The organism is Streptococcus sp. IsoGale022, assembly GCF_031142805.1.
Lineage (GTDB): Bacteria > Bacillota > Bacilli > Lactobacillales > Streptococcaceae > Streptococcus > Streptococcus sanguinis_A.
Window position 1 is genome coordinate 1 of sequence record NZ_JAKZJI010000009.1, and the last position, 96,427, is coordinate 96,427.

Below are 96,427 nucleotides of genomic sequence, written 5' to 3' on the forward strand. Positions count from 1 at the left end.
AGTCGCATTGGTGCTGATTGGAGTTACCTTGGTAACGGTCGGTGTATAAGTAGCAGTAACTTCAGTACCATTCTTATCCACACGTTTCACAGTGACTGGATCTGGCTTCCCTACAAACTGCTTCTCTGGTGTGAAGGTCACTGTTCCATCTGGAGCGATGGTGTATGTTCCTTGACCTGGAATGTTCTTCTCTTTACTTCCATCTTCAAAGGTAGGCTCTACTGTTTCATCAATTGGAACAAGTGGATTACCACCTTGGAAAGTAGGCGTACCTGTTTGTGGGATACCTTGAGGACCTGTGCTAGTCGCATCAGTGCTAGTTGGAGTTACTTGCGTAACGTTTGGCCAATAAACTACATCTGCAGTAGAACCGTTCTTATCCCTTACACGAAGATGTGCAGGAGTAGGCGTTCCGTAGAAATCAGGAGCAGGTTGGAAGCTAATATCTCCATTAGCTTGAACAGTGTAAGTTCCTTGTAGCTTGCCACTTGCGTCGCTAACTGCCAAGGTATTACCCTGTTGAACCTGCCCATCCACAACGAATTGTGGTCCTGCTGGGTTTAATGGGACTGTTTGTGTTTGGTTATTAACAGTTGCTTGACCTGGAGTAAAGTTAAGCTGGCTAGTTTGAAGTTGTCCTTGAAGCCCAACAGTCTGTTTATCTTGACCTGTTGGAGTTGCGGCCTTAACTTCAGCTTGATAAGCAGTGGTTACTTCTGTCCCGTTCATATCAACACGTTTAACAGATTCTGCACTTGGACGGCCAGTATAGCTAGGAAGTGGTTGGAAGGTTACACGACCTGCGTTATCAACCATGTAAGTTCCGACATTCGGAACAACCTTAGTTGTTTGACCGTTATCAAAAGTTGGAGCGACTGCCTCATTAATTGGCACACGATTATCACCTGCAGTGAAAATCAAATTACCGGATTGTTCAGCACCTTGAATACCCTCAGAGTTTGCTCCTTGTGCTGTTGGAACAACACGCGTTACTGTTGGTTGATAGGTTGCACGGTGCTCTGTCCCATCGGTATCATGCAATTGTAGGTTAACTGGGTCAACTGTCCCCACAAATGACTTGTTCGGAGTGAAAGTCACACGCCCAGTAGCTGGATCTAATTCAAAGGTTCCCACTTCTTGGCCTTGCGATGTTGCCTTCACGCTTGTTCCAACAATACGATTGCCATCAGCATCCAAGAAAAAGACAGGATTCGTTGCAGATGGTTGAGCAGGCGTCTTAGCAGGATTGCCATCATTAAAGACAATATCTTGCACTTGAGGCAAACCTTGTGCATCCGTCGAACGATGTTCCGTGAAGTTCAAAACAGTCGGAATATAGCGAGCATCCATATTATTCAACTTATCGTTGATAACAGGTTCTCCATTATTCTTCGCAATCCAATCTGTACTTGCACCATTAGTATCAACACGGCGGATATTAATTCCCTGAGTTGTACCGATAAAGCCAGTGCTAGGTTCAAATATCACATCCACATTTGCACCCTTGGCTGTTACTTTATATCGTCCCTCAGCAGTACTGTACCAACCGTCTCCATCTGCTGTTAATGTATTGCCAGCATTATCCAAAACAAGAGGTGCTACAGTTGTATCAATAGCCGCTTTCTTGCTTTCATCATTTTGATCAATACCTTGAGGTGTAAACTGAAGAGTAGCTTTCTGACGCTGACCGATTATTCCCGTACTTTCCTTCTTTTCTCCCTTTGGTGGATAGGTCAAGATGACTTCTAAATCCTCTACTTCCCCACTAAAGGCTGTTCCCGTAGGTTTTTCAATATCTCCCTTATTCAGGGCAATGCGGACCCGCATTCCCAGCTTGCTAACTGCAGGATTGGTCATCGCTGGATTATTCTTAAAATTAACAGTATAGTCACCAGCCGTTGTTACTTCAGTAAATTCGCTGGCCTCATTTTCATCAAAAACACCATTTTGATTGAAATCAATCCAAGCACGGACATAGGCCTTACTATTGCCATTGGCAGAGGCTTGGAGACGAACTGAGTAGTCACCATTTTGAAGACGATTAACTCGGAAGAGGTTATTTGTCTTACCAGTCAAATCTGAAGGCAAGAGCTGATCAACCCCTTCGTCTGCGTGATCAGTATCGTCATCATGTCTCCAGTCATTATCCGAAGTAGTATCAATATCAGCTTCAACTCGTCCCAAGAATGGCTGAGGAGTTCTTGCACCTGTATTGGCATCATAACCAGAAATAGCATGAACAGCATTTCCATAAGAAGCTGGTGCATCTCCTTCATCAACTACCATAAAACCAATCATAGCAGCTTGCTGACCAGAAGAAGCAATATAAATTCCAACTTCTGAAGCACCTCGTGTCATCACAATCGGAACTGTGTGATCTTTAGAAGTATTAGGACCAAAGACCTGAGAACCTAAGCCTCCTGTTTTTTGATCTGGATTAGTAAAAGCAGTCCAGTCAATGACAGGTACAGTCGCATCATCCCCTATGTATTGACCATATCTATTAGGATTCATTGGGGAATAGGTATCCGTAATTACAGCACCATCTGGCCGAACGCGTTTCCATTCTGCCAAGTGTTCCCATCCTTGGCCATTGGTCGTGAAGATAGCATACTCCCCTGGGTTGGCTTCTTCTCCATCTGACATGATAACTGTTGCTTTTACAGGTTTTCCAAGGTAAGTCGCTTCTACCTTGAATTTTATTCCATAACTAGCACCATTTTTAGGGACTAGTAATTGAGTCTTTCGACCATTGGTATTAATCCCTTGGTCTCGGACGGCTGTCCATTGATTCTGTTCCGCTCCTATAATTTTCGGTCTAGCTGAATCTCCCTCGACTTCTTGTTTTTGAAATTCTTCTTTTACATATTTAAACCAAGTATTTTTCGCATTCGGATCATAGCTGTTTTCATACGCAGTACCCTTGACGCGGTCACGATAAATCTCTGTTGAGTGGAAGGGTTTTAATTCCGTCACTGTCAGTTTGATACGATAGCCTGGAGAAATTTCTTTCTCATAGACAGTACCAACTTTAAAGGAATCATCCGTATCTAAGTTTCTGATGGCGCTTCTATCACCGAGATCCAGCCAGTTGATCTGCTTCATCAACTCCGTTGGGTTCTTTTTTTCAGAGTCAGCCAAAGTAGGCTTTTCAATTGTGTTGTTAGGATCACCATCTCGCAGACCAGTAGGTGCCGCATCCCGTCTTACCCGACGAGAGCGACTAGGCTGAGGAGTCTCTGTGACTGCTGCTGGTTGAGCAGGAGCTGGTTGGATATTCTCCTCAGACTTAACTTCTGTAGGAATACCTGCTTGTGAAGAGGCAGTTTCTGCAGCAGGCTGCTCACTTGTTGACTTGCCATCTGAATTAGGCCTTGTAGTCGTTACAGCAGATGCATCTTCTGCCTGAGCTGAAATAGTGGCAGAATTACTTTCCTCAGCTGGTGAATTTAGCGGCTCTGCAGTATTTACTGAGGAATCAGCTATACCTATTTCAGAAACATCGTTTTGAGTCCCAGAAGAAACAGTCTCATCAGCGCTAACCTGCGCAGCTGCTCCCAAAAGAAGCAAGGTCGATAAGAGCACAGAACAAACACCGACGTTTAGTTTTCGAATCGAAAACTTACGCAGGTGTGGATTAAACAAATCTTTTCCCATAATAATCTCCTAAATAATCATTTAATTACAACGGCTTTATTATACACTATTCCTTTTTACTTAGCTATATATATAACTATAATTATGGAATTTTTATTTAGAAATAGACACTTTTTAAAAATGGTCTATTTTTTTAAAAAAAGAAAGATCCATAAACGAATCTTTCCTATTTTAATTTAGTATCTGAAACCTAAATTCTTAATTTTTATTCTTCAGACTTTTTCTTTCTTTTCTCTAAGCCAATCAGTCCCAAACCTGATACTCCCGCAAGTAAGCTTGCAGCTAAGTATGAGGTTTCTTCTGTACCGGTCTTAGGAAGAGCTTTTGCACTCTCGCTCTTAGAAAGAGACGGTGGTGCAGGTGTAATCGTCCGCTCTGGCTGAACAGGATCTTCTGTCACAGTCAGAACATAGACTGCTGAAATCGTCTGACCATTGCGGTCTTTGCGAATCACTGTCACGCCGTCAGCTTGACCGACAAAGCCCGTTTCCGGTACAAAGGTCACAGTGCCATCTGGCGCAATCGTATATGTACCTTGACCTGGAACAACTTTTTCTGTGCTACCGTCTTCGAATGTTGGTGGAACGGTTGGATCCACATCGCCTTCAAAGATAGGCTTGCCGGTCTGAGACTGGCCTTTAAGACCCGTGCTGCTGGTATCTGCTGTATCAGTACTTCCCAAAACAGTTGGGGTATAGGTAGCCGTCACGTCATTGCCATAAATATCGAGACGTTTCACGACGACTCCGCGAGCAGTTCCGACAAAGTCAGCTTCTGGTACGAAGGTTACTGCTCCCAGCATATTGAAACGATAAGTTCCTTCTCCTGGGACAACCATTTCGGTGCTGCCATCCGCAAAGGTCGGTGCTACTGCCTGGTCAATCGCCCCTTCAAAAGTTGGTGTGCCCGTTTGAGCTTGGCCTTTGCGACCGCTGGACACACTGTCCTGACTGGTTGATGGTGCAACCACGGTCGGAACATAGCGAGCCGTCACTGAGGTACCATTCTTATCGCGACGGACAAGGGTCACACCGCTTCCCTGACCAAGGAAATCAGCTTCTGGGCTGAAGGTGACTGTCCCATCTGGTGCGATGGTATAGGTTCCCTGACCTGGAATCACTTTTTCCTTGGTACCATCTTCAAAACTTGGCTCTACTGTGTCATCGATTGGAACCAATGGATCACCTGCTTCGAAGACAGGTTTGCCGGTCTGAACATGGCCCTTGATATTCGTAGAGGTCGCATCTTTACCGGTTGGGACTACTGCTTTCACTATTGCTTGATATTTGACAATAACAGGAGTTCCGTTAGCGTCTAAACGAATTAATCCCAGTTCTGATGTTTCACCTTTGAATTGTTTTATTGGGGTGAAGGTCACCTTGTTATCCGCATCCACTTCGAACTTACCGACATTTGGCACTTCTTTAATATTCTTTCCGTTACCAAAGAGTGGAGTCGAACCAGCTGGGAATGGAACTAATTTATGTCCTGGCGTGAAAGTCACTTGACCTTTTTGAACCTGACCTTGCAGACCTTCTGTCTTAGTGCCAGTACCTGTCGGAGTTACCTTGGTGAACTCTGGACTATAGGTCGCTGTCACTGGTGTACCATTCTTATCCACTCGCTTAACAACAACTGGAACTGGTGTGCCTACAAACTGCTTCTCTGGCGTAAAGGTCACTGCCCCATCAGGAGTAATGGTATAAGTTCCCTGACCTGGAATGGTCTTCTTCTTGCTTCCATCTGCAAAGGTTGGCTCAACAGTCTCATCGATTGGAACTAGTGGGTTCGCACCTTTGAAGGTTGGAGTACCTGTTTGCGGAAGACCTTGTGGGCCAATGCTCGTCACGGTTGTGCCTGTTGGAGTTGCCTCTTTCACTACCGCTTGGTACTTAACTGTAACAGAGGTACCATTGACATCAGTGCGAGTCAATTCAAGTTCTGGTGTTTCACCTTTGAACTGTTTATCTGGAGTAAAGGTTACCTTGCCGTCTGCATCCACTTCGAACTTACCAACATTCGGTACTTCTTTGACAGAAGAACCATTGTCGAATAACGGAGTCGAATCTGCTGGGAATGGAACTGAATCATGGCCTGGAGTGAAGGTGACTTGGCCTTTTTGGACCTGGCCTTGCAGACCTTCTGTCTTGGCTCCAGTACCAGTCGGAGTTACCTTGGTAAACTCTGGTCCATAAGTTGCTGTCACTGGCGAACCGTTCTTATCGACACGTTTAACAGTGACTGGATCTGGTGTGCCTACAAACTGCTTGTCAGGTGTGAAGGTCACTGCGCCATCTGGAGTAATGGTGTAAGTTCCCTGACCTGGAATGGATTTCTTCTTGCTTCCATCGTCGAAGCTTGGCTCAACTGAGTCATCAATTGGAACCAGCGGATCACCACCTGTGAAGGTTGGAGTACCCGTTTGAGGCAGGCCTTGAGGACCGGTGCTGGTCGCGGCAGCGCCTATCGGAGTGACTTTTTCAACAGTTGGTGTATACTTAGCCGTCACAGGAGTGCCATTCTTATCTACTCGCTTAACAACAACTGGATCCGGTGTACCAACATATTGCTTGTCAGGTGTGAAAGTGACAGATCCATCTGGTGCCACTTCAAAGGTACCGACATTTGGAACTTCCTTGCGTTTGCTTCCATCATCGAAAGTCGCTGGAGTATCATCATCCAGTGGTACATTCGGGTCGCCACCGACAAAGTTTGGTTTACCCGTTTGTGGACGGCCTTGTGGGCCAGTGCTGGTTGAGGTAGTAGCTGTTGGAGTTACATCTTTCACTACCGCTTGGTACTTAACTGTAACAGGGGTGCCATTGACATCAGTGCGCGTCAACTCAAGTTCTGGCGTTTCACCCTTGAATTGTTTATCTGGAGTAAAAGTAACCTTACCGTCCGCATCCACTTCGAACTTACCAACATTCGGTACTTCTTTGACAGAAGAACCATTGTCAAATAGTGGAGTCGAACCAGTCGGGAATGGAACTGAATCATGACCAGGCGTGAAGGTAACTTGACCTTCTTGAACTTGGCCTTGAAGACCTTCTGTCTTGGTACCAGTACCTGTCGGAGTTACTTTCGTAAATTCTGGACTATAAGTGGCAGTCACTGGTGTGCCGTTCTTATCGACGCGTTTTACAGTGATTGGATCTGGGTTGCCTACAAATTGCTTCTCAGGAGTGAAGGTCACTGAACCATCTGGAGTAATGGTGTAAGTTCCCTGACCTGGAATGGTCTTTTCCTTGCTGCCATCGTCGAAGCTTGGCTCGACTGACTCATCAATTGGAACCAGAGAATCGCCACCCGCAAAGGTTGGGGTGCCGGTTTGCGGAAGACCTTGAGGACCTGTGCTTGTTGCATTAGTACCTATTGGAGTTACTTTCGTGAACTCTGGGCTGTAAGTCGCAGTTACTGGTGTACCATTCTTATCCACTCGCTTCACTGTGATTGGGTCCGGTTTACCTACAAATTGCTTGTCTGGTGTGAAAGTTACTACGCCATCTGGAGTGATGGTGTACATTCCCTGACCTGGAATAACCTTTTTCTTACTACCATCGTCGAAAGTTGGCTCGACTGTTTCATCGATTGGAACTAGTGGATCCGCAGCTTTGAAGGTTGGAGTTCCTGTCTGCGGGATACCTTGTGGACCGGTGCTCGTAACGGTGGTACCTGTCGGAGTTACTTCTTTCACCACCGCTTGGTACTTAACTGTAACAGGGGTGCCGTTGGCATCCACACGAATAATTCCTAGTTCTGGTGTTTCACCCTTGAACTGTCTGTCTGGAGTAAAGGTTACAATGCCATCTACATCCACTTCGAATTTACCGATATTTGGTACTTCTTTAATATTTTTTCCGTTACCAAATAGCGGAGTCGAACCTGCTGGGAATGGAACTAATTCATGACCTGGCGTGAAGGTGACATGACCTTTTTGAACCTGACCTTGAAGACCCTCTGTCTTGTCACCAGTACCTGTTGGAGTAACAGCTGTCACAGTTGCTTGGTAATTGGCTTTTGCTGCTGTACCGTTGACATCTGTACGGATGAGTTCAACTTCTGGTGTCTTACCGACAAACGATTTGACTGGTGTGAAGGTAACATTCCCCTCTGCATCAACCTCGAACTTACCAACTTCGGCAATTTCTTTCACATTCGTGCCGGTATCAAAGACTGGCGTACTGTTTTCTGAGAAGCCGACTTGCGGACTTCCTGCTTCAAAAGTAACCTTGCCTTTTTGAACTTGGCCTTGAAGCCCCTCTGTCTGAGCACCTGTCGCTCTTGGAGTCACTTTCTCAACAGTAGGCGTATACTTGGCTGTCACTGGAGTGCCATTTTTGTCCACTCGCTTAACAACAACTGGATCTGGCGTGCCAACATATTGCTTATCTGGGGTAAAGGTAACAGAACCGTCTGGTGCCACTTCAAAGATACCGACATTTGGAACAACCTTGCGCTTGCTTCCGTCGTCGAAAGTAGCTGGAGTGTCATTGTCCAGTGGTACTCCCGGAGTGCCGCTTACGAAGTTTGGCTTGCCTGTTTGTGGTCTGCCTTGCTCTCCAGTGCTGGTAATATTTGTTCCTGTTGGAACCACTTCTTTCACTACCGCTTGGTATTTGACGGTAACAGGAGTGCCATTCACATCTGCTCGAATCAATGTCAGCTCAGGAGTGATCCCCTTAAACTGCTTGTCTGGCGTGAAGGTCACCTTACCATTAGCATCCACTTCAAATTTACCAACGGCTGGAATCTCTTTAACAGTCAAACCGTTATCGAAGAGTGGAGTTGTTTCAGCTGGAAACGGCACAGAATCATGACCTGGTGTGAAGGTAACATGGCCTTCTTGAACCTGACCTTGCAATCCTTCAGTCTTATCACCAGTACCAGTTGGAGTTACCTTGGTGAACTCTGGACTGTAGGTCGCAGTCACTGGCGTCCCGTTCTTATCTACTCGTTTCACTGTCACTGGCTCTGGTGTGCCTACAAACTGCTTCTCCGGCGTGAAGGTCACTGCGCCATCTGGAGCAATGGTGTAAGTTCCCTGACCTGGAATAGCCTTTTTCTTACTGCCATCTTCGAAAGTTGGTTCGACTGCTTCATCAATCGGAACTAGCGGATCACCACCTTGGAAAGTTGGGGTACCCGTTTGCGGAAGACCTTGAGGACCCGTACTAGTCACGTTAGTACCTATTGGAGTCACCTTGGTGAACTCTGGACTGTAAGTCGCGGTCACTGGTGTACCATTCTTATCGACACGTTTTACAGTGATTGGATCTGGCTTTCCTACAAACTGCTTCTCCGGTGTGAAGGTCACTGTGCCATCTGGAGTGATGGTGTAAGTTCCCTGACCTGAAATAGCTTTTTCCTTGCTGCCATCGTCAAAGCTTGGCTCGACTATGTCATCGATTGGAACAAGTGGATCACCAACTTGGAAAGTTGGGGTACCTGTTTGCGGGATCCCCTGTGGACCGGTGCTAGTTACATTAGTGCCCATTGGAGTTACTGATGTAACTGTCGCGATATAAGTGACTTTTGCTGCAATACCATTTGCATCTTTGCGAGAAATGCTAATTTCTGGCGTTTCACCTACAAAGCGCTTTTCTGGCGTGAAGGTGACATTGCCCTCAGCATCTACTTCGAACTTACCGACTTTGGCAATTTCTTTTACATTCGTGCCCGTGTCAAAGACTGGCGTGCTATTGGCTGGGAATCCTACTTTTGGATCGCCAGCTTTAAAAGTTACACGGCCTTTTTGAACTTGGCCTTGCGGACCTTCTGTCTGATCTCCAGTTCCCGTCGGAGTCACAGCGGTCACAGTCGCCCGATATTTAGCCTTGGCTACTGTTCCGTTGACATCTGCACGGCTGAGTTCAACTTCTGGAGTTTTGCCTACAAAGGTTTTGACTGGAGTAAAGGTGACATTACCCTCTCCATCAACTTCGAACTTACCGATTTTGGCAATTTCTTTCACATTCGTACCAGTATCAAAGACTGGTGTGCTGTTTTCTGGGAAACCAACCTGAGGACTTCCTGGTTCAAAAGTAACCTTGCCTTTTTTGAACTTGACCTTGAGGGCCTTTTGTCTGAGCGCCTGTGGCTCTTGGAGTCACTTTCTCAACAGTAGGCGTGTACTTAGCCGTCACAGGAGTGCCATTCTTATCTACACGCTTAACAACAACCGGATCTGGTGTGCCAACATATTGCTTGTCAGGTGTGAAAGTAACAGATCCATCTGGTGCCACTTCAAAGATTCCGACATTTGGAACCACCTTGCGCTTGCTTCCATCTTCGAAAGTCGCTGGAGTATCATTATCCAATGGTACATCTGGGTTGCCACTGACAAAGTTTGGCTTACCTGTCTGTGGACGGCCTTGTTTACCAGTGCTGGTGATGTTTGTTCCTGTTGGAGTTACAGCAGTGACTGTTGCCTTGTAGATAGCTGTAGCTGTGCTGCCATTCGTATCTGTACGAGTAATCCTGATGTCTGGCGTAAGGCCTTTAAATTGTTTCTCTGGAGTAAAGGTTACATTTCCATCCTCATCCACTTCAAACTTACCAACAGTAGGCACTTCTTTAACAGTCGAACCATTGTTAAAGAGAGGAGTTGAATCAGCCGGAAAGGCCACCGTTTGTTTTTGACCGTTGACTTGCGCAGAACCTTCTGTGAAGCTGACTTTGCCTCGCTGAACTTGGCCTTGTATACCACTGGTTTCAGCATTCATCGCACTTGGTGCTGCTGCTTTTACATCAGCCTGATAGGTAGCTGTTACTTCTGTTCCATTGACATCTACTCGCTTGACAGCCTCTGCCGCTGGACGTCCAGTATAAGTCAGTAGTGGAGTGAAGGTAACTAGGCCTTGATTATCCACCTGATAAGTCCCAACACCAGCAACTGTTTTAGTCTGGCTGCCATTATCAAAGGTTGGCAACTTCTTGCTATCAATAGGTACACGATTATTGCCCGGATTGAAGGTCAGCTGTCCTGTCTGAACTGCACCTTGAATGCCCTCGCTGCTGGCACCTTGAGAAGATGGTCTAACAGGAGTCACCTTTGGCTGATAAACAGCTTGATGCGGAATACCTTTGCCATCAATCATCTGAACGGAAACTGGATCCACTGTACCAACAAAGTTTTTATTTGGCGTAAAGGTAATCTTACCTGTTGAAGGCTCGACTTCAAAACGACCAACTTCCTGACCATTTGATAAAGCTGGAACTCTAGTATCATCTGTAGTCGTTCTATCTACTTTCACAAATTTTACAGGATTTGCTGTACTTGGACTTGCAGGAGTTTTGCCAGCATCTCCATCATTAAAGACAGACGTCTTTTCTTGCGTTAGTCCTTGGGCATCCGTTGTTTCATACATAGGAACATTTAGCACGGTTGGTACAAAGCGTCCATCCATGGTGTTGAGCTGGTCATTGATGGCTGCTTCAGCCTGATTTTTGGCAACCCAATCTGTACTTGCTCCATTAGTATCAAAACGACGGATGTTTATCCCCTGAGCTGTGCCGATAAAGCCAGCCTTAGGCTCATATACCACATCTACATCAGCACCGTTTGCTGTTACTTTATAACGGCCTTCAGCAGTCTTATACCAACCTTCTGCATTTGCAGTCAGCACATTACCATTAGCATCCAATACAATCGGAGCTTTAGTAGTGTCAATCGCTACTTTCTTGTTTTCATTGTTTTGATCAACACCTTGAGGAGTGAAATGAAGAGTGGCTGTCTGTCTCTGGTCACGGATTCCAGTACTTTCCTTCTTCTCGCCTTTTGGTGGATAAGTCAGTTCAACTTCTAAGTCTTCCACCTCACCACTAAATGCAGTTCCAGTAGGCTTTTCAATATCTCCCTTGTTTAAGGCAATACGAACCCGCATTCCAAGCTTGCTAAGTTCAGGATTGGTCATGGCTGGGTTCTTCTTAAAGTTGACAGTATAATCTCCCGCAGTTGTTACTTCGGTAAATTCACTGGCTTCGTCTTCGTCAAAGACACCATTGTTATTGAAGTCAATCCAGGCACGGACATAGGCTTTTTCGTATCCGTTAGCTGAAGCATGGATGCGGAGAGAATAATCTCCGTCGTGCAGACGGTTTACTGGAAAAAGACCATTGGTTTTCCCGACTAAATCATCAGACAAGAGCTGATTAATACCTTCATCGGCTAAATCATTCTGATCGTCATGCTGCCAGTTGTTTCCAGATGTGGTATCAATATCAGCCGCAACACGGCCCAAGAATGGCTGTGGATTTTGACCGCCAGTTTCTGCATTGTATCTTGAAATAGCATGGATAGCTTTTCCATAAGAATCCGGTGCATCACCTTCATCGATTGCCATAAAACCAATCATCGCAGCTTGCTGACCAGAAGAGGCTATGTAAATACCAACCTCTGATGCACCACGTGTCATTACAAGTGGAATTGTATTATTTCTAGAAAGATTAGGTCCAAATACTTGGCTTCCCAGTCCGCCAGTCTTTTGATCAGAGCTGACATAGGCCTGCCAATGAACACCAGTACCGTCAGTTCCAATAAATTGGCCTTCTGTGGTAGGCTTCATTGGCTTATAGGTTTCTGTAATCTCAGTAGTCACACCATTTGCGTCTGTAACTGTGCGCTTCCACTCGGCCAAATGTTCCCAACCCTTACCATTGGTTGTAAAGATAGCGTACTCACCCGGATTAGCTTCTTCACCATCAGCCATGACAACTGTTGCTTTAACTGGCTTCCCACGATATCTAGCTTCAACTTTGAACTTCACGCCATAGTTGGCTTCATCTTTAGGAACCTGCAGTTGGGTTTTACGCCCTTTAGTATCAATTCCCTCTGACTTAATAGCTGAATATTGATTCTGAGCAGCACCAGTAATTTTAGGACGGTAATCATCACCATACCAATACTGATAAGCATAATTATTGCTATTGTTATATTGAAGCCAAGTATTTTTTGCATTGGGATCATAACTGCTTTCGTACTCAGTTCCCTTTACTCGATCACGATAGATCTCTGTCGCATAGAAAGGTTTCAATTCCGTCACGGTCAGTTTGACCACATAGCCCGGCGAAATTTCCTTTTCATATACTGTTCCAACTTTAAATGAGCCATCTTTATCTAGATTTCTCAGTGATTTAGTATCACCAAAATCTAGCCAGTTTACCTGCTTCATCAACTCATCAGAGCGTTTTCTTACAGATTCTTCCAGTGTTGGTTTAGAAACTGTAGGATTAGCTGTTGCATCTTGTATGGCAGGGCTAGCTTGACCAGCAGGACTGGTAGTACGAAATGATGTTCCTGTCTCCATTGGCTGGCCATTACGCTCGGACCTAGGCATAGCCGCAGAACTTGGTTTTGGCGTATATTGCACTGAATAAGAGCGAGTCTGACTAGCTTCAGCAGATCTTGCTTCATTAGAGGTCTCAGCTGTCTGATTAGCTTCTTGTGGCTTTTCAGGTGTCGCTTGCTCTGGAGCAGCAGCTGGGCTTACCAGCTGATTTTGATCCGCTCTTGCTTCTGAGTTAGCTGTTTCAGAAACAGCAGATGTTGCTGTATTCTCAAGAGCAGGCTGACTGACTGCTGACTCCGTCGGTTTTTCTGGCAGTGAGATATTATCATCCACAGTTCCGCTGGCAATTTCATCAGCATTTACTGTAGCCGCAGTACCTAAAAGGAAAACGGTAGATAATAATACCGAGCAAACTCCAACATTTAATTTTCGAATCGAAAATTTGTTTAAATGGGGGTTAAATAATTCTTTTCCCATAGAATCTCCTATATTAATATTTAATAGCAATAGGTATTATACACCAATTAATTTTAGTTAGCCATGGATATGACTGTAGTTGAGGGGCATAGTGTCCAAAAATAGACACCTGAAAAAAAGGCTCCATTTTTAGAGCAAAATAAAGAAGATCCGCAAACGAATCTTCTCACTTTTAACCTTCTGATGATAAAACCTTATCTAATTTTTCTTTCAGGGACGTTAATTCCCAACCGTTGATTTCTTTCAGTTCATGAGTGGTTACTGCCAGCCCCTCATATTTGAGTCCGTAGTTCTGGCAAAAGCGGCTCATCACGTGGTCCAGCATTTCAATTTCTTTGCTGGGCTGAGAACCTTGCAAGAGCAGGAACACCTTTTTGCCCTTGAGTGCTTCTTGCGGCTCATGCACATCAGCTACTCGGTCCAACAGAGTTTTTAGCAGACCCGAAAAAGACCACCAATAAATAGGACTGGTAAACACCAGTACATCGGCTTGGCTCAGCTGCTCATAGACTTGAAAGAACTGATCGTTTTCTGCCGACTGGCCATATTGCTCAATATGGTAATCCACTAATTGAAGAGCCTCATAATCTCTATCTCGCAGAAAAAAGTGCCCCAGCTTAAAACTATTGCCATTCCTATTTGGGCTGGCGTTTACCAAATAAATCATAGCTTCACTTCTCCTCTATTCTTTTTCCAATTATATCAAAAAAGAGGGCAGCAAACAATGCTAGCCCCTGCTATTTATTCCGACTTTTCCATATCTTCTTTCATCTCATCCATATTAAACTTAGCAAAGAGATACTTGCGATCTTGTACTGGGAAACGCTGATCCAGCTGATCTACAGCGCCCAACTCGACGACACCTTCCTTGATGACAAAGTCCATGACATGACCGCCAAAAGTCAGATCATCCGATACAAAATGCAGATGATAACCTGCCAGACTGACTCCGTGGAAAATCTCTGGCGTCCAGATACCGACGATGGTGCCTGTGATATTTTCCTTACAGTACTCAGGCTGATTAACCGCTACTTCTGCAAACTTCCGCTCCGTTGTAGACTTGGGAATCATCCGAACATGCATGCGGGCGAAATCACCATGAATCTTGATAGAGCGGAAAAGATTTTCCCCATCATAGTAAGACTCAATCCGCTTTTCAAGTTCCTTGTCGTTCATCTCAAAGCGCTGACGGAAAATGACCTCCGCCTGGTGAGGAACCACTGCCGCATAAGGTACTGTCATATCCGGTGACACCTCAACCACTTCTGGCACTTCTCCAGATCCCTTTGCCTGATAAGCCTTACCATCGAGAATAATGAGCTCGCCATCAATAGAGTCCAGCGTTCCCAAGCCCAAATCTCCATACTGCAGCAGCTCTCCAACGGTCATACTTCCGTCGTAAAGACCAGCCATCAAAGCTCCCAAAGTATTATATTGAAATAATTTGATTGGTTCTGCCATTTTTCCTTAATCTTTCTCTTCCTAAAAATATTATTAACCATCCAGCTAAGCTTTTTTCATCCTTATTACATGTGCTTACTGAGTTTCTACTGCCAATCATTATACCATAAATCGCAGGAAAGGGCTGAGCGAGTGCTCTTATAAGCTTTCATAGAGTTCCTGCATACTAGCATCATCAGGTACTAGTCTTAAGTAAGAAGCTGCAGCCCTTTTAGCTTCTTCGAATCTGCCTAGTTCTCGCAAAAGATAGACATACTGCTCCAGAAACTCTGGATTGTCTTGCAGTTCATGAGCCAGTTGATTATAGAGTTCCTCTGCTTTTTCCAGATTTTCCAAAGCCTGATAAGCACGCGCCAGATTCCAGCGGGTCAAGGCATTATCGACTTCTTGCTCTGCAAATTCTAAAATCTCCTCATAGCGCTCCTGTTCCAAATAAAGAGTAGTCAATCGCAAGGCAATCTCTTCCAAATCATCCGCATCTTCCTGAGCCTGCAAGAGATAATGTTCAGCCGCTTTCTCATCATGAAGTTCATAAGAAAGCTGTGATGCTAAAAGTAAGAGCCGAGTCTCAAAAGGATTCTTAGCCAAGCCCTGCTGGGCAAGAGTCAGAGCTTCAGCCGTCCGATGCTCTGCATGAAGAGATAGGGCATAGCCATATTCGTAGCCTTCAAAATCCGGCGAAAGAGTATCCAGCTGCTTGAAATAAAGATTAGCTTTCTGATATTCTTCCTGATCCGCTAATATAGTTGCCAGCTCATAAACTGTGGCATCATCATACTCCAGCTCAACTGCTTTCTCCAAAAACTCAATGGCCGCTGCAAATTTTCCAAGACTGGCATAGCAAACTCCAATCCGCTGATAGGTTGAGACGCCTGTCTGCTCAAAGATTGAGCGATTGTCTAGCTGGGCGTATTCCTTAATCGCCTGAGAAAAATCTCCCAGCTCCAAATCTATCTCAGCCAGACCAAAGGTTACCAAAGGCTCATCAGTCAGCTCTGCTGCCTGAGCTAATTTTTCACGAGCCACATCAGGCAACCCCTCTAGCTGATAGAGGTCAGCCTTAGCCAAGAGAGCAGCAACATACCAGTCACTGCCTTGTTGAATCTCCTCCAGATAGGTAAAGGCCTGCTCCAAGTCCCCATCATCGCTGGCAATAGCCGCCAGACTGATATAAGAAGCTGGATAGTCAGGGGCCAATTTTTCAAAAATACGCTTGGCCTGAGGGAAAAAGCCGATACTCTCTAAGTAATCGGCCAAATCCAATAATTCTTCTTCGCTGTCTGTAGTCAGGGCTTGCTCGAAATAGCGATCAGCCAGAGCTAGGTCCTGCTCCTGTAAAGCTGCCAACATATGCTCACTCTTGCTCACTGATTTCTCCTTCTTGTTCAAAATCGGCTTCGTAAAGTCCACTTACTTTCTGATACCACTTAAAGATGGCCGCAATGGCAACCTTGGCTGAAGCATAGGCAGGAATTCCCAGGAAAACGCCCCAAATGCCAAACATAGTACCAGAAGTCAATAATACGAATAAAATCGTAATCGGATGAATACTGAGCTGACTGCCCAAGACCAGAGGAGAAACAAAACGCCCCTCAATAGTCTGCTCAATGATGAAAACGACAATGACTTTAGCTAACATCACTGGACCGCCAGCAATCAAACCGATTGCCAGAGCCGGAAGCATAGCCAAAAAGCTGCCCAGATAAGGTACCAGATTGAGAACGCCGGCAATTACTCCAAGAGTGACACCATAGCGAAGGCCAATAATCTTGAAGAAAACGATAAACATCAGAGCTACAATAATAGCAACCGTCACCTGACCTCGCACATAGTTGGCCAGCTGGCTGTTGATATCTGTCATCACTTGACCAAAGGATTCTCGGAATTTAGTTGGCAGAAACTGGGTCACATAGCCTTTCAGATTTTTCCCGTCTCTCAGCAGGTAAAAAAGGGTAAAAGGCATGATGATAATAGCCACGACAATCTGCGAAGTTGTACTGATTAAGTTCCCCGCCCAATTGACTGCCCTAGATGAAAAATTGCTGGCCCAATCGGTAATCTGGCTAGACAGATTGCTAGTATATTCCTCAATCTGCGGCTTGAAATCTGCCGAAATATACTTAGTCACGACATCGTCGATGAACTTGTCAGCCTGCTTCAGATAAGCCGGAACATTTCTAACAAAGGCCATGACCTGATGCTGCAAACTAGGAATAGCAACAGCCAAGCCCCAGATAATCAAAAAAGCAATTAAAACAAAGACAATGGTAATAGCAACCAGTCGATTAATCTTGTGCTTTTCCATCCAGTCGACGATGGGATTTAACAAATAATAAAGCAGGCCAGCTAAAATAACCGGCAGCATGATTACTCCCAAAAACTCAATGACTGGGCTAAAAATAAAACTGATTTTACTAAGTATAAAAATATTCAGTCCCATCAAAAGGGTTACTAGAAATACTGTAATGGCCTTGTTATCCAAAAACCATTTAAAAAACCAAGATAGGCTAAAATCTTTTTCTTTATGCTCCATATTCTCCTCCTTTGACTTGTCATTTCATTGTAACATTTTTCGGAGAAAAATTCTCAGCTCAGCTATAGGGAAAAGCAAAAAAAGAGAGAAGACAGAAGACTTGTATTTTTCGCAAAATACAGCTTCTGACTTCTCTCTTCGGCTTCTGCAGGACCGGCTAGAATGCAAGACTATTTTTCAACAGCCGGCAGAGAAATGCTAAAGCGCATCTTCCGCCCATCAACGGCTTCAAACTGATAACGAAGACCATGCTTGTCCAAAATCTGCTGAACGATAAAGAGTCCCAGACCAGTTCCGCCATCCTTGCGATTGCGACTGTAATCTGGCCGATAGAAAGGCTGAAAAATCTGCTGGATTTGGTCTTTGTTTAAGACTCGTTCTGCTTCATTTTCGATGACTAGCTTACGCTCTTCCAGCCTGAGTAGAATCTCTCCGCCTTCTACTGTATAATGAAAGGCATTGTCCAAAAGATTCTTGATAGCCTTGAGCAGATAGGTGCGGTTCCCCTTGACCTTCGCTTCTGTCAGCTCAACCTGAAAATGGTAGTGCCTGACATCTGATAAAACTCGATAGGTGCTCAGATTTTCCTCCAAGACCTGCTTTAGTGAAAAGACTTCTTGTTCGGTTTCAGTCTTCATCTCCAGTTTAGAAATGGCTAAGATAGACTGGACTAACTCCGACTGCTCCTCTAGAATTTCTCGGCACTTCTGCAAGTACTTGTCTCGATCCTTGAACTCTCCTACTCCATAAATCATGCCATCGACCATCCCCATCATGCTGGTAATGGGTGTCTTGAGCTCATGCGATGTCATCCGCAAAAACTCAGCCTTTTCCCGCTCGCTTTCTGCTACCTTTTCATTTTCTAGGCGCAGAGCCTCGATACTGGTCAGTAGATTAGCATAGAGATGATTGATGTCTTGCGCCAGTTCAGCAATCTCATCACGCCCCTTGACCTGACAGGTCACATCTGGAGCCAAACTCGTCATTTGACGGGTGCTCTTAGAGATGGCTTTAATCCGTTGACTGGAAGTCCGGCTATAGAGATAGGCTGCCAGACCACCCAGACTCAGAGACACAAGCAAGACAAATGGATAGAGATTGAGCAAAATCCGACTAGCATCAGAAACTGGCTGTAAGGAATATTCCCCTCTCAGGACAACTTCTTTACCATCCGAAGTTCGAAAACTTTCTGATAAACTCTTGCTCTCATAGTCGCTGTTGGCAATCGTTGGGACGATGGTCAGCTGCAGAGAACTTTCATCGCCAGCTTCGAGTGAGGGATAGAGAATCGTATTGTCTTTCGCCAGCAGGGTAAACCAAATCAGATTGCTCTTTTTACTATAATCACTCAAGAGCTCGCCGATTTGCTGACTGGACTTTCCCTTGACCTGCTTGGAAACTTGGTCAAATTCTCTCTTAGCTTCTCCGCTCTTAACCTGCTGATAATACACCGGCATAGCAAAGTAGAGACTGGCTAGAACGATAGTCACCACCACGAAAATGATGGACGAGGTCAAAAGAAAGTTCTTTTTGACAATTTTCACTTGTCTTCTCCTCCAAGCTGATAACCCATACCCGTAATGGTTTTCAGAGGCACACCCGGAATCTTTTTACGGATGTTCTTGATATGATTATCCAGCACCCGACTATCCAGCTCACTGTAACCCCAAATGGTATTCATCAGCTGATCACGGGTCACCAAGTGGCCCTTCCTCTTAGCCAGAGCTTGCAAGATTTCATATTCTTTCTTGGTCAGAGGCATCTTTTCGCCCTGCCAGTAAACCGTGCAGTCATCAATCGAAACCGTCAAATCTCCAACAGCAATCTCTGAAGCAACAGTATTTCTGCGCAGAATATTCTCAATCCGTTTGACCAAGATTAGCGGTGAAAAAGGCTTGGTTACATAATCACTGATGAGGTGGTTAAAGCTGACCAGCTGGGTATACTCGTCATCAAGTGCTGTCAAAATCATGACCGGAATCTGAGAAGTCTTGCGGATTTCCTTCAGTACTTCCAGACCGCTCTTGGTTGGCAGCATCATGTCTAAGATGACCAGATCAAAGGGCTCTTCTTCAAAAGCCTGCAAAGCATCGCCACCATCAAATACTGGCCTTACCTCATACTGACTTTCCTTTAAAAACTCACAAATCACTTGATTAATCGTCGTATCATCTTCCACCACTAGAATCTTGTGCATACTTAGATTTTTCTCCTTTACCTATTCAAATCGCAGGGCCTCGATTGGATCCAGCTTGGATGCTTTCACAGCTGGCAGGAGCCCAAATACTACTCCTATTATACAACAAAAGATCAAACTTACAAAGACAGAAAAGAGGGATAGAATATACGGATAAGCTAGAGACTGAGTGATGGCAAAGCCAGAGGCGATACCAGCCACCACGCCAATAATTCCTCCCATCAAGGTTAGGATAACTGCCTCAATCAGGAACTGCTTGAGAATGATCTTCCGTCTAGCTCCCAGAGCCTTTTTAATTCCGATTTCACGAGTCCGCTCTGTCACTGAAACCAGCATGATATTCATAACACCGATACCTCCGACTAGGAGAGAGATGCTGGCAATACCTGCTAGCAAGACGAAGTTAGATTTGTTGAGATTATCCAGCTGCCGTTCAAATTCCTGCAGGTTGAGCACACCAAACATATAATCTGATGGTGGCATCTGCTCATTGAGATAATCACTGACCTTCTTGGCCACCTTCTTCAAATCATCGGCCTTGTGGGTTTGGACAGTCACTTCAGGACTGACATTAATGGTATCAAAAATCCGATGCCACTGCTGCAGGGGAATATAGGCCACCTTTTCCGCACCAGCTGTTAAGCCACTCTGCTCAGTTGACTCAAATACGCCAATAACCTTAAAGGGATTTCCTAAGACTTCAACATATTTGCCGATACCATCCCCCTTTGGAAAAAGACTATCATAAAGCGACTTTTCCAGATAGGTCACCTGCTCTTGATTTTTAAAGGCTTCTGAGTCAAATCCTTCACCTTCTAGTAAACGTTGCTGCTTGATGTCAGCAGCTGTCTGCGAAACAGCCTGAATCTTCCCAGACGACTTTTGGCTTAGGTAGTAGATCTTCTCATCTGTACCATAGGTCAGCAGAGCATTCTTGACCCCAGAGATTTCCTTAATCTTACTCAGCACATCCTCTCCCATAAAGGGAATATAAGAAGGTTTCTGAGCTTGAGATTTCTCTGGAATGGTTGGATCGATGGCGCTTTTCTTGTCATAGACGACCTTGATTGTGTTATTGTTGCCACCGATAAGCTGACGCTTGGTATTTTCCGTATTTCCCTCAATGATGGAAAAGATAGCGATGATAGCGCCTATCCCTATGATGATCCCCAACATAGTTAGCATAGAGCGCATTTTATGCGACAAGATTGAATTCAGAGCTACAAAAATATCTTCCATACAGCTTCCTTTCTATCCTATCGCTTTGCTCTCTATATTACCGTCCCGCAGGATAACCGTCTGCTTGCAGAGTTGGGCTACTTCCGGCTCATGGGTAATGATGACAATGGTCTTACCCTCATCATTAAACTGCTTAAAGAGGTCCATAATCTGCACACTGGTCTTGGTATCCAGGGCCCCCGTTGGTTCGTCACCAAGGATGAAGCTGGGATTGGTTACCAAGGCTCGCGCAATGGCTACCCGCTGCTTTTGACCACCAGACAGCTCCATAGGCTTGAAATCGCTTCTTTCTTCCAGTCCGACCAAGCGCAGCATTTCTAGAGCCCGTTCCCGTCTCTCTTTTTTAGGAATTTTCATGTAAGTCAGAGGCAGTTCTACATTTTGACAGGCCGTCAGCTTGGGCATGAGGTTGAAATTTTGAAAAACAAAGCCAATCTTCTGATTGCGCAGATCGGACAGCTGATTGTCAGACAGCTCAGACACATCGGTCCCTTCAATATGATAAGTCCCTGAACTTGCCTTATCCAGACAGCCGATAATGTTCATCAGAGTGGACTTACCAGATCCAGACGGTCCCATGATAGCCAGAAAATCCCCCTCTTTCACATGCAGATCAATTCCTTTTAAAATTGGAAATTCCTGACTGCCCTGCTGATAAGATTTGTGGATATCCTTAAGCTTTAACATGCTGTCCTACCTCCATCCCTTCTTCCATACCTACTCTCGGTGTTGAAATGGTATCCTGCATAGTCAAACCTTCTGTAATCTCCACCAAACTGTCAGAAACTTTCTTGGTCTTGACTTCATGCATTTTCAGAGTCTTGCCCTCTACTTTCCAGACATAGGTCTTGCCATTTTTACTGAAAGTATAGGCCTTATTGACAACTACCTTTCCTGCCTCGGGAGCATTCTCCACGATGTTGACATAGGAATGGGAACCAACCAGCGGCATTTCACCGCCTTGATCCAGCTCTACAGTATAAGGAAACTTACCTTGGTTGGGGTTTTCCTGTTGCTTATTCCCACCATTATTATTGGAAGTGTTTTCTGCTGTCAGACTGCCGACCTGAGTTACCGTACCACTCCATCGCTTCTTAGGATCCTTGCGATCCACCACTTCCACTTTCTGACCGACACTCAGCTTTTCACGGTCAAATTCACTGACAGTACCTTTAATCAGAGTTTTGGACTTGTCCATAATCTCAATAAAGTTTTCTTCTTCCTTTTTGGCCTTGGACTGATTGGGCAAATCTTCATTCATAGAAGTAATCGTTCCTGCTGTATCTGCAGTCACAGTATCATACTTCATCCGGTCTGATTCTGTCTGAGCTGTCACCTGAGCCTTTTCAGCCTCAATCTGAGCTGTCGTTACTTCATTATCCGCCGTCTTGGCATCGCTCAGCGCCTGAGCCAGCTCATCTTCAGCTGACTTTATCTGCTCCAGCAGTGACTCATCCTGACTGGAATTGTATTTGTCCTTGAGTGAGTTTAAGCTGGCCAACTTACGATTATAGGTTTCCCATTTAATCGCAGCGCTGTTTTGAGCCGCTGTGATGCCATTAGCCTTGGACTGGGCATCATATTGAGCTGACTGGGCTGTCAATTGCTGCTCTGTCACATAGGAAAAGAGCGGCTGCCCTTGTGTAACGGTATCGCCATTTTTGACAAATACTTCCTTGACTTCCCCCTTAGAAGGGTCAATCTTGACCTTACTGCTATTGTTGGCAACTACTTCCCCAGATAAAACCAGGCTTGTTTTTTTACTGTTATTGACAGCTTCTTGGACTGTCAGCGAATCAATCGTCTTATCTACCATTTTCATGGCCTGTTGTTGATTGATCTGTCTAAAATACAGATAGCCTCCCAGCCCAGCACAAGCAAGAATGACCGTGCTGCCCAATAGAATGGTCTTACGATTCATTTTTTTTCTTCGAAACATATTGCCTCCAACCTACATGTTTTAATCTTTATTCAGCTTCTGAGCTAGATCCTGATCCATCTTCTGGAATTTCCTCACCATCTGCTGGAATTTGGATAACGTTCCCATCAGGCATTGTGTATTCTGTCACTTCTTTGCCATCGACTGTCTTGGTCTTCTTATCAACAGCATCTTTCTGGAAGTCCACTTGTTTTCCATCCTTAATTTCTGAGTTATCAGCTTCTTTATTTCCGCATGCGGCTAAAAAGAATCCTGACATTCCGATAAGAGCAACGAGCATAGCAATTTTTTTAACGTTCATTTGATTTCTCCTTTGTTTAGCAAGCAGGAAGTTTGTTGCTTCCTGACAGTAATTGTTTTTTTGAACAATTCCATTCTAACAAAGCCATCTATCCCCTTCCTACCCACTATCTGTTTTTTATCTGTTTTTTCGAAACTAATACTATTCTTTTGAAAATCAGGCAAATCCTCCGCTCTAAGACCTATCATCTGCTTTTATGATATAATAGTAGCAAGAAATCTAAATACATACGAGGTAATGGAATGACACAAACGGTTTACTTTGGAACCTATACTCGCATAGATTCCAAGGGAATTTACAAGGCAGATTTTAATTCTAACAAAGGAACTTTAGAAAACTTAACCTTGGTTGCTGAAGAGCCCAGTCCAACCTACCTAGCCTTTGACAAGGCTGGACATCTCTATTCTGTCGGAACAAAGGACGGACAGGGGGGCATTGCAGCCTTTGACCAGGCAGGTCAGCTTCTCAACCATGTCGTCGAAGAAGGAGCTCCGCTTTGCTATGTCGCAGTCGACGAAGAGCGTGACTTGGTATACGGTGCTAACTACCACAAGGGACAAGTCTTGGTCTACAAACGCCTGGCTGATGGCAGACTGGAACTGACTGACTCAGCTACCCATCAAGGTCAAGGACCACACGCCAATCAAGCCTCTGCTCATGTCCACTACACTGACCTTACACCAGATCAATACCTGATTACCTGCGACTTGGGAACTGATGAAGTCACCACCTATGATGTTGCTGAAGACGGAAAGATTACCTCTCTAGATACCTACAAGTGTGCCGCTGGAGCTGGTGCCCGCCATATCGTTTTCCACCATCATTATAAAATCGCCTATTTGATCTGTGAGCTTAATTCTACTATTGAAGTCCTGATTTACGATGGAGTCGGCCATTTTGAACACCTGCAAACTGTCTCCACCTTACCAGAGGACTTTGAAGGTGCAAACGGAACAGCTGCTATCCGCCTGTCTGCTGATGGCAAGTTCCTCTACGGTTCCAACCGTGGTCATGACTCTCTTGCCGTTTACAAAATCTTAGCTGACGGCAGTTTGGACTTAATCCAGATTGCACCTACCAATGGTCAAAATCCGCGTGATTTCAACATCACACCGGATCAAAACCATATCATTGCTGTCCATCAAGACTCTGACAATGCAACCATCTTCAAACGCGATGCTGAAAGTGGAAAATTAACAGAAATCTCCCATGATTTCTATATTCCCGAAGCTGTTTGTGTGACCTTTAAATAAGCAGAATTCTTGTCTTTCTATTAGAAATTTGATTAAATAGTATAAAAAATTACTAAGGAGCAACATCTATGAATTCAGTAGATTTATTTAACCAAGTAAAAGAAATGATTGAAAAGAAAGACTTTGATGGTGCCAAAAAATTTATTGAAGAAAACAAAGACAAACTCGGTGAATACCTTGATCAAGCTAAAAAACTAGTAGCTGGAAATGAAATGGCTAGCGGCGCGATTGATAAAATTAAAGGTTTGTTCGACAACTAAGAAAACAAAAACGCTTGAAAATCAAGCGTTTTTTGTGTATCATTTTTTATACAATCAATGGTAAGAAAACTTGTGCTAAGCCTAGAAAAGCTAGGTAACCCAATACATCTGTTGCCGTGGTAATGAAAATGGTCGAAGCTAGAGCTGGATCCTGATTCAGTGTCTTGATAATCAGCGGTACAAAGTAACCAAATAGAGCACCACATGCTAGATTGATCATCATTGCCAATATCACAATAACAGACAGATAGAAATTTTGATAGAAGACAAACATGACAATCGCTGCAATCAAGCCAGTAAAGAAACCATTAACCAAAGCTAGCACGATTTCTTTGAATACTAAATACCGATCTTCTTTCAGATCTAGTTTGCCCAAGGCAATCCCCTGGATAACCAAAGCAAGTGTCTGAGAGGCAGAATTTCCGCCCATTCCCGTGATAATAGGACTAATCGCTGCTAATGCTACAACTTTTGAAATCGTATCATCAAAAAGTGCTACTGTCGCAGAAGCTAGAAATGCTGTTACTAGGTTAATCATTAACCAAGGTAAGCGTTTCTTGAGTGATTCTTTGAAAGGTCCTCCAATTTCTTCACTTTCTTGGACACCACCCATCCGCAAGATATCTTCTTGGTACTCTTCTTGCAAAACATCGACGATATCGTCAATTGTGATGATTCCTAGCAATACCTGCCGATGATTGACGACCGGTACGACAGATAAATTATATTTGGCAGAAAGCTGGGCTACCTCTTCTTGGTCAACCTCTGGCGTCACAGTCACTAACTGAGTGTTCATAAATTCGCTGAGTTTCATCTCCGCATCATGAATAAACAAATCACGGATATCAATCCAGCCAACTAGCGAATGATGCACATTTCTAATAAATAAGGTATCAATAACTTCTGTATTGGGCGAAATTTCTCTCAATTTATTGAGAGTTGCTGAGACGGTCAGATTTTCATTTAAGGTAATGAATTCTTTCGTCATCAGACCACCAGCTGTCTGAGGATCGTAAGCCAACATAGCTTTCAAATTCTCTTGACTGGCATTTTTCATCATACTTAAGTATTGCTTACGCAAGTCCACACTCAAGTAACCCAAAATATCTACCACATCATCATCTGGCATAAGATAAAAAAGAGTGCTGGTACGTTTGAAAGAAATCGATTGGATAATCTGTCGTTGCAACTCCGGCTCGGCTTCTTTTAAAATCTCTACCAATTGATCATCACTAGCCATTTCCGTAAAGGTTTTGAGGAGATTCCCTTCCTCATCCTCCAAGGCCTCCAAAGAAAGAGCAATATCAATGGGATAATAATCGTCAAATATCTGATTAAAAACTTCCCTATCCTGTGATAGTAAGACCTGATTTAATAATTCTTCCATTGTACTCCTCCTTCCACTTTGCTAGTATACCATAAAAGACTGATTTTGATACAAGAAAGCTATAAAATCTTCAGTAAATCACTCACTTTTTCAAGCATGTAGTCACAAGGAAACGCAGGAATTTCTTGATTATATTTTCCGAAATAAAAACTGTCATTTTGTCCTCTAATTTTTCAAGGGAAAGAGCATGCCCAGCCCTACGCACTACTTCTAGGAAAAAATGATAAATCTCCCTCTCATCAATTAGGGGGAATCCTAAATCAAAAAATATCCATTGTTATATCTTTACACATCAAAAAAGCTAGGACTAAGTCCTAGCTCCTCTTATATCTTGTTAGATTATTTTTTCAAGTTATAGAAAGCTTGAAGACCTTTGTATTGAGCAACTTCACCAAGTTGATCTTCGATACGAAGCAATTGGTTGTATTTAGCAATACGGTCTGTACGTGAAAGTGAACCAGTCTTGATTTGACCTGCGTTAGTTGCAACAGCGATGTCAGCGATTGTTGAATCTTCAGTTTCACCAGAACGGTGTGATACAACTGCAGTGTAACCAGCTTCTTTAGCCATTTCGATAGCATCGAATGTTTCAGTAAGAGTACCGATTTGGTTAACTTTGATAAGGATAGAGTTTGCACATCCTTCTTTGATACCACGTGAAAGGTAGTCAGTGTTTGTTACGAAGAAGTCGTCACCAACAAGTTGTACTTTCTTACCAAGACGTTCAGTAAGAGCTTTCCAACCATCCCAGTCATTTTCATCCATACCATCTTCGATAGTGATGATTGGGTATTTGTTAACCAACTCTTCAAGGTAGTCGATTTGTTCTGCAGATGTACGAACAGCAGCGCCTTCACCTTCAAATTTAGTGTAGTCGTATACTTTACGTTCTTTATCGTAGAATTCTGATGATGCACAGTCAAATCCGATAAATACATCTTTACCTGGAACATAACCAGCAGCTTCGATAGCAGCGATGATAGTTTCTACACCATCTTCAGTTCCTTCAAAGCGAGGAGCGAATCCACCTTCGTCACCAACGGCAGTTTCCAAACCACGAGATTTAAGGATTTTCTTAAGAGCGTGGAAGATTTCAGCACCGTAACGAAGAGCTTCTTTGAATGTTGGAGCACCAACTGGCAAGATCATGAACTCTTGGAATGCGATTGGAGCATCTGAGTGAGATCCACCGTTGATGATGTTCATCATTGGAGTTGGAAGAACTTTAGTGTTGAATCCGCCAAGGTAGCTGTAAAGTGGCACTTCAAGGTAGTCAGCAGCAGCACGAGCTACAGCGATAGACACACCAAGGATTGCGTTCGCACCCAATTTACCTTTGTTAGGAGTACCGTCCAAAGCGATCATTGCACGGTCGATGGCTTGTTGGTCACGAACATCGTAACCGATAATAGCTTCAGCGATAACGTTGTTTACATTATCAACTGCTTTTTGTGTACCAAGACCACCGTAACGAGATTTGTCGCCATCACGAAGTTCAACTGCTTCGTGCTCACCTGTAGAAGCTCCTGAAGGAACCATACCACGTCCGAAAGCACCTGATTCAGTATAAACTTCTACTTCAAGTGTTGGGTTACCGCGTGAGTCTAGGACTTCGCGAGCGTAAACATCAGTAATAATTGACATTTCTTACTCTCCTTATTATTTAAAATTATTTACTAGTCTATGATACCTCAAAAACGCTTTTTTTTCAAGGAAAAATAGAGAATCTAAGCAAATTTGAGAAATTTCGCACAAGAAAACGATTCCAAATTTACTATATAAATGTTTTTCCAGCAAATCAGAAAGAAGATTCGACCTTTTAGAATTTCTCCTTTTATGGTACAATTTTATTATGACTGATATTAATAAAGTAATCATGGAAAAAGCTCAGGGCGGAGTCAAGCTCAACCCTGATGAACAGCGTAGGTTTTTAGGGACTTTTGAGGAGCGAGTGCTGGCTTCTTGCTCCATTGAGCAAGTCAACGACTCTTTCATTCGCAATCATTTCAAAGAAATGCTCAGCAGCATCATGAAAAACTGCCAACCAGTAATTGTCAAAATTTCCCCAGAAGTCGAGTCTAGCAATCAAATCTTTTATCTAAAAACCTCTAAGGAACTAGGCTGCGAAGCGACTATCGTCTCAAGTGATTACCAGGCTTCTCCTTTTGGACTGATTGTCCATAGCGACCATCTGGTCCAAGTAGATGACAAAGACATGAGCCAACAGTTTGCTAGTCTCCTTCAGCTAGCAGAAAAACCAGTAAAAGAAAAGCGCTCCCTATGGAAAAAATGGTTTAGCTAGGATGACAAATTTAGAAAAACTTTTTGCCTTCTTTGAAGCTGAAAATCAGCGCGATTGGCAAACTTATGAGACTTTTCTTTCTAATCATGTAAGCTGGGAATTACAGGGTGACACAACCGAAATAATCAAAGGTAAAGCTGACTACCTGACTAAAATTCAAAAAGTCTATCATAAGAACCCCGTCCAGTTTCGTTGCACTCATTATCAGCTTAGTCCCAACCAGAATCGGATTGTGACCCTTCTAGAAAATGACGTTGGTGACCTTTCTTGTGACATCTTCTTCTTTAAAAAGGGCATGATTGTCAAAGAAATTGAATATCTACTAAAAAAAGCGGACTAATCGCTTTTTTTCATTTTTAGTACATTGCCAATATTTCTTGCTGTACGAATCAAATTTTGCTCCGCCTGCTCTAGAATCCTATCCAAACTATCTGCTCTTGCAATAATGGGAAAAGCTGCCTGGATATTTTCAATCGGGAAATCCGGCAAATCATCAGCCAGGCTACCGCAAATCGCCAGTACAGGGATACCTTCTAACGTTCGTCTTGCGACCCCGACTGGTGCCTTGCCCGCCAAAGACTGACGATCCATCCGCCCTTCGCCAACTACGACCAAGTCCGCTTTTTTTACTCTGTCATCAAAATCCAGTAAGTCTAAACAGGTTTCAATCCCCGAAACGATTTTTCCACCAGCAAAAGCAATCAGTCCTGCTGCCATTCCGCCTCCGGCTCCGGCTCCCTCCATATCAATCACCTGAGGATTAACCAACTGATAGAAATCAGACATAGCCTGATCCACTTGAGAGAATAATAAGGGAGATAGGCCTTTCTGACCTCCGAAAACAGTTGTCGCACCTCGCACTCCACAAAGAGGATTGTCTACATCCGTCAAAATCTCAATCTCAACTTCTTTCAAGAAAGCAGGAACCTGCTCAGCTGATATTCGAGCGACCTTTCCCAAAGACGAGCCAATGGGGCGCAGTCTATGATTATCCGCATCGAAAAATTCATAGCCCAGGCCCGCTGCCAGTCCAATCCCACCGTCGTTACTGGCCGAACCACCAACACCAACTAAAATCTTTCTGACACCGTCTTCAGCCAGGTGCAAAATCAATTCTCCCAATCCTTTGGTCTCTATGGCCAAGGGATTTCGTTTTTCCTGAGGAATAGAGGCAAGTCCGACTAAATCAGCCATTTCAAAAAGCGCTTGCTGACCATTTCTGGCGTAGGGCATTTTTACTGGCTGGCCAAAGGGTCCAGTCACAGTGTGGTAAAATTCAGCCCAGCCCAAGGCTGCTGTCAGCGCAGCCATTGTTCCCTCGCCCCCGTCACCCACCGGCAGCAAGTCAAAGCTGGCATCTGGCATGGCCTGAGAAAAGCCCGTCTGCAGAGCTTGAGCAACCTGAGGAGCTGACAAACTTTCCTTGAAAGAATCCGGTGCAATTAGAATATGCATGCTTCTCTCCTATTCTTTTCTATTGTCTAAAAGATCAATGACCCGATAGAGATTGCATTCTTGAATCTGATAAGGAGCCCGCTCTCGCACGATTGGCTTGGCCATAAAGGCAATTCCTATCCCTGCTGCCTGAATCATAGGCAGATCATTGGCGCCGTCCCCCATAGCAATTGTTTGATTTAATTCCAACTTATTTTCAGCCGCCCATGCTTTTAGCATGGCAAGCTTGGTATCCTTAGTGACAATCTTTCCTAAGACTTGGCCTGTTAAAAAGCCCTGCTGGATTTCCAAACGATTTGCCTTGACATAGTCAATTCCAAGCTGCTCAGCCAGTCTGTCCACCGTTTCATGAAAACCACCTGACACCAAGCCTACTTTATAACCACGTTTATGCAACTCCTTGACCAAGTCCTCGGCTCCTGGTGTGAAGTGAATCCTTTCAGCAATTCGAGCAAAAATATCCTCTGGCAGGCCTTTTAAAAGTGCAACACGCTCACGTAAGGCAGCTTCAAAGTCCAACTCTCCTCGCATGGCACGCTCGGTAATAGCCGCAACCTGAGCTCCTACACCCGCTTCCTCACCTAGCAGGTCGATCCCTTCTTCCATGATTAAGGTACTGTCTACATCCATGACTAACAAGCCTTTGACTGTTTTCATTGTCCGACCTCATTCTTTCTATTTTTTTGTATTATACAGGAAATTCTATTTCAAAACAAGCTGGGGAAAATTGAAGTCCCAGAATCCTTGTTACTGACTGTTCTCTAGCTTTCTCTTTGTAAAAGAAAAAAGTTCCCTCAGGAACTTTTTTTAAAAACGAATATTCTCGCGTGTTTTTTCGTAGGATGTCACAAAGCGCTCGGTCACACCTGGCTCGACAAGATCCAAAGCTTTTGAAATGATTTCCAAGGATTGAGCATAGTCGTAGTCATGTTCAAAGACATACAAGGACTTATTGAAAGCTGCTTGTACATTATCATCAAAGGAACGATAGCGGTTTGAATACTGCAACAACTGCTCAGTCAAGGTAGCATCTTGGACGATACGATAGGTTTCTTCTTCCAATTGCTCCATATCATTTCCTAGAATTTCCAACCAACGGTTAACTGATTCGATATTGACTCGTGTAGCTTCCAATTCCTTCACCAACTCTTCAATATTATTGCTGGTTGAGAAGAAAATTTCTAAGAAAGAGTCTGGAATACCTGGCAAATTGCGTTTTTCCATATATCTCTTAATGGTATGCAATTTGTTAGCATAGATATTGACCTTCTGGCGAGCATTGGCATCATCTTTTTCAATCTCTGCCAGTGCTTCACCAAGAGAAATCTGCTCATCTTCGATTTCTTTCAAGCGCTCTTGGATAGCTTCCAACTCTTCCTGAACCACTGAATAAGCTTGTTTGGTTTCAGAAGAATCTTCTACCGCGCTCAACACCACATCTTCCTGGGCAGAAAGTTCAGCTTGCAACTCCTTGACATGAGAAGTCTCTGTATCAGAGAGAAGGAAGGTTTGAGATAAACGTTCTAACTCTTTTTGGAGTTGCTGGTTGTTTTCCTTTGTATGAGCCAGATAGCTAGGCAAGTTCTTAATCAGCTTCTCCACTACTTTGTGGGCTTCTATTTCCCGGGTAAAAATTTTATAGAGAGCGTTAATCTCTTCTTGCGCCTGCTCATTTTCATACTCAGCATTATCCAGCTCTAGAGCTGAAATATTGGCTTCGTTGCGTTTGAGACTTGCATGGAGCTGCTGGAAGCGAGACTCTAAATCTGTTTCGATAAAGTGATAACCAGATTCCAAGAGCTTACGGTGACCAGATTCTAAGTCTTCCAACTGATCTGGCAATTTCACAGTCAACTCTTCAACAATAGCAGGAACTTTCTCAACAATATGTGTCAGAGCAAGAATATGATCCTCTGCCTTGTCCAAGATTTCAGCTGCTTCAACCGGGTCACCAGAAGAATTAAGAGTTACAAACTGAGAAAACTCTGACTGGATATTTTCCAGCTGTTTCTCAATCTCAGCTAGGGCTTGCCCATACGAGTCTGCATTCTCCGCCACCTGAGTTTGCAGTTTTTCAAACAAATCCAAGGCATGGAGCACACGACCGCTGTTTTTAGACTCTTGCTCTTTAAGATCTTCCAAGGCAGCACGAATCATCTTGATATCTTCGTCAATCAAATCGATCTGACTCTCAATATTGCCGATAGCATGCTTGGCTTTTATGAAACGGAAAGAATTATTGTAACCTTCTGCTTCAAATAGATTATTTTCGATATCAGCAAATGAATTTAAGGACAAGTCTACCCATTTTTGATTCCATTCACGGAAGGCTACCTGACTCTGCCCAATCAAATGCATATTTTTTACTTCTTCAACTTCATCATTCACAGGGAGATTATAGAGTGCTTCTTTTCTCTCCTCCAAATTTTGAAGTAAAGCTTCATTTCTCTTTCTCATCAGAACTGCAGTACCATAGCCGACAACCAAAAGCAGAGCTACCACAGCAACGAGAATAACTAGTCCAATAGACATATAGAACTCCTTCACATTGTTACTATAAAGCAAACATAATGATTATATCATATTTTTGCCCATAATGGTTGATTTTTCTGATTTTTTTAGACGTCGAGCGTACTGTATACAGCATTTTCTTCGATAAATTCACGACGAGGTTCAACGCGATCCCCCATCAGCATGTCAAAAATCTTGTCAGCTTCCGCTGCATCATCCACTGAAACCCGTGCCATCAAGCGATGTTCAGGATTCATAGTTGTCTCCCACAGCTGATGGTCATCCATCTCTCCGAGCCCCTTGTAGCGTTGAATGGTTGGCTTGGAGCGGCCTTCACTGTAGCGAGCCAAAGCAGCCTGAAGCTCTTCTTCCTGATTAGCACCTGGCTGGATATATTCTTTGACTTCACTTCCGACCTTGACACCGTAGATTGGCGGCTGAGCGATATAGACAAATCCAGCTTCCAGAACCGGCTTCATATAGCGGTAAATCAAAGTCAAGAGCAGGGTCCGAATGTGGGCTCCATCTACATCAGCATCAGTCATGATGACTAATTTTTGGTAGCGGGCCTTGCTGACATCAAAGTCAGCTCCAAAACCAGTTCCCATAGCAGTAAAGAGACTGCGAATTTCTTCATTGGCCAATATCTTGTCCATGCTGGCTTTTTCAACGTTGAGAATCTTACCGCGAATTGGCAGAATAGCCTGGAATTCACGGTTACGGCCGGACTTAGCTGAACCACCCGCTGAATCCCCCTCCACGATGAAAAGTTCAGTTTCCTGAGGGTCGTTAGACGAGCAGTCAGCCAATTTACCAGGCAGATTGGAGATTTCCAAGCCAGACTTCTTGCGGGTTACTTCCCGAGCTCGCTTGGCAGCAATTCGGGCCTTAGAAGCCAAAATTCCTTTTTCAACGATTTTTCGAGCCACCGCAGGATTTTCCAAAAGGAAATCTGAGAAAGCTTCACTAAAGAGGCGATTGGTAATCTTGACCACTTCGCTATTGCCCAGCTTGGTCTTGGTCTGACCTTCAAACTGAGGGTTGGGGTGCTTGACAGAGATGACCGCTGTCAGTCCCTCACGCACATCTTCCCCAGTCAGATTGTCCTCGTTTTCTTTGAGAAGCTTGTTTTTCTTGGCATAGTCATTGATAACCCTTGTCAGGGCAGTCCGGAAACCTTGCTCATGCGTTCCACCCTCGTGGGTATGGATGTTATTGGCAAAGCTCATAACTGTTTCATGGTAGCCAGTTGTATACTGCATAGCTACTTCAACTGTAATATCGTCCATTTCACCGTCGGTATAAATCGGCGTTTCAAAGATTACATCCTTATTTTCATTGATGTATTGAACATAGCTGGCAATCCCACCCTCATAGTGGTAATCCTTGACCTGCTCCATTCCATCTCGCTTATCAGTAATGGAAATTCTAAGACCACGGTTGAGGAAGGCTAATTCTTGCACCCGCTTATTGAGCTTTTCAAAGTCAAATTCTACTGTTTCAGTGAAAATCTCTGGATCCGGTGTAAAGTGAACTGTCGTACCTGTACGGTCTGTCTCACCAATGATTTCTAGATCAGCGACTACATGACCGCGACGGTATTCTTGGTAATGAATCTGGCCATTTTTATAAACGCGAACATCCAGCTGAGTGGACAGGGCATTTACAACGGAAGAGCCCACACCGTGCAAACCTCCTGATACCTTGTATCCGCCACCGCCGAATTTTCCTCCAGCATGGAGAACAGTAAAGACGGTTTCCACGGCTGGACGGCCTGTTTTCTCCTGAATATCAACGGGAATTCCCCGACCGTTATCCACTACTGTGATGGAATTGTCTTTTTCGATAAAGACTTGAATGTGGCTGGCAAAACCAGCTAGAGCTTCATCAATCGAGTTGTCAACAATTTCCCATACTAAATGGTGCAGACCTTCCTTGGAGGTCGAACCAATATACATGCCCGGACGCATACGAACGGCTTCTAGACCTTCTAAGACCTGAATCTGACTGGCATCATATTCTTGGGCCTGTATATCTTGTTGCTTTTCTTCTGTCATAGTGTTCCTTTTCTAATCAATATCTATAAATTCTTCAAGATGCTGCATATTATCAAAGAGATAGGTATCAAATCCAGCTGCCTGCCCTGCTTCAATATCCAGAGGACGGTCACCAATAACCAAGCCAGAGGAAATCTGATACTTGTCTTTTAGATAGAGCATGGAGTCTGGTGAGGGTTTCCTTGGAAAACCATTTACTGCTGTCACTACTTCTGTAAATGCTGATGAAATGGCAGTTTTCTCCAAGATTTCTAGCACTTGGTTGTCCCGGTGGGAGACCAGAAAGTTCCGACCACCCTTGACCACAATCCGCCTAAGCAAGTCTGCCGCGCCGTCAAATAAGACAGGGTGAGACAACTCTTCTGCTTCATTGGCTTTATAAAACTTTAAAAAGTCTTTTTCTTGGGGAGCAAACTGCTGGACAGCATAGTCTGTAGACACCTTGAGGGCCTTATAAACTTCGTCGTGACCAGCTTGTAGACCAAACTCTTTCAAGGTTTGAACAAAAGCTGCTGTCGAAGTTTCATAATTATCCAAGAGTGTTCCACCTAAATCCCAGATGTAATCTTGATAATTCATACCTTTCATTATACCATAATTTTCATGAAAAAGGGGCTAATATTTGCCCGAATCCAGCACTTTTCCGACTTTTTTCAAGCCTTTTTCTAAACAAAATATCTCAAAGAATCTAAAATTTAAAAATAGCTGCTGGTTTCGTCCTTTCCAACAGCTCTAACCCCCTACCAAATAGAGGACGACAAAGATGAATAAGTGTTCAAAAAAGCTGGGACATATTTTGAGTCCCAGCCTCTTTTTAGTTTCCAAATACATCTGTATAAAGCATGGCATCAGCCAACTGATCAGCGTCCCCTCCCAGCTGACGAACCAGCTCATAGGCGAAAGCCAAGGCAGTCGATGGACCACGGCTAGTAATCAGCTTCCCATCAACAAGAACTGTTTCTTTACGGTAAGTTCCATTTTTAATATTGTCTTGCGCACCATCATAGCAAGTGAAATACTTACCAGTCAAGATACCTGCACGGTCAAGAGCAATGGGAGCGGCACAGATGGCAGCGATGAATTTATCCGCCTGCTGAAAATCCTGCAAAAGCTGCATCAGACGGTCATCGTCACGAAGATTGGCCGATCCTGGCATCCCCCCCCTGGCAAAATGACCATATCGTAGTCATCCAGCTGCCCCTTCCAGACCTGATTCGCTTGAACAGTGATGGCATGAGACCCAGTCACTGATTCATCAAAACCAATCATATCACAGACAAGACCTGCACGGCGCAAGACATCCACAACTGTCAAGGCCTCGATTTCTTCAAAACCGGGAGCTAAGAGTAAAGCGGCTTTTTTCATGAAAATATCCTTTCTGAGATGAGCCAGTCACAAAATCGCATCTGATTTGTGAGTCAAAAACTTGCTTTATTTTTATTTTAATTTCTTTAGTACGACTTTTTTTCGGACTGCAGGAATTCGCTCCTTCTTTTCATCCGTCAGGCTGTTCTGATAGGAGACGGACAGCAGGAGACCAACACCGATAAGATTACTGATGATGGAAGAACCACCCTGTGAGATAAAGGGCAGCGGAATCCCTGTCAGAGGCAGAATCCCTGTCACCGCTCCAATATTTTCAAAGATATGGAAGAGCAGCATCATGATAAAGCCAGTTGAGATATAGGTATAAAACTGGTTGTTGGATTTAATCGTAATCTTGAGCATGCGGTAAATCAGCAGTAAATAGAGCATGATAACCAAGGTCGAGCCCAAAAAGCCAAAATCTTCTGCAATGACGGTGAAAATCATATCGCTTTCCCGAACAGGAACCAAGAGATTCGAAACATTAAAGCCTTGACCAGTCAGACCGCCGCTTCCGACAGCGATTTGTCCCTGTGCTTGCTGGAAGGTGGTCGTCTGAGCATAGTCAAAAGGATGAAGCCAAGCCAAAATCCGATTGATTTGGTAGGTTGGCATGCCAAGATTATGCAGAAAAGCACGGCCGCCATCGGAAATAAAGATAAAGAGAAATCCTCCCAACAGCAGGACTCCCGTCAGAAAGACCGGCAGGATAATCTTCCAAGAAACACCAGACAGAAGAACGATACCGCCGTATATAGCAACAAAAACTAGAGCTGTTCCCAAGTCACTCTGAAGGGTTAACAGAACCAGAACAGGCACAGTGTAGAGCCCAAGCTTCAGAATTAGAAAAAAATCTAAAGCCAAGGTTCGCTCATCCTGCTTGTGTTGCTGGAGAAAGTGGACCACCAGCCACGACAGCATAAGGATGTAAGAAATCTTCATGAATTCCGAAGGCTGAAAGAGGGTCACCCCACGAATAGCAATCCAGTTTTTAGCACCAGTGGAGGCTACCAGCGATTCACTGTAAAAAATCAGAGGCAAGACCATGAGGCCAAGACCAAAAACATAGAGATAGGGCGTAATTTTCCAGAGAAACTTGGTGTTAAAAAACATGAGAATAAAGCTGAGCAGGAAGCCCACCGCAATCCAGGCAATCTGCTGCCCAACCATGGGCCAGGCATTGTCAGGATAATCATGACTAACAGCAATGTATATAGCTACAACACCGATTGAGAGCAGCATCAAAACGGGCAAAATTAAACTATAATCAATCCGAGACTCAAACGTCCGTCTTTGATAGGGCATAGTCCCTCCTTTTTAGAAAAAATACTGGATAATCAAGCTAGAAACAGCAACGCAAAACCAAGCGAAGGCACCAGTCAGCAAAGGCGCTGCTCCTGCTTGCTTAAACTGCTTAAAGGAAACCTTTGCGCCAATAGCTGCTAAGGCCATAGCCATCAGCCACTGAGAAATGAATTTTGTATAGGGGATGACAGCAGCCGGCAAAAACCCAAGACTGCTGACAAGTGAAGCTAGGACAAACCAAGCTATAAACCAAGGAAAAATCTGTTTCAAATTTGTCTTTTGCGACGACTTCTTAGACTTGATATAGCGATAAGCTGCGAAGATCAAACAGGCCGGTACAATCATCAGAGCCCGACTAAGCTTGACAATGGTCGCCAAGTCCCCAGCTGACGGGCTATATGTATAGCCTGCTGCCACTACTGACGAAGTATCATTGATGGCTGTTCCAGCCCAAGTCCCGAAAAAGGCGTCCGACATCTGCAGCAAATGCCCTAAAAAAGGGAAAATGAATACCGCTAAGATATTGAAAAAGAAAATAGTGGAGATGGACAGGGCGATTTCCTCTTCGTCAGCTTCTAAGATTGGTGAAGCAGCCGCAATGGCAGAGCCACCGCAGATGGCTGTTCCAAAACCGATTAAAATAGTCAAGACGCGGTTCATTTTAAAGAAACACCCAGCCAAATAGGCCGCCAGAAAGGCTATCAGAATGGTGATAAGACTGATACGAAGAGAAGAAAGCCCCGTCTCAGAAACCTGACCTATGGACATGGAAAATCCCAAAAAGATAATGGAATACTGCAGCAATTTCTTCCCCGAATAGCTGAGTCCTTCCTGAAAAACAGCTGGCAGCTTCATGCTGTTGTTCAAAACAATCCCAAAGACAATAGCCAAAACACTAGAGCCTATCAAGGGAAGCAAACCGCCTAAAAAGATAGAAACAGCTGCTATGCCAAAGGATAACAGAATTCCTGGTAAATATTTTTTCACGAACACCCCTTCTTTCCTATGCCTTTCATTATAACAGATTTTGTCACGAAAATGTAAATGGACCTAAAAAATCAGCCGATAAAACTCAGCTGATTTCAGATAGTTTCAGTCAAAAAAGTCTTGTAATTCCTGCATAATGGCTGCCTCTGGCAGAATTTCCAAAGAGGCCAATTGTGACAGATGATGCTGAATCTGCTTGCCATAGCGTTTGCTAGAGATTCGGTTGTCCAAAAAAATAACAGCTGACTTCTGATGTTCGTTGCGCCGGGTCCTACCAATGGCCTGCTTAAGTCGTAAGATGGCAAGAGGCAGTTGATAATCATAAAAGGCATTCTTACCTTCCGCTTTCAGGCGGCTGTTAATCTTCTGTACAAAGAAATCCTTGGGATTGTCAAATGGAATCCGAGTAATCAGCTGAATAATCTGATCTTGCTCAGCAAAATCAGCCCCCTCCCAGAAGCTGCCAGAGCCCAAAAGGATACCTGCCTCTCCTCTATCAAAACGCCGCTTGATATTGCCAGCATCGCCATTTTTATATTGGGCCAAATGCGGAAGAGCCAGCAAGTCCGAAACAGTTAAAAGCAAGTCTTTAGAGGTGAAGAGAACGACGATAGGCAGACCGAGTTCCGCCACTTCTTGCAGACACGCAACAATCTCTCGGGCAAAATCCTCAGTTGACAAATCCACCACTGCTGGAAAACTTTCATCTAAAAAGAGCTTCTGCAGTGGCTTCTTCTTGCTTTTCAGCTTGTAAAAGTGATAACTTTCAAAGCCTAGCAACTGCGCCAAATTGACCTTTGAGCTGATTTCCAGAGTGGACGAAACCAAGATAACCTTAGCTCTTTCAGTTAAAAAATCTGTGAAATGCAGCAATTCTGAACGGCCAGCATGCAACGTCATCAAGCGATGGTCTGTCAATACTTCATCAACCAACCAATAATACTGGTATTTGCCACTGAACAAGTGCTGCAGCTCAGGCAGTGCACTAGTCTTTAACTCAGACACATCCTGAAGCAGCCGGGCAATCTTTTCCTGACTTAGCTCAGATGTTTTCTTGCGATGCTTCTCTGCGGCATCAGCCAGCTCAAACTGAATGCTTTGCAAAAGCCGTTGCTGCAAAAGTTCCCCTTCTTCCTGAAGGAGATGATTTATCTGCTGCAGCGTTTTAGTTAGATTTATACTGGACTGAGAGAAGCTTTCCAAGGCGAAAAACATCTTCTGAGCTTCATCAACTACCAGAATGCGATTGTCCAGCAAAGACTGGTCATCCTCTAAACGCATTAGTAGGTAAGCATGATTGGTAATCACGACTCGACTGGTGGCCGCCTTGACCTGTCCCAACCGCCAAAAATCTTCCTCATAAAAAAGAGAATGTTTGCTCAGCTTGCCATCATGACGGATTTCATTGAAGTAGCTTGAGAAGCGATGAGCCTGCCCGATTTCATTCAAATCACCTGTTTTGGTTTCTGTCAGCCAGACCAAGAGTTGCAACTTGCAACGATTAACCAAACGGTTGTCATATTCCCTATCCAATGTCTGATAGAAATGGTCCAGCTTGAGATAATTCTCCGGACTCTTAAGACTGTGAAAAGAAATACCAAATACTTCCTCCAACAATCGTCCTTCCTTTTGCAGCAGCTGGTCCTGCAGGATCTTAGTCGGAACCGTCACTAGTACTTTTTCCTGACCTCTAGATAGAATGGGCAGCAAATAACCAAAGGTCTTACCTAATCCTGTCTGCGCCTCTAAAAAACTAGGCTCCTGCTGGTCCAGAGCTTCCTCCATAAAATGAGCAAATTTGAGCTGTTCAGACCGCTCTTCTAAGCCCAGTAGGTATAAATTGGTCAGGAAATCTTGCGACAGTTTCTTTTCCGAAGTCAGCTTTTGGGGACGTCGCAGGAAAATACCGTGGCAGGATTGCAGTTCATTATCTTGCTGATCCGGCATCGTCTGACAAACTTCCTCGATAGCCAGACGCGACTCATAGATAATGCTGTCAGCTAGAGTCAGCATTTTGACAACCAAGGCCTTGGGAAGACTCTTGATTTTTTCTTGTATTTTTAAAAAAAGCTGAGCCGTTGCTTGAGCATCTGCCAGAGCAGTGTGGGCGTTTTCTAAAGAAATATCCAGCAAATTACAGAGATTGCCCAAAGAGTATTTATCAAAAGTCGGGTAGAAGACCTGAGCCAGCTCTACCGTGTCCACACGCGGTGTCAGCAAGTCAAACCCTTCCCAGAAAAGGGCCTCTGCTAGTAGATTTGCATCAAACTTGACATTATGAGCGACAAAAATCGCATCCTGAATCAGCTCATATACCTCAGCTGCTACCTGAGAAAACTCCGGGGCTCGGCCAAGCCGCTCATCATTCAATCCCGTCAGCTCTTTGATATGCTCATCCAGTTCCTCATGAGGATTGACATCTGTTTCATAAGTCTTGGTAATGATTCCATTCTCAATCAGAACAATGCCAATCTGGATAATCTTTGCACTGCTGCCCGTTCCTGTAGCCTCCAAGTCCACAACAGCATACTTATAATTATTTTCTGTCATACTGCTATGATTATATCATAAAAGCCATTCTGAGACATCTGAAAATTTTCAGCCCTAGCCTAGAAAGCAATTCTGTGCAAAAAAACGCTTTTCTGTTACACTCAATAGCATAATACATTTTCCGAGGAAATCAAATGAAGATTCATAAAATTATCAACCTTATTGCTTTTGAAAATACCTATATCTTAGAAAATAACCAGGGTCTCCTAGTCGTCGATCCTGGCAGTGACTGGAAAAAGATTGAGCGCAAGCTAGAGGAACTCGCCAAGCCTGTGATTGCTATTCTCTTGACCCATACCCATTATGACCACATTATGAGTTTAGAAAAGGTCCGGGAGCACTTTGCCGCCCCACCTGTCTATGTGGCTGAGAGCGAAAGCAGCTGGCTCTACACACCGACAGATAACCTATCTGGTCTGGCGCGCCATGCTGATCTGGATGATATTATCTGTCGACCAGCAGAAGAGTTTTTCTCCTACGAAACAGACTATGATCTTGGAGGCTTTCACTTCTATGTGCTTGCAACACCTGGCCACTCCATCGGAGGTGTCTCTCTAGTCTTTCCAGATGACCACCTTGTTTTGACGGGTGATGCCCTCTTTCGGGAAAGCATCGGACGAACGGATCTGCCGACTGGAAACATGGAGCAATTGCTGACATCCATTCGCGAGAAACTTCTGGTATTGCCCAAAGACTATGCTGTTTATCCTGGTCATGGTCATGATACCACTATTTCACATGAAAAAATCTTTAATCCATTTTTAGCTCAGTAGCTATTTAATTGATTACCTAATAGTTATCTATAACAAAACCAGAGTTTGAAATTCTTCAAACTCTGGTTTTTTATGTATTATTAAATCTTCAAGAAGCGTCTCATAGAGAAAACAGATCCCAACGATCCGATAAGAATACCTAATACGAAGAGTATTGCTATCATAATCGGACTAAAGAGTTTCGGATCAATCATAGAAAGCCCTTGACCGACTAGGCTCTTATTCATAGTCTGGAAGGCTATTTTGTATATAAAATACACTGCCACTGACGGAACTGTTGCCCCTAGCAAGCCAATCCATGCCCCTTCAAACAGGAATGGTCCACGGATATAGCTATTCTTGGCACCAACCAAGCGCATAATTTGAATTTCTCGACTGCGGGAAATAATGGTAATCCGAATAGTATTGGAAATGAGAAGGACAGCAACAAAAATCAGAAGCGCTGCACCAATCAAGCCCCACGTTTGGATAAAATTAGAAAGCGCAAAGAGCTTTTTAGTGTTGGTACCACCATTTTGAACCTCTGAAACACCATCAATCTTCCGAGCATCTTTTGTAACAGATTCTACATACTTAGGCGCCTTGGTCTCAACAATATAAGCATCGTAAAGTGGGTTGGCATCACCGTCAAAAATCTTCCACTCGCTACCCATGGTTTCTGTCAGCTGCTCATATTGTTCTTCCTTACTAGAAAAAGTAACCTTATCTACATTTTTCATAGAAGTCAGAGCATCATAGACCTTATGGTAGTCCTCATTCTGAACTGTTTGGCCTTCTTTTACAATCGTTTCGCTATTATCGGCAACATCCTTACGCATGTATACCATGACGCGGACATTGTTTGAAATATCATTTGCCAGCTTAGCTGTATTTAAAATTACTGAAGCAAATACAGCCACTAAGCTCAAGGTAATCATAACCGAGCTGACAGCTGCTACAGTCATCCAACCATTCCGCGTAAGACTCTTAAGCGACTCAATCAAATGGCGAAAAAATCTTCTAATCATCGTATCCGTATTCTCCTTCCGCTTCATCACGTACCACACGGCCATTTTCAATGGCAATAACGCGGTGACGCAGAGTATTTACAATCTGACTATTGTGGGTTGCCATCAGGACAGTTGTTCCCTGAAGGTTAATCCGCTCTAGCAGGTTCATAATCTCCCAAGAATTATCTGGGTCCAAGTTTCCTGTCGGCTCATCCGCAATCAGGACTTTAGGGTTGTTAGCAATAGCACGCGCAATGGCAATCCGCTGCTGCTCACCACCGGACAGCTCATTAGGGAATGAGCGAACCTTGTGCTTGAGACCAACCAGGTCCAGCACTTCCATAACCCGCTTTTTAATATTGCGGCGGCGCTCACCGATAACTTCCATGGCATAGGCAATATTCTCATATACTGTCTTTTTAGGAAGAAGTTTATAGTCCTGGAAGACTACTCCGACCTGACGGCGCAGCATTGGAACATCACGCTTCTTAATCTTAGCTAAGTCAAAATCAGCTACTTTAAGACTTCCCTTATCCAGCTTTATCTCCCGGTAAAGCAAACGGATAAAGGTTGACTTTCCTGCTCCTGAAGGGCCTACAATATAGGCAAACTCCCCAGGTTCTACGTTAATAGACACACTACGCAGGGCAGTGGTCCCGTTGCCATACTTCTTGACAACATCTTTCATTTCAATTATTGACATCTATTGAAATTTCCTTTCAATCTAATTCTAATCTCTTGCATTTCCTAGTTCAAACGCCATTTCAAATAAGCGTCGATGAAACCATCCAAATCTCCATCCATCACCTTGTCCACCTGTGCTACTTCGTAACTGGTCCGATGGTCTTTGACCATGGTATAAGGCGTAAAGACATAGGAGCGGATTTGACTGCCCCAGGAAATTTCCTTCTTATCTCCCTTGAGTGAATCGACTTCGGCTGCTTGTTTCTCTTGCTCTAGCTGATAAAGCTTGGCCTGTAGCATCTTCATCGCTCGATCACGGTTTCCATACTGAGTCCGGTCAACCGTAGACTGCACCACAATTCCTGTAGGAATATGGGTCAGCCGCACACCAGTAGAAACTTTATTGACGTTCTGTCCGCCGGCTCCTCCCGAGCGGAAAGTGTCCATCTTAATATCGTCATCGCGAATTTCCACCTCAATGGTGTCATCCAGCTCTGGCATGACCTCTACTGAAGTAAAAGAAGTATGGCGACGTTTAGCTGAGTCAAATGGTGAAATCCGGACCAAACGGTGGACTCCCATTTCTGACTTGAGCAGACCATAAGCGTGCGGTCCTTCAAATGAAAGGGTTACTGACTTAATTCCTGCTTCATCACCAGCTTGATAGTCCAAGACTTCTACTTTGAAGCCCTTGGCATTGCCAAAGCGTGTATACATACGCAGCAGCATATCTCCCCAATCCTGGGCCTCTGTACCACCAGAGCCCGGGTGAATTTCAAGGATAGCATTGTTATTGTCGTAAGGCTCAGATAGGAGCAGGGTCATTTCATAGCTGGTCATCATTTTCTCGAGTTCGTCCAGCTTTTCTTCCAACTCTCCTTGAACCGACTCATCCTCGGCCAGAAAATCAAGCAAGATTTCCGATTCATCAAAAAGCTCAGTCATCTGATGGAAATTTTCATAGGTTTGCTTGAGTTCATTCAGCTCTTGAGATGTCTTCTGGGCTGCAATGTTGTCATCCCAAAAGTCGGGTTCTGTCATCTTATTTTCTAAGATGGCAATTTCTTCTTCCAGACCTTCTAAGTCAAAGAGACCCCCTGAAAGAAGCTAATTTTTCACGATTTGCGTCAATCTTTTGACGAATTTCTGAAATGTCCATAAATACCTCTTTTCACATATCGTTTAATTATAACATAAATTAAACAGTTTGCCTAATCTCACATTCAGCAGCTTACATTTTATCGGATTTTCCCTAGCTAGGCAAGACAAGCGGCTCCTTGTCACCTAATTGTTAGAAAAGTAATATAATGACATGGGGTTGGAAGAATTATTTCAAGCCTTCCTAGACTTCATTCATGGAAAAACGAAATACAAAATCACTATAATTTATGAGGTGTTCGGATAAAAAGGGAGACACTCCATAGGGCCTTAAGCATTTTCAAGTTTTAAAAAATATGCTAGACTAAAACCATGACAAGAATCGGATTTATGAGCGACCTCCATCTGGACTCCAATCAATTTGGGAATTTTGAGCGGAAATCTCTTCGCCTGCTTTTAAAAGAGGAAGGGATTGACCACCTACACATTGCTGGAGATTTATCCAACGACCTGACCAATATCAGTTTGCCCTTTCTTGAAACTTTGAAGCAAGAGATTCCCCTTTCTTTTAATCTGGGAAATCACGATATGCTGGGACTTTCTGAGCAAGAAATTTCAAACTATGATTTTCAGGTCCAACAGTTCGGCCAGACCAAGCTCGTCAGCTTTTCTGGCTGGTATGACTACAGCTTTGTTCCAGAAAAAAGCAAGGAAGAGCATCTGAGAACCAAGACAAATTTCTGGTTTGACCGCAGATTGGAGCGTCAACTCGACGATCCTAGCATTACAGCTCAGACACTGCAAGAGTTAGCAAAACTGTTGGCAACTTTAGATGGCCCCATTATCGTTGCTCTGCATTTTGTCCCTCATCAAGACTTTCTATACGACCATCCCTATTTCCAGCGCTTCAACGCCTTCCTAGGAAGCCAAGCTTTTCATCGGCTCTTTGTCAAATACAAGGTGAAAGAGGTTGTTTTCGGCCATCTTCATCACCGCCACCAAAGCCGTGTTATCGAAGGTGTCCGTTACCATATGCGTCCTCTGGGCTACATCCGCGAATGGGAACTGACTCGGAACTTTTTTAATGACTTTCCTCAGTATAAGATTCCCCAGATGTATCGTCTCCACAAACGTTATAATGCCGTTAAAGATTTAGAGCAATTTCTAGACTATAAGAAAAAACATCTAGCAGCTGAACTGCGAGACGCTTTAACAGTAATTGAAGTTCAGTAATGGAAATGTTGAATAGCAGTTCTCAGCTCATCTGAGAGCTGTTTTTTGCTGTCCAACTGCACAAAGACTTCTAATAAGCAGGAGCGAAAATTGGAAAAAGCAATGAAGTCTTGGTTGTTTTCCAATGGAAAACTCTGTGATTGAAGCCACAGTCTAAGTTCATGCTGCGACAGTTTTTCCTTTAAGACAGCTTGATAGAGCACCTGGGCTAAGCGCCAATCCTCATCATTTCCGAAACGGACTAAAACTCTTTTAAAAACTTGATGAATGACCTCTAAAACCTCTGGCATCCTACTGGAGGGAAAGTCCGGGTGACAAGCCACTTCTGTCAATAAGTCTGCTCCATGAGCGAAGGCATGAACCCAACCGTATTTCCTGGAGTAACCCCTTGTGTCTCTTTCTACTGACAGGTAGGTTAGCCCCTTATCTAGTAAATATTTTCTTCCTTGCACTGATAAAGCCTGATAATACGAAGAGTTTGGATTACCATCACAGTTTAAGAGATTGGCATAAAGTAAAGCCGTGAAGGAACGTGTTAAGGTAGCTTGACCATTTTTATCACTCTTGTAAAAAAGTCCTTGTCTTTTGACTGCTTCTTGAGCCAAGAAACGAAACTGTTCAACTGAAAACAGGTCAGCCTGAAGTCCCCTAGCTAAGGACGAAAAGACTAACTCATCACGGATTGTCGCTTCTGGATGACCAATATGATCCAGTAACCATAAGATTTCTTCCTCATAATATAAAGGAGAAGCCTCTTCCAACTTCTTTCGTAAATTTTGATACATACTTTCACCGTCATTTCGAGTTGCTTTCTTTGAATTTGATTATATCGCCTTGTACGCAAAAAAGCCATCCGAAGATGACTTTTTGCTGTTAAATAGCATTCTTGTCCATACCTAATTTACGTTGGATGAACTTAACAATTTCAACAATGACAATCATGGCAAAGCTACCAATCAGAACAACTGTCCATTGTGATAAGTCCAGCTTGGTCACATGGAAAATCTTTTCCAGTGGATCAATTACAATAGTCGAAATCAATAGGATGAAAGAAACCAGAATAGACCAGTTAAAGGTCTTAGACTTGAATGGACCAACTGTAAAGATAGACTGATAAACAGATTTTACATTATAAGCATGGAAGAGCTGGATGAGGCCAAGCGTTGCAAAGGCCATTGTCAGAGCATCCGCATGGATAGCCTTGATATCACCGGCATGAACGGGATTAGAGATAGCATAACCATAAACCGCCAGAACCAAAGCCCCTTGCAGGACCCCCTGATAGATGATAGAGCTCATAACTCCACCTGAGAAGAAGCTAGACTTACGGCCGCGAGGCTTATGACTCATGACACCTGGCTCAGCAGGCTCAACTCCCAGAGCGATGGCAGGGAAGGTATCCGTTACTAGGTTAATCCAAAGCAGATGAACTGGCTGCAGCACATCCCAACCAAAGAGGGTTGCCAAGAAAATAGTCAGCACCTCAGCTGTATTAGCTGAAAGGAGATACTGGATGGTCTTTTGAATATTAGAGAAGACCTTGCGTCCTTCTTCCACGGCTACAATGATGGTCGCAAAGTTATCATCTGCCAGAATCATGTCAGAGGCACCCTTAGATACTTCTGTACCGGTAATTCCCATACCGATACCGATATCAGCTGTCTTCAGAGCTGGTGCGTCATTGACACCATCACCTGTCATGGCTACGACCTTACCTTGGTTTTGCCAAGCTTTGACAATCCGTACCTTATGCTCAGGAGAAACCCGGGCATAGACAGAGTATTGGCCAACAACCTTTTCGAATTCTGCATCAGAAAGCTCATTGAGCTCTGCACCAGTCAGGACATGGTCTTCAGTATCTCCTTCTTCGATGATACCCAAACGTTTAGCGATAGCTTCTGCTGTATCCTGATGGTCACCGGTAATCATAATCGGACGAATACCTGCTTCCTTGGCTACACGAACGGCTTCTGCAGCTTCTGCACGTTCTGGGTCAATCATACCGATTAAACCAGTAAAGATTAAATCATTTTCTAGATTTTCAGATGTCAGGTCAGTCGGAACTGCATCAATAATCTTGTAGGCGCCGGCCAGCACACGCAGAGCTTGGTGAGCCATGTCTGAGTTGTTAGACTTAATCAGCTGTGAAGTAGCGTTATCAATCGCTGCAACATCTCCAGCCTTATCACGGGCAACACAGCGTTTCAAGAGTTGATCTGGTGCTCCCTTTACTGCCACAAGGAATTTCCCATCTGGCAATGGATGGACAGTAGACATGAGCTTACGATCTGAATCAAAGGGCAGCTCAGCTACTCGAGGATATTTCTCTAAAAAGGCCTTCACATCATAGCCCTTGTCCAAAGCATACTGGATAAAGGCTGTTTCTGTTGGGTCACCAATTAGCTTCCCTTCCTGGTCAATCTTGGTATCATTGGCTAAGACAACCGAACGTAAGAGCGGCAGCTCCAGTCCAAGTTCGATATCTTGTCCAGCTTCATTCAGGACTCCGTCGTAAAAGACTTTTTCGACCGTCATCTTATTCATGGTCAGGGTACCAGTCTTATCTGAAGCGATAATCTCAGTTGATCCCAAAGTCTCAACAGCTGGAAGCTTACGGACAATTGAATTCCGCTTAGCCAAAACCTGAGTTCCCAAAGCCAGCACGATAGTAACGATAGCAGGCAGACCTTCTGGAATAGCCGCAACTGCCAAAGCTACAGAAGTCATCAGCTCATCCAGTGGATTTTTCCCTTGAATGAAGACACCGACTACAAAAGTCACTGCAGCAATCACCAAGATAGCATAGGTCAGAACCTTAGACAGACTATTAAGATTTTGCTTAAGAGGTGTGTCCGTTTCATCCGCATCTTGCAACATACCTGCGATGTGGCCGACTTCTGTATACATCCCTGTATTAACAACCAATCCAACCCCACGACCATAGGTCACATTTGAGTTTTGGAAGGCCATATTCACACGGTCACCAATACCAGCATCTGCAGCTACCTCAACAGTCAAGTCTTTCTCAACCGGTACAGACTCACCTGTCAGAGCTGCTTCTTCGATTTTCAGTGAATTAGCTTCCAAAAGCCGCATATCTGCTGGAACAACGTCACCGGCTTCCAATCTAACGATATCACCAGGCACCAAGTCCTTAGAATCTACTTCTGTGACATGGCCATCACGCAGGACACGCGCAGCCGGGCTGGACATAGACTTGAGTGCCGCAATTGCTTCTTCAGCCTTGCCTTCCTGATAGACACCAAAGATGGCATTGATGATTACTACCGCTAGGATGATCAAGGCATCCGCGATGTCTTCACCACCTGATGTGACAACAGACAAGACCGCTGCTACCAACAAGATGATAATCATCAAATCCTTAAACTGCTCCAAAAACTTCATTAAGAGAGATTTTTTCTCCCCTTCATCCAGTTCATTGCGGCCATAATCAGCTAAACGCTTGGCTGCTTCTTGACTGGACAAACCTTGCTCTGAAGCGTCCAAAGTTTTGAAAATTTCCTCAGGACTCTGGGTGTAAAAAGCTTGGCGCTTTTGTTCTTTTGACAATGTATTCCTCCTCTTGGCCTCTTTTATTCCTGAAGTTTTCTGACCACTACGACTCATCATCTCGAGCCACATCAGTCATATCCAAAAAGTCAGAAACAAAAAAGAGACCTGTTTATTAACAAGTCTCGCTATTTCATACAAGGCCGGAAATTTCTTTCGTATTGACGACCTTGTAACGGTTATTCCGTTAGCTACTCCCTTGAGTTAGAAACTATTATACCAAATTTTCAAGCTTTTGCAAGGGGAAACATCATGATTTTCAAGAGTTTTCTCGGAGAATAGTAGCTAGCCCCAGCTAATCTCCATTTCATAGCTGGCAAAAATCTGCTCCCCATCAATAGTTTTTAGCTGATAATGAAGTTGCAGAACCTGCTTAGTCAAATCAACCTTATAGAAAGGAGTATCGGTCACAAACTGCTGCAAGCCCACAGGTGTATGGATGCCAACCAGCGCCTGCCCTTGACTGATGAAGCGCATGATGGACTTAGGCTCAGAAAAGCGGGTCATAACCAACTCTTTATCGTGAAACTTCAGAACTACTTTCTCCCCTTCTTCATTTTTGTATAGCAGATAATGAAAGTCTCCTTTTTGCGTCCAGTCCGTATCGTAGACCTGATCAATTAGCTCGGTATGCCCGTCCAGCTGGATGTGATTTTTTATTCTGATTTGCATCTTTATCTCGTTTCTCTTTTTCTTTCCCTATTTTATCAAAAAAATGACAAAATTGCTCTTCTTTCAGTCGCAGCTTTGATTTTTTTCCTACTATGATTTGTGGTATAATGGTAGCATGATTGAAAAAGTATTTCGGGACCCGGTTCACAATTATGTTCATGTGGACCATCAGGTTATTTATGATTTAATCAATACCAAAGAATTTCAACGGCTGCGCCGCATCAAACAGCTGGGTACCTCCGGCTATACTTTCCACGGCGGTGAGCACAGCCGTTTTTCGCATTGTCTGGGAGCTTATGAGATTGCCCGGCGCATCACCAAGATTTTCAATGAAAAATACCAAGCCAACTGGGACAGCCATGAAAGCCTGCTGACCATGACAGCCGCTCTCCTTCATGACTTGGGACACGGAGCTTATTCACACACTTTTGAGCGCCTCTTTGATACCAATCACGAGGATATTACGCGGCAAATCATCACCAGCCCAGAGACAGAGATTCATCAGGTTTTGGTGCAGGTTTCACCAGATTTTCCAGAAAAGGTAGCTAGCGTCATCAACCATACCTATCCCAATAAGCAGGTGGTCCAGCTGATTTCCAGCCAAATCGATGTGGACCGGATGGATTATCTCTTGCGAGATTCCTTTTTTACTGGTGCTTCCTATGGGCAATTTGACTTGACTAGAATTTTACGAGTGATTTGTCCTGTAGAAAACGGCATCGCCTTCAAGCGCAATGGCATGCATGCGGTAGAAGACTATGTAGTCAGCCGCTACCAGATGTACATGCAGGTCTATTTCCACCCAGCCAGTCGAGCTATGGAAGTCTTACTGCAAAATCTGCTCAAGCGGGCCAAGTTTCTCTATCCGGCTCAGAAAGATTATTTTGCCCTATCATCTCCCAATCTCATTCCATTCTTTGAAAATAGAGTGACCCTGCAGGATTATCTGGCCTTGGATGATGGTGTTATGAATACCTATTTCCAAGTTTGGATGGCTAGTCCAGACAAGATTTTATCTGACTTGGCTCAGCGTTTTATCAACCGCAAAGTCTTTAAGTCTATCGTCTTCTCTCAGGAAAACGAAGCGCATTTGGATATCATGCGAGACCTAGTTGGACAGGTTGGTTTTGACCCTGATTACTATACTGCTATCCATCGTAATTTTGATTTGCCTTATGATTTCTACCGGCCTGACGTTGAAAAACCTCGGACCCAGATCGAAATTCTGCAAAAAGATGGCAGCTTAGCAGAACTGTCCAGCCTGTCACCTATCGTCCATTCGCTAGCAGGGACCAGACAGGGCGATAATCGCTTCTACTTCCCTAAGGAAATGCTAGCAGATACAGGACTTTTCAGCGAAAAAAACCAGACCTTTATGCACTATATCAAAAACGACCAATTTACCTACGGAGAATAATATGTCTATCAAATTAGTTGCCGTTGACATTGACGGCACCCTTTTAAATAACCAAAAAGAAATCACTCCTGAAGTCTTCAGCGCTGTTCAGGATGCCAAGGCTGCTGGCGTTAAAATCGTCATTGCAACAGGCCGTCCTATTGCGGGTGTTCAAAAGCTTCTCGAGGAGCTAGAGCTTAATCAGCCAGACAACTATGTCGTTACCTTCAACGGCGGACTGGTGCAGGATACTGTTACAGGTCAAGAATTAATCAAAGAAACACTGACTTATGACGACTATTTGGATATCGAACTTCTCGGACGAAAAGTAGGTGTCCACATGCATGCCATCACCAAGGACGGCATTTATACAGCCAATCGCAACATCGGCAAGTACACTGTTTACGAGTCCAATCTGGTCAGCATACCTATCTTCTATCGCACACCTGAAGAAATGGTCAATAAAGAAATCGTTAAGTGCATGTATATTGATGAGCCGGAAATTTTGGATGCGGCCATTTCTAAGCTGCCACCAGAATTAGCCGAAAAATATACACTGGTTAAATCAGCTCCTTTCTATCTGGAAATTGTCAAAAAGACTGTAAATAAAGGGGCTGCTATCCTCCATCTGGCCGAAAAACTGGGCTTGAGCAAGGAGGAGACCATGGCTATCGGTGATGAAGAAAACGACCGCGCCATGCTGGAAGCCGTTGGATCTCCTGTTGTCATGGAAAATGGCAAGGAAGAACTCAAGAAAATCGCCAAATATATCACCAAATCGAACGACGAATCCGGCGTAGCACATGCCATTAGAGAGTGGGTTTTAAAATAATGTTTAGTTACAAAATTGGAATTTCAGCTCAGGAACACGACGATTTTGTCACGGCTCATCCGCAGGCCAATCTTCTGCAGAGCTCAGCCTGGGCTCAGATTAAGGATAACTGGGCAAATGAGCGCTTGGGCATCTATAAAGACGACCACTTGGTTGCTGCAGCCAGTGTCCTGATCAAACCACTGCCCTTGGGAATGACCATGCTTTATATCCCGCGCGGTCCCATCATGGACTATAGTGACAAGGAACTGTTGACCTTTGTTTTGGCGTCGCTCAAGAAATTTGCCAAGGAGAAAAAAGCGCTCTTTGTCAAGTTTGATCCTAGCCTCTTTCTGGCAGAAAGCAAGATGGGCGGTGAATTGCAAGACAAGGCAGAGACAGTTGAACTGATTCAAGAACTGCAGCAAGCAGGAGCTGTCTGGGTCGGACGGACTGAGTCTCTAGACGAAACAATCCAGCCTCGCTTGCAGGCCAATATTCATAAAGAAGATTTTAGCGAGAATCTGCTTTCTAAGAGTACTCGACAGGCTATTCGTACAGCCCGTAACAAAGGTATTCAAATCCAATTTGGCGGAGCAGAATTACTTGATGACTTTTCAGGCCTGATGAAGAAAACGGAAAATAGAAAAAATATCCACCTACGCGGCAAAGACTATTACCAAAAACTCTTGGATACTTATCCTGAGCACTCCTACATCACCTTGTCCGGTATTGATCTAAAGGCACGATTGGAAGACTTGCAAGCTCAGCTGACCAAGACACTCAAAGAAGCAGAGAAATTTACCGAGAAAACCAAGCCCGGCAAGATTGAGAATAACCAGCAAGAACAGAAACGCCTCCAAGAAGAGATTGACTTTCTGCAGGACAAAATCAGCCAAGGTGCTACTGTCGTTCCCCTGTCTGGCACCCTGGTCTTAGAATACGGCAAGACCTCTGAAAATATCTATGCCGGAATGGACGAGGAGTACCGTCGTTACCAGCCAGCTATCATCACTTGGTACGAAACAGCCAAACATGCTTTTGAGCGCGGTGCAGATTGGCAAAATATGGGCGGAATCGAAAACGACCTCAAGGGCGGTCTCTACAGTTTTAAATCGAAGTTCAATCCAACCATTGAGGAATTTGCTGGTGAGTTTAACCTGCCAACCAATCCTCTTTACCACCTCTCCAATCTGGCCTACACACTCAGAAAGAAACTGCGCAGCAAGCATTAAAAGAAAGGAAGCCTATGACCTTTAAACTTCTCAGCCAAGAAGAATTCATCCAGCATACCTCAGCTAGCTCCCAACGCTCTTTTATGCAGACCGTGGAAATGGCAGAGCTGCTGAGCAAACGTGGCTTCAGTACCCAGTATGTCGGCTACACTGACCCGCAGGGACAGGTAGTGGTGTCTGCTGTCCTCTACAGTATGCCTATGACTGGTGGCCTCCATATGGAAATCAACTGCGGTCCTGTCTCTACCGATGCTCAATACCTGACTCCCTTCTATCAAGCATTGCAGGCTTACGCTAAAAAAGAAGGCGCCCTGGAGCTCATCATCAAGCCTTACGAGACGTATCAGACTTTTGACAGCAATGGCCAGCCCACATCTGGTGAAAAAGGCCAGCTTATCCAGCAACTGACTGATTTGGGCTTTGACTTTGACGGCCTACAGACAGGCTATCCAGGCGGGGAGCCTGATTGGCATTATGTCAAAGATTTAGCTGGTCTGACGGAGAAAGACTTGCTCAAATCCTTCAGTAAAAACGGCAAGGCGACCGTCAAAAAGGCGAATACCTTTGGTATCAAGCTAAAAAGGCTGGAACGTGACCAACTCAGCATTTTCAAAGACATCACAGCTGCTACTTCTGACCGGCGGGAATATGATGATAAGCCACTAGACTACTATCAAGATTTTTATGATAGCTTTGGTCAACAGGCGGACTTTATGACAGCCAGTCTCAACTTCAAGGACTATCTTCAAAACTTACAAAAAGATCAAGAGAAACTGGGCCAGAAAATTCAGAAACTGCAGGCTGACTTGGAAAAAAATCCTCAATCTGAAAAGAAGCAAAATCAGCTACGAGAGCTTTCCAGCCAGTTTGACAGCTTTGAAACCCGCAAAGCAGAGGCCCAAGAACTGATTGACAAGTACGGCGGCCAAGACCAGATCCTGGCTGCTAGCCTCTTTATCTACACCCCTCAGGAAGCAACCTACCTCTTCAGCGGCTCTTATCCTGAGTTTAACAAATTCTACGCCCCAGCCCTGCTGCAGGAATATGTTATGACCGAAAGCATCAAGAGAGGTATCCCATTTTACAATTTCCTCGGCATTATGGGAATTTTCGACGGTTCTGACGGTGTTCTGCGCTTCAAGCAGAACTTCAACGGCTTCATCGTCCGAAAAATGGGGACTTTCCGTTATTATCCTAACCCTCTCAAATTTAAGCTGCTTCAGCTCATAAAGAAAATTCTAAGACGTTAAAAGAGAGTGGGACAGAAATCGGTAATTCGTTAGAATTCGATTTCGTCGTCCCACCTCCGCACAGTTGAGTAGGGCTGTAAAAGCTGATAAAATAAGCGTAGTAGAGCCCACTCAACCACTGCGTCTTGCTCGACAATCCAAAGACAATTGAGAGGCTAGGACTTTTGTCCCAGCCTCTTTTGTATGTTTATTTATAACGAGGTGTCGCAAAACCACGGATATTCCCATGACCGATGCGGTAAGTGTTTCGTTTAACTACGTTATTGCTGTTGCCTTCAATCGTATGAATGATGCCATTTTCGACTTTTTCGACAATACCGATATGATCAGCCCAGCCATCGTTTTGCTGGGTATCTTTGTCCCAGTTAAAGGTGATGATATCACCTGCGCTAGGTGTCGAATTGCCATCTTCATTCCAGATGCCTAGTCTTTGGAAAATATGAATATGACGCTCTACCCCGCACTCGCGACCGATGAGATCACTCAAGCCTTCTCTTTGGAAAATAACCGTCGTGAAAATGTCGCACCAGTCATCTGTGTTTTTTACAGCATAGCCAACTGGCAGCGGTCTGACACTGTTATAATCGTTGACCAAGCGCTGATGCTCAGCACTGCCTCCCCTGACACCTACCATTGCAGCTGCCGCCGCAAGAACGCGGTCTCGCTGACTAGCTGACTGAGGACGGTTCACAGAGATAGAGGTCTTTTCTCCGCCTGCTCCCTGTAGCTGATTTTGATTATTTAAGTAATACAAGTGAACATTATACTCGCCTGCATTATTCTTATGGTCACGCGCATACACATGCTTACGATAAGTACCATCAGCCTGACGATCCGCTGTGTACCATTGGACATCATCTTGGCCATTCGCTTCTGACCAAGTCGGCAGGTAAACTGTCTTGAGACCTTCTGGTGCCACAATGCCTGATACTACAATATCAAACTCTCCAGTATCATTATTTTTATTTTGAATACTGATTTTACCCTGCGGCTTACTGATAGACACATTGGTCTTGATGCCGCCTGCTCCTACTAGCTTGCCATCATTTTGCAAATAGTAGAGATGCACATTATACTCGCCCTGAACGTTGTTATGGTCACGCGCATATACATGCTTACGATAAGTACCATCAGCCTGACGATCCGCTGTGTACCATTGGACATCATCTTGGCCATTGGTCTCTGACCAAGTTGGAAGATAAACTGTCTTAAGACCACCTGGTGATACGATATCTGAAACTACAATATCAAAATCGCCAGTTTCACTGTTGCGATTCTGGATGCTGATTTTGCCTTGAACTTTTGGTTTTTCTATGGAAATAGTCGTTTTAGTGCCGCTCACACCAACCAAGCTGCCATCATTCTGCACATAGTAAAGGTGCACATTATATTCGCCCTCAACATTATTGTGATCACTCAGACGGACACGCTTACGATAAGTGCCGTCAGCCTGGCGTTCAGCTGTGTACCATTGGACATCATCTTGGCCATTGGCTGTGGACCAGGTCGGAAGAGAAACACTCTTCACCCCCCCTGGGGATGAGATCCCTGAAACCACGATATCAAAATCGCCAGTTTCGCTGTTGCGATTCTGGATGCTGATTTTACCTTGCGGCTTGCTGATAGAAACATTGGTCTTGATGCCGCCTGCTCCTACTAGTTTGCCATCGTTTTGCACATAGTAAAGATGCACATTATATTCGCCCTGAACGTTGTTATGATCGCTCAGGCGAACTCGTTTCCGATAAGTACCATCAGCCTGGCGCTCTGCGTCATACCACTTGATATCATCTTGGCCGTTGGCTTCAGACCATGTTGGCAGGGAAACCCCCTTCAGACCGCCCGGAGAGACAATACCCGAAACTACGATATCAAAATCGCCAGTTTCGCTGTTGCGATTCTGGATGCTGATTTTGCCTTGAGCTTTTGGTTTCTCTATGGAAATGGTCGTCTTAGTTCCTGTGACACCAACCAGTTGCCCATCATTCTGCACATAGTAAAGGTGCACATTGTACTCGCCCTCAACATTATTGTGATCACTCAGACGGACATGTTTGCGATAAGTGCCATCAGCTTGACGCTCAGCGTTGTACCATTTGATATCATCTTGGCCGTTAGCCTCAGACCAAGTTGGCAGGGAAACTTCCTTCAGACCGCCTGGAGATGAAATACCTGAAACCAAAATATCAAAATCGCCAGTTTCTTTGTTTCGATTTTGAATACTGATGGTGCCCTTAGGTTTGCCAAGAGAAACGGTCGTTTTAGTACCACCTACACCAACCAAACGGCCGTCATTTTGGACATAGTAGAGATGGACATTGTACTCGCCCTGCACATTATTGTGATCGCTGATGCGTACCCGCTTCCGATAGGTGCCGTCAGCTTGACGTTCAGCAGTATACCACTTGATATCATCTTGGCCGTTGGCCTCTGACCAAGTCGGCAGAGAGACAGTCTTAAGACCACCAGGGGATGAGATACCTGAAACCACAATATCGAAATCACCAGTTTCGCTATTGCGATTCTGAATGCTGATTTTACCCTGTGGCTTGATGACAGATACATTAGTTGTAGTACCGCCAACACCGACTAATTGACCGTCGTTGCGGACATAATAGAGATGGACATTGTACTTGCCAACTGAATCCTTATGTCTGCTAGAATCAACAGAAACTTTATAAGTACCATTGGCCTGCTGAGTGGCTGTGTACCAGATAATATCGTCTTGACCATTAGCTTCAGACCACACTGGAACACTAACAACAGACACTCCATAAGGAGCAGAAACGTTTGAAATCACAACATCAAAGCTACCATTGACATTATTCTTATTCTGAATACTGATGTTCCCCTTTAAAGGCTGCTTAGCAAGAGCAGACTGCTGGGTAAATCTACCAGTGTAATCAACGCTATGGTCAAATACATGCTTGCCAGCTAACAGCTGAGCCTGGGCTGTAAACTGCCATGCTCCAGCGCCACTATTGTATTTGAGAGATTTAGCTCCATCAAGATTTAAATTAGAAGACGGATACTGGGCCACCCAGAAGTTGCTATAGCCAAATTGCGATGTATTAACCGGTCCCTTGCTGCGAAGATTATTTTGATCCAGCCAGCTGGCACTGGTATAGTACATCAGGTTAGAATAACCCAGCCTGCGCATCTCATCCGCCCAAGCCTGGGTATGCTGGTTAATCCCATTTTGCATTTTAGGATCTTCCATGTCATTGACCATAACTGTATTTTTAGGAAGGCCTAGTCTATTAGCAAAGGCAGCATAATAACGAGCTTCGGCTCTCGCTTCTTCATCGCTGGTATAGTGCGAGAAGGCATAGGTCGATACTTGTAAACCAGCTCCCTGAGCATTTCTTACCTGAGACTCGGCAAATGGATTAGTGTAATGGGTTCCTTCTGTCAGTTTGACAACGACACCTCCAACCCCTTGCTGGGCTAATTTATGATAGTCGTCTACGCTGATATGGCCATTGTGGCTGCTGACATCTACAAAGGAAGTACCTTTAATCTCCGCTTGAGAATTCCCGCGGGCTGCCTGAGCCTTTGACCCAGCATTATAAAATACAGTTTTTCCAGCATTACTAGCTTTTGGCGCTGATGCTACTGCAGGACTGGCCTTTGGCTCTGAGGCAGTAGCAGAATCTGCAACAGAAGAGCTTGCTTTTGCTGACTGATCAGCTGCAATTTCATTCTGATTAGAAGCATTTTCTTCCGACTGACTTTGCTCTTCTAGCTGATCAGGGGCTACCTTAGGTGATGCAGTTGCTGATTGAGCTGCTCCTCCAGACTCAACAGCTGTTCCTACAGCATTCGTTACTTGCTCCTCTTGCTTAACTGCTTGAACTGACTGTTCTGCAGATGATACTGCTACAGTCGGCTGATTAGACGCTTGTGATGCAGCCGCATTCACTATCTGATTCTGGGAACTAACAGACCTTTCTGTTTTTAAAACTTCTGACTCAGCGATCGTATGTTCCTCGGCTTTTGCAACATTGGCAGTCGCTGCCAACAAAATAGCCGTACTCGCTAAATAAACCAATTCTTTCGATTTCAACTTTTCTCTCCAACTTTTAAAAAACTTGTCACCTTTGGGAGGACAAGTCTTTTTTCAACATTTTTTATTTTACAAAATCAAGCAATGCCAAGAAGCTTTCAGCTTCAAGTGATGCACCACCAACAAGAGCACCGTCCACATCTGGACAAGCCATGTAAGACGCAACATTTTCAGGTTTAACAGAACCGCCGTACTGAACGCGAACCTTGTCTGCTACTTCTTGACCAAAGTCAGCTGCTACAACGTCACGAACTGCTTTACACATCTTTTGAGCGTCGTCTTGAGTTGCTGACTTACCAGTACCGATAGCCCAGATTGGCTCATAAGCGATGACCAATGATGCAACTTGCTCTGCTGTCAAGTCTTTCAAAGCAGCTGATACTTGAGCACCAACGAAATCTACAGCTTTGCCAGCTTCGTAAGTTTCAAGCGACTCACCACAGCAGATGATTGGCACCAGACCATTGCGGAAGATAGCGTGCGCTTTTTTGTTGATGTCTTGGTCTGTTTCATGGAAATAATCGCGGCGTTCTGAGTGACCGATAACGATGTAGTCAACTCCAACTTCTGCAAGAACTTTAGGGCTGTTTTCACCAGTGAAGGCACCTGCATCTTCAAAGTAAGCGTTTTGGGCTGCTACCTTAAGATTGCTTCCTTTAGCTGCTGCCAAAACAGTCGTCAAATCAATTGCTGGAGCAGCGATACCAGCTTCTACCAAATCTGAAGAAGGCAGCTTAGCAGCAACTGCTTCTACAAAAGCCTTTGCTTCTTCAGGATTTTTGTTCATTTTCCAGTTACCAGCAATAAATGGTTTACGTGACATATTCACACACCTCTTCTATTTTATTTATAGTAACATTGTAACACAGTTGAATGAAATAATAAAGGTTATCCACAGAATTTCATCAAATTGAAACATCTTTATTTTAAGGGGATAAGATCTGTGGAAAATTCTTCTCATTATCATTTTCCCCTCGTATCTTCAAGACAGCTCTTTCTCCACCAGAGCACGCACCTCAAAATCACTTCTTGAATCTGCCAGAAGAAAAAACAGAACCTAGTCTGAAACTAAGTTCTGTCGCTGTTATCAACTTCAAAGAAAATCACTGTTTCTTCTCTTGCTTGTAAAACTCTTTTAAGGCATCCTGCCAAGTCGGAATGACAAAGCCTGTAGACTTAGCCTTGGTCAGACTCATAGTTGAGTTGAAAGGTCGCTTAGCCTTGGCTGGGAACTTGCTGGAATCAACCGGCTGGACTTCCACATCTGTATCTTTGAGAATTTCCACTGCAAAGTCATACCATGTCGTATCCTCTGCCGCATCATTAGACAGATGGTAATAACCAAATTCCTTTTGGTTTTCAGCCAGATGAGTCATAAATTCAGCCAGCGTACGAGTCCAAGTCGGACGGCCATGTTGGTCATTGACTACAGTCAGAGTTTTGTGCGTCTTAGCAAGATTTTGCATGGTAAAGACAAAGTTTTTACCGTAGTTACCAAAGACCCAGGCAGTACGGATAATGTAGAAACGGCTAGAATATTTCTCAACCAGCTCCTCACCCATGCGCTTGGTACGGCCATACTCAGTCTGCGGATCCGGCCGGTCATCTACTTCCCACTCCTCACCGACAGGCTTTTGTCCGTCAAAGACATAGTCTGTCGAGATGTAGACCAAGGTTGCTCCGTGTGCTTCTGCAGCTTTTGCCACATTTTCGGTACCGGTCACATTGATGGCATAGTCCAGCTCTTTTCCTTCGTCCTCAGCAGCATCAACTGAGGTATAGGCTGCGCAGTGATAGACCAAGCTTGGCTTGACCTCCGCAAAGACCTTGTCCACCATTTGGGCATTGGTGATATCCATTTCCGCCACATCGACAGCCACATACTCTTCATTGCGCTCATCCAAAAGATAGCGGAGCTCCGTTCCTAGCTGTCCATTCGCACCTGTAATTAAAATCATTTGTCTTTCCTTTCACATCATAAACATTCAATGAGTTTATTATAACAAAAAAAGCAGAAAAAATCTGCTTGGTCGAATCCCTATCGGAAAATATACTTAATAGTATGATCTAGAGAAGAGCTTCTTGCCGCTTTTGATATTCTGTATACAAGTGATACAACAATCTGCAAGTAATAATGAATAGACTTATCATCAGAGGCAAAAAGGTTCGAGTGCTTGAAGCGTAGAGAGTGGGAGATAATGAAATGACCATGCGGCCAATAAAGCCAATTACAAATAAATAGGTCAGCCATATTTTTTCTTTACAGTCAGAAACTACAAGCCACAAAGCGTAAAGAATCATTAACAGCAGCAAGCCATAAAAGGCTACTGCGCTCATATATGTGATATTAAAAGAAAATGTCCCTGATTCTCTGGCTGCTTTACTGATACCTGTTAAGGTACCAAAAATAGTATTCCAGCCCATTTTTTGTGAAAAAATATTGAGTATGACAAAACCGCTCAGAGCTATGGCTGTTACATTTTTCTTGTGAAGAGCATAAACAAAGAGCACAAGCAAGAAGACCATCACAAAGGCAAAGGACGTGGAAAGCATATTATCCCCTGTCTCCAGAAAGCCCAGCCCAAGCTTTTGGAAGATATTCAAGTTCGGAAAGTTGGGGAACCAACTGACAATATTCTTTTCCAAACGCAGAGCATTCCCCGGAGATAGCTTGGCTGATAAGATTCCTATACCGCTCAATGCCAAATAGCATAAATTACCCAGTAAAGGTTTCTTATCTTTCTTTGCAAGGACAGTTTCAAACAGAAGCCACAAAAAAGCATATACTGCTAATTGTTCTTGCATGATAGCAACTAAAAAGCACAAAGGACTAGCTATATTAACCCAAATATTTTTAGATTCTCTGAAAAAAAGTGCGAAAAGCAACAAGGAAGCAGGGAAAATGTAATTGACATAGGTCGGAATAGAGCCAGCGCTTAAAAATTCAGTTGCCGGAAGGAATATAAAAATTAGTAAAGCAGGCAGCCAAGGCAAGGGAGGGGTCAACTTCCTTAAAGCATAGACCAAAAGCAAAGTTGCCAGAAAGGCTGCTGCTATAAACAGCTTTTCGTGAACGGAAAATAATAAGGTGGCTGACTCAATGAGCAGCCTACTGCTCCATGTAAAATAACGATCAATCCCAAAGAATAAATAATTGTAATGAAATTCCTTAGCGTATTCTAAAAAGGCTGTTTGGTCTCCTACTGGGGTGATTTTATTATTGATGTAAAACTGTATCGCATAAATAAACGAAGACAAGCATAAGACAATATTAATTTTTTTATTTTTCACAATCTCTCCTCAGCTAAATAAGAGTCACTTACTCTTCTCCTTAATCACATAAATCGGCCGATGCTTGGTTTCCATAAAGATTTTGCCAATGTATTTGCCTAGGATACCGATGGTCAGTAGCTGAAAACCACCGATAAGGAGAATGACAGTCATAAGGGACGGCCAGCCCGATGTTGGGTCACCAAAAACTAAGGTACGGATAATAATTACCGCCATCAGGATGAAGGCTAAAATCCAAGACAAGATACCTCCTAAAAAGGCGATGTTGAGCGGCGCATCAGAGAAATTGACGATACCTTCCAAAGAATAGTTGAAAAGAGACCAGAAATTCCAAGAGGTCTTGCCAGCCACTCGTTCGACATTTTTGTATTCCAAGTATTCGGTATTGAAGCCAACCCAGGCAAAAATCCCCTTGGAGAAGCGATTGTACTCTGAAACATCCAGAATAGCCTCTACCATCTGGCGGCGCATCAGTCGAAAGTCACGCGCACCATCCACCATCTCTACCTGACTAATCTTGTTAATCAGCTTATAGAACAAATTGGCAAAAAAGCTTCGGATTGGCGGCTCGCCCTCACGCGTAGTGCGACGAGTACCCACACAGTCCAGCTCAGGATTCGTGTCCAGCATGGCCTTCATCTCAATCAGGAGCTCGGGCGGATCCTGCAAATCTACATCCATGACCGTCACAAAATCCCCGCTCGCCTCTTGCAAACCAGCATAGAGGGCTGCTTCTTTTCCGAAATTACGAGAAAAGGACAGATAGTGCACATCTGGACAGCGACTGCTGAGCTCACGCAAAACAGCTAAGGTCCGATCCGTCGATCCGTCATTGACAAAAATATATTCAAACTGGTCACGGATTTGATATTTGACCGCTTCCATAGCCTCATGAAACAGAGGAATAGACTCTTCTTCATTGAAGCACGGAACAATCACTGAAATTGTCATTTTGATTACCTGCTATTTTTTAATATCTCTCATTATAACAAAAAACTAGGCGAAAACCTAGTTTTATTCTTATTTGCTTAGTCTAGAGACCTTGAAAATTAGATAGATTCCAAGGCGATTCTCAAATCCTCAATCAAGTCATCCACATTCTCCAAGCCAATAGAGAGACGAATTTGATTTGGTGTAATGCCTGCTGCCAGCTGATCTTCTGGCGACATCTGACCATGAGTCGTCGTAGCTGGATGGACAACCAGAGACTTAGCATCTGCTACATTGGCCAAGTCAGAGAAAATCTCCAGGCTGTCAATAACCTTACGAGCTTCTTTCTCTCCGCCATTGACATTAAAAGTGAAAATTGAGCCCACACCTTTAGGGAAATATTTTTCTGCCAAAGCATGATAAGGACTGTCAGCAAGCTTGGGATAATTGACCTGCTCAACCTTAGGATGCTCTGCTAGGAAATCTACAATCTTCTCGGCATTGGACACATGGCGCTCTACACGCAAAGAGAGAGTTTCCAACCCCTGCAGGAAGAGAAAGGCATTGAAGGGGGACATGGCTGCGCCTGTATCGCGCAAGAGCTGGGTCCGGACAGCAGTAATAAAGGCTGCTGCTCCGACATCACGCGTATAACTAATATCATGATAACTCGGATCCGGATCAACAAACTGCGGAAACTTGCCAGAAGCTTCCCAGTCGAAGCGACCGCTGTCCACAATCACACCTCCGATGCTGGTCCCGTGACCGCCGATAAACTTGGTCGTAGAATGCACCGCAATGTCCACACCATGAGAAAAAACATTGATCAGATAAGGCGTAGCAAAGGTATTATCGGAAATCAACGGAATCTTGTGAGCATGAACCAGCTCTGCCAAAGCGTCAAAGTCAGGAATATTAATCAGCGGATTGCCCAAGCTTTCAATCAGAACCAACTTGGTATTGTCCTGAATGGCTGCTTCTACTTCAGCCAGATTTTCAATATCAACAAAAGTCGTGGTAATGCCATAGCGAGGCAGGGTTTCCTTGAGCAAATTAAAGGTACCGCCGTAGATGGTAGAGGCTGCCACTACATGATCGCCAGCATGCGCCAAAGCTAGAACGGTATAGGTAAGGGCCGCCATACCAGAAGCTGTTGCTAGAGCTCCGACTCCACCCTCCAAAGCCGCAATCCGCTCCTCAAAAGCAGACAGGGTCGGATTGGTAATCCGAGTGTATATATTGCCAGGCTTGCGTAGGGCAAAGAGATCTTCTCCCTCCTGAGTATCATCAAACACATAGGAAGTTGTCTGGTAAATAGGCAGAGCCCGTGACTTGGTTGTCGGGTCAACTGTCTGTCCGGCATGAAGCTGCAGGGTTTCAAATTTAAATTCACGTGTCATAAGGTCACCTCACTATAGTTATGTGATAAGTCTACCACTAAACGCCCCGCTTGACTAATAGAATTTCCTTATCAAAAGAAATAAAGAGAAGCTATATCTTATAGCTTCTCAGATATAATCTCAAAAGTCGCCTGATTGCTGGGCCAGTACAACTGCGACGAAACTTTGTCTAAAGCTACCCACTGAGCTCCTACATGCTCATCTGAAATCTGGATTTCCTTCTGTTCTGTCAGAACTAGAAAGAGATTTTTGTGGATGGACAGATTTTCATCAATCTTTACCATAAAATCTCCAAGACCCGTCAGACTTGAACAAGCTAAGAGCAAGCCGGTCTCTTCTTTTATTTCTCGGAGACAGGCTTCTTCTGGACTCTCGCCGCTCTCAATCCCACCAGTAATGGGTTGCCAAAAGGAAACTTTCTCAGCTTCCACTTTCAAGAGCAAGATTTCTCGCTCCTCTGGATGATAGATCCAGGCTTCAATCGACTGTCTTATCATGATTTTTTCTCAATTGGCGCTATGCTGGCCAACACTTTCTTCAGACCGACTTCTGGGAAATTGATCTTAAGCTCTTGATTATTTCCGCTGCCAGAGACTGCCAGAACTGTCCCATCGCCCCATTTCTTATGGTGGGCAATATCTCCGATAGCCCAAGCAACTTCTGGCTTAGATGGCTGGCTCTGACTGCTCTTTCCAAAAGGCAGACTGCCTGTAGAAATCGAACTAGGAGCCGCCTGACGCTTCCGCTCTTGTAGAGCCTGTGCTAGACTCATGCCCTGACCAAATTTGCTAGTATCGCTATTGGTATAACTGACCTTAAAGGAGCTGTTTGCTGGTCGAGCCAGTCCCTGATAGTCAAGCAAGTCTGAGCTGATTTCTCTCAAAAAGCGAGTAGGATGATTATAGTTAGTTTTACCATAAAGCATCCGAGAATTGGCATTAGTCAGATAGAGAATCTTCTCTGCTCGAGTGATGCCGACGTAGGCCAGACGCCGCTCTTCTTCTAGCTCATCCTCATCTTCAGATGCCCGGCTCAGAGGGAAGACATTTTCCTCCATACCAACCAGAAAGACGACTGGAAATTCCAATCCCTTGGCTGCGTGGAGGGTCATCAGAGTCACTTCAGAACTCTCCGTATCTCCGTCATCTGTGTCTGCAATCAAGGCTAAGTCATTAAGAAAACGGCTGAGCTTATCAAGACCAGACTCATCAGTAGGATTGTCTGGACTTTCATCAAAGTTCTTGGTTACAGACAGAAATTCTTCGATATTTTCAATTCGCGCTTGGCTTTCCAAGGTTGCCTGGGCTGCCAAGGCTGCAGCATAACCTGTCTTTTCCAATACGGCTTCTACTAGCTCAGTCACTGTATAATCATCCAGGCGCTCCCGCAAATCGAGAAGCATATTGGCAAAATCATAGACCGCCTGAGCCGCCTTGCCCTTGACCGGTGACAGCAGGATATTGGCCGATGCATCCAGTAAAGAGATTTCCTGACTGGACGCAAAATTTCGAATCTTATCAACAGTACCAGGTCCAACACCCCGCTTGGGCTCATTGACCACGCGCTCATAGCTGATATTGTCGCTAGGATTGGCGATGAGATTGAGATAAGAAATAACATCCCGGATTTCCTTGCGGCTGTAGAACTTGGTTCCACCGACCATGGTATAGGGAATATTGGACTTGAGCAGAGCTTCCTCCACCGTCCGGGACTGGGCATTGGTCCGGTAAAGAACTGCAAAATCCTTATGGCTGTAGCCTTCTCGGCTCAACTGATCAATAGTTCGAGCGACAAAGAGAGCTTCGTCCTGCTCATCATTAGCCCGATAGTAGACAATTTCCTCACCGTCTTCGTTTTGAGTCCAGAGATTTTTAGGACGGCGGTTGCGGTTGTTTCGGATGACCTCATTAGCTGCCTGAAGGATGGTCTTAGTCGAGCGATAGTTTTCCTCAAGCAAGACTACCTTAGCTTCAGGATAATCCTTTTCAAAGTCCAGGATATTCTGCATATCGGCTCCCCGCCAGCCATAGATAGACTGGTCAGCGTCTCCGACCACGCAGATATTCTTAAAGCGCGAAGCCAAGAGCTTGACCAGCTGGTACTGGGCATGGTTGGTGTCCTGATACTCGTCTACATGGATATATTGGTAACGTTGCTGGTAATAGGTCAGGACATCTGGATTCTGGTCAAAAAGCCGCAAAGTCAGCATAATCAAATCGTCAAAGTCCATGGCCTCAGACTGGCGTAATTCCTTTTGATAGGCTGTGTAGCACTTGGCCACAATCTCTGTATACATATCACCAGCTAGATTCGCATAGGCCACCTCGTCAATCAGATCATTCTTGGCATTGGAAATAGTACCTAGAATGGCGCGCTCATTCCACTTTTTAGGATCTAGATTGAGATTTTTGAGAATCCGTTTCATCAGAGTCCGCTGCTCACCCGGATCAACGATGGTGAAGTTGCGGTTGTAGCCAATATGATCTGCTTCTCGCCGCAGAATACGCACACACATAGAGTGGAAGGTAGCGATTAAGCATTCTTGAGCCTCCGTTTTAAGTTTTTCAGCCCGTTCTCTCATCTCCCGCGCCGCCTTATTGGTAAAGGTAATGGCAAGGATATTCCAAGGATTGACCATCTTCTCATCAATCAAATAGGCGATACGGTGGGTCAGGACACGGGTCTTGCCCGAACCAGCCCCCGCCATAATCAGCAAAGGACCTTCTGTTGTCTGAACCGCCTCAGCCTGACGGTCATTCATACCGTTTAATAAAGGATGCATGTTTCTTCCTCTTTCAAAGTCAATGCTACTATTATAACAAAAATCCTGATGAAGCTAAACCAGAAAGAAGAGGAATTTCTGATTTTAGATTAGATTTTTAGCAAGTCATTTTAGCAACCCTACGCCCGACGCAAATTGAAAATTAGCTCTATTTTTGCTATAATAAGCCCATATGAGACTTAGAACATCTGTCCAGAGATGACATTTCTTCGCAAGTCTCTTTTCCGTTCTGCTGCCCCACTTAGAAAGAAAGGCTGTCATGAAAAATCCTAGTAACAATCTGAAGCTAGCGGAGAGAGGAGCCATCCTTTCCATCGCTACCTATCTGATTCTCTCCGCGGTCAAAATCATCGCTGGCTCGACCCTCCAGTCCTCCAGTCTGACGGCCGACGGCTTCAACAACGTCTCTGATATCGTGGCTAATATCGCCGTTCTAATCGGCCTGCGTATGGCCAGAAAACCAGCCGACCGTGACCATCGCTTCGGCCACTGGAAGATAGAAGATCTGGCCAGTCTCATCACATCTTTTATCATGTTTTTCGTTGGTTTTGATGTCTTGATAGAAACCATTCAGAAGATCATCTCCAACCAAGAAACCAAGATTGACCCTGTTGGTGCCGTGGTCGGAATCATCTCGGCAATCATTATGTTGGGTGTTTATTTTTACAATAAAAAGCTAGCTAAAAAAGCTCATTCCAAGGCTCTGGATGCTGCAGCCAAGGACAACTTGTCAGACGCTGTCACTTCTATCGGCACTTCAGTTGCTATCATTGCCAGCGCCTTTAATTTCCCAATCGTTGATAAGCTGGCAGCCATTGTCATTACCTTCTTCATTCTCAAGACGGCCTATGATATCTTTATGGAATCATCCTTCAGCCTGTCCGACGGATTTGATGAGAGCCTACTCCAAGACTATAAGCAAGCTATCCTGGAAATTCCTAAAATCACTCAGGTTAAGTCCCAGCGGGGTAGGACCTATGGCAGTAATATCTATCTAGATATTATTCTTGAAATGAATCCAGACCTTTCTGTCTATGAGAGTCATGAGATTGCGGACCAGGTTGAGGATATGTTGATGAAGCGCTTTGGGGTCTTTGACATTGACATTCATATCGAGCCCGCTCCCATTCCTGAAGATGAGAGATTGGAAAATCTTTATCCAAACCTACTCATGCGTGAGCAGCTCGTAGAGCAAGGCAGCCAACTGGATACGCTTCTGTCCGCCGAATTTCTCTATATTTCCCAAGATGGCCGACAGCTAAACAAGTCTGAATTTCAGGCAGAAAGAGCCTCAAAAACACCTATCAAAAACTTTGAACTCCTCTCTGTCAGCCAGAAAACCAAGCTCATCCGCTATGAAATGGACGGTGTTATCCATACCAGCCTCTGGCGTCGCCACGAAGTATGGCAAAACATCTTTCATCAAGAAACACGAAAAAAACAGTCTGATAATTAAGTCAGTCTGGCTTTTTCTTTGCAACACATCATTCATTTCCCCGTATAATAGATAACAGTAATGCTATCTAGACTTTGCAAATTTGTTTGATTCTCTTTAGCTTTCAGGCCGTCTTTTTCAGGATTATAAGACAAATGATAGTTGTCATAGCTATCATCTAGGTAGGAATAAATCTTTATCTTATCATTAACAACTAACGTAGCTTCTCTTGCCTGTCCAAAAGGCTTTCTTGAAATCTTTGTAAATTCAATTTTTTCAACATTTTCATAGTGATTCAGTAAAAATAAAGCCAGCCCCTCTTCCTGGTTGCGCACCTTTACTTTTTCCTCAGTCGTCAGCCAAACATTTTGTCCAGAGTAAATAACATCCGTCTCACCCGCATCTTTAAAATTTGTGACCTTCTCTTTCTTTTTCAGACGAAAAGTCAATTCTGTCGAATCAGCGTGAGAGTTATCATTTATATTATAGTTTTCATCTTTTGAGTCCAAAGAAACATGTGGGATATAACTGGTATCATTTACAATGAGACTAACGGAATCCCCTTTCCATAAATTTCCCTTGGAAAATTCATCAAATTCAATTTTTTGAACATCTTCATAATGATTAATGATATAAAGTGCAATCTTTTCCTCTTTCTTACGAAGCTCCGACATTTCAGTATCTGACATCCATATTTTTTCACCATCTCTATTTACTATACTGCTGCATGCTGTCAAAAAACTTAGAGCCAGTATAGCAAAAAATAATAATTTCTTCTTTCTTGACTTCAAGAGCATTCTCCTTTAACGGTCTTTTGATATTAGTATACCACATCAGGACAAGTATCTTTATGTTTACTTGGAACTTGAAAGTTGATTTTCAAAGAAAAAAACCAAGGCTTGCCCTGCCTTGGTTGAAAATAGACTTCAATTTATTTATTCTTAATAAAACCAAATTCATTAAGAGGTGAGAGTCGGAACTCCACCACTCCCTTGATTTGACTAGCTTTTATGAGTCCAAATTCTCGGCTGTCCTTGGTATTTTCACGTCGGTCATTAAGAATCAGATAAGAATCTTTAGTAATTTTATCAGACTTTGAGTCTTTTAAATCCATAATAGAGAAATCATGAGTGTAGTAACCCGAACTTCCTGCTGAAGCCAAATATTTCTCGCGCATTTTCTCAATGTATTCTTCCGACATGACCTGACCGTTCAGGTAAAGGAGGTCATCCATATAGGTTACCTGATCTTTTTCCTGGGCAATGACCCGGCCGACATAGTCTTTGCCGTCCACTTCATAGAGAACAAAGTCTCCACGCTTGATGTCTTGCTTTCTCGTCGCCAAGACCAAGTCATTCTTTGCCACATAAGCATTGCTGTCTTGTTCAGTCACCCGATAAGGCGTATAAATAAAAACTCTCAACCCTATAATGATAGCTGCTAGAACTGAAAAAATAATGACATTTCTTAATAAATCTCTCTTTAACATCTGTCTCTCCCATCTCTTTTATACCATTATATCATTTTTAGACAAAATCGCCAATGACTGAAAATAATTTCTTTGCCCCTTGCTTGCCCCTTATAACAAATAAAAACCTTGCTGACAACGATAAAGCGTTGATATAGCAAGGTTTTTAAATTATTATTAACGTACTGTACGGATACGCATTGTGTTGGTACGAACTGCTTCACCAAGCGGCACACCAGCAACGATAACGATATCATCACCAGATTCAACCAAGCCTTGCTCAACCGCAATCTTTTCAGCGATGTCAAACATATCATCTGTGTTAGATGGCCTGTTTGTAGTCACTGGAATTACACCCCAGTTCAGCATAAGACCGCGTTGAGTCAATTCGTCGAAAGTGATAGCCAAGATATCAGCATTTGGACGGTATTTAGAAATCAAGCGAGCTGTGTGACCAGTCTTAGTAAGGGTAACTACCAACTTGATATCCATTGAGTTTGTAGCATCTTTAACTGCTGAAGCCATAACTTCAGTCTTAGAGTTACGCTCAAAGTTATCAGTTGTCAAACGGCCATATTCGTTAAGAAGGGTTTGAGCATTCTTATCGATAGTAGCCATTGTTGTTACTGACTCAAGTGGGTATTTACCATTTGCAGACTCGCCTGAAAGCATAGTTGCATCAGTTCCGTCGATAACAGCGTTAAATACGTCTGATACTTCTGAACGAGTTGCACGTGGTTTTTCTGTCATGGTTTCAAGCATATTAGTTGCTGTGATAACCACTTTACCAGCTGCATTTACCTTTGTGATGATCATCTTTTGGTAAACTGGAACCATTTCGAATGGTACTTCGATACCCATATCACCACGGGCAATCATGATACCGTCAGCAGCTTCAATGATTTCGTCCAAATTATCGATACCTTGTTGGTTTTCGATTTTCGCGAACAATTGAACATGGCCATTACCAGTTTCTTCACAGATTGCACGAACTTCGTTGACGTCTTTTGCAGTACGTACAAATGAAATTGCGATGAAGTTGATTCCTTGCTCAAGACCAAAGCGGATATCGTCATTGTCACGCTCAGCAAGTGCTGGGAAAGGAATCTTAGTGTTAGGAATGTTCACACCTTTTTGCTTAGCAATGATGCCGTCGTTTTCAACTTCTACTTCAAATTCACGAGTAGCATCGTCTTTAGCGACAACACGAAGACCAAGTTTACCATCATCAACCAATACTTGACGGCCTACTTCAACATCATCGTAGATGTCCAATCCACCAGCAACGTTCAAAGCAATGACTTCACGAGTAGATTTGATACCTTGCTTAGTAGCAACACGGATTTTTTCACCAGTCTTGTATGAATACTCTTTTGCATCGCCTTCAAACAATTCTGTACGAATTTCTGGTCCTTTTGTATCAAGAAGGAAACCAACTTTTTGGCCGGCAATTTCTTCTGCACGCTTAACAGTTGCCATGCGCTCTCCTTGCTCAGCATGGTCACCGTGTGAGAAGTTGAAACGGAATGTATTTGCGCCAGCTTCAATCAGCTTAGCAATGTTTTGAGCTGATGCTTCAACATCCAGCTTTTCTCCCCAATATCCGTCATCACCGAATTTTTTACCACCGCGGATTTCTACCGCAGGACCTAATGTTGCAACGATTTTTACACGTTTATTCATGATTGTATGAAACTCCTTCTTCTATTTGGCCTCTTGGCCTGAATAACAAATAATAATTAAATATTGATGCTGCGGTTCAAATCAGCCAAGTCCAGATCAGCCTTATGCGGATTATTGACGACAATCTTTCCTTCAGCAGTTAAGCTAAAGAGTGCTCCTTCTTCAGCAGTTCCCAGGATTGGGCTTTCAACCATCTGCTCATTGCGGATTCCAACAGCAACTCCGCCGATACCTTCTTTAAGCAGTTTAACAGCATGTGCTCCCATACGAGATGCAAGAACACGGTCACGCGCAGTCGGTGAGCCTCCACGCTGGATATGTCCGAGCTCTGTGACACGCAAATCGCTCATATCTCCAGCTTCTTTCAGCTTTTCAGCAAATTCATCCGCTGACATGACACCCTCAGCCAAGACGATGATGTTGTGCTTCTTACCCTTGGCATAGCCACTCTTAATGCTTTCAACAACTTCTTCGATCTTGAAACCTTCTTCAGGAACGATGATTTCGTCCGCACCAGATGCAATACCTGCCCAGAGAGCAATATCACCAGCATTACGTCCCATTACTTCGATAACGAAAGTACGGCGGTGACTGGATGAGGTATCCCGAATCTTGTCAATCGCATCCATAGCTGTAGTAACAGCTGTATCAAAACCGATAGTGAAGTCTGTTCCGACGATATCATTGTCAATGGTTCCTGGAACACCGACAGCTGGGAAACCATGCTCTGTCAAGCGCATAGCACCGTGGTAAGATCCATCACCACCGATAACAACGACACCTTCAATTCCATGTTTTTTAAGCTGCTCAATCCCTTTCAGCTGCCCTTCAACTTGGGCAAATTCAGGATAACGAGCAGAGTGAAGGAAGGTTCCACCGCGAGAAATAATGTCACCAACTGATGTCGCATCAAGTGGGTAAATCTCGCCAGCAACCATTCCAGCGTAACCATCATAAATCCCGTAGACTTCCATTCCTTCGGAAATTGCTTTACGAACAACTGCACGGATGGCAGCATTCATTCCAGGGGCATCACCACCACTAGTCAAAACAGCAATACGTTTCATTTCGCTTTTTGCTCCTTTTTCTTTTTAACATTCTTATAGATTATACCACAATCATCATGAAAATTCTCTTATTTTCCATATTTTTTAACGAAAAATCGTTTTCATAGTATAATTCTTCAATTCCTCTTGCAGCTGCTCTGATTTCTTCACTCGGAAATGAGGTGCAGATATGGTTCGCTTCTCATCTTCATAGTGCAGGACAACCGGAATATTGCCGGGGTATTTCTGCAAAACATGAGATATTTCCCGATCATGCTCATGGCTCGCAAGTTTTATCCAGAAGCGTTCTGTAGTAGCTTCTTCTATATTTGACAAGACCAACTGTAAACGACCATCCCGCTCCTGCACCTTGCCGCTCAAGTAGTAAATCCCCTTCTCCTTAATGCGTTCACCCAGCTGTCTATAAGTATCAGGAAAGAGGGTAACATCCAGTTTTTTCTTCGTATCTGAAACCTGCAAGAAGGCCATATTCTCGCCCTTTTTAGTCCGGATAGTCTTAATAGTCTGGACTTCAGCTAAAATCCTAGCTCTGCTATTTTCCGTCAGCTCACTAATCCAGCTAAAGGGCTGGTCCGATTCTTTGGCCAGTTTAACCAAGGGGTGATCGCTAAGCCCCACACCGATTATGCTCTGTTCCAGCTCAAACTTTTCAGCATCGCTAAAATCCTGAGCCTCTGTCCAAGAATAAGTCGTATCGGCAAAGAGACTGCCCAACTCATCTGCAAATACAAACAGATTAGGCAGATTGGCTAGAATTTTTTGGCGATTTTTCTCAAAACTGTCAAAGAGCCCCAGCTGGATTAGAGGAGTCAGCAGCGGAATTTTATGGTAATTCTGAGGCAGGCGCAGAATAAAGTCTTCCACCCCAGTAAAGGCGGCATTTTGTCGCTCTTCGATAATCCAGTAAGCCAAATCCCTAGGCAGGCCTTTGATATTTTTCAGGCCCAAAAAAATCTTCTTATCCTGAAACTTATCATGGTAGGGAATATTGTTGATACTGAGGGGTGCTGTTTCAAAGTCAAAACTCAGGGCATCGGTGATATAGTCACTACTTGAATAATTGAGCATGACATCAAAGAAAACATCTGGATAGTGAGCCTTGAAATAAGCCAACTGGAAGGCCAGAGCTGAGTAGGCATAGGCGTGGCTGCGATTAAAGCCATAGCCAGCAAACTTCTCCATAATAGCAAAGACTTCCTTGGCTTTAGTTTCCGAGTGACCTAGCTTGAGAGCACCTGCAACAAAGTCCTCCTGCATGCGGTGCATTTCAGCAGCACTTTTCTTACCCATGGCCCGCCGCAAAATGTCAGCTTTCCCCAAACTAAAGCCACCAAAGCGCTGGGCCACCTGCATGACCTGCTCTTGGTAGAGCATGATACCGTAAGTCGGAGCTAGAATATCAGCCAAACTGTCATCAATCAACTCCACTTGCTCCATTCCATGCTTTCTCTTGACAAAATTGTCGATATAATCGCTAGCCCCAGGACGATTGAGAGAGGTTGTAGCCACTACTTCCTCAAAGCGAACTGGCTGAACCCGCTTGAGCAGGCTGATTGCACCCGGCTGCTCAAACTGGAAAATCCCCTTGGTCTGGCCGGCTGCAAAGAGTTTCAGAGTTTCTGCATCCTCCAAGTCAATCTCTGCAATCTCAATATCTACCTTATATTTTTCCAGGGTTGCTTCCTTCATCCGCTGGACAAAGGTCAGATTACGCAAGCCCAGAAAGTCCATCTTGAGCAGACCGTTGCTTTCCACACCGTGGGCATCATATTGGGTGATATACATGTCCTCACCGTATTTGAGCGGTATCTGGTCTGTCAGGTCATTGTCACTCATCACAACGCCGGCTGCGTGGATAGAGGTCTGACGGGGGTTGCCTTCGATTTTTTTAGCAATATCAAAGGCCTTTTGATATTCCAGCTTACTATTGATAATCTGACGAAAGGCCATATTTTTCTCATAAGCAGAGGTCAGACTATCGCCAAAGAGGATTTTCTTGGTAATATTGGTCAGCTCATACTCTGGCAGACCGAAGCGCTTGAAGACATCACGAACGGCCTGCTTGGCTCCAAAGGTCGAGTAGGTCACAATCTGAGCTGCATGCATGCTGCCATAGCGGTCGCGAACATAACGGATAAATTCCGGCCGGTAAACATCAGGAATATCGATATCGATATCGGGCATGGTATAGCGCTCTAGATTTAGAAAGCGCTCAAAAAGCAGGTTATTCTTGACTGGGTCAATCCCAGTAATCTCCAAAGCATAGGCCACTAGACTGCCGACAGCAGATCCTCGGCCCATGCCCATATAATAGCCCTGACTGCGACCAAAGCGCAGCAAATCCCAGACGATAAGAAAGTAATCATCAAAGCTCATCTGATGAATGACATCCAGCTCCTGGTCCAGTCGTTCCTGATAAAGTTTACCTGTTAAACCGCGTTTTTTTAAGCCAGCTTCTGAGCGCTCCCGAAGTTCTTCTACGGCAGGACGTTCCCGATTAAAGCGGGGCAGTTTCAGCTCCCTATTGATATCATAGTGAACATCACGGACTAGCTTCTCAAGATTAGCCAGACTCTCTGGGAAAGTTTCCTTAAAAGCTGCTGCCAGAGCAGCTGGAGTCATTAGAAACTCATGATTGGGGAGGCTGCCAATCTCCCGCAGGCTGGCATTTTCTCGAATAGCCCGGAGCATCTGCAAGGTCTCCAAATCTCCTGTGTCAAAATATCGGACGGTATGCAGGGGCAGGGTTGGCCGACCAAACTCCTGCTGGGGCGTTGCTGGAAAAACTCCAACATAAAAATCCAAACCCAAATCCAGATCTGCTACTCCGTCAAAAGCAGGAACAATCACAGCCAATCCCTTAAAGAGATGCTGGAAATCCTCCAAATTCTTTTGTCCCATCATCTTGAGAGTCGAGACTTTCATCAGATTGCGGTAGCCCTGACTGTCTAAGGCCAGCAGACGGAGATGAAGCTCCTGCTCTGCCTTGATCAGACTCAGCTCCAAGCCTAAAAGCGGCTGTAGTCCCGCAGATTCGGCTTCCTCTAAGAAATGATAAGCCCCATAGAGATTGTCCACATCCATCATGCCCAGATGACTGTATCCTAACCCCTTGGCTTTCTGCACATATTTCTTTATCGGGATCAAGCTATCCATAAAACTGTAAACAGTCTTGGTATCAAGTTGTATCACCACATTTTTCTCCTTGAACATGCTTTGCTTCTTCTTATAACTATTATACCGCAATTCACTGAATGAGGGAAATAAGAGTTGACTAGAAATAAATATTCCGGTCGCCTTTTCTGACTTTCTTTGCCATTTTTTAAAGGAAAAGGTATAATAATGATAAATTTAACAAAGTAAAGGAGACATGTATGAATCAGTATCCTCTGGTCTATCTTGACCATGTCCATAAAAATTATGGCGACGCACCCGCCCTCTATGATGTGAGCTTAAACATCCAGCCTGGCAGAATCATCGGACTTCTAGGTCCTAATGGCAGCGGCAAGACAACTATTATTAAGCTTATCAATGGTCTCTTGCAGCCCACCTCTGGTCATATCTATCTAAAAGGAGTTAAACCTTCTCCTGATACGAAAAGAATCGTTTCCTATCTGCCAGATACGACTTATCTAAGCGACAGCTCTAAAGTAATCGAAGCTGTAAAATATTTCCAAGATTTTTATGATAATTTTGACAGCGCGAAAGCCATGCAGCTTCTAAAGGATCTTCATATCGATCCTCAAGTGCGCATCGGAAGCCTTTCAAAAGGTAACAAGGAAAAAATGCAGCTCATTTTGGTCATGAGCCGCCATGCGGAACTCTATATCCTAGACGAGCCTATCGGTGGTGTGGATCCGGCTGCTCGTGACTATATCCTGCAGACCATTATCCAAAATCGCACGCCTCAGTCTTCTGTCATCATTTCCACCCACTTGATTGCGGATATTGAGCCAATCTTGGATGAAGTAATCCTGATTAACCAAGGTCAGATCTTTTTGCATGAAAATGCTAATCAGCTGCGTCAACAGTACAATCAATCCATTGATAATCTCTTCCGCAGCCAGTTTCGCTTTTATTAGGAGGTCTTCATTATATGTTTGGAAAACTGTTTAAATACGACTTTAAGTCTAATTACAAATGGTATTGTATCACCTTTGCCATTCTTCTCACTCTATCTATCTTGATGGGATTCATAACTGGCAGCAGCTTGAGACCGGAGGTCATGGAACGCTATAGTGACTACCCAATGGCTACTAGTGGTGTTATTGTCACTTTATACCTACTCTTCCTCTTGCTTTTTTCTGCATCCTGCGCTGTCTTTTTGTCCAATACCATCATTATTATCCGTCGGTTTTATAAAAATGTCTTTGGGCGAGAGGGCTACCTGACCTGGACCTTGCCGGTTACGCCGCACCAGATTCTTCTGTCTAAACTTCTTTCCGCCTTTGTTTGGACCCTCTTGTGTATGCTGATCATGTTTATTAGCGGCCTTGTCATTTTTGGCATTGCCCTCCCTATTACAGGCTATTCATTTAATGAGTTTTTTAAATATATTGGCGAAATCCCAAATCTGTGGCTTTGGATTGTCAAATACGGCTTTCTTAATCTCCTTCAAATCCTTTCTGGTATCCTCTTCTTTTATCTAGCAATCTCAGTCGGACAGCTATTTAAGAAGAATCGGATTATGATGGCTGTGCTTTTCGGATTTTTGATTTGGAGTGTTCTGGCGATCCTGTCAATCTTCTTACCTAATTCCTTTGACCCATATGGACTATTTGGTTTATACAATTATAGTTACTCCACTATGGACTTTGAACAGATGCTAGATGTCTTTCTTATTATCCGAATCGTCTTTGAACTGGTCAAAATTTTTGGTTTCTATTTTACAATCTATGTCATTGTAAAAAACAAACTAAATCTCCAATAAACAAAACAAGGTTGAAACAAAACGTTTCAACCTCGTTTATTTTTACTTCAGAATAATGGCTGCCACGATGGGGCTGACCAGTACGTACATGAGTCCAGTCACGCCAATCGCAAGTCCTGCCATAGCTCCTGCGACCTGGCCGTATTTAAAGGCAGTTCCCGTTCCTACTGCATGGCCGGTTCCCCCTAAAGCTAGACCGATAGCTACTGGATCTGTGATTCTTAAGAGCTTAAGAAGCGTTGGCCCCAAGACACTGGTCAGAATTCCCGTCGCAACCACCACCACTAATGTCACTGTAGCAAGCCCTTGCAGCTTGTCTGTAATACCGACAGCCATGGCCGTTGTGACAGATTTCGGAAAAAGAGATACAGCCAGAAAGAAATCCATGCCGAAAAACTTAGCCAACAGAGCAGTAAAGCTAGTATTGACTACAACCGCCGCAAAGGTCCCAATCAAAATACTGCGTGCATGGTGCTTCATCAAATGAAAAGTCTTGTAAAGCGGAATCCCCAAAGCAACCGTAGATGGCACAATTAGGTTGTTTAAATAGGAGCCGCCGACATAGTAATCCTTGTAGGAAATACCGGTTAATTTTAAGAAAGCAATAACCAAAACTGCTGCAATCAGCAAAGGTGTTGTCAAAGGATGAGGAAATCTCCGAAAAATCAATAGACCGAACAGATAGGCCAAGATAGACAAGGCAAGGCCAAAGAGAGGGTTGCTCCATAAATCAGACATTGCTGGCGTCTCCTTCCTCATAATCTCCTTCAAAACGAGTCTTAATCAGCTGCACCACAACTGCAATCACGCAAACATTGAGCACAATCGCTCCTAAAACAATCAAAATAATCGGCAGCAGATAAGGTGCAATGACCTGAAATTTATCCATGATACCAACCGCAGGAGGCAGAAAAAGAATGGTCATATTTGCCAAAAGAAAATTGCCAACCATACTGATATGACGCAGGCGCAGGAGCTTGAACTGCAGAGCCAAAAACAGCAAGACCAGGCCAATGATACTGCCCGGAATAGGCAGGTGGAAAACACTTGAAATCCCTTCTCCAACGAGAGAAATCATAAAAATAATCATCAACTGAACGTATAATTTCATACCAAACCTCCATCACTTGTATATCCAGTTTACTCCTTTTCAGAAAAATATCAAGGTGCTTTCAGAAATTAAAACCTTTACATATAAAATCTGCTTATAAAAATTCCCTCCATTGTCTGCAATAGAGGGCCTTTCTTTTTTAGCAGTCGTCTGACTAGCTTCCTAAACAGATACTAAAGAGACTGAACCATAAAGAAAATCATAAGCACAATCAGGGCAAGGCTTGCCAAAAGAACTAGGATTTTCTTTGCGAAGTGAGTTTCCCAGTAACCTGACTTGCCGATTGATGTAGTGCTATCTCTGAAAAATTTCTGGCTCTCTCTGGGAAGAAGACCAACCAGCAAAATCAAGACAAGAGCTGCTACAATGGTAAGTGTAATCAATATTGTTTGCATTTTATTTCCTCAAGGCTCCAATCAATGTAAAAATCAAACCAATCAAGATCATCAAGCCCAAGGCGATGACAAAGGCCTTGTTGAGATTTTCACCTAAGCTGGCCTTTTCTTTCTTGGGCTTGCCATGCTTGAGCTCATCTAACCGCCCCTCAATATCCTTATGAAATAAATCTTTTTTATCCATGCTGACCTCCTAGTACGCTTTGGAGAGTCTCCTGATAAAGACTGACGGGCACATCGTTAGCATGTCGGCCTTGTGCTTGCAAGGCTGACCGCATCTGCTCGACACCAGATAAGGCTTCTTCCAAAGTTGATGCCAGTTGAGCTGGCTGGCTGCTATCGAAAATATGCTCTCGGGCAATGTAGTGTCTGTCATGCAGGGTCTGCTCAAAGCCTAGAATCAAGAGATTGTTCTCAAAAGCCTTGCGCACTGCCTGCAGGACCTGACCTCCGTGATTGATATCCAGATAGATGTCTGATCCCAAGTAGAGCTGCTCAATTTGCTTGAGACTGGCATTTTGATAAAGGACGACATTCTTATAGGACAGCATAGACAAGAGCTTGGGCGACATTTCCGTGAGAGCTGCAATGCGAAAAACTATCTGCGGCAAGGTCTGAACCAAGGTTTCTAAGCCTTCAATCTGATCCGAGTGGGTCAGGATTAAAGCATCTTTTCGTAGGAAGTTGTCCCGCTTGAAGTCATAATGATAACCCAGATGCAGGAACTTCTGCTGCTGGTCAGCTGCAGCCAAACTCTTGGCCTTTTCATAGGTCGCCAAGTCTGGAATGACAATGGTCTGCGCCCGCAGCTGGCTATTTCCCAGAATCAGCTGCATATTGCCCGGAAGCTCGTCATACAGGGGCTCCTGCCAAAAGAGAATGTCCTGTCCAGCTCGACCCGTCAAGCTGTGAGAAACTAGGAAAGAATAGGCCAGCGAATTAAAGAGAATGTGATCCAAGTCAAAGTCTAGCCGTTCCAAGAAGAAACGGATAAAATCCACTCGGCTTTTAAAAATTCGCAAGGGCTCTTGGTCCAGAGTCAGGATGATGTCACCGGTGGCATGATTTTCCACGATACGCTCCTGGCCATCAGTGCTGTAGTAGGTCGTGTTGAAGGCTTCCTGACCTGATTTATAGGCTGTTTTTGCAAAGCAGCGGCCTTGCTTATTATAGCGCTCACTCAGTCGCAGCTGGCCTTTTTTATCAAGCCAATCCACCTGCTTGACCAGCCGGCCCTTGGCCTGACTGGCATAGTGAATCCGTGCCCTTTCTTCTCCCATGTCACTGACACGCGCCGACTGATGGTCGCCTGTGATTTCCCAGAAAGGCGGCACTGGCACTTGATTGAAAAAGAGCGGGTGGTCTACTCCCTCTTCATCCCCCAGAAAGTAAGTATAGGGGGAGATCATGTCGTCCGGCAGAAAGCCATTGGCCTCAATGACAATGGTCGGACAGTCATAGCCAGCTGCAAGGAGGGAATCATGCAAATCCTGGGTTTCCTGATTGTAATAATCAAAGAGCTGAATCATCTCTGACCTCCTTTAAAAGCTGGGACCAAGCCGCTTCAACCCGACTGGTCAAATAATTCTCGGCCACTTGATAAGAGTGTTGGCTCATTTCTTGCTGGCGCCCTTGGCTAAAGAGAGCTACTATTTTCTCCACAAAAGCAGCAATAATCTGATCCTCGACCTGATTGGAACTGACCGGCAGCAGATAGCCATTTTTACCATCATCGATAAAAGTCTGATTGCCATAGCGGACATCAAAGCCGATGAGGGGCAGACCCGATCCGACTGCTTCCATGAGCGTTAAACCAAAGCCTTCGCTGGTTGAAGCCGTCAGATAAAGCTCATAGTCTGCATAAATCTGACTCAAATCTGCATGCCCTTTGAGTCGAGTGTAGTCCTGAGAACCTGCTTCTTCAATCCTGCGGCGCAGCTTTTCTTCTTCGCCCCCCTTGCCATAAATATCCAGAGTGAGCTCAGGCAGCTGGGCATGGGCTTGGACAGTCGCTGCCACTAACCAATCAATATGCTTTTCCGTGGCGAGACGCGAAGCCGTAATCATAGAGAAAGGCTTGCGAGGCTCTTTGGGATAAGTCAGCTGGTCAAGACTCCCCACCGGTATGGTGACAATCTTGGGCTGCTTGTCCGAGTAATGCTGGAACTGCTTCTCTAGAATCCTTTTCTGAGCCTCTGTTGCCACGATGAAAAAGTCCACCTTGTCAGCATTGGTAAACTGGTAGTCATAGAAATTGTTCCAGAGAATGTAGTCGTCACTGCTGGCATTTTCACTGAAATGCTCCGCATGGACCACTACTCCCAGCTTAGCCTTCTGGCTCTCTTCAAAGACAATCTGACCAATCCCTGTCTCCCTATCCAAGATAACTACATCATCTGCCTGCAGCTGCAAACACTGGAGAAAATAGCGGACCAGCTCAGCCTTGGAATAGAAAATCCGATCTGGAAAGCGATAGAGCTCTTCCTGACCACCCTCTATCAGCATATCATAAGCCACACTGCCGTCTTCATGGTAGAAACGGCGCTGGTAGAGGGTTGCTGCGTCATTGTGGGGCGCGAAGTATTCACTAGCATAACGGACATAGGAGAAATAATCCTTGCGAATCAATCTCCCCCGCGAGACATACTCTACATGCTCGACAAAGTCCTGATCTTCCTGCCGCAGGTAGCAAGTGATAAACTGATCATCCTGCGGGTAGAAATAGCGGACAATCTTGCCCTCCTTCTCAGAGCGCTCCGGCTGACCTGCGACTTGAGCCAGCACCTGGTCCAGCGTCACCGTCGTCGGTGCAATCTTGATATCAGTAAAGTAATTATAAAGCCAGATAACTTCCTCATCCAGAAAACCGATATTTTCCGTCAAATGCTGGATATTATCCGCTAAAATCATATCCATAAAGATAAACTTAGCCGGCTGCTGGATCCTGCGCAGAAGCTGGGCTCGATAAGCTTGGGCGTATTCCACACCGCTACTGGCCCAGCCGATGCCTAAGTTAATGTTATATACTGTCATATTCTCCTCGTCTTACGGGAAGTACATGATGACTTCTCCTTTAGGGTTGAGTGCCAATTCACTCATCAAAAGATTCTTGACAATCTGCTGCTTCATGCGCTCCTTCATATATTCAAAGCCATCGTAAGCCTCTTGGTAGTATTCTACCAGAGGATTTTTCATAGAGAAATGCTGACCGCTCAGGGCTGCCTTGAGCTGCTGCAGATAGTCCACCTGCTCGACCCAGTTCTCATCAATAGCCTTGAGAACGGACACCCGCTGAAAATGGGTAAAGAGCTTGTCAGACTTGAGATAGGCTTTCTTTGCCTGTAATTCCTGCTCGGCAATATCCTGCAAAAGCTCTGCAATTTTCTCCGGCGAATAAATATCGAAATCATAAGGAATACGCTCAGCATGATAGCTGAAATGGTCTAAGATAAAGCGATAGAGGTCAGCCCGCGTCCCATAGGACCGCTCATAGGCTGCCTGATGAATGACCTGACTGAGGACGCGGCCGATTTCTTCGTCAATCCGCTCCTCAGCTTGAATCAGGCGATTGCGCTCAGCATAGGTAATCTCCCGCTGAATCTTCATACACTGGGCATATTCCAGGGTCATCCGGCGCGACATCTTGGCACTGCTCTCGCTGGCTCTCTGTGCCTTGGCTACTAAGTGTCTAAAGCGGCGCTGCCCCAGCTGGACTGGATGCTGCTGAACTTCTTCAGTTGAGTAGTCCTTGTAGAACTTTTTGAGCCAGTCTGGCCCCCACTTCCTGAGCAGGTCATCCTCTAGCGAGATGAAGAACTTACTAATCCCCGGATCACCTTGACGACCTGAACGGCCACGAATCTGTAGATCAATCCGCTGATTCTCCATCCGCTCAGTACCAATCACCACAAGACCGCCCAAATCTGCGACACCTGGTCCCAGCTTTATATCCGTACCGCGGCCGGCCATGGATGTAGCCACCGTCACCGCACCTTTCTGCCCAGACTCAGCGATGATTTGTGCCTCACGCGCCGCATTGTTGGCATTGAGCAGGTTGTGAGCGATGCCTTCTCTCAGCAGTAGGGAAGAGTAAATCTCCGACATCTCTACTGAGCCGGTAAAAATCAAGAGCGGATTGCCTTGAGCATGGTAGTGCTTGACCTCGTCCAATGAAGCAAAGACTTTTTCTGGCAGGGTCTGGTAAAGCTGATCTGGCAAGTCCTGGCGTATAACTGGCTGGTTGGTCGGGATCTTGATGACAGACATGGAGTAAGTCTCCATAAACTCGCTCTCCACCACCTTGCCGGTTCCAGTCATACCAGAGATTTTCCGGAAGAGGCGGAAGAGATTCTGATAGGTAATGGATGCCATGGCCCGCGTTTCCTCCGTCAGCTTGACATGCTCCTTGGCCTCAATAGCCTGGTGCTGGCCTCCCTGAAGCCGGGTCATTTCCAGCAGACGGCCGGTTGAGCGGTCCAGAAGTACGACTTCAGCTTCTTTCTCACCCTGTCGGACAACGTAGTCCTTGTCCTTCTTGTAGAGCTTGTGGGCTCGCAAGGCTAGATTTAGGTGGCGGACCAACTCTTGATTTTCCTTGGAGAAAAGATGCTCCAAGTCAAGAAAAGACTCCGCCGCCAGAATACCTTTCGATGTCAGCCAGACTTCATTCTTCTCGTCATCGTAGTGATAATCCTCATCTTCTTTCAAAGTCGTAATGAAGGTATCCATGATAGCATAGAAGTTTGACTGAACCCGAGGCGCACCAGAGATGACTAAAGGCACCTGAGCGCTGTCCAAGAGGATAGAGTCAATCTCGTCTATGATGACATAGTTGAAAGGACTAAGATATTGGTTATCCTTATTCTCAGCTAGATTTTCAATCAGATAGTCAAAGCCCAAGGCACTATTGGTCGTATAGACAATATCCGCTTGGTAAACCAGCCGCTTCTGCTTGGGCGTCAGCTTTTCAGTCTCATCAGCTACCACCGCTGCCTCAATAGTCAGCCCCAGAAAACGATAGACCTGCCCCATTTCCTGAGCATCCCGCAGAGCCAGATAGGTATTGGTGGTCACCAGCATAGCTCCTTGACCAGACAGGGCATTGAGATAGAGCGGCATGGTAGCCGTCAGAGTCTTGCCCTCTCCCGTAGCCATCTCAGCGACATTGCCTTCATGAAGAACAACGGCTCCCATGACCTGCACATCGTAGGGGAACATACCCAGCACCCGCTTGTCCGCTTCCCGTACCACAGCATAAGCCTCCGGCAGCAAGTCGTCTAAAGTCTCACCTGAGGCCAATCTCTCTTTAAATTCCTGTGTTTTCTTTCGAAGATCAGCGTCTGACAGGCCAGCCATTTCTGACTCAAAGCTCTTGACTTTAGCTAAGATTTTCTTTAAGCGCTGAATTTGAAAATGATTTTTAATCATCAGACTCCTCTATGATTTGGTCAATGTTTAAGCAATGAAACTCTAAGGACTCAACTCCTGCACTCAGCAGCTGAACCTTATAGCTATAGGCTTCGTTTGGGTAGGTAAAAATCATACTCTCCGAGCGCTCTACTTGATTGCTGATTTCTTTATCATAGCGGTCAAAGAAGATGATTTTCAGAAAGACGCTGGATTCAGGATAGGTGGTCATATCTCTAGACAGGCAATAGCGAGCTCCCTTTTTGAGCAAGGGGAGAGCAGGCACCTGCCGGTCTCGCTGATAGTTCCATTTGGAAGACCATTCATGGATGGTCTGGCCGGAGGCCATCAGTTTATTTTCAAAAAATATATGTGAAGGGGAATGAATAATAAGGGTAGTGCCATAGAGATAAGTAAAGTCAGTCATTTTACCAGCTGCCGAAACCCCTCTCAGCTCTCCCCAGTATATGCCCTTTCTTTTTTGAATCTTCATTTCTTTCTCCCAAATTCCTTTTCCAATATCATTCGATAGTAATTCATAAACCAAGACACAGACACAGCTAAGTCATCATTATGGCGTCCAGGGACACCTCTGCTAATCAGCTTGGCCTCAGTCAGATGAAGAGCTGCCACCAGATCCTCATAGGCCGTTGGATCATAGTCCTCTTCCTTCATATAGGCGATGCCAAAGGTCGTCCGACTGAAATCAGCCTTCTCAAACTTACGCCAGTAGCGGCGATTCAGCTCCTCTACATGCTCCTGATCTTTGCCACCCGTGTGACGGTGAAGGACATCTAGAGCCGTCGGAAAGACCTCAGGCAGGCGTAAACGACCGCGTTGGGCAATAGTGCCTAGATTTCCCAAGGGTTTAGACAAAACAATAGCTCGTGGACGAAACTCTGATCCGTAATAAACCGCACCGTAGGTCCCCATTGACATGCCCGACAGGATTAGATCCCGCTCGGTAAAGCCCAGAAAGTCCAAATGCTCTTGGATAATCTTATGAATGCTGCTCTCCAGCTCTTGGCTGCCCAGATAAAACATACCGCCATCCACGCGCGGATCTGAAAATAAGAGAAAAGGACAGCCCAAACTGCGCATCATCCCAAAGCCCTCGAAGCCTTCCGCCCGACGGTAACCAGAGAAATAAACAGCCAAAGGTGGCTTCAAATCTCCTGGATAAAAGAAGTAATTAATCTCCTGACGGTGGCTATCACGAAAAATCTTCCCACCCAGAACATACTTCCCAAACTCGTAGCGGGTCAGGCGCTGATGCAGAGCCCCCACCTGAATCCGCCCTTCTCCTCTAGCCTCCAGACTGACGCCCAGATAGGAAGTAAAATCATTGTCCAAAACCATGGATTCCCGCATGTCCTCTTCTGCGAAAATAATCTCGCGAGCGATGTCTGCAGTCGAGCCTTCCTGGATATTATAGAGGCGCAGCCGCAGCTCACAGCTGCCTGATTTTTCATATTCAAGCCAGAGTTCAACTGGATTGAACTTGTTGGCAATAATATTGTATTTCCAAGACAGGATTGGCTGAAAGTCCTGACCAAAGTCACCTTCCAGCTCTAGATTTTCATAACCATTGTAACAAATCTTGCCCCGAAATCCAGGGCTAACCACCATATCAAGCGGTGTCATCTTATCGCCATACTGACCGGAAAAGAGAGCCTTGGACAGCTTGCGGACTAGGTCAGCTCGGTCGCTCATATCCGTTGGCTGAGCACAGTGACGCTTAAGGAAGTACTCAATATCCGCTTCCTGGGTTTCCTGTTCCTGATCATAGAAAACTGTATAAGGGATAATCTTGGGCTCAATCATAAACAAATCTGGGATCCGACGCAAATCGTCTACCAGAATCGCATCAAACTTGCCAATCTTATCCATCTCCATAACTTTTTTGATGGCTAGATTGGAGTTGGGAAAGAAATAATACCAGGCCATATTGTCTGGAATGGAAAACTCTTTGCTCCAGTCGCTAGAGCCAATCTGTAAGATTTTCAGCTTATTTTGCATTCTCAGCCTCCTTGAGCCACTGCTCCCAGCGGCCAATCAGCTCCAGACCAGTATTATGATGGATTTTTTCAATGGAATAAATCAAGGCCTGGTTCCAATTTTTCAAACCTTCCAAATAATAGTCTGCAGCAGTCGGAAGATCAGAGATAGAATCCAAGATATAACCATTTTGCAGATGGGTCACATAGTCCGAGCCCACCAGATTGATCTGCGGAATCCCGGCAGAAATCCCAGCAATCTGCGTATAGAGATTGGGCTGCTCACTCAGGTCAATGATTAATCGTGTATCATCCAGCTCCTGAATCAAGCTGAGCTCGTCCGTGATATTCTTAATGGTGAAACGGAGGTCCTGCTCCTGATTTTCCAGCAAGGCATTCTCAGCCTGCTCACTGCGGCGGTAGTTCTTGACAAATTCATATTGATTCAGATATTCATCAATAACCTCCTGCACCTTGGTCTCCACCTTTTGGATTCCTTCCTGCCAGGCATTGTAAACACCGATAGTCAGCTCTGTATCCGGATGCTTGGCAACATAGTGGAGAACCTTGAAGATGGCATAGTCATTAAGCCCTTCTTCCAGATTAATCTGATAAAAAATCTTGGATTCGCGACGGCGCTGGCTCTTGCCCAGCTGCAGACGAGTATCAAAAGGCGACAGGTAATGCACCTTCTGAGCCTGTCCAGGCAGGTAACGCTGAATAGCCTTCTTGAAATCCATACGATCAGTCAAGACTAAATCTGCCTGCTGCAAATCTGCTTCTAAAGCTGGCCAATCCACTGTATGATTGCGCTCGTGGAAAAAGCTGAGAATGATTTGAACATTCTTGGGCAACAAGCGCAAAATGGCTTGAGTGTATAAGGGATGCGTTGCTAGGACAAACCGGCTGTCCTCTCCTGCATTGCGCTCGATATAGTGGCCTAATTTCTCCAAGATTAAGTCCGGCATGCGGTCATACTCCAGCTTATCAAAGTCCAGTAAGTAAGCAGGATTGACCTCTACCCGACCGTCGTCAGGCTTCAGATGCTCACGAATCCGCCAGTCACCATCCGGCTGCAGGTAGTCCTGATAAAGGGGCTGTCCCTCTTCATAATAGGTGATACTGGAAACAAAGCCCCGATCATCAAAGATATACAACTTCTCCAGCTGGTCATCCTTGAAAAACTTGATAAAGCTGATAAAGCCTTCTACTCCAAACTCGACATGGGCATAGAGCTGTCCCTGCCTGCGGACCATGATTAGAAAGGGCGTATAGACAAACTCGCAGTCTGGCTCCCAGTCCAGATCCTTGATTTGCAACACCTGCATTTCTTTAGACTGGATTCCCTGTATCTCATCAAAGACCGAGTAATAGTCCGTCTCAAAAATATCCTGCCGATGCAAGAGGTAGCGGGCATGCGGCATATAGGCTGGTAAAAGCAGCTGGACTGGCAGATTTTCACTTTGAAAAATCCGAATCTGATGAATGGTATCATCAAACTCCAGTCGCTGCATGGAGCGGTACCAAGGGATAATATCCCGGTGCCAAACCCGATCCCCACTGCCACTCCATGAAGGAATAAAGTAATACATAGTTTCTCCTACAACAATGAACGATAACGGTCATTAAGCGTCAAGGCTTCCACCTCGTCCTTAATAGAAAAGACCATCCCGATAAAAATCATAAAAATCCCCGGAATCATACTGAGCCGCAAATAGCGAATGTCAAGAAGGATCACCAGCATAGGCAGACCAGCAGTCATAATCAGATAGATGGCTCCCACGACAGCAAAATAAGTCACCAAACCATTGATATACCGGCGGGTTGCTCCTCCCGGATAAACATTTTCAATATACTCTCCACTCTTTTGCATCCGCTCAGCAATCTGGTCACCACTGATATTGATAAAGGCGAAGGCCAGTGCCAGGATGAAAATGGTCAGCAGATAGAGAATAAACCAAGCTGGACTTCCCATAGACAGCGCTTCTATCCACTGCTCAATCAGCTGATTGTCTGGCTGGAGAAAGTGGATAATCAAAAGGAAGTACTGAGGAATGCTGACCAAGGTCATAGCGTACATAATCGGCATCCCACCAGCAGGATTAAGACGAATATCCAGATAAGAGTATTTCTTGAAACGGTTATGGATATTGATCTTATTGACTGGGATTCGGTACTTGGACCGCTCAACCGTAACAGCCAGATAGAGAAAGACTAGACTGAAAACCAGCAGCAGACCCAGCCAAAGAGTTGAAATCTTCAGCTCCTGAATGGAGTTCCAAATATCCTGCGGAATGTAGGCAATCATGCTGGCCATGACAATCATGATGGAGCCGCCAAGTCCCATAGCAGCATTCAAATCCGTCAGCCAGATGAGAAAGTAAGTCCCAGCCATCAAGACCAAGGTATCTAAGACGATAATCGTAGTCATATCCACCCCACCTGCTTCTTGCAGTGGCAGGTTTAGGACTAGTGCCACTGACTGAATCAAGGCAATGACCAAGGTCAGCAACATCCGTCGTCTTTCCTGCACTTCCATAGGCAGCTTGCTCAGATTCAGGCGCTTAGACACAGCAAACATCTGCCAGATCAGCATAGAGGACATCCAAGGAGACAGGCCGACAGAAAAGAGTGACATACTGCGCAGATTCCCCCCCCATCAGGGCTGTCGCATAGTTCAAGGTCGTAGAGGTTCCGTCCATGGTAGCTGCCTTGCTCATATCGATGAAGGGCAGGGTCAGCTTGGTTCCCAAGACATAGATAAATAAGAAAAATAAGGTCCACAGAAATTTCTTGATAACGACCGCTTTAAAAAATGACTTCACACTGACTCCTCATGACGATTCTTAGAAAGCATTTATGATAAAACTTCCATGACCGCATCTACTAAGACTTTCTTGCTAAAATAACCTTCCTTGAGCAGGAAAGAGAACTTTCTAACCCGCTCGACCATAGCCTGATACTCCTCGACAGTCAGATGTTCAACAATCCGACTGGCCTCTTCCAGACTGTCTACGACAAAGCCCAGACCGCGCTCGCGGATCAGCTCTGCATTGGACAGGTAAGAAGGGACGATGACCGGAATCCCAGCTGCCAGATAGGTGGCAGACTTATGAGAGATATTGAGACCATAGTATTCTGGCTCGTCTGCTGGATTTTCCTCAACACCCCAGACCAGACCCAGCCCCCCCTTGGACAGCTCCAAGAGCAACTCTGCCCGACTGACCCAGCCGCGATAGCTGACATTGGCCTCTGGATTTGACTCTTCCTCAGGCGAAAAAATCTCCAGCGGCGTTGCATAAGACCAATTAATCAGATGCGGAAAACGCTCCACACTTCCTGCGAAATACAGCTTAGGCGCAAACTGAGGCTGGTGCAGGGGCAGATCATAGGGATGATCCCACATGCTCTGGACCAAAATCTTGTCCACAGTCAGCCCTTCTGCCAGAAGCTTGTCGCGCATCTGCTCAGAAGGCACGATGACCGCATCTGACTGATTGTACATATCGATATACTCCGGCATCAGATAGTAGTTGGACGGAAACATCAGCGGCGGAACATCATGGATAAAGGTAATCAGCTTGGCCTGCAAAATCTTGAGCTTGCTGATAAAGACCTGGTCAAACTCCCGACCGTTCCAAGTCGGCGACTGATGGATAACCACATCGCCATAGCCCACACTAGCCATGATACCATCCAGACGGGTACTCAGCTCCGACTGGCTGTCGCTGTAAATATCGTAAAAGTAAAAACTCAGTTCATTAAAGCCCAGCTGCTTGGCTAGCTTGGTCACATCATTCTGGGCAATCAAGGCCGTACTCTGGCCAGACATACCGTATAGATTGGTAATATTAACTTTCATATTCTTTTTCTAATCTTCATTCCTGAGCCAGATTGGCAACAATCTGACTGTCATAAGCTTGGTCATCTCTAAACTCAATATCCTGATCAAAGTTGTGCTCAGCTGTATGCTTGTGCGACAGCTTGACCTTGTGGAGCGCTCCCATCTGGAACCACTCATACTCCGAGTCAATATGCCCAATATCCAGCGCCCGATAACCTTCCTGGACCAGATCATAGACCAAGACCTTAGCCGTTGGACCCAGCATGGTCAAAATCAGACGATTGTCCGCATGCTCACGAACGGCTTGCTTGATAGCCTCCAGCTTGTTGTAGGCGTTGCGCGAAGGACAGATAATCCGCTTGATGGACCTAGCCCCGTCAAAGAGGTCATTGCCTACACCAGAGCGAGAAGTCAAGCCCTCTACTATCAAGAGGTCCTTGTCTTGCCATAGCTGCTTGAGCTTGGCAAAATAGCCCGCAGACGGTGTCTTATCTTCCAAGTCGATATAAGGACGGGAAATAAAGGTCGATCCATACCAAGGCGCTCGGCAAATATTTTTATATTTCTCAAGAAAATGTGGCAAGTGATTTAGACTCCAGAAATTCTGGGCATCGATGGAATAGCGCTCTAGCCCTGTAAAGACATCGGGCAGACAGATCATCAAATGCTCATCGCTTTCCATAGACATCATCTCTCTCAAGCGCGCTGACAGTTCTGGATCAAAGTCCTGATAGACGATACTACGGCCCGCAACCAAATCCAGCTCCCCATCTCCAAAACGAACCACTGAGGCACCTTTCTCCAAGAGATAATCCAGTGATTGGTCGATAGAGAGGACAGAAATCTGCCGCTCTTCAGGCTCGGCTAAGCCCAGCTTCTCAATAGCCTGCACCATGACTTCAGGATTATCGGTTGGAAAGACTTCCTGCCCCTGCTGGCCATGGACTGTGCTGTCAAAGGCAAAGACTGGCTTACCAGCAGACTTAAAGCGAGCAATAATGTCCCCTACCTCATCACCAGCATTGATATCCAGCAGCAGCTGAGACTTGGCTTCCAGCGACTCCAAGAGAGCCGGAATGCCCGCTATGTCTGAACTGACGCTGACATTAGGATACTGGAGCAGACGCGTGATTGGCTCTGCTACAACTACCGGTGCAGCGATGTAGAAATGACAGGCAGGCAGGGCTTGAATCAGATAGTTGATATGCAGCAGGTCACAAGAGTAGGTGTAGACTAGGCAGGACAGACTTGAGCCCTCTTCACCTACCACCATCTTTTGAGTCAGGGCTCCGACTGGCTCCTCCATATCCAACCAATCCAGTCCCTGATAAAACCACCATACCTCACGATAGATGGACTGGGTGTACTCTTTCCAAGGCTTGCGCTCGGTCAGATAGTGAATCACAGGCGGATAGAGTCCTTTTTCTGGCTCATAGTCGGAAAAGGTCGTGTGCAGCGTAATGCAGTTATAAGCAAAGGGTAGCTCCAGCCAGCGATTCTCAAAGAGCATGTTGAGAATGCTTTGGTCACCAGACGGTACCTTGTCATGCCATTCATTAGTCAGTTCAATCAAACGTTGGCGAATATTCTCTCGCTTCCAAAGGGCATTATTGATGAGTAAGAACCCAGCATTAAAGATATGCTGATGAAAATACACTTGCCCACCCAGATCCTTGACCGCAGCAAGTGGTGCATCTCCAAGTTCTGTTTCAAATAGGGAGCTTAAATCCCGCGTGACAACGATATCGCAATCCAAATACAAAGCCTTGTCTTCCTCGACAAAATCCGCTACAAAATAGCGCAGGAAAACTGTATAACTAATATCCGTTTTAAAATTTGATACCAGCGAAGCAGACACCCGAGCATTGACAATCTGGCAGTCCAGCTTGGCCAGTCTCTTTTGCATGCTGACAAACCACTCTGTCGGAAAGTCACTGTTGATGACATAAAACTTGATAAAGCGATTGTGGCAGACGATGGACTTAATGGTGGTTAAGACCTGCTCACTATAGGCAGCATTAGCCGCCAGCACCACAGCGCGAAAGGCTTGCGGCTTCTCTTTTTTCATCAGACTGCGCAGCTTTTCCACCATCTCCTGTGGATTTTCATGCGGATAGACCAGCTCTTCGTTTTCATTTTTCTTAGTATTGTCAAAAGCCAAAACTGGCTTGTCCAGCGTCTTGAAACGACTGCTCAACTGATAGTGCTCGCTTCCATGGTGAATATCCAAATAGATCTGGCACTTATCAATGAGCTCATCCAGAACTGCATGAATAACCTGCGGATAAAGATGGATATTCTCATACTGATTCAAAGATTGCAGATAAGCTCCCATCTCTGTGTAGCAGGCGATGTGAAAATGAACCCTAGGCAGGGACTGGGCTAAAAACTCAATCTGCTCTAGCTCTTGCACATCTGTCAGGAGCATGCAGTTGAGAGCGGCCTTCTCCCAACGGTCCGGCATCTCAAACTCTCCCCGATGATAGGCTAAAATCTCCTCCAAACTCAAGGCCTGAAAGTCCCACCAAAGCTGGCGGTACCGATAGCTAACATCTGAGTTCCAAGGCTTGCGAAAGGTGGTATAGTGGATAATCAGAGGTTCCTGATCCAGCTCAAAATGACCATTCCAGCCGCTATAAAAGGCCACCAAGTCATGGCCTACCTGCAGATTGTAAATCTTATCCAAAGGCAGCCAATCCTGAGCTAACACATGATTTAAAACCGTCTGATCGCCGTTGAAATCCTCCATCTGGCCAGACTGGATCAAGCCCATGATGCGGTCCGTTTCCTTGATAAAGGTCTCCTGCAGCTGCTTTTCTTTCCAGGATTGATTATCAATTAGCAGAACGCCAGCATTAAAGCCGTAACCTCCAGCATCTCCAACCGCAGCCACAAGCTTGCCCTCTAGAGAAATATCAAATAAAGGCTGCAAATCTCTATTAACTACTAGATCACTATCCAGATAAAGGACACGTTCCTCGACAACAAACTGCGGAATGAAATAGCGAGCATAGGTAGCTGAGCTGATATGGTCCTGCGTCAGCCACTCTGAACTGATAGTCACTTGGTCCAAGCTCACATTGACTAATTCACTATCCAGCTGCTCGGCCAGATCATTAAAATCACGAAACCACTCGTCACTCAACCCCTGATTGAAAACATAGATTTTGACATTTTTATTATAATATAAAATCGACTTAATCGTTGTAGAGACTTGCTCCTGATAAGCCTGATCCCCAACTAAAACTATCGTTTTCATTTCTTCCCTTACTCTTTCATTTCATAAACTCTTAAACATCAATTCTATACTTGCTATTATATAAAATATTGTCCAAAAAATCTATATTCTCAGGGACTTTCCTTCAGAATATAGAAGACTTTTTTCAGTAAAATTGTCAAAAAAACAGGAAGTTGTCAAAACTTCCTGTTTCTATTGCCTATCCGTTTATTTTTATCAGTCATTAGCATGGGATTTTTACAAGCAAGCGCTAGAAATCATGACATGATTTCCTTAATAACTTGCTTTATCTACCACTTCCTAGAGTTCACTCACCGAGCAAACTGTTGACAGACTGAAAGATAAACTGATTGGCTTTATTTACTGCTACTCTTCAGAGTCGCTTTTCTTTTTACGTCTCTTGAAGGCCAAGCCCAATGCTCCTAAGCCCAGAGCTAGGATGGAAGCCTTGCTCTCCGTTTCCCCTGTCTGAGGCAGACGACCTCTGGAAATCATATCCAGTTCAGACTGTCTTGCTGAAGCAGACAGACTTTCAGATGTGCTCTGACTAGCTGACAGGCTCGTAGACAGACTTTCTGATACAGACTGACTGACACGGGCAAGCTCGCTGAGACTGACTGCTGCTGACAGTGACTCACTTGTAGAAAGGCTGAGTGAGTAGAACTCCTTCTCATGAACCAGATCCAGCTGACTATGCAAGACTGATGTGCTAGTGCTCAGTGAGGTCGACTCGCTGATTGACTGAGAGTCACTCATCGATGCACTTTCTGAACCAGACAGACTAGCTGAAGTACTTGCTGATTCTGAGGCACTTACAGAAGCAGATCTACTTGCCATCGCTAAGGCAGACGCCTGAACTGAAGTCGATTCGCTGATTGATGCAGATGTACTTGCGGATACTGACGAGCTAGTCGACGCGGATTCGCTCGCAGATACAGAGGCACTAGCGGACGCGGATGTGCTTGCAGACACTGACGCGCTCGTGGACGCTGAGGTACTTGCAGATACAAATGCACTAGTCGACGCTGACGTGCTTGCTGAAACTGATGCACTCGTTGAGGCGGACGTACTTGCGGACACAGATGCACTAGTGGAAGCTGATGTACTTGCAGATACAGATGCACTTGTGGACGCAGACGTACTTGCAGATACGGATGCACTAGTTGAAGCCGACGTACTTGCTGACACTGACGCACTAGTTGAAGCCGACGTACTTGCACTTACGGATGCGCTCGTGAACGCAAACTCACTTGCACTTACTGACGCGCTAGTCGACGCGGACGTGCTTGCGGACACTGACGCGCTAGTCGACGCTGATGTACTTGCACTTACTGACGCACTCGTTGAGGCAGATGTGCTGGCACTCACTGATGCACTCGTCGACGCTGATTCGCTTGCACTTACTGACGCACTCGTTGAGGCCGATGTACTTGCTGAGACGGATGCGCTCGTCGAAGCTGATTCACTTGCACTTACGGATGCACTGGTTGATGCGGACGTGCTGGCACTTACTGATGCGCTGGTTGAAGCTGAGATACTTGCACTTACTGAGGCGCTAGTTGAGGCCGATGTACTTGCGGATACTGACGCACTCGTCGACGCTGACTCACTTGCAGAGACAGATGCACTCGTTGAGGCAGACGTACTTGCTGATACTGATGCACTCATCGACGCTGATTCACTTGCGGAGACAGACGCACTCGTCGAAGCTGATTCACTTGCACTTACGGATGCACTGGTTGATGCGGACGTGCTGGCACTTACTGAGGCGCTAGTTGAGGCCGATGTACTTGCGGATACTGACGCACTCGTCGACGCTGACTCACTTGCAGAGACAGATGCACTCGTTGAGGCAGACGTACTTGCGGATACAGATGCACTCGTCGACGCTGACGTGCTGGCACTTACAGACGCGCTCGTTGAAGCTGACGTGCTGGCACTTACCGATGCACTCGTCGACGCTGATTCACTTGCACTTACGGATGCACTCGTTGATGCGGACGTACTTGCGGATACAGATGCACTCGTTGACGCTGACGTGCTGGCACTTACAGACGCGCTCGTTGAAGCTGACGTGCTGGCACTTACGGATGCGCTGGTTGAAGCTGAGATACTTGCACTTACTGAGGCGCTAGTTGAGGCCGATGTACTTGCGGATAGTGACGCACTCGTCGACGCTGACGTGCTGGCACTTACAGACGCGCTCGTTGAAGCTGACGTGCTGGCACTTACCGATGCACTCGTCGACGCTGACTCACTTGCAGAGACAGATGCACTCGTTGAGGCAGACGTACTTGCGGATACAGATGCACTCGTCGAAGCTGATTCACTTGCACTTACGGATGCACTGGTTGAGGCGGACGTGCTGGCACTTACTGAGGCGCTCGTTGAAGCTGACGTGCTGGCACTTACCGATGCACTCGTCGACGCTGATTCACTTGCACTTACGGATGCACTGGTTGAGGCGGACGTACTTGCGGATACAGATGCACTCGTTGAGGCAGACGTACTTGCGGATACAGATGCACTCGTTGACGCTGACGTGCTGGCACTTACTGAGGCGCTGGTTGAAGCTGAGATACTTGCACTTACTGAGGCGCTAGTTGAGGCCGATGTACTTGCGGATACTGACGCACTCGTCGACGCTGACGTGCTGGCACTTACAGACGCGCTCGTTGAAGCTGACGTGCTGGCACTTACCGATGCACTCGTTGACGCTGACGTGCTGGCACTTACGGATGCACTCGTTGAGGCGGATGTACTTGCACTTACTGAGGCGCTAGTTGAGGCGGATGTACTTGCACTTGTAGATGCACTCGTTGACGCTGACGTGCTGGCACTTACAGACGCGCTCGTTGAAGCTGACGTGCTGGCACTTACCGATGCACTTGTGGACGCTGACGTACTTGCGGATACAGATGCACTCGTTGAGGCAGACGTACTTGCGGATACAGATGCACTCGTTGACGCTGACGTGCTGGCACTTACGGATGCACTCGTTGAGGCGGACGTGCTGGCACTTACTGAGGCGCTGGTTGAAGCTGAGATACTTGCACTTACTGAGGCGCTAGTTGAGGCCGATGTACTTGCGGATACTGACGCACTCGTCGACGCTGACTCACTTGCAGAGACAGATGCACTGGTTGA

General features: G+C 44.9%; 66 protein-coding genes and 3 pseudogenes. 13 read left to right on the forward strand and 56 right to left on the reverse strand.

The annotated features are described in order from the left end of the window. The 12 genes and pseudogenes from RG608_RS06015 to RG608_RS06070 form a co-directional block, all read right to left on the reverse strand. Positions 1–3,657 (reverse strand): CshA/CshB family fibrillar adhesin-related protein (locus RG608_RS06015; RefSeq protein ID WP_308946707.1); only part of this gene is annotated, 3,657 nt, incomplete at its 3' end. A gap of 205 nt (positions 3,658–3,862) precedes the next feature. After that, positions 3,863–13,424 (reverse strand): annotated as a pseudogene (locus RG608_RS06020) (CshA/CshB family fibrillar adhesin-related protein). Positions 13,425–13,596: 172 nt separating this feature from the next. Continuing rightward, complete coding sequence (locus RG608_RS06025) at positions 13,597–14,091, reverse strand: flavodoxin family protein (protein WP_268686532.1); 495 nt, start codon at positions 14,089–14,091, stop codon at positions 13,597–13,599. A 74-nt stretch (positions 14,092–14,165) separates the two neighbouring features. Then, positions 14,166–14,885 carry an acetolactate decarboxylase gene (gene budA / locus RG608_RS06030; protein ID WP_125445183.1) on the reverse strand — a complete coding sequence of 240 codons (720 nt, stop codon included), beginning with the start codon at positions 14,883–14,885 and terminating at the stop codon, positions 14,166–14,168. A gap of 138 nt (positions 14,886–15,023) precedes the next feature. Then, on the reverse strand, positions 15,024–16,253 hold the full coding sequence (locus tag RG608_RS06035) for a hypothetical protein (RefSeq protein ID WP_268686531.1): 1,230 nt from the start codon (positions 16,251–16,253) through the stop codon (positions 15,024–15,026). After that, complete coding sequence (locus tag RG608_RS06040; RefSeq protein WP_308946708.1) at positions 16,240–17,418, reverse strand: AI-2E family transporter; 1,179 nt, start codon at positions 17,416–17,418, stop codon at positions 16,240–16,242. The genes RG608_RS06035 and RG608_RS06040 overlap by 14 nt, the downstream gene beginning before the upstream one ends. Positions 17,419–17,588: 170 nt before the next feature. Next, the gene (locus tag RG608_RS06045; protein WP_268686530.1) at positions 17,589–18,962 is read right to left on the reverse strand and encodes a cell wall metabolism sensor histidine kinase WalK; all 1,374 of its coding nucleotides are present in this window, start codon (positions 18,960–18,962) and stop codon (positions 17,589–17,591) included. Then, positions 18,959–19,615 (reverse strand): response regulator transcription factor, encoded by a 657-nt coding sequence (locus RG608_RS06050; protein WP_268686529.1) that lies wholly within the window; start codon positions 19,613–19,615, stop codon positions 18,959–18,961. The genes RG608_RS06045 and RG608_RS06050 overlap by 4 nt, the downstream gene beginning before the upstream one ends. A gap of 21 nt (positions 19,616–19,636) precedes the next feature. Continuing rightward, positions 19,637–20,854: an ABC transporter permease gene (locus RG608_RS06055; protein WP_268686528.1), complete on the reverse strand. Its 1,218-nt coding sequence runs from the start codon at positions 20,852–20,854 to the stop codon at positions 19,637–19,639. 12 nt (positions 20,855–20,866) lie between these two features. Beyond that, positions 20,867–21,541 (reverse strand): ABC transporter ATP-binding protein, encoded by a 675-nt coding sequence (locus RG608_RS06060; RefSeq protein WP_002895848.1) that lies wholly within the window; start codon positions 21,539–21,541, stop codon positions 20,867–20,869. Then, entirely contained in the window at positions 21,528–22,793 is a 1,266-nt protein-coding gene (locus RG608_RS06065) for an efflux RND transporter periplasmic adaptor subunit (RefSeq protein ID WP_268686527.1), read from the reverse strand. Before RG608_RS06065 ends, RG608_RS06060 begins: the two co-directional genes overlap by 14 nt. Before the next feature lie 28 nt (positions 22,794–22,821). Then, a complete protein-coding gene (locus RG608_RS06070; protein WP_002895853.1) occupies positions 22,822–23,094 on the reverse strand; it encodes a hypothetical protein in 273 nt (90 codons plus the stop codon). Positions 23,095–23,336: 242 nt separating this feature from the next. Between RG608_RS06070 and RG608_RS06075 the strand changes: the two genes are divergently transcribed. Both RG608_RS06075 and RG608_RS06080 read left to right on the forward strand, forming a co-directional pair. Next, positions 23,337–24,347 (forward strand): lactonase family protein, encoded by a 1,011-nt coding sequence (locus RG608_RS06075; RefSeq protein WP_268686526.1) that lies wholly within the window; start codon positions 23,337–23,339, stop codon positions 24,345–24,347. 68 nt (positions 24,348–24,415) lie between these two features. Beyond that, the gene (locus RG608_RS06080) at positions 24,416–24,607 is read left to right on the forward strand and encodes a hypothetical protein (protein WP_268686525.1); all 192 of its coding nucleotides are present in this window, start codon (positions 24,416–24,418) and stop codon (positions 24,605–24,607) included. A 46-nt stretch (positions 24,608–24,653) separates the two neighbouring features. On the opposite strand, the gene mgtE is transcribed toward RG608_RS06080, so the two are convergent. Both mgtE and eno read right to left on the reverse strand, forming a co-directional pair. Further along, positions 24,654–25,994 (reverse strand): magnesium transporter, encoded by a 1,341-nt coding sequence (gene mgtE / locus RG608_RS06085; protein WP_268686524.1) that lies wholly within the window; start codon positions 25,992–25,994, stop codon positions 24,654–24,656. Positions 25,995–26,333: 339 nt separating this feature from the next. Further along, positions 26,334–27,638 carry a surface-displayed alpha-enolase gene (gene eno, locus RG608_RS06090; RefSeq protein WP_268686523.1) on the reverse strand — a complete coding sequence of 435 codons (1,305 nt, stop codon included), beginning with the start codon at positions 27,636–27,638 and terminating at the stop codon, positions 26,334–26,336. 208 nt (positions 27,639–27,846) lie between these two features. Between eno and RG608_RS06095 the strand changes: the two genes are divergently transcribed. Continuing rightward, a complete protein-coding gene (locus tag RG608_RS06095; protein ID WP_268686522.1) occupies positions 27,847–28,296 on the forward strand; it encodes a DUF1694 domain-containing protein in 450 nt (149 codons plus the stop codon). Position 28,297: 1 nt separating this feature from the next. Then, positions 28,298–28,636, forward strand: a complete 339-nt coding sequence (locus RG608_RS06100; RefSeq protein ID WP_308946709.1) for a nuclear transport factor 2 family protein — start codon at positions 28,298–28,300, stop codon at positions 28,634–28,636. Here RG608_RS06100 and RG608_RS06105 read toward each other — a convergent pair. The 9 genes and pseudogenes from RG608_RS06105 to RG608_RS06145 form a co-directional block, all read right to left on the reverse strand. Continuing rightward, entirely contained in the window at positions 28,633–29,751 is a 1,119-nt protein-coding gene (locus tag RG608_RS06105) for a glycerate kinase (protein WP_268686520.1), read from the reverse strand. The genes RG608_RS06100 and RG608_RS06105 overlap by 4 nt on opposite strands. Positions 29,752–29,760: 9 nt before the next feature. Further along, on the reverse strand, positions 29,761–30,408 hold the full coding sequence (gene serB, locus RG608_RS06110; RefSeq protein WP_268686519.1) for a phosphoserine phosphatase SerB: 648 nt from the start codon (positions 30,406–30,408) through the stop codon (positions 29,761–29,763). Positions 30,409–30,558: 150 nt separating this feature from the next. Further along, the gene (gene ezrA / locus RG608_RS06115; protein ID WP_268686518.1) at positions 30,559–32,283 is read right to left on the reverse strand and encodes a septation ring formation regulator EzrA; all 1,725 of its coding nucleotides are present in this window, start codon (positions 32,281–32,283) and stop codon (positions 30,559–30,561) included. 86 nt (positions 32,284–32,369) lie between these two features. After that, entirely contained in the window at positions 32,370–34,319 is a 1,950-nt protein-coding gene (gene gyrB / locus RG608_RS06120) for a DNA topoisomerase (ATP-hydrolyzing) subunit B (RefSeq protein WP_002895870.1), read from the reverse strand. A 12-nt stretch (positions 34,320–34,331) separates the two neighbouring features. Then, complete coding sequence (locus RG608_RS06125) at positions 34,332–34,898, reverse strand: HAD-IA family hydrolase (RefSeq protein ID WP_308946710.1); 567 nt, start codon at positions 34,896–34,898, stop codon at positions 34,332–34,334. A 235-nt stretch (positions 34,899–35,133) separates the two neighbouring features. Then, positions 35,134–35,684 (reverse strand): annotated as a pseudogene (locus tag RG608_RS06130) (DJ-1 family glyoxalase III). Between the two features lie 72 nt (positions 35,685–35,756). After that, positions 35,757–36,989 carry an FtsW/RodA/SpoVE family cell cycle protein gene (locus tag RG608_RS06135; RefSeq protein ID WP_268686515.1) on the reverse strand — a complete coding sequence of 411 codons (1,233 nt, stop codon included), beginning with the start codon at positions 36,987–36,989 and terminating at the stop codon, positions 35,757–35,759. A gap of 12 nt (positions 36,990–37,001) precedes the next feature. Further along, entirely contained in the window at positions 37,002–37,982 is a 981-nt protein-coding gene (locus RG608_RS06140; protein WP_268686514.1) for a YeiH family protein, read from the reverse strand. A gap of 99 nt (positions 37,983–38,081) precedes the next feature. Further along, positions 38,082–40,526, reverse strand: coding sequence for a bifunctional DnaQ family exonuclease/ATP-dependent helicase (locus RG608_RS06145; protein WP_308946711.1), 2,445 nt, complete (start codon positions 40,524–40,526; stop codon positions 38,082–38,084). A 134-nt stretch (positions 40,527–40,660) separates the two neighbouring features. Here RG608_RS06145 and RG608_RS06150 point away from each other — a divergent pair, with 134 nt between their 5' ends. Beyond that, positions 40,661–41,299, forward strand: coding sequence for an MBL fold metallo-hydrolase (locus RG608_RS06150; protein ID WP_268686512.1), 639 nt, complete (start codon positions 40,661–40,663; stop codon positions 41,297–41,299). An 80-nt stretch (positions 41,300–41,379) separates the two neighbouring features. On the opposite strand, the gene ftsX is transcribed toward RG608_RS06150, so the two are convergent. From ftsX to prfB, 3 genes are all read right to left on the reverse strand, one after another. Continuing rightward, complete coding sequence (ftsX, locus tag RG608_RS06155; RefSeq protein ID WP_268686511.1) at positions 41,380–42,306, reverse strand: permease-like cell division protein FtsX; 927 nt, start codon at positions 42,304–42,306, stop codon at positions 41,380–41,382. Continuing rightward, a complete protein-coding gene (gene ftsE / locus RG608_RS06160) occupies positions 42,299–42,991 on the reverse strand; it encodes a cell division ATP-binding protein FtsE (RefSeq protein ID WP_002895890.1) in 693 nt (230 codons plus the stop codon). Before ftsE ends, ftsX begins: the two co-directional genes overlap by 8 nt. A gap of 44 nt (positions 42,992–43,035) precedes the next feature. Beyond that, positions 43,036–44,131, reverse strand: a protein-coding gene (gene prfB, locus RG608_RS06165; protein ID WP_125341648.1) for a peptide chain release factor 2 whose coding sequence is annotated in 2 segments (ribosomal slippage) — positions 43,036–44,058 and positions 44,060–44,131 — 1,095 coding nt in all. Because the reading frame shifts where the segments join, the coding sequence is not laid out codon by codon here. Positions 44,132–44,442: 311 nt separating this feature from the next. On the opposite strand from prfB, the gene RG608_RS06170 reads away from it, so the two are divergent. Continuing rightward, positions 44,443–45,303, forward strand: a complete 861-nt coding sequence (locus RG608_RS06170) for a metallophosphoesterase (RefSeq protein ID WP_268686510.1) — start codon at positions 44,443–44,445, stop codon at positions 45,301–45,303. Here the strand turns inward: RG608_RS06170 and RG608_RS06175 are convergent. From RG608_RS06175 to RG608_RS06185, 3 genes are all read right to left on the reverse strand, one after another. After that, on the reverse strand, positions 45,297–46,088 hold the full coding sequence (locus tag RG608_RS06175) for a DUF2785 domain-containing protein (protein ID WP_268686509.1): 792 nt from the start codon (positions 46,086–46,088) through the stop codon (positions 45,297–45,299). The genes RG608_RS06170 and RG608_RS06175 overlap by 7 nt on opposite strands. A gap of 88 nt (positions 46,089–46,176) precedes the next feature. After that, positions 46,177–48,873 (reverse strand): cation-translocating P-type ATPase, encoded by a 2,697-nt coding sequence (locus tag RG608_RS06180; protein ID WP_268686508.1) that lies wholly within the window; start codon positions 48,871–48,873, stop codon positions 46,177–46,179. Positions 48,874–49,158: 285 nt separating this feature from the next. Continuing rightward, entirely contained in the window at positions 49,159–49,545 is a 387-nt protein-coding gene (locus RG608_RS06185) for a DUF1934 domain-containing protein (protein ID WP_268686507.1), read from the reverse strand. A gap of 115 nt (positions 49,546–49,660) precedes the next feature. Here RG608_RS06185 and RG608_RS06190 point away from each other — a divergent pair, with 115 nt between their 5' ends. From RG608_RS06190 to RG608_RS06205, 4 genes are read left to right on the forward strand one after another with little or no spacing between them, the layout of a single operon-like run. After that, entirely contained in the window at positions 49,661–50,962 is a 1,302-nt protein-coding gene (locus RG608_RS06190; RefSeq protein WP_268686506.1) for an HD domain-containing protein, read from the forward strand. A 1-nt stretch (position 50,963) separates the two neighbouring features. After that, the gene (yidA, locus tag RG608_RS06195) at positions 50,964–51,773 is read left to right on the forward strand and encodes a sugar-phosphatase (RefSeq protein WP_268686505.1); all 810 of its coding nucleotides are present in this window, start codon (positions 50,964–50,966) and stop codon (positions 51,771–51,773) included. Then, positions 51,773–52,987, forward strand: a complete 1,215-nt coding sequence (locus RG608_RS06200; protein ID WP_268686504.1) for an aminoacyltransferase — start codon at positions 51,773–51,775, stop codon at positions 52,985–52,987. The genes yidA and RG608_RS06200 overlap by 1 nt, the downstream gene beginning before the upstream one ends. Before the next feature lie 14 nt (positions 52,988–53,001). After that, positions 53,002–54,237, forward strand: a complete 1,236-nt coding sequence (locus RG608_RS06205) for an aminoacyltransferase (protein ID WP_268686503.1) — start codon at positions 53,002–53,004, stop codon at positions 54,235–54,237. Positions 54,238–54,424: 187 nt separating this feature from the next. Here RG608_RS06205 and RG608_RS06210 read toward each other — a convergent pair whose 3' ends face one another. The 8 genes from RG608_RS06210 to pcrA form a co-directional block, all read right to left on the reverse strand. Further along, on the reverse strand, positions 54,425–58,303 hold the full coding sequence (locus RG608_RS06210; protein WP_268686502.1) for a GBS Bsp-like repeat-containing protein: 3,879 nt from the start codon (positions 58,301–58,303) through the stop codon (positions 54,425–54,427). 64 nt (positions 58,304–58,367) lie between these two features. Next, the gene (gene tpiA / locus RG608_RS06215) at positions 58,368–59,126 is read right to left on the reverse strand and encodes a triose-phosphate isomerase (protein WP_002930013.1); all 759 of its coding nucleotides are present in this window, start codon (positions 59,124–59,126) and stop codon (positions 58,368–58,370) included. Between the two features lie 280 nt (positions 59,127–59,406). Next, entirely contained in the window at positions 59,407–60,261 is an 855-nt protein-coding gene (gene rfbD / locus RG608_RS06220; RefSeq protein ID WP_268686501.1) for a dTDP-4-dehydrorhamnose reductase, read from the reverse strand. 109 nt (positions 60,262–60,370) lie between these two features. After that, a complete protein-coding gene (locus RG608_RS06225; protein ID WP_268686500.1) occupies positions 60,371–61,594 on the reverse strand; it encodes a beta-carotene 15,15'-monooxygenase in 1,224 nt (407 codons plus the stop codon). 24 nt (positions 61,595–61,618) lie between these two features. Next, on the reverse strand, positions 61,619–62,545 hold the full coding sequence (locus RG608_RS06230) for a glycosyltransferase family 2 protein (protein WP_268686499.1): 927 nt from the start codon (positions 62,543–62,545) through the stop codon (positions 61,619–61,621). Between the two features lie 98 nt (positions 62,546–62,643). Further along, positions 62,644–63,924 carry an O-acetylhomoserine aminocarboxypropyltransferase/cysteine synthase family protein gene (locus tag RG608_RS06235; RefSeq protein WP_268686498.1) on the reverse strand — a complete coding sequence of 427 codons (1,281 nt, stop codon included), beginning with the start codon at positions 63,922–63,924 and terminating at the stop codon, positions 62,644–62,646. Between the two features lie 98 nt (positions 63,925–64,022). Continuing rightward, positions 64,023–64,421, reverse strand: coding sequence for an NUDIX pyrophosphatase (locus RG608_RS06240; protein WP_268686497.1), 399 nt, complete (start codon positions 64,419–64,421; stop codon positions 64,023–64,025). Further along, a complete protein-coding gene (gene pcrA / locus RG608_RS06245; RefSeq protein WP_268686496.1) occupies positions 64,418–66,706 on the reverse strand; it encodes a DNA helicase PcrA in 2,289 nt (762 codons plus the stop codon). Before pcrA ends, RG608_RS06240 begins: the two co-directional genes overlap by 4 nt. Positions 66,707–66,965: 259 nt before the next feature. On the opposite strand from pcrA, the gene RG608_RS06250 reads away from it, so the two are divergent. Continuing rightward, positions 66,966–68,162 carry a cation diffusion facilitator family transporter gene (locus RG608_RS06250; protein WP_268686495.1) on the forward strand — a complete coding sequence of 399 codons (1,197 nt, stop codon included), beginning with the start codon at positions 66,966–66,968 and terminating at the stop codon, positions 68,160–68,162. A 32-nt stretch (positions 68,163–68,194) separates the two neighbouring features. Here RG608_RS06250 and RG608_RS06255 read toward each other — a convergent pair whose 3' ends face one another. The 5 genes from RG608_RS06255 to RG608_RS06275 all read right to left on the reverse strand — a co-directional run bounded on the left by RG608_RS06255 (position 68,195) and on the right by RG608_RS06275 (position 75,554). After that, positions 68,195–68,932 (reverse strand): hydrolase, encoded by a 738-nt coding sequence (locus tag RG608_RS06255; RefSeq protein WP_268686494.1) that lies wholly within the window; start codon positions 68,930–68,932, stop codon positions 68,195–68,197. 140 nt (positions 68,933–69,072) lie between these two features. Continuing rightward, positions 69,073–69,630 carry a signal peptidase I gene (gene lepB, locus RG608_RS06260; protein ID WP_125331455.1) on the reverse strand — a complete coding sequence of 186 codons (558 nt, stop codon included), beginning with the start codon at positions 69,628–69,630 and terminating at the stop codon, positions 69,073–69,075. A 156-nt stretch (positions 69,631–69,786) separates the two neighbouring features. Next, entirely contained in the window at positions 69,787–71,292 is a 1,506-nt protein-coding gene (gene pyk / locus RG608_RS06265) for a pyruvate kinase (protein ID WP_268686493.1), read from the reverse strand. A gap of 56 nt (positions 71,293–71,348) precedes the next feature. Further along, the gene (gene pfkA, locus RG608_RS06270; RefSeq protein ID WP_002906871.1) at positions 71,349–72,359 is read right to left on the reverse strand and encodes a 6-phosphofructokinase; all 1,011 of its coding nucleotides are present in this window, start codon (positions 72,357–72,359) and stop codon (positions 71,349–71,351) included. 84 nt (positions 72,360–72,443) lie between these two features. Further along, complete coding sequence (locus RG608_RS06275; RefSeq protein WP_308946712.1) at positions 72,444–75,554, reverse strand: DNA polymerase III subunit alpha; 3,111 nt, start codon at positions 75,552–75,554, stop codon at positions 72,444–72,446. Positions 75,555–75,733: 179 nt separating this feature from the next. Here RG608_RS06275 and RG608_RS06280 point away from each other — a divergent pair, with 179 nt between their 5' ends. Further along, positions 75,734–76,441, forward strand: coding sequence for an ABC transporter ATP-binding protein (locus tag RG608_RS06280; protein ID WP_295505688.1), 708 nt, complete (start codon positions 75,734–75,736; stop codon positions 76,439–76,441). A gap of 14 nt (positions 76,442–76,455) precedes the next feature. Next, positions 76,456–77,289 (forward strand): lantibiotic ABC transporter permease, encoded by an 834-nt coding sequence (locus RG608_RS06285; RefSeq protein WP_308946713.1) that lies wholly within the window; start codon positions 76,456–76,458, stop codon positions 77,287–77,289. Positions 77,290–77,331: 42 nt separating this feature from the next. Here RG608_RS06285 and RG608_RS06290 read toward each other — a convergent pair whose 3' ends face one another. From RG608_RS06290 to RG608_RS06355, 14 genes and pseudogenes are all read right to left on the reverse strand, one after another. Further along, the gene (locus RG608_RS06290) at positions 77,332–78,027 is read right to left on the reverse strand and encodes an LrgB family protein (protein ID WP_308946714.1); all 696 of its coding nucleotides are present in this window, start codon (positions 78,025–78,027) and stop codon (positions 77,332–77,334) included. Further along, positions 78,020–78,400 carry a CidA/LrgA family protein gene (locus RG608_RS06295; RefSeq protein ID WP_002929967.1) on the reverse strand — a complete coding sequence of 127 codons (381 nt, stop codon included), beginning with the start codon at positions 78,398–78,400 and terminating at the stop codon, positions 78,020–78,022. The genes RG608_RS06290 and RG608_RS06295 overlap by 8 nt, the downstream gene beginning before the upstream one ends. A gap of 173 nt (positions 78,401–78,573) precedes the next feature. Then, on the reverse strand, positions 78,574–78,795 hold the full coding sequence (locus RG608_RS06300; protein ID WP_308946715.1) for an accessory secretory protein Asp5: 222 nt from the start codon (positions 78,793–78,795) through the stop codon (positions 78,574–78,576). 1 nt (position 78,796) lies between these two features. Beyond that, positions 78,797–78,979, reverse strand: a complete 183-nt coding sequence (gene asp4 / locus RG608_RS06305; RefSeq protein WP_308946716.1) for an accessory secretory system protein Asp4 — start codon at positions 78,977–78,979, stop codon at positions 78,797–78,799. Then, positions 78,972–80,324 (reverse strand): accessory Sec system glycosylation chaperone GtfB, encoded by a 1,353-nt coding sequence (gene gtfB / locus RG608_RS06310; RefSeq protein ID WP_308946717.1) that lies wholly within the window; start codon positions 80,322–80,324, stop codon positions 78,972–78,974. Before gtfB ends, asp4 begins: the two co-directional genes overlap by 8 nt. Then, positions 80,308–81,828 carry an accessory Sec system glycosyltransferase GtfA gene (gene gtfA / locus RG608_RS06315; RefSeq protein ID WP_308946718.1) on the reverse strand — a complete coding sequence of 507 codons (1,521 nt, stop codon included), beginning with the start codon at positions 81,826–81,828 and terminating at the stop codon, positions 80,308–80,310. Before gtfA ends, gtfB begins: the two co-directional genes overlap by 17 nt. Before the next feature lie 12 nt (positions 81,829–81,840). Beyond that, positions 81,841–84,222: an accessory Sec system translocase SecA2 gene (secA2, locus tag RG608_RS06320; RefSeq protein ID WP_308946719.1), complete on the reverse strand. Its 2,382-nt coding sequence runs from the start codon at positions 84,220–84,222 to the stop codon at positions 81,841–81,843. Next, positions 84,215–84,694, reverse strand: coding sequence for an accessory Sec system protein Asp3 (asp3, locus tag RG608_RS06325; protein WP_168956175.1), 480 nt, complete (start codon positions 84,692–84,694; stop codon positions 84,215–84,217). The genes secA2 and asp3 overlap by 8 nt, the downstream gene beginning before the upstream one ends. Next, positions 84,691–86,220 carry an accessory Sec system protein Asp2 gene (asp2, locus tag RG608_RS06330; protein ID WP_268686484.1) on the reverse strand — a complete coding sequence of 510 codons (1,530 nt, stop codon included), beginning with the start codon at positions 86,218–86,220 and terminating at the stop codon, positions 84,691–84,693. The genes asp3 and asp2 overlap by 4 nt, the downstream gene beginning before the upstream one ends. Next, positions 86,210–87,790 (reverse strand): accessory Sec system protein Asp1, encoded by a 1,581-nt coding sequence (asp1, locus tag RG608_RS06335; protein WP_268686483.1) that lies wholly within the window; start codon positions 87,788–87,790, stop codon positions 86,210–86,212. Before asp1 ends, asp2 begins: the two co-directional genes overlap by 11 nt. Before the next feature lie 8 nt (positions 87,791–87,798). Further along, positions 87,799–89,023, reverse strand: a pseudogene (gene secY2, locus RG608_RS06340) (accessory Sec system protein translocase subunit SecY2). Positions 89,024–89,055: 32 nt separating this feature from the next. Further along, complete coding sequence (locus tag RG608_RS06345) at positions 89,056–90,060, reverse strand: sugar transferase (RefSeq protein WP_308946720.1); 1,005 nt, start codon at positions 90,058–90,060, stop codon at positions 89,056–89,058. Positions 90,061–90,076: 16 nt separating this feature from the next. Beyond that, a complete protein-coding gene (locus tag RG608_RS06350) occupies positions 90,077–93,301 on the reverse strand; it encodes an SP_1767 family glycosyltransferase (protein ID WP_308946721.1) in 3,225 nt (1,074 codons plus the stop codon). Positions 93,302–93,646: 345 nt separating this feature from the next. Continuing rightward, positions 93,647–96,427: LPXTG cell wall anchor domain-containing protein (locus tag RG608_RS06355; protein ID WP_308946722.1), on the reverse strand; the 2,781-nt coding region annotated here is incomplete at its 5' end.

Coding starts and splice junctions, on each gene's coding strand:
- eno (WP_268686523.1), bottom strand. CDS start 27,638: ATGTCAATTATTACTGATGTTTACGCTCGCGAAGTCCTAGACTCACGC.
- RG608_RS06080 (WP_268686525.1), top strand. CDS start 24,416: ATGAATTCAGTAGATTTATTTAACCAAGTAAAAGAAATGATTGAAAAG.
- RG608_RS06175 (WP_268686509.1), bottom strand. CDS start 46,088: ATGTATCAAAATTTACGAAAGAAGTTGGAAGAGGCTTCTCCTTTATAT.
- gtfA (WP_308946718.1), bottom strand. CDS start 81,828: ATGACAGTATATAACATTAACTTAGGCATCGGCTGGGCCAGTAGCGGT.
- RG608_RS06125 (WP_308946710.1), bottom strand. CDS start 34,898: ATGAATTATCAAGATTACATCTGGGATTTAGGTGGAACACTCTTGGAT.
- ezrA (WP_268686518.1), bottom strand. CDS start 32,283: ATGTCTATTGGACTAGTTATTCTCGTTGCTGTGGTAGCTCTGCTTTTG.
- RG608_RS06050 (WP_268686529.1), bottom strand. CDS start 19,615: ATGCACAAGATTCTAGTGGTGGAAGATGATACGACGATTAATCAAGTG.
- rfbD (WP_268686501.1), bottom strand. CDS start 60,261: ATGATTTTAATTACAGGTGCGAATGGACAGCTAGGAACGGAGCTCCGC.
- RG608_RS06235 (WP_268686498.1), bottom strand. CDS start 63,924: ATGACACGTGAATTTAAATTTGAAACCCTGCAGCTTCATGCCGGACAG.
- RG608_RS06290 (WP_308946714.1), bottom strand. CDS start 78,027: ATGTCTGATTTATGGAGCAACCCTCTCTTTGGCCTTGCCTTGTCTATC.
- gyrB (WP_002895870.1), bottom strand. CDS start 34,319: ATGACAGAAGAAAAGCAACAAGATATACAGGCCCAAGAATATGATGCC.
- RG608_RS06280 (WP_295505688.1), top strand. CDS start 75,734: ATGAATCAGTATCCTCTGGTCTATCTTGACCATGTCCATAAAAATTAT.
- RG608_RS06105 (WP_268686520.1), bottom strand. CDS start 29,751: ATGCATATTCTAATTGCACCGGATTCTTTCAAGGAAAGTTTGTCAGCT.
- asp3 (WP_168956175.1), bottom strand. CDS start 84,694: ATGAAGATTCAAAAAAGAAAGGGCATATACTGGGGAGAGCTGAGAGGG.
- RG608_RS06025 (WP_268686532.1), bottom strand. CDS start 14,091: ATGATTTATTTGGTAAACGCCAGCCCAAATAGGAATGGCAATAGTTTT.
- pfkA (WP_002906871.1), bottom strand. CDS start 72,359: ATGAAACGTATTGCTGTTTTGACTAGTGGTGGTGATGCCCCTGGAATG.
- RG608_RS06070 (WP_002895853.1), bottom strand. CDS start 23,094: ATGAACGTTAAAAAAATTGCTATGCTCGTTGCTCTTATCGGAATGTCA.
- tpiA (WP_002930013.1), bottom strand. CDS start 59,126: ATGTCACGTAAACCATTTATTGCTGGTAACTGGAAAATGAACAAAAAT.
- RG608_RS06350 (WP_308946721.1), bottom strand. CDS start 93,301: ATGAAAACGATAGTTTTAGTTGGGGATCAGGCTTATCAGGAGCAAGTC.
- RG608_RS06185 (WP_268686507.1), bottom strand. CDS start 49,545: ATGCAAATCAGAATAAAAAATCACATCCAGCTGGACGGGCATACCGAG.
- asp1 (WP_268686483.1), bottom strand. CDS start 87,790: ATGTATTACTTTATTCCTTCATGGAGTGGCAGTGGGGATCGGGTTTGG.
- RG608_RS06135 (WP_268686515.1), bottom strand. CDS start 36,989: ATGCCCTATCAAAGACGGACGTTTGAGTCTCGGATTGATTATAGTTTA.
- RG608_RS06295 (WP_002929967.1), bottom strand. CDS start 78,400: ATGAAATTATACGTTCAGTTGATGATTATTTTTATGATTTCTCTCGTT.
- RG608_RS06345 (WP_308946720.1), bottom strand. CDS start 90,060: ATGAAAGTTAATATTACCAATCTATACGGTATGTCTGGCCAGAGTACG.
- gtfB (WP_308946717.1), bottom strand. CDS start 80,324: ATGATTCAGCTCTTTGATTATTACAATCAGGAAACCCAGGATTTGCAT.
- pcrA (WP_268686496.1), bottom strand. CDS start 66,706: ATGCATCCTTTATTAAACGGTATGAATGACCGTCAGGCTGAGGCGGTT.
- RG608_RS06170 (WP_268686510.1), top strand. CDS start 44,443: ATGACAAGAATCGGATTTATGAGCGACCTCCATCTGGACTCCAATCAA.
- RG608_RS06250 (WP_268686495.1), top strand. CDS start 66,966: ATGAAAAATCCTAGTAACAATCTGAAGCTAGCGGAGAGAGGAGCCATC.
- asp4 (WP_308946716.1), bottom strand. CDS start 78,979: ATGGATAAAAAAGATTTATTTCATAAGGATATTGAGGGGCGGTTAGAT.
- asp2 (WP_268686484.1), bottom strand. CDS start 86,220: ATGCAAAATAAGCTGAAAATCTTACAGATTGGCTCTAGCGACTGGAGC.
- RG608_RS06040 (WP_308946708.1), bottom strand. CDS start 17,418: ATGGAGCATAAAGAAAAAGATTTTAGCCTATCTTGGTTTTTTAAATGG.
- ftsE (WP_002895890.1), bottom strand. CDS start 42,991: ATGTCAATAATTGAAATGAAAGATGTTGTCAAGAAGTATGGCAACGGG.
- ftsX (WP_268686511.1), bottom strand. CDS start 42,306: ATGATTAGAAGATTTTTTCGCCATTTGATTGAGTCGCTTAAGAGTCTT.
- RG608_RS06205 (WP_268686503.1), top strand. CDS start 53,002: ATGACCTTTAAACTTCTCAGCCAAGAAGAATTCATCCAGCATACCTCA.
- RG608_RS06100 (WP_308946709.1), top strand. CDS start 28,298: ATGACAAATTTAGAAAAACTTTTTGCCTTCTTTGAAGCTGAAAATCAG.
- lepB (WP_125331455.1), bottom strand. CDS start 69,630: ATGTTAAAGAGAGATTTATTAAGAAATGTCATTATTTTTTCAGTTCTA.
- RG608_RS06200 (WP_268686504.1), top strand. CDS start 51,773: ATGTTTAGTTACAAAATTGGAATTTCAGCTCAGGAACACGACGATTTT.
- RG608_RS06095 (WP_268686522.1), top strand. CDS start 27,847: ATGACTGATATTAATAAAGTAATCATGGAAAAAGCTCAGGGCGGAGTC.
- RG608_RS06055 (WP_268686528.1), bottom strand. CDS start 20,854: ATGGAAGATATTTTTGTAGCTCTGAATTCAATCTTGTCGCATAAAATG.
- RG608_RS06190 (WP_268686506.1), top strand. CDS start 49,661: ATGATTGAAAAAGTATTTCGGGACCCGGTTCACAATTATGTTCATGTG.
- RG608_RS06150 (WP_268686512.1), top strand. CDS start 40,661: ATGAAGATTCATAAAATTATCAACCTTATTGCTTTTGAAAATACCTAT.
- RG608_RS06060 (WP_002895848.1), bottom strand. CDS start 21,541: ATGTTAAAGCTTAAGGATATCCACAAATCTTATCAGCAGGGCAGTCAG.
- secA2 (WP_308946719.1), bottom strand. CDS start 84,222: ATGATTAAAAATCATTTTCAAATTCAGCGCTTAAAGAAAATCTTAGCT.
- serB (WP_268686519.1), bottom strand. CDS start 30,408: ATGAAAACAGTCAAAGGCTTGTTAGTCATGGATGTAGACAGTACCTTA.
- RG608_RS06075 (WP_268686526.1), top strand. CDS start 23,337: ATGACACAAACGGTTTACTTTGGAACCTATACTCGCATAGATTCCAAG.
- RG608_RS06300 (WP_308946715.1), bottom strand. CDS start 78,795: ATGCAAACAATATTGATTACACTTACCATTGTAGCAGCTCTTGTCTTG.
- RG608_RS06285 (WP_308946713.1), top strand. CDS start 76,456: ATGTTTGGAAAACTGTTTAAATACGACTTTAAGTCTAATTACAAATGG.
- RG608_RS06145 (WP_308946711.1), bottom strand. CDS start 40,526: ATGACAGAAAATAATTATAAGTATGCTGTTGTGGACTTGGAGGCTACA.
- yidA (WP_268686505.1), top strand. CDS start 50,964: ATGTCTATCAAATTAGTTGCCGTTGACATTGACGGCACCCTTTTAAAT.
- budA (WP_125445183.1), bottom strand. CDS start 14,885: ATGGCAGAACCAATCAAATTATTTCAATATAATACTTTGGGAGCTTTG.
- RG608_RS06065 (WP_268686527.1), bottom strand. CDS start 22,793: ATGTTTCGAAGAAAAAAAATGAATCGTAAGACCATTCTATTGGGCAGC.
- pyk (WP_268686493.1), bottom strand. CDS start 71,292: ATGAATAAACGTGTAAAAATCGTTGCAACATTAGGTCCTGCGGTAGAA.
- RG608_RS06230 (WP_268686499.1), bottom strand. CDS start 62,545: ATGACAATTTCAGTGATTGTTCCGTGCTTCAATGAAGAAGAGTCTATT.
- RG608_RS06240 (WP_268686497.1), bottom strand. CDS start 64,421: ATGATAAGACAGTCGATTGAAGCCTGGATCTATCATCCAGAGGAGCGA.
- mgtE (WP_268686524.1), bottom strand. CDS start 25,994: ATGGAAGAATTATTAAATCAGGTCTTACTATCACAGGATAGGGAAGTT.